This window comes from Mesorhizobium sp. M1088 (genome assembly GCF_040318575.1).
Taxonomy (GTDB): Bacteria; Pseudomonadota; Alphaproteobacteria; order Rhizobiales; family Rhizobiaceae; genus Mesorhizobium.
In genome coordinates this window covers 276,999-388,577 of sequence record NZ_JAMYMO010000001.1, presented here as the reverse complement: position 1 = coordinate 388,577, position 111,579 = coordinate 276,999, and the positions used below count along the sequence as shown (strand labels likewise).

At 63.4% G+C, this 111,579-nt stretch carries 114 protein-coding genes (1 of these 114 cut by a window edge); 52 read left to right on the top strand and 62 right to left on the bottom strand.

The window, feature by feature from the left end:
- On the top strand, window positions 1-213 hold the 3' end of the coding sequence (locus NKH49_RS02020; RefSeq protein WP_352612418.1) for a DUF2938 domain-containing protein. It extends 267 nt beyond the left edge of the window; 213 of the gene's 480 nt are visible here — the last part of the coding sequence; the start codon falls outside the window, past its left edge; the stop codon is at window positions 211-213.
- Between the two features lie 18 nt (window positions 214-231).
- On the opposite strand, the gene rnhA is transcribed toward NKH49_RS02020, so the two are convergent.
- The 11 genes from rnhA to coxB all read right to left on the bottom strand — a co-directional run bounded on the left by rnhA (window position 232) and on the right by coxB (window position 9,346).
- Entirely contained in the window at window positions 232-771 is a 540-nt protein-coding gene (gene rnhA / locus NKH49_RS02015) for a ribonuclease HI (protein ID WP_352501954.1), read from the bottom strand.
- Complete coding sequence (locus tag NKH49_RS02010) at window positions 768-1,730, bottom strand: homoserine kinase (RefSeq protein WP_352612415.1); 963 nt, start codon at window positions 1,728-1,730, stop codon at window positions 768-770. The genes rnhA and NKH49_RS02010 overlap by 4 nt, the downstream gene beginning before the upstream one ends.
- A gap of 5 nt (window positions 1,731-1,735) precedes the next feature.
- A complete protein-coding gene (ispH, locus tag NKH49_RS02005; RefSeq protein ID WP_254818458.1) occupies window positions 1,736-2,740 on the bottom strand; it encodes a 4-hydroxy-3-methylbut-2-enyl diphosphate reductase in 1,005 nt (334 codons plus the stop codon).
- 107 nt (window positions 2,741-2,847) lie between these two features.
- Window positions 2,848-3,603, bottom strand: coding sequence for an SURF1 family protein (locus tag NKH49_RS02000; RefSeq protein WP_352612413.1), 756 nt, complete (start codon window positions 3,601-3,603; stop codon window positions 2,848-2,850).
- Window positions 3,600-3,986 carry a DUF983 domain-containing protein gene (locus NKH49_RS01995; protein WP_352470653.1) on the bottom strand — a complete coding sequence of 129 codons (387 nt, stop codon included), beginning with the start codon at window positions 3,984-3,986 and terminating at the stop codon, window positions 3,600-3,602. The genes NKH49_RS02000 and NKH49_RS01995 overlap by 4 nt, the downstream gene beginning before the upstream one ends.
- Before the next feature lie 82 nt (window positions 3,987-4,068).
- Window positions 4,069-4,950, bottom strand: a complete 882-nt coding sequence (locus tag NKH49_RS01990) for a cytochrome c oxidase subunit 3 (RefSeq protein WP_352449883.1) — start codon at window positions 4,948-4,950, stop codon at window positions 4,069-4,071.
- A gap of 1 nt (window position 4,951) precedes the next feature.
- The gene (locus tag NKH49_RS01985) at window positions 4,952-5,584 is read right to left on the bottom strand and encodes a cytochrome c oxidase assembly protein (RefSeq protein WP_352612410.1); all 633 of its coding nucleotides are present in this window, start codon (window positions 5,582-5,584) and stop codon (window positions 4,952-4,954) included.
- 7 nt (window positions 5,585-5,591) lie between these two features.
- The gene (locus tag NKH49_RS01980; protein ID WP_023674135.1) at window positions 5,592-5,759 is read right to left on the bottom strand and encodes a cytochrome c oxidase system small membrane protein; all 168 of its coding nucleotides are present in this window, start codon (window positions 5,757-5,759) and stop codon (window positions 5,592-5,594) included.
- A complete protein-coding gene (locus NKH49_RS01975) occupies window positions 5,756-6,700 on the bottom strand; it encodes a heme o synthase (RefSeq protein WP_352612408.1) in 945 nt (314 codons plus the stop codon). The genes NKH49_RS01980 and NKH49_RS01975 overlap by 4 nt, the downstream gene beginning before the upstream one ends.
- A gap of 76 nt (window positions 6,701-6,776) precedes the next feature.
- Window positions 6,777-8,429 (bottom strand): cytochrome c oxidase subunit I, encoded by a 1,653-nt coding sequence (ctaD, locus tag NKH49_RS01970; RefSeq protein WP_352470655.1) that lies wholly within the window; start codon window positions 8,427-8,429, stop codon window positions 6,777-6,779.
- A gap of 38 nt (window positions 8,430-8,467) precedes the next feature.
- Window positions 8,468-9,346, bottom strand: coding sequence for a cytochrome c oxidase subunit II (gene coxB / locus NKH49_RS01965; protein WP_031211057.1), 879 nt, complete (start codon window positions 9,344-9,346; stop codon window positions 8,468-8,470).
- A gap of 372 nt (window positions 9,347-9,718) precedes the next feature.
- Between coxB and NKH49_RS01960 the strand changes: the two genes are divergently transcribed.
- The 4 genes from NKH49_RS01960 (at window position 9,719) to NKH49_RS01945 (ending at window position 12,587) form a co-directional block, all read left to right on the top strand.
- Complete coding sequence (locus NKH49_RS01960; protein ID WP_023674131.1) at window positions 9,719-10,243, top strand: invasion associated locus B family protein; 525 nt, start codon at window positions 9,719-9,721, stop codon at window positions 10,241-10,243.
- A 128-nt stretch (window positions 10,244-10,371) separates the two neighbouring features.
- Window positions 10,372-11,784 (top strand): metalloprotease TldD, encoded by a 1,413-nt coding sequence (gene tldD, locus NKH49_RS01955; RefSeq protein WP_352501957.1) that lies wholly within the window; start codon window positions 10,372-10,374, stop codon window positions 11,782-11,784.
- Window positions 11,785-11,935: 151 nt separating this feature from the next.
- Window positions 11,936-12,211, top strand: a complete 276-nt coding sequence (locus NKH49_RS01950; protein WP_352449889.1) for an AbrB/MazE/SpoVT family DNA-binding domain-containing protein — start codon at window positions 11,936-11,938, stop codon at window positions 12,209-12,211.
- Window positions 12,198-12,587 (top strand): type II toxin-antitoxin system VapC family toxin, encoded by a 390-nt coding sequence (locus NKH49_RS01945; protein ID WP_352612405.1) that lies wholly within the window; start codon window positions 12,198-12,200, stop codon window positions 12,585-12,587. Before NKH49_RS01950 ends, NKH49_RS01945 begins: the two co-directional genes overlap by 14 nt.
- A 54-nt stretch (window positions 12,588-12,641) precedes the next feature.
- Here NKH49_RS01945 and NKH49_RS01940 read toward each other — a convergent pair whose 3' ends face one another.
- The 3 genes from NKH49_RS01940 to NKH49_RS01930 all read right to left on the bottom strand — a co-directional run bounded on the left by NKH49_RS01940 (window position 12,642) and on the right by NKH49_RS01930 (window position 15,106).
- Complete coding sequence (locus tag NKH49_RS01940; RefSeq protein ID WP_502906612.1) at window positions 12,642-12,992, bottom strand: antitoxin Xre/MbcA/ParS toxin-binding domain-containing protein; 351 nt, start codon at window positions 12,990-12,992, stop codon at window positions 12,642-12,644.
- A gap of 96 nt (window positions 12,993-13,088) precedes the next feature.
- A complete protein-coding gene (locus NKH49_RS01935; protein ID WP_352540102.1) occupies window positions 13,089-14,330 on the bottom strand; it encodes a class I SAM-dependent RNA methyltransferase in 1,242 nt (413 codons plus the stop codon).
- Window positions 14,327-15,106, bottom strand: a complete 780-nt coding sequence (locus tag NKH49_RS01930) for a TlyA family RNA methyltransferase (protein WP_352470660.1) — start codon at window positions 15,104-15,106, stop codon at window positions 14,327-14,329. The genes NKH49_RS01935 and NKH49_RS01930 overlap by 4 nt, the downstream gene beginning before the upstream one ends.
- Before the next feature lie 175 nt (window positions 15,107-15,281).
- On the opposite strand from NKH49_RS01930, the gene NKH49_RS01925 reads away from it, so the two are divergent.
- Entirely contained in the window at window positions 15,282-15,683 is a 402-nt protein-coding gene (locus NKH49_RS01925) for a GFA family protein (RefSeq protein ID WP_352449893.1), read from the top strand.
- 27 nt (window positions 15,684-15,710) lie between these two features.
- Here NKH49_RS01925 and NKH49_RS01920 read toward each other — a convergent pair whose 3' ends face one another.
- From NKH49_RS01920 to NKH49_RS01890, 7 genes are all read right to left on the bottom strand, one after another.
- On the bottom strand, window positions 15,711-16,007 hold the full coding sequence (locus NKH49_RS01920) for a hypothetical protein (protein WP_352612398.1): 297 nt from the start codon (window positions 16,005-16,007) through the stop codon (window positions 15,711-15,713).
- Between the two features lie 211 nt (window positions 16,008-16,218).
- A complete protein-coding gene (dxs, locus tag NKH49_RS01915; RefSeq protein WP_352470661.1) occupies window positions 16,219-18,132 on the bottom strand; it encodes a 1-deoxy-D-xylulose-5-phosphate synthase in 1,914 nt (637 codons plus the stop codon).
- Between the two features lie 81 nt (window positions 18,133-18,213).
- Window positions 18,214-19,134 (bottom strand): pirin family protein, encoded by a 921-nt coding sequence (locus tag NKH49_RS01910; RefSeq protein WP_352540104.1) that lies wholly within the window; start codon window positions 19,132-19,134, stop codon window positions 18,214-18,216.
- 9 nt (window positions 19,135-19,143) lie between these two features.
- Entirely contained in the window at window positions 19,144-19,410 is a 267-nt protein-coding gene (locus tag NKH49_RS01905; RefSeq protein WP_023716908.1) for a DUF2277 domain-containing protein, read from the bottom strand.
- A 109-nt stretch (window positions 19,411-19,519) separates the two neighbouring features.
- Window positions 19,520-19,771 carry an exodeoxyribonuclease VII small subunit gene (locus NKH49_RS01900; RefSeq protein WP_031211056.1) on the bottom strand — a complete coding sequence of 84 codons (252 nt, stop codon included), beginning with the start codon at window positions 19,769-19,771 and terminating at the stop codon, window positions 19,520-19,522.
- Window positions 19,772-19,774: 3 nt separating this feature from the next.
- Window positions 19,775-20,701, bottom strand: coding sequence for a histone deacetylase family protein (locus NKH49_RS01895; protein ID WP_352470663.1), 927 nt, complete (start codon window positions 20,699-20,701; stop codon window positions 19,775-19,777).
- Window positions 20,702-20,834: 133 nt separating this feature from the next.
- Window positions 20,835-21,488, bottom strand: a complete 654-nt coding sequence (locus NKH49_RS01890; RefSeq protein WP_352470664.1) for a TetR/AcrR family transcriptional regulator — start codon at window positions 21,486-21,488, stop codon at window positions 20,835-20,837.
- A 118-nt stretch (window positions 21,489-21,606) separates the two neighbouring features.
- On the opposite strand from NKH49_RS01890, the gene NKH49_RS01885 reads away from it, so the two are divergent.
- Window positions 21,607-22,830 (top strand): MFS transporter, encoded by a 1,224-nt coding sequence (locus NKH49_RS01885; RefSeq protein WP_352925110.1) that lies wholly within the window; start codon window positions 21,607-21,609, stop codon window positions 22,828-22,830.
- 58 nt (window positions 22,831-22,888) lie between these two features.
- On the opposite strand, the gene ribB is transcribed toward NKH49_RS01885, so the two are convergent.
- Complete coding sequence (gene ribB / locus NKH49_RS01880; protein ID WP_352449900.1) at window positions 22,889-23,989, bottom strand: 3,4-dihydroxy-2-butanone-4-phosphate synthase; 1,101 nt, start codon at window positions 23,987-23,989, stop codon at window positions 22,889-22,891.
- 144 nt (window positions 23,990-24,133) lie between these two features.
- Entirely contained in the window at window positions 24,134-25,234 is a 1,101-nt protein-coding gene (gene aroC, locus NKH49_RS01875; protein WP_352470666.1) for a chorismate synthase, read from the bottom strand.
- 276 nt (window positions 25,235-25,510) lie between these two features.
- On the opposite strand from aroC, the gene NKH49_RS01870 reads away from it, so the two are divergent.
- The gene (locus NKH49_RS01870) at window positions 25,511-25,774 is read left to right on the top strand and encodes a DUF1344 domain-containing protein (RefSeq protein WP_023716902.1); all 264 of its coding nucleotides are present in this window, start codon (window positions 25,511-25,513) and stop codon (window positions 25,772-25,774) included.
- Window positions 25,775-25,837: 63 nt separating this feature from the next.
- Here the strand turns inward: NKH49_RS01870 and NKH49_RS01865 are convergent, their stop codons facing one another.
- A complete protein-coding gene (locus tag NKH49_RS01865) occupies window positions 25,838-26,425 on the bottom strand; it encodes a histidine phosphatase family protein (protein ID WP_352501966.1) in 588 nt (195 codons plus the stop codon).
- 31 nt (window positions 26,426-26,456) lie between these two features.
- Complete coding sequence (fabI, locus tag NKH49_RS01860) at window positions 26,457-27,278, bottom strand: enoyl-ACP reductase FabI (RefSeq protein WP_352449903.1); 822 nt, start codon at window positions 27,276-27,278, stop codon at window positions 26,457-26,459.
- Between the two features lie 571 nt (window positions 27,279-27,849).
- On the opposite strand from fabI, the gene NKH49_RS01855 reads away from it, so the two are divergent.
- From NKH49_RS01855 to NKH49_RS01840, 4 genes are all read left to right on the top strand, one after another.
- The gene (locus NKH49_RS01855; RefSeq protein ID WP_352925108.1) at window positions 27,850-29,430 is read left to right on the top strand and encodes a hypothetical protein; all 1,581 of its coding nucleotides are present in this window, start codon (window positions 27,850-27,852) and stop codon (window positions 29,428-29,430) included.
- A gap of 84 nt (window positions 29,431-29,514) precedes the next feature.
- On the top strand, window positions 29,515-30,537 hold the full coding sequence (locus tag NKH49_RS01850) for a phosphatase PAP2 family protein (RefSeq protein WP_352449905.1): 1,023 nt from the start codon (window positions 29,515-29,517) through the stop codon (window positions 30,535-30,537).
- Window positions 30,538-30,546: 9 nt separating this feature from the next.
- Window positions 30,547-32,094: a S8 family serine peptidase gene (locus NKH49_RS01845; protein WP_352612392.1), complete on the top strand. Its 1,548-nt coding sequence runs from the start codon at window positions 30,547-30,549 to the stop codon at window positions 32,092-32,094.
- A 167-nt stretch (window positions 32,095-32,261) separates the two neighbouring features.
- Entirely contained in the window at window positions 32,262-32,963 is a 702-nt protein-coding gene (locus NKH49_RS01840) for an adenylate/guanylate cyclase domain-containing protein (RefSeq protein ID WP_352501968.1), read from the top strand.
- A 135-nt stretch (window positions 32,964-33,098) separates the two neighbouring features.
- On the opposite strand, the gene NKH49_RS01835 is transcribed toward NKH49_RS01840, so the two are convergent.
- Entirely contained in the window at window positions 33,099-34,025 is a 927-nt protein-coding gene (locus NKH49_RS01835; protein WP_023716886.1) for a DnaJ C-terminal domain-containing protein, read from the bottom strand.
- 100 nt (window positions 34,026-34,125) lie between these two features.
- Window positions 34,126-34,587, bottom strand: a complete 462-nt coding sequence (locus NKH49_RS01830) for an RT0821/Lpp0805 family surface protein (protein ID WP_352612390.1) — start codon at window positions 34,585-34,587, stop codon at window positions 34,126-34,128.
- Between the two features lie 40 nt (window positions 34,588-34,627).
- On the opposite strand from NKH49_RS01830, the gene pdxH reads away from it, so the two are divergent.
- Together pdxH and NKH49_RS01820 are read left to right on the top strand one after the other, a co-directional pair.
- A complete protein-coding gene (gene pdxH, locus NKH49_RS01825) occupies window positions 34,628-35,245 on the top strand; it encodes a pyridoxamine 5'-phosphate oxidase (protein ID WP_352501971.1) in 618 nt (205 codons plus the stop codon).
- A gap of 277 nt (window positions 35,246-35,522) precedes the next feature.
- Complete coding sequence (locus NKH49_RS01820) at window positions 35,523-35,738, top strand: hypothetical protein (RefSeq protein ID WP_352612388.1); 216 nt, start codon at window positions 35,523-35,525, stop codon at window positions 35,736-35,738.
- A 72-nt stretch (window positions 35,739-35,810) separates the two neighbouring features.
- Here NKH49_RS01820 and NKH49_RS01815 read toward each other — a convergent pair whose 3' ends face one another.
- Window positions 35,811-36,563, bottom strand: a complete 753-nt coding sequence (locus NKH49_RS01815; protein ID WP_352612386.1) for a crotonase/enoyl-CoA hydratase family protein — start codon at window positions 36,561-36,563, stop codon at window positions 35,811-35,813.
- Window positions 36,564-36,616: 53 nt separating this feature from the next.
- Window positions 36,617-38,380, bottom strand: a complete 1,764-nt coding sequence (locus tag NKH49_RS01810; RefSeq protein ID WP_352612384.1) for an acyl-CoA dehydrogenase family protein — start codon at window positions 38,378-38,380, stop codon at window positions 36,617-36,619.
- A gap of 123 nt (window positions 38,381-38,503) precedes the next feature.
- Between NKH49_RS01810 and NKH49_RS01805 the strand changes: the two genes are divergently transcribed.
- The 3 genes from NKH49_RS01805 (at window position 38,504) to NKH49_RS01795 (ending at window position 40,680) form a co-directional block, all read left to right on the top strand.
- A complete protein-coding gene (locus tag NKH49_RS01805; RefSeq protein ID WP_352612382.1) occupies window positions 38,504-38,884 on the top strand; it encodes a type II toxin-antitoxin system TacA family antitoxin in 381 nt (126 codons plus the stop codon).
- Entirely contained in the window at window positions 38,881-39,384 is a 504-nt protein-coding gene (locus NKH49_RS01800; protein WP_352612380.1) for a GNAT family N-acetyltransferase, read from the top strand. The genes NKH49_RS01805 and NKH49_RS01800 overlap by 4 nt, the downstream gene beginning before the upstream one ends.
- Window positions 39,385-39,522: 138 nt before the next feature.
- Window positions 39,523-40,680, top strand: coding sequence for a glycoside hydrolase family 25 protein (locus tag NKH49_RS01795; RefSeq protein WP_502906609.1), 1,158 nt, complete (start codon window positions 39,523-39,525; stop codon window positions 40,678-40,680).
- 21 nt (window positions 40,681-40,701) lie between these two features.
- On the opposite strand, the gene purD is transcribed toward NKH49_RS01795, so the two are convergent.
- Window positions 40,702-41,979, bottom strand: a complete 1,278-nt coding sequence (gene purD, locus NKH49_RS01790) for a phosphoribosylamine--glycine ligase (RefSeq protein WP_352612378.1) — start codon at window positions 41,977-41,979, stop codon at window positions 40,702-40,704.
- Window positions 41,980-42,135: 156 nt separating this feature from the next.
- Between purD and ubiA the strand changes: the two genes are divergently transcribed.
- Window positions 42,136-43,119, top strand: a complete 984-nt coding sequence (gene ubiA, locus NKH49_RS01785; RefSeq protein WP_352612376.1) for a 4-hydroxybenzoate octaprenyltransferase — start codon at window positions 42,136-42,138, stop codon at window positions 43,117-43,119.
- Here the strand turns inward: ubiA and NKH49_RS01780 are convergent, their stop codons facing one another.
- The 3 genes from NKH49_RS01780 to NKH49_RS01770 form a co-directional block, all read right to left on the bottom strand.
- A complete protein-coding gene (locus tag NKH49_RS01780; protein ID WP_023674094.1) occupies window positions 43,120-43,686 on the bottom strand; it encodes a DUF6101 family protein in 567 nt (188 codons plus the stop codon).
- Window positions 43,687-43,872: 186 nt separating this feature from the next.
- The gene (locus tag NKH49_RS01775) at window positions 43,873-45,303 is read right to left on the bottom strand and encodes an FAD-binding oxidoreductase (RefSeq protein WP_352612374.1); all 1,431 of its coding nucleotides are present in this window, start codon (window positions 45,301-45,303) and stop codon (window positions 43,873-43,875) included.
- Window positions 45,304-45,321: 18 nt separating this feature from the next.
- On the bottom strand, window positions 45,322-46,302 hold the full coding sequence (locus NKH49_RS01770) for an L-threonylcarbamoyladenylate synthase (protein WP_352612372.1): 981 nt from the start codon (window positions 46,300-46,302) through the stop codon (window positions 45,322-45,324).
- 159 nt (window positions 46,303-46,461) lie between these two features.
- Between NKH49_RS01770 and NKH49_RS01765 the strand changes: the two genes are divergently transcribed.
- Complete coding sequence (locus tag NKH49_RS01765) at window positions 46,462-46,893, top strand: hypothetical protein (RefSeq protein ID WP_352612370.1); 432 nt, start codon at window positions 46,462-46,464, stop codon at window positions 46,891-46,893.
- 29 nt (window positions 46,894-46,922) lie between these two features.
- Here the strand turns inward: NKH49_RS01765 and glyS are convergent, their stop codons facing one another.
- Window positions 46,923-49,526 carry a glycine--tRNA ligase subunit beta gene (gene glyS / locus NKH49_RS01760; protein ID WP_352612368.1) on the bottom strand — a complete coding sequence of 868 codons (2,604 nt, stop codon included), beginning with the start codon at window positions 49,524-49,526 and terminating at the stop codon, window positions 46,923-46,925.
- 260 nt (window positions 49,527-49,786) lie between these two features.
- On the opposite strand from glyS, the gene NKH49_RS01755 reads away from it, so the two are divergent.
- Window positions 49,787-49,960, top strand: coding sequence for a hypothetical protein (locus NKH49_RS01755; protein ID WP_352612366.1), 174 nt, complete (start codon window positions 49,787-49,789; stop codon window positions 49,958-49,960).
- On the opposite strand, the gene NKH49_RS01750 is transcribed toward NKH49_RS01755, so the two are convergent.
- On the bottom strand, window positions 49,957-51,000 hold the full coding sequence (locus NKH49_RS01750; RefSeq protein WP_352612718.1) for a glycine--tRNA ligase subunit alpha: 1,044 nt from the start codon (window positions 50,998-51,000) through the stop codon (window positions 49,957-49,959). The genes NKH49_RS01755 and NKH49_RS01750 overlap by 4 nt on opposite strands.
- 267 nt (window positions 51,001-51,267) lie before the next feature.
- Window positions 51,268-53,043, bottom strand: coding sequence for a tetratricopeptide repeat protein (locus NKH49_RS01745; RefSeq protein WP_352470709.1), 1,776 nt, complete (start codon window positions 53,041-53,043; stop codon window positions 51,268-51,270).
- 324 nt (window positions 53,044-53,367) lie between these two features.
- On the opposite strand from NKH49_RS01745, the gene NKH49_RS01740 reads away from it, so the two are divergent.
- The 3 genes from NKH49_RS01740 (at window position 53,368) to NKH49_RS01730 (ending at window position 56,578) form a co-directional block, all read left to right on the top strand.
- Window positions 53,368-54,462 (top strand): helix-turn-helix transcriptional regulator, encoded by a 1,095-nt coding sequence (locus tag NKH49_RS01740; protein WP_352925106.1) that lies wholly within the window; start codon window positions 53,368-53,370, stop codon window positions 54,460-54,462.
- Between the two features lie 123 nt (window positions 54,463-54,585).
- Window positions 54,586-55,935 carry a YadA-like family protein gene (locus NKH49_RS01735; protein WP_352612362.1) on the top strand — a complete coding sequence of 450 codons (1,350 nt, stop codon included), beginning with the start codon at window positions 54,586-54,588 and terminating at the stop codon, window positions 55,933-55,935.
- Between the two features lie 10 nt (window positions 55,936-55,945).
- A complete protein-coding gene (locus NKH49_RS01730) occupies window positions 55,946-56,578 on the top strand; it encodes a hypothetical protein (protein WP_352612360.1) in 633 nt (210 codons plus the stop codon).
- 25 nt (window positions 56,579-56,603) lie between these two features.
- On the opposite strand, the gene NKH49_RS01725 is transcribed toward NKH49_RS01730, so the two are convergent.
- On the bottom strand, window positions 56,604-57,209 hold the full coding sequence (locus tag NKH49_RS01725; protein WP_352612358.1) for a TetR/AcrR family transcriptional regulator: 606 nt from the start codon (window positions 57,207-57,209) through the stop codon (window positions 56,604-56,606).
- A gap of 104 nt (window positions 57,210-57,313) precedes the next feature.
- On the opposite strand from NKH49_RS01725, the gene NKH49_RS01720 reads away from it, so the two are divergent.
- Window positions 57,314-58,636, top strand: coding sequence for an MFS transporter (locus NKH49_RS01720; protein WP_352612356.1), 1,323 nt, complete (start codon window positions 57,314-57,316; stop codon window positions 58,634-58,636).
- Between the two features lie 60 nt (window positions 58,637-58,696).
- Here NKH49_RS01720 and NKH49_RS01715 read toward each other — a convergent pair whose 3' ends face one another.
- Window positions 58,697-59,713 (bottom strand): polyprenyl synthetase family protein, encoded by a 1,017-nt coding sequence (locus NKH49_RS01715; RefSeq protein ID WP_352612355.1) that lies wholly within the window; start codon window positions 59,711-59,713, stop codon window positions 58,697-58,699.
- Between the two features lie 426 nt (window positions 59,714-60,139).
- On the opposite strand from NKH49_RS01715, the gene NKH49_RS01710 reads away from it, so the two are divergent.
- From NKH49_RS01710 to moaB, 6 genes are all read left to right on the top strand, one after another.
- Window positions 60,140-60,364 (top strand): putative signal transducing protein, encoded by a 225-nt coding sequence (locus NKH49_RS01710; protein ID WP_023674082.1) that lies wholly within the window; start codon window positions 60,140-60,142, stop codon window positions 60,362-60,364.
- Window positions 60,364-61,164 (top strand): tRNA1(Val) (adenine(37)-N6)-methyltransferase, encoded by an 801-nt coding sequence (locus NKH49_RS01705; protein WP_352612351.1) that lies wholly within the window; start codon window positions 60,364-60,366, stop codon window positions 61,162-61,164. Before NKH49_RS01710 ends, NKH49_RS01705 begins: the two co-directional genes overlap by 1 nt.
- Window positions 61,165-61,251: 87 nt before the next feature.
- Window positions 61,252-62,109 (top strand): S49 family peptidase, encoded by an 858-nt coding sequence (locus tag NKH49_RS01700; protein WP_352612350.1) that lies wholly within the window; start codon window positions 61,252-61,254, stop codon window positions 62,107-62,109.
- Window positions 62,110-62,190: 81 nt separating this feature from the next.
- Window positions 62,191-62,376, top strand: a complete 186-nt coding sequence (locus NKH49_RS01695; protein WP_352612348.1) for a hypothetical protein — start codon at window positions 62,191-62,193, stop codon at window positions 62,374-62,376.
- Window positions 62,377-62,402: 26 nt separating this feature from the next.
- Complete coding sequence (locus NKH49_RS01690; protein ID WP_352612716.1) at window positions 62,403-63,305, top strand: 4-(cytidine 5'-diphospho)-2-C-methyl-D-erythritol kinase; 903 nt, start codon at window positions 62,403-62,405, stop codon at window positions 63,303-63,305.
- Window positions 63,292-63,834, top strand: coding sequence for a molybdenum cofactor biosynthesis protein B (gene moaB / locus NKH49_RS01685; RefSeq protein WP_352612346.1), 543 nt, complete (start codon window positions 63,292-63,294; stop codon window positions 63,832-63,834). The genes NKH49_RS01690 and moaB overlap by 14 nt, the downstream gene beginning before the upstream one ends.
- Window positions 63,835-63,867: 33 nt before the next feature.
- Here the strand turns inward: moaB and NKH49_RS01680 are convergent, their stop codons facing one another.
- Both NKH49_RS01680 and NKH49_RS01675 read right to left on the bottom strand, forming a co-directional pair.
- Window positions 63,868-64,842, bottom strand: coding sequence for a phytanoyl-CoA dioxygenase family protein (locus NKH49_RS01680; RefSeq protein ID WP_352612345.1), 975 nt, complete (start codon window positions 64,840-64,842; stop codon window positions 63,868-63,870).
- Between the two features lie 188 nt (window positions 64,843-65,030).
- Window positions 65,031-65,534 carry a glycosyltransferase gene (locus NKH49_RS01675; protein ID WP_352612343.1) on the bottom strand — a complete coding sequence of 168 codons (504 nt, stop codon included), beginning with the start codon at window positions 65,532-65,534 and terminating at the stop codon, window positions 65,031-65,033.
- Window positions 65,535-65,685: 151 nt separating this feature from the next.
- On the opposite strand from NKH49_RS01675, the gene NKH49_RS01670 reads away from it, so the two are divergent.
- Both NKH49_RS01670 and rnhB read left to right on the top strand, forming a co-directional pair.
- Window positions 65,686-66,840 carry a PA0069 family radical SAM protein gene (locus NKH49_RS01670; RefSeq protein WP_352540123.1) on the top strand — a complete coding sequence of 385 codons (1,155 nt, stop codon included), beginning with the start codon at window positions 65,686-65,688 and terminating at the stop codon, window positions 66,838-66,840.
- Between the two features lie 166 nt (window positions 66,841-67,006).
- Complete coding sequence (gene rnhB, locus NKH49_RS01665) at window positions 67,007-67,702, top strand: ribonuclease HII (RefSeq protein ID WP_352501990.1); 696 nt, start codon at window positions 67,007-67,009, stop codon at window positions 67,700-67,702.
- 256 nt (window positions 67,703-67,958) lie between these two features.
- Here rnhB and NKH49_RS01660 read toward each other — a convergent pair whose 3' ends face one another.
- From NKH49_RS01660 to NKH49_RS01630, 7 genes are all read right to left on the bottom strand, one after another.
- Entirely contained in the window at window positions 67,959-68,450 is a 492-nt protein-coding gene (locus NKH49_RS01660) for a F0F1 ATP synthase subunit B (RefSeq protein WP_023674071.1), read from the bottom strand.
- 10 nt (window positions 68,451-68,460) lie between these two features.
- Window positions 68,461-69,036: a F0F1 ATP synthase subunit B gene (locus NKH49_RS01655; protein ID WP_352449932.1), complete on the bottom strand. Its 576-nt coding sequence runs from the start codon at window positions 69,034-69,036 to the stop codon at window positions 68,461-68,463.
- A gap of 81 nt (window positions 69,037-69,117) precedes the next feature.
- Window positions 69,118-69,342 (bottom strand): F0F1 ATP synthase subunit C, encoded by a 225-nt coding sequence (locus NKH49_RS01650; RefSeq protein ID WP_006206606.1) that lies wholly within the window; start codon window positions 69,340-69,342, stop codon window positions 69,118-69,120.
- 67 nt (window positions 69,343-69,409) lie between these two features.
- Window positions 69,410-70,168, bottom strand: a complete 759-nt coding sequence (locus NKH49_RS01645) for a F0F1 ATP synthase subunit A (RefSeq protein ID WP_352501993.1) — start codon at window positions 70,166-70,168, stop codon at window positions 69,410-69,412.
- A 70-nt stretch (window positions 70,169-70,238) separates the two neighbouring features.
- A complete protein-coding gene (locus NKH49_RS01640; RefSeq protein WP_352473359.1) occupies window positions 70,239-70,637 on the bottom strand; it encodes an AtpZ/AtpI family protein in 399 nt (132 codons plus the stop codon).
- A 255-nt stretch (window positions 70,638-70,892) separates the two neighbouring features.
- Entirely contained in the window at window positions 70,893-72,077 is a 1,185-nt protein-coding gene (locus NKH49_RS01635) for a cell wall hydrolase (protein ID WP_352612340.1), read from the bottom strand.
- A 107-nt stretch (window positions 72,078-72,184) separates the two neighbouring features.
- Window positions 72,185-73,504, bottom strand: coding sequence for an MFS transporter (locus NKH49_RS01630; protein WP_352540126.1), 1,320 nt, complete (start codon window positions 73,502-73,504; stop codon window positions 72,185-72,187).
- A 120-nt stretch (window positions 73,505-73,624) separates the two neighbouring features.
- On the opposite strand from NKH49_RS01630, the gene NKH49_RS01625 reads away from it, so the two are divergent.
- Window positions 73,625-74,542, top strand: a complete 918-nt coding sequence (locus NKH49_RS01625) for a LysR substrate-binding domain-containing protein (RefSeq protein ID WP_352540127.1) — start codon at window positions 73,625-73,627, stop codon at window positions 74,540-74,542.
- Between the two features lie 117 nt (window positions 74,543-74,659).
- Here the strand turns inward: NKH49_RS01625 and der are convergent, their stop codons facing one another.
- Both der and NKH49_RS01615 read right to left on the bottom strand, forming a co-directional pair.
- Window positions 74,660-76,093, bottom strand: a complete 1,434-nt coding sequence (der, locus tag NKH49_RS01620) for a ribosome biogenesis GTPase Der (protein ID WP_352540128.1) — start codon at window positions 76,091-76,093, stop codon at window positions 74,660-74,662.
- 6 nt (window positions 76,094-76,099) lie between these two features.
- Window positions 76,100-76,765: a tetratricopeptide repeat protein gene (locus NKH49_RS01615; protein WP_352540159.1), complete on the bottom strand. Its 666-nt coding sequence runs from the start codon at window positions 76,763-76,765 to the stop codon at window positions 76,100-76,102.
- 202 nt (window positions 76,766-76,967) lie between these two features.
- On the opposite strand from NKH49_RS01615, the gene NKH49_RS01610 reads away from it, so the two are divergent.
- Window positions 76,968-77,960 carry a polysaccharide deacetylase family protein gene (locus NKH49_RS01610; RefSeq protein WP_352612714.1) on the top strand — a complete coding sequence of 331 codons (993 nt, stop codon included), beginning with the start codon at window positions 76,968-76,970 and terminating at the stop codon, window positions 77,958-77,960.
- A 25-nt stretch (window positions 77,961-77,985) separates the two neighbouring features.
- On the opposite strand, the gene sbmA is transcribed toward NKH49_RS01610, so the two are convergent.
- From sbmA to NKH49_RS01595, 3 genes are all read right to left on the bottom strand, one after another.
- Complete coding sequence (sbmA, locus tag NKH49_RS01605; RefSeq protein ID WP_031211034.1) at window positions 77,986-79,263, bottom strand: peptide antibiotic transporter SbmA; 1,278 nt, start codon at window positions 79,261-79,263, stop codon at window positions 77,986-77,988.
- A 115-nt stretch (window positions 79,264-79,378) separates the two neighbouring features.
- Complete coding sequence (locus tag NKH49_RS01600) at window positions 79,379-80,533, bottom strand: YbfB/YjiJ family MFS transporter (protein WP_352612339.1); 1,155 nt, start codon at window positions 80,531-80,533, stop codon at window positions 79,379-79,381.
- Between the two features lie 103 nt (window positions 80,534-80,636).
- Complete coding sequence (locus NKH49_RS01595) at window positions 80,637-80,855, bottom strand: hypothetical protein (protein WP_352612337.1); 219 nt, start codon at window positions 80,853-80,855, stop codon at window positions 80,637-80,639.
- A 97-nt stretch (window positions 80,856-80,952) separates the two neighbouring features.
- Here NKH49_RS01595 and NKH49_RS01590 point away from each other — a divergent pair, with 97 nt between their 5' ends.
- The 3 genes from NKH49_RS01590 to NKH49_RS01580 all read left to right on the top strand — a co-directional run bounded on the left by NKH49_RS01590 (window position 80,953) and on the right by NKH49_RS01580 (window position 83,619).
- Complete coding sequence (locus NKH49_RS01590; RefSeq protein ID WP_502907745.1) at window positions 80,953-81,867, top strand: LysR substrate-binding domain-containing protein; 915 nt, start codon at window positions 80,953-80,955, stop codon at window positions 81,865-81,867.
- Window positions 81,868-81,948: 81 nt separating this feature from the next.
- On the top strand, window positions 81,949-83,205 hold the full coding sequence (locus NKH49_RS01585; protein ID WP_352540132.1) for an aminopeptidase: 1,257 nt from the start codon (window positions 81,949-81,951) through the stop codon (window positions 83,203-83,205).
- Window positions 83,206-83,262: 57 nt separating this feature from the next.
- Window positions 83,263-83,619 carry a DUF488 domain-containing protein gene (locus NKH49_RS01580; protein ID WP_352612335.1) on the top strand — a complete coding sequence of 119 codons (357 nt, stop codon included), beginning with the start codon at window positions 83,263-83,265 and terminating at the stop codon, window positions 83,617-83,619.
- Between the two features lie 191 nt (window positions 83,620-83,810).
- Here the strand turns inward: NKH49_RS01580 and NKH49_RS01575 are convergent, their stop codons facing one another.
- Entirely contained in the window at window positions 83,811-84,164 is a 354-nt protein-coding gene (locus NKH49_RS01575; RefSeq protein ID WP_352612333.1) for an ArsC family reductase, read from the bottom strand.
- Between the two features lie 173 nt (window positions 84,165-84,337).
- Here NKH49_RS01575 and NKH49_RS01570 point away from each other — a divergent pair, with 173 nt between their 5' ends.
- Both NKH49_RS01570 and NKH49_RS01565 read left to right on the top strand, forming a co-directional pair.
- Complete coding sequence (locus NKH49_RS01570) at window positions 84,338-84,688, top strand: ArsR/SmtB family transcription factor (protein ID WP_352612331.1); 351 nt, start codon at window positions 84,338-84,340, stop codon at window positions 84,686-84,688.
- Window positions 84,685-85,170, top strand: coding sequence for an SRPBCC family protein (locus NKH49_RS01565; protein WP_502907747.1), 486 nt, complete (start codon window positions 84,685-84,687; stop codon window positions 85,168-85,170). The genes NKH49_RS01570 and NKH49_RS01565 overlap by 4 nt, the downstream gene beginning before the upstream one ends.
- Window positions 85,171-85,294: 124 nt before the next feature.
- Here the strand turns inward: NKH49_RS01565 and NKH49_RS01560 are convergent, their stop codons facing one another.
- From NKH49_RS01560 to NKH49_RS01530, 7 genes are all read right to left on the bottom strand, one after another.
- Complete coding sequence (locus NKH49_RS01560) at window positions 85,295-86,722, bottom strand: aldehyde dehydrogenase family protein (protein WP_352612329.1); 1,428 nt, start codon at window positions 86,720-86,722, stop codon at window positions 85,295-85,297.
- A gap of 34 nt (window positions 86,723-86,756) precedes the next feature.
- Window positions 86,757-87,842, bottom strand: coding sequence for an ABC transporter ATP-binding protein (locus NKH49_RS01555; protein ID WP_352540135.1), 1,086 nt, complete (start codon window positions 87,840-87,842; stop codon window positions 86,757-86,759).
- Window positions 87,832-88,440 (bottom strand): cupin domain-containing protein, encoded by a 609-nt coding sequence (locus NKH49_RS01550; RefSeq protein WP_352540136.1) that lies wholly within the window; start codon window positions 88,438-88,440, stop codon window positions 87,832-87,834. Before NKH49_RS01550 ends, NKH49_RS01555 begins: the two co-directional genes overlap by 11 nt.
- 179 nt (window positions 88,441-88,619) lie before the next feature.
- Window positions 88,620-89,690, bottom strand: a complete 1,071-nt coding sequence (locus NKH49_RS01545; protein WP_352540137.1) for an ABC transporter substrate-binding protein — start codon at window positions 89,688-89,690, stop codon at window positions 88,620-88,622.
- Window positions 89,675-90,553: an ABC transporter permease gene (locus NKH49_RS01540; RefSeq protein ID WP_352612327.1), complete on the bottom strand. Its 879-nt coding sequence runs from the start codon at window positions 90,551-90,553 to the stop codon at window positions 89,675-89,677. Before NKH49_RS01540 ends, NKH49_RS01545 begins: the two co-directional genes overlap by 16 nt.
- Window positions 90,550-91,437 carry an ABC transporter permease gene (locus tag NKH49_RS01535; protein ID WP_352612710.1) on the bottom strand — a complete coding sequence of 296 codons (888 nt, stop codon included), beginning with the start codon at window positions 91,435-91,437 and terminating at the stop codon, window positions 90,550-90,552. The genes NKH49_RS01540 and NKH49_RS01535 overlap by 4 nt, the downstream gene beginning before the upstream one ends.
- A gap of 84 nt (window positions 91,438-91,521) precedes the next feature.
- A complete protein-coding gene (locus tag NKH49_RS01530; RefSeq protein WP_352502013.1) occupies window positions 91,522-92,805 on the bottom strand; it encodes an NAD(P)/FAD-dependent oxidoreductase in 1,284 nt (427 codons plus the stop codon).
- 225 nt (window positions 92,806-93,030) lie between these two features.
- Here NKH49_RS01530 and NKH49_RS01525 point away from each other — a divergent pair, with 225 nt between their 5' ends.
- The 6 genes from NKH49_RS01525 to NKH49_RS01500 all read left to right on the top strand — a co-directional run bounded on the left by NKH49_RS01525 (window position 93,031) and on the right by NKH49_RS01500 (window position 99,218).
- On the top strand, window positions 93,031-94,188 hold the full coding sequence (locus tag NKH49_RS01525; protein ID WP_352452558.1) for a fumarylacetoacetate hydrolase family protein: 1,158 nt from the start codon (window positions 93,031-93,033) through the stop codon (window positions 94,186-94,188).
- A 78-nt stretch (window positions 94,189-94,266) separates the two neighbouring features.
- The gene (locus NKH49_RS01520) at window positions 94,267-95,061 is read left to right on the top strand and encodes an SDR family oxidoreductase (RefSeq protein WP_352502014.1); all 795 of its coding nucleotides are present in this window, start codon (window positions 94,267-94,269) and stop codon (window positions 95,059-95,061) included.
- A 250-nt stretch (window positions 95,062-95,311) separates the two neighbouring features.
- Entirely contained in the window at window positions 95,312-96,244 is a 933-nt protein-coding gene (locus NKH49_RS01515) for a substrate-binding domain-containing protein (protein WP_352455167.1), read from the top strand.
- A 107-nt stretch (window positions 96,245-96,351) separates the two neighbouring features.
- A complete protein-coding gene (locus NKH49_RS01510; protein ID WP_023674041.1) occupies window positions 96,352-97,338 on the top strand; it encodes an ABC transporter permease in 987 nt (328 codons plus the stop codon).
- 3 nt (window positions 97,339-97,341) lie between these two features.
- Window positions 97,342-98,136 carry an ATP-binding cassette domain-containing protein gene (locus NKH49_RS01505; protein WP_352502015.1) on the top strand — a complete coding sequence of 265 codons (795 nt, stop codon included), beginning with the start codon at window positions 97,342-97,344 and terminating at the stop codon, window positions 98,134-98,136.
- Between the two features lie 59 nt (window positions 98,137-98,195).
- Window positions 98,196-99,218 (top strand): LacI family DNA-binding transcriptional regulator, encoded by a 1,023-nt coding sequence (locus NKH49_RS01500; protein ID WP_352473391.1) that lies wholly within the window; start codon window positions 98,196-98,198, stop codon window positions 99,216-99,218.
- A gap of 547 nt (window positions 99,219-99,765) precedes the next feature.
- On the opposite strand, the gene NKH49_RS01495 is transcribed toward NKH49_RS01500, so the two are convergent.
- A complete protein-coding gene (locus NKH49_RS01495; RefSeq protein WP_031211029.1) occupies window positions 99,766-100,347 on the bottom strand; it encodes a TetR/AcrR family transcriptional regulator in 582 nt (193 codons plus the stop codon).
- A gap of 253 nt (window positions 100,348-100,600) precedes the next feature.
- Here NKH49_RS01495 and NKH49_RS01490 point away from each other — a divergent pair, with 253 nt between their 5' ends.
- The 7 genes from NKH49_RS01490 to NKH49_RS01460 all read left to right on the top strand — a co-directional run bounded on the left by NKH49_RS01490 (window position 100,601) and on the right by NKH49_RS01460 (window position 110,434).
- Window positions 100,601-100,873: a hypothetical protein gene (locus NKH49_RS01490; RefSeq protein ID WP_031211028.1), complete on the top strand. Its 273-nt coding sequence runs from the start codon at window positions 100,601-100,603 to the stop codon at window positions 100,871-100,873.
- Window positions 100,867-104,046, top strand: coding sequence for an efflux RND transporter permease subunit (locus NKH49_RS01485; protein ID WP_352473392.1), 3,180 nt, complete (start codon window positions 100,867-100,869; stop codon window positions 104,044-104,046). Before NKH49_RS01490 ends, NKH49_RS01485 begins: the two co-directional genes overlap by 7 nt.
- Window positions 104,047-104,062: 16 nt before the next feature.
- Window positions 104,063-105,217: an efflux RND transporter periplasmic adaptor subunit gene (locus tag NKH49_RS01480; RefSeq protein ID WP_352466107.1), complete on the top strand. Its 1,155-nt coding sequence runs from the start codon at window positions 104,063-104,065 to the stop codon at window positions 105,215-105,217.
- Window positions 105,218-105,511: 294 nt separating this feature from the next.
- The gene (locus NKH49_RS01475) at window positions 105,512-106,237 is read left to right on the top strand and encodes a GntR family transcriptional regulator (protein ID WP_352612325.1); all 726 of its coding nucleotides are present in this window, start codon (window positions 105,512-105,514) and stop codon (window positions 106,235-106,237) included.
- Between the two features lie 50 nt (window positions 106,238-106,287).
- On the top strand, window positions 106,288-107,394 hold the full coding sequence (locus tag NKH49_RS01470) for a mandelate racemase/muconate lactonizing enzyme family protein (RefSeq protein WP_352612323.1): 1,107 nt from the start codon (window positions 106,288-106,290) through the stop codon (window positions 107,392-107,394).
- Between the two features lie 203 nt (window positions 107,395-107,597).
- Complete coding sequence (locus NKH49_RS01465) at window positions 107,598-108,920, top strand: NAD(P)H-dependent oxidoreductase (RefSeq protein ID WP_352612322.1); 1,323 nt, start codon at window positions 107,598-107,600, stop codon at window positions 108,918-108,920.
- A gap of 20 nt (window positions 108,921-108,940) precedes the next feature.
- The gene (locus NKH49_RS01460; RefSeq protein WP_352540143.1) at window positions 108,941-110,434 is read left to right on the top strand and encodes a xylulokinase; all 1,494 of its coding nucleotides are present in this window, start codon (window positions 108,941-108,943) and stop codon (window positions 110,432-110,434) included.
- On the opposite strand, the gene NKH49_RS01455 is transcribed toward NKH49_RS01460, so the two are convergent.
- Entirely contained in the window at window positions 110,431-111,393 is a 963-nt protein-coding gene (locus tag NKH49_RS01455) for a sugar-binding transcriptional regulator (RefSeq protein ID WP_352473400.1), read from the bottom strand. The two genes, NKH49_RS01460 and NKH49_RS01455, sit on opposite strands and share 4 nt — an antisense overlap.
- Window positions 111,394-111,579 lie beyond the last annotated feature (186 nt).

The window sequence follows — 111,579 nt, the reverse complement described above, 5'->3', positions numbered from 1 at the left end:
GGAACGGCCTGGCTCACCGCGCCGACCTTCCTGCCGGCTTTTATGCTCGGCATCGTCACCGTCGGCGCCGGGTGGTTTCTGCTGGCGCCCGGCCTGGGCGCCGGCTGGGCCGCTTCGAAGCGGCCCAATCCGATGCAGGTCCGCGCCCTCAATCTTGTGTCGCATACGGTGTTTGCCATCGGACTGTTCGGCACCGCCCTTCTGATCCGCTGACACGCCAGTTCAACCGGATCAATAACTCTGGGTCGAGCGCCGAACCTTCTTGGCCGCCGATTGCCTGGACTGGGTGCCTTCCTCCGGCGGCACGGACGCGAGCACGGGTTTCGCCGACTTCGTCTTGAATGGCGCCATGCCGAGCCGCGCCAATTCGTCGGCGCGCTCGTTCTCGGGATGGCCGGCATGGCCCTTGACCCAATGCCAGGTGACCTGGTGGCGGTTGCGCGCAGCGTCGAGCTGCTGCCACAGCTCGGCATTCTTCACCGGCTGCCTGGCGGCGGTCTTCCAGCCGTTGCGCTTCCAGCCGTCGATCCAGCCGAAAATACCGTCCTTGACGTAGTTGCTGTCGGTATAAAGATCGACGACGCAAGGCTCCTTGAGCGCATTGAGCGCCGAGATGGCCGCCAACAACTCCATGCGGTTGTTGGTGGTCAGAGCCTCGCCACCATGGAGCTCCTTGATTGCGCCGTTGAAGCGCAGGATTGCGCCCCAGCCGCCAGGCCCGGGATTGCCCGAACAGGCACCATCGGTGAAGATTTCAACGCGCTTGGTCATGTCAGTCCATATTCGGAAGGAGAGTTGATCGCCCGGTGGAAGCGCATCCGGCGGATATACTCGGTCGGGTCGCGTTTCATCACCAGGCCGCCGTCCGGGACCGTCAGCCAGTCGTAGAGCCGGGTCAGCATGAAGCGCAGCGCCGAACCGCGCGCCAGCATCGGCAGCGCAGCTTTCTCGTCACTGCTCAACGGCCGCACGCTTTGGTAGCCGGCAAGCAGCGCCGTGCCCTTGGTCAGATTGAAGGAAAAATCCTTCTCGAAGCACCAGGCGTTCAGGCACGTGGCAACGTCATAGGCATAGAGGTCGTTGCAGGCGAAATAGAAGTCGATCAGCCCGGACAGTTTCTCGCCGAGGAAAAACACATTGTCCGGGAAAAGATCAGCATGGATGATGCCTTGCGGCAGACCGTTCGGCCAGTTCCGCTCGAAATCGGCGAAATCGGCATCGACCTCGGCCGCCAGTCCCGGCTCGACCTCGTCGGCGCGGGCGCGGGCGGCATTCCACAGCTTGCGCCAGCCATCGATGGCAAGGGCGTTGGGGCGGGTCATCGGAAAATCCGCGCCGGCGAGATGCAGTGCCGCCAGCGCCTTGCCGACCTCGCCGCAATGTGCAGCCGTCGGCCCCCGCAGCGACAGGCCTTCGAGAAAGGTGATGATGACCGCCGGCCGGCCGGCAAGTGTTCCGATCACACCGCCATCATGTGCGGTGACCGGGAGCGGGCACGAAATGCCCTTTCTGGCGAGGTGGGCCATGAGGCCGAGAAAGAACGGCAGGTCAGCCTTGTCGACGCGCTTCTCGTAAAGCGTCAGGATGTAGGAGCCGCTGCTGGTGTGCAGCAGAAAATTCGAGTTTTCGGTGCCTTCGGCGATGCCCTTGTAGGACAAGAGGTCGCCGACCGGATAGTTCCTGAGGAATGCGCCGAGCTCGCCCTCGTTGACGTCGGTGTAAACCGCCATCGTTGCTACGCGGCCCCGTTGACGAAGGCCATGTCGGCAGCCGTCAGTTCGACATCGCGCAACACCCGCATCACCGGAAAGTCCTCCGTCTCCGTCGCCGTCACGGCCAGCTCGATGGTCACGTCGAAGCGCTGCCTGAACGCATCGACGATCTCGTCGACGATGATCTCCGGCGCCGAGGCGCCCGCCGACAGGCCGAGCGTCGAAATGCCGGCAATCTCATTCCACGGAATTTCGGAGGCGCGCTGCACGAGAAGCGACATCGAGGCGCCGGCGCGCTCGGCCACTTCGACCAGGCGCCGCGAGTTGGACGAGTTAGGTGCGCCGACAACCAGGAAGAGATCGGCGCCGGCCGCTGTTTCCTTGACCGCTTCCTGGCGATTGGTGGTGGCATAACAGATCGATTCCGCCGCCGGCGCGTGCAGCTCGGGAAAACGCTGCTGCAGGGCGCGGATGATACCGGCGGTATCCTCGACCGACAGCGTCGTCTGGGTGACGAAGCCGAGCGCTTGTGGGTCTGCGGGCACGAAGCTTGCGGCGTCGGCCTCGGTCTCGATCAGAGTTACCGCGCCGTCCGGCAACTGGCCCATTGTGCCGATCACCTCCGGATGCCCGGCATGGCCGATCAAGAGCACGTGGCGGCCAAGCCGCTGATGGCGCATCGCCTGCTTGTGGACTTTCGAGACCAGCGGGCAAGTCGCGTCGAGATAGAACAGGTTGCGGGACTGGGCGTCGGCCGGCACAGATTTCGGCACGCCATGCGCCGAAAAGACGACCGGGCTCTGGCGATGCTCGGGCGGGATCTCGGAGAGCTCCTCGATGAACACCGCGCCGAGGCTTTGCAGCCCTTCGACGACGTAGCGGTTGTGCACGATCTCGTGGCGGACATAGACCGGCGCGCCGTATTTCTTCAGCGCCAGCACGACGATCTGGATGGCACGGTCAACGCCCGCACAGAAACCGCGGGGCTGGCAGAGCCGGATGGTCAGCGGCGGCTTTGTGTGAAGCATGATTGCATCTTACGCTGATTGTAGGCCGGTTGATCGGACTATAACTTCTGAGCTCAAGGCGCGAAATGAGGTGCGCGGCCCTGCCCTGTCAAGGGTAATGGCGGCGATCATTGGTCTTTCGCCGGGCGGCGGAGCCAGGAGATCAGGACGCCGGCAAGGGCGGCGGCAAGGCCGTACCAGGTTATCGCATATTGCAGATGGCTGTTCGGCAGGTCGATGACGGTGACACCGCCAACCGGCAGCCCGCCGGGGTTGGGCGTGGCGTTCGCATCGATGAAGATCGGCACCAGCGCCGCACCTGTCGGCAGGCCGGCGCTCGAGGCCATCGCGTCACGATCTTTCCAGTAGAAGATATTCTTCTGCGGATCATTGTCGGGAAGCATCATCGAGGGCTTGGCCGGCAGCGGGTTACGGGCGAGCCCCGTCACCGTCACTTTGCCCGTTACCTGTTCCTGCGGCCGCTTGGCTGGATCCTTGAAATCGTAAGGCACGAAGCCGCGGTTGATCAGCACGAAACGGCCATCGTCGAGCTGTAGCGGCGTGAAGACGTCGAAACCGGACTGGCCTTCCCAGGTGGCGAGGAAATGCCGCTCGTCTTGATGCAGGAAAGTGCCGGTCACTATCACCGGCGTGTAGTCCACGTCGCCGGCGGCAGCAAACCGCTTTTCGACCTCGGCCAATGGTACAGGCGCCGAATGCGTACGCTGGTCGATCGTCTGGAGAAGGCCCTCTTTCCAGTGCAGGCGCTGAACCTGCCAGGTGCCGAGCGCCAGCAGGATCAAAAACACGACGATACCCAGGCCGAGCGCCAATGCGCGCTTGGGCCGCGACCGGCCGGCCACCGAACCTGATGCCTCGCTCATTCGCCGCGGTCCAGCCGGCCCTCGGCCGCCTTGTTGCGGTATTGCAGCGTCAGCAGCACGCCCTTGATCAGCCGGAGCGCCGCCAGGCAAAGCACCAGCGTCAGCGGAATCCACAGCAGCAGATGCAGCCAAAGCGGTGGATTGAGCGTCACCTCCATCCACAACGCCAGGCCGACGACGATGAAGCCGATGATCAGGATAACGAACACCGCCGGCCCGTCACCAGCATCGGCGAAAGAATAATCGAGGCCGCAATTGGTGCAGCGATTGCCGACCGTGAGGAACCCGGAGAACAGCTTGCCCTCGCCACAGCGGGGGCAGCGGCCATGCAAGCCGGCCGAGATCGGATCGATTGGTGGCCAGATCGCCTTGTCGTCGCTCATGGGATCATCCTAGGAGCATTTGCCGCAAAAGATAAGGCGGCCACGTCGCCGCAGCCGCCTTGTCGATTTCCTCAGTTCGATCTCAGTGCGGTTCGATCATCGCGCCGTTCGATGCCCAGACGTAGATCGAGGCAAACAGGAACAGCCACACCACGTCCACGAAGTGCCAGTACCAGGCGGCGGCCTCGAAGCCGAAATGCTGCTTGGGCGTGAAGTCGCCCTTTATGGCGCGGATCAGGCAGACCAACAGGAAGATCGTGCCGATGATGACGTGGAAACCATGGAAGCCGGTCGCCATGAAGAAGGTGGCGCCGTAGATCGAATCCCTGAAGCCGAACGGCGCGTGCATGTACTCGTAGGCCTGCACCATGGTGAACAGCATGCCGAGGCCGACGGTCAGCACCAACCCATTGATCAGGCCCTTGCGGTCGCCGTGGATGAGCGAGTGGTGCGCCCAGGTCACCGTGGTACCCGACAGAAGCAGGATGACGGTGTTGTAGAGCGGCAGATGGAAGGGGTCGAGAACTTCGAGGCCCTTGGGCGGCCAGACGCCGCCGGTGAAGGCGGTACGGGCGTATTGATGGACCTCGCCCGGAAACAGGCTGGCGTCGAAGAAGGCCCAGAACCAGGCGACGAAGAACATCACCTCGGAGGCGATGAACATGATCATGCCGTAGCGCAGATGCAGCGACACGACACGGGTGTGGTGTCCCTCATGCGCCTCCTTGATCGTATCCGACCACCAGGCGAACATCGTGTAGATGACGATCAGCAGGCCGATGAAGAACAGCCATGGATTGGCGACATTGAAACCGAAGATCGGGAAATCGCCGCCCTTGAGGTATTGCATGTAACAGACGCCGCCGAACGCGGTCACCAGCGCCCCGACGGAGCCCAGGAAAGGCCACGGGCTCGGGTCGACAAGGTGGTAGTCATGTTGTGGTTTTGCGTGTGCGTCTGCCATATCAACCCCCGAGGCTTGCTTCGGTATCTGAAATCTTGTTGCGGTGGCCGTCGGCCGGCACCGATGATGCGACCGGCTTGGTCTTGTCGACCGGGAACATCGTGTAGGACAGGGTAATCGTCGTCAGATCCTTCAATTCCGGCGCGTTGACGATGTCGGGATCGACATAGAAGACGACCGGCATGTCCAGTGTCTCGCCCGGCTTCAGCGTCGTGTCGGTGAAGCAGAAACACTCGACCTTGTTGAAGTAAGGTCCGGCCAGTTCCGGCTGCACGTTGAAGGTGGCGCGTCCAGTGATGGGACGGCTGAATTTGTTGGTCGCGCTGAAATGCGCCTCGGCGGTTTCGCCGATCTTGATCGTGATCGAGCGAGCGACCGGCTGGAATTGCCAGGGAACGCCGGCGGTGTTGGCGTCGAAGCGGATGGTGATGTCGCGATCGAGCACCCGATCGGCATATTGCTGGGTCGCCCGTTTGACGGTGCCGCCGTAGCCTGTCGCCTGGCAGAACATCGCGTAGAGCGGCACCGCGGCGTAGGCCATGCCGATCATGCCGCCGAAGAACGCGATGCAGACGCCGGCGACGACGCGGTTCGTATTCTTCTTCTTAGGATCGGTGACTGTTTGCCTGGTCATGTTAAGCTCACATCGAGCCGGGGAAACTGTGACCAAATTTCACGATGGTCGCGACGTAGAATATGACGACCAGCGCCGCCAGCGCGAAACCGATTGCGGCCGAGCGATTGCGGCGGGCCTTCTGCTGACGTTCGGTCAACGTGACCAGTTCAAGCTTCTTTTCGGCCATGCTCATGCTCCACCAATGGTCAGCGCGCGCGCGACGACACAATCGCCAAGGTAGGCGGCGAAGATGGCGAAGAGATAGAGCAGCGAATAGCCGAACAAGGCCTTGGCCGGCTTCATCGCCCGGTCGTCATCGGCCATTTGCAGCACCTTCCACGCATACCAGACGAAGCCGGCGCCGAGCAGCAATGCAACGACGCCATAGACCGGCGTGGTGAACCCGAGAACCCAGGGCAGCACGCCAACCGGCGCGAGGACCAGCGCATAGGCAAAGATCTGGCGTCTGGTCGAGGCCTGACCGGCGACATTCGGCATCATCGGAATGCCTGCCTTGGCGTAGTCCTCCGACTTGAACAGCGCGAGCGCCCAGAAATGTGGCGGCGTCCACAGGAAGATGACCAGGAACAGCACCAAGCTTTCGAGGCTGACCGATCCGGTTACCGCCGCCCAGCCAATGACCGGCGGAATGGCACCGGCAGCCCCGCCGATGACGATGTTCTGCGGCGTCCAGCGCTTCAGCCACATCGTATAGATGACGGCATAGAAAAAGATGGTGAAGGCCAGAAGCGATGCTGCCAACCAGTTGACCAGCACGCCGAGCGTCATCACCGACAGAACCGACAGCACCAGCCCGAAACTCAATGCCTCGCCTGGCCGGATACGGCCGGCCGGCACGGGACGGCCGGCGGTGCGCGTCATCACCGCATCGATGTCTGCGTCATACCACATGTTGAGCGCACCGGAGGCGCCGGCGCCGATGGCAATAGCCAGGATCGCGATCACCGCCAGCAGCGGATTGATGGTCACCGGAGCGGCGACCATGCCGACAAACGCAGTGAACACCACCAGCGACATGACGCGCGGCTTCAGCAGGGCGAAGAAATCGCCCGCCGTCGCTTCCGACATGCGGAAGCCCGGCTCGTCAATCAGTCTGTCTTCGGCAAGGGCCATGCGTACTTAAAGTCCATCATTCCGTTGGCCAAAACCGCCGGTCGGCCGGCGGCTCCGTATTAAAGGAGGCAACCGCCTACTTGATCTTCGGCAACTGTTCCCACTGGTGGAACGGCGGCGGCGAAGGCAGTTGCCATTCCAGCGTGGTCGCACCCTCGCCCCAAGGATTGGCGCCGGCGACCCGCTTCTTCTGGAACGCCTCGAAGACGCCGAACAGGAAGATGACGACGCCGATAGCCGAGATGTACGAGCCGTAGGACGACACCATGTTCCAGCCGGCGAAGGCATCCGGATAGTCGATATAGCGACGCGGCATACCGGAAAGGCCGAGGAAGTGCTGCGGGAAAAAGACTAGGTTGACGCCGACAAAAGTGACCCAGAAGTGGGTGTTCGCGATCACCGGCGAATACATGTAGCCGGTCATTTTCGGGAACCAGTAGTACCAGCCGGCGAAGATCGCGAAGACCGCGCCCAGCGACAGCACGTAATGGAAGTGCGCGACCACGAAATAGGTATCGTGCAGCGGGCGGTCGAGGCCGGCATTGGCCAACTGCACACCGGTGACGCCGCCAACAGTGAACAGGAAGATGAAGCCGATCGCCCACAGCATCGGGGTCTTGAGCGAAATCGACCCGCCCCACATAGTGGCGATCCACGAGAAGATCTTCACACCCGTCGGCACCGCGATGACCATGGTGGCGAAGACGAAATAGCGCTGGGTATCGAGCGACAGGCCCGTCGTGTACATGTGGTGGGCCCAGACGATGAAGCCCACCGCACCGATGGCAACCATCGCATAGGCCATGCCGAGATAGCCAAACACCGGTTTCCTCGAAAAGGTCGAGATGATATGGCTGATGATACCGAAACCCGGCAGGATCAGAATGTAGACCTCCGGATGGCCAAAGAACCAGAACAGGTGCTGGAACAGGATCGGATCGCCGCCGCCGTCCGGGGCGAAGAAGGTGGTGCCGAAATTGCGGTCGGTCAAAAGCATGGTGATGCCGCCGGCCAGCACCGGCAACGACAGAAGCAGCAGGAAGGCGGTAATCAGCACAGACCAGGCGAAAAGCGGCATCTTGTGCATGGTCATGCCGGGCGCGCGCATGTTGAAGATGGTGGTGATGAAGTTGATGGCGCCAAGAATCGAGGAGGCGCCGGCGATGTGGATTGACAGGATCGCCAGGTCCATGGCCGGTCCGGGCTGGCCCGATGTCGACAATGGCGGATAAAGCGTCCAGCCGCCGCCGACGCCGTAGGCGCCGGGCGCACTCGGGACGAAGGCCGAGAAAATCAGCAGGATGAAAGCCGGCGGCAGCAGCCAGAACGAGACGTTGTTCATGCGCGGGAAGGCCATATCCGGCGCGCCGATCATGATCGGCACCATCCAGTTGGCAAAGCCGCCGATCAGCGCCGGCATCACCATGAAGAAGATCATGATCAGCGCATGCGCGGTGGTGAAAGCATTGTACATGCTCTTGCCCCCGTCGATGGCGGCGTCGCCATTCATGCCGTAGACCATCTGCGCCAGGCCAGTGAATATCTGGATGCCCGGCTCCTGCAATTCCATGCGCATGACGACCGACAAGGCGCCACCGATGCAGCCCGCCATGATCGCGAAGATCAGATAAAGCGTACCGATGTCCTTGTGGTTGGTCGAATACACCCACCGGACCCAGCCATGATACGGCTTGTGGTCGTGGTCGTCGTGAGCTGCAGCGTGCGCCATGGTCGGCTCCGTTCCCTGAATCTTTTCTGGTCGCGGCATCAATTGCCGGCGGCCGCTACCTTGTTCGTGCCATCGACCTCGGCCATCAGCGCCTTGTTGGCGCCGGGAAGGTCGGTTTTGGCTGCCGCCAGCCAGGTCTTGTATTGTGCATCGGAGACGACGCGAATGGCGATCGGCATGAAGGCGTGGTCCTTGCCGCAGAGTTCCGAGCACTGGCCGTAATAGAGGCCTTCCTTGTCCGCCTTGAACCAGACCTCGTTGATGCGGCCCGGCACCGCATCGGTCTTGATGCCGAAGGACGGCATGGCAAAGGCGTGAATGACGTCGGTCGCCGTCACCAGCACGCGGGTCATGGTGCTGACCGGCACCACCATCTCATTGTCGACGGCGAGCAGGCGCGGATACGCGGCGCGATCTTCCTTGCCGGCAGCAGCCCTGTCGGCATCCTGAAGGATCGCGGAATTAAAGGAAAGCGTGTTGTCGACCTGGTATTCGTAGTCCCAGTTCCACTGATTGCCGGTCGCCTTGACGGTCAGCTTGGCTTCTTCCGGCGGCGTGTATTGCGCGGTCAGCAGTTGGAACGAGGGAATGGCGAGACAGAGCAGGATGACGACGGGACCGACAGTCCAGATGACCTCGATCAGCGTGTTGTGGCTGGTGCGCGACGGCGTCGGGTTGACGCTCGCCCGGAACCGCAAAATGCAGTAGGCAATCAGGAAAAGCACCAAGGCGGTGATCACAATGATGAACGCGAACGAGTAGTTCCCGAACCACTCGATCTGCCGCATAATGTCGGTCGCCGGAGGCTGAAAACTGGTTTCCCAAGGTTGGGGCTGGGCTGCATGAGCGGATGCAGCGGCAAACAACGTGGCGGCGGCACTAGCTACGATTTTGGCGGTTGCCAGGAATTTTCTCATCGCCCTCGTCATCTCCCAGTTCCTCGCGATCGGACCGCAAGAATGTCGAACAATGGCCGGGACGGGAATCCCGGACAATTCAAGGCTGGTTCAAACCATACTCTATTTGCCTCCGCAAGAAAGGAGCGCCGGAACCCGTGCGGCATTTTTGCGCGCAAGCGCGGCGCTGGCTTCGTGCGGTGACGGCTCGCCGCGAATCACCAGAGCGGCATCCGGGTAGAATGAGCCGCGCGGCGTGCGGAGCCGTCGCAATTAGGGCGAAATTGGCACTGAAAAGCGCATTGTCGCCTGTGTCGGGGCAGATCGCCGGGGTCTCGTCCTTTACTTGGGTTTAGTGCGGCTTAAAGTGCCGTGATTCGCAATGGAGCCGTCATGAACCCTTGGCTTTCGAGAACCTTGGCGAAGGTCATCTTTGTTGCCGCCGCAATAGCCTTGTCCGGCGCCGGCCTGGCCAATGCCGCGCAGCCAAGCGGCACGGTGAAGTCAACGCATGGGGCGTGGTCGATCATCTGCGATACGCCCGCCGGTGCTACATCCGAACAATGCGTGATGATGCAGAACGTCGTCGCCGAGGACCGTCCGGAAATGGGTCTTTCCGTCGTCGTGCTGCGCACAGCCGACAACAAGGCCGAAATCCTGCGTGTGCTGGCGCCGCTCGGCGTGCTGTTGCCGAACGGCCTCGGCCTCAATGTCGACGGCAAGGATATCGGCCGCGCCTATTTCGTGCGCTGTTTCCAGGACGGCTGCTATGCCGAGGTCATCCTGGAAAAGCCGCTGCTCGACACGCTGAAGACCGGTACGTCCGCCACCTTCATCGTCTTCCAGACGCCGGAAGAGGGCATCGGCATTCCCGTCGACCTCAAGGGTTTCGCCGACGGCTTCGCCGCCCTGCCTTGAGCCTGGGTCTTGTAGCACGATCCAGTGATGTTGACCGGCCGAGGTCACGGCAAATCTCATTTCAGATTGTCTGTGCGGGCCTTCGCGCCTACATCGTGGGAAACAATCCTCCTGCGAATGGACCTGCCATGAACAGCCTGATCGGCCAATTTGACATTTCCGACGATCGCATCAAGCAAATCGTTGCCGAGACTATTAACGGCGCCGACGACGGCGAACTGTTTCTCGAATATAGCGAAAGCGAATCGCTGATGTTCGACAATGGCAAGCTGAAGACCGCGAATTTCAACACCGACCAGGGTTTCGGCCTGCGCGCCGTCGCCGGCGAAGCCAGCGGCTACGCCCATTCCAGCGATCTCTCCGAAGCCTCGCTGCTGCGCGCCGCCGATGCCGTTTCGACGGTGAAGAGCGGCTATTCCGGCACGCTTGCCGCAGCGCCTGCCCGCACCAACCGCCACCTCTACGGCGACGGAAACCCTATCCCCTCGCCTTCCTTCGAGGCCAAGGCCAAGCTGCTTCAGGAAATCGATGCATGGCTGCGGGCCGAGGATCCGCGCGTCAGGCAGGTGACGGCGTCGCTCGCCGCCTCCTGGCAGCATGTCGAGATCATGCGCGCCGACGGCCAGATGGTGCGCGACATCCGTCCGCTGGTCAGGATCAACGTGTCGGTGGTGGTCGGCGACGGCGACCGCCAGGAGAGCGGCTCCTACGGCATGGGAGGCCGCAAGGATTTTGGTGAATTCCTGATCGAGGACAGCTGGCGGCACGCGGCCAAGGAGGCATTGCGGCAAGCGCTGGTCAATCTCGAAGCGGTTCCAGCACCTGCCGGCACTTTCGACATCGTGCTGTCGAGCGGCTGGCCGGGCGTCATGTTGCACGAGGCCGTCGGCCACGGGCTGGAAGGCGATTTCAACCGCAAGAAGACGTCGGCCTTTGCCGGCCTGCTTGGCCAGCAGGTGGCAGCGAAAGGCGTCACCGTCGTTGATGACGGCACCCTGCCCGAGCGGCGTGGCTCGCTTACCGTCGACGATGAGGGCACGCCATCGGCCCATAACGTGCTGATCGACGATGGCAAGCTGGTCGGCTACATGCAGGACCGCCAGAACGCCCGGCTGATGGGCATGAAAGCCACCGGCAACGGGCGACGCCAAGGTTACGCGCACGAGCCTATGCCGCGCATGACCAACACCTACATGACAGCGGGCGACATGGAGCCGGACGAGATCATCGCCTCGGTCAAGAACGGCATCTATGCCGTGTCGTTCGGTGGCGGCCAGGTTGACATCACTTCGGGCAAGTTCGTGTTCGGCTGCACCGAAGCCTACATGATCGAGAACGGCAAGGTGACGCAACCGATCAAGGGCGCCATGCTGATCGGCAACGGGCCGGATGCCATGCATCGTGTGGCGATGATCGGCAACGACATGAAGCTCGACACCGGCATCGGCATGTGTGGCAAGGCCGGACAGGGCGTGCCGGTCGGCGTCGGCCAGCCGCATCTCAGGATGAACCAGATGACAGTCGGCGGCACCAGGGTTTGATGGAGTTGACGCCGAATTATCGCCGCTCCGGAACAACCAATCCCCGCCGCCCACTGCCTTGTCATCGCTTTAAGTAGGAGTAGCTTGCGCCTTGAATTTGCGGAGAGCTTCGACTATCTTACATTCGTCTTACACCTAAGGACGTGCGCAGATGGCTGCCGCAAAGAAGCTCGTAACTACGGTCTCGACCAAGGGACAGGTCATCCTGCCCAGCGCGATCCGGAAACGGAGGGAATGGCATGCCGGCACACGCCTTCTGGTCGAGGATACCCCGGAGGGCGTGCTACTGAAGCCTGCGCCAGTCTTCGCCGAGACACGGCCAGAGGACGTGTTTGGATCGCTGCGCTATAGTGGCAGGCCGAAGACGTTGGAGGAAATGGACGCGGGCGTGCTCGCCGAAGCGCGGCGGCGCCATGCTCGCAATTGATACCAACCTGATCGTCCGCTACCTGACGGGCGATCACCCGTCGCAGTCTTCCCGCGCCCGGGCGCTGATCGATAGCCAGCCGGTCTTTGTCGCCGTCACGGTGATGCTGGAAGTCGAATGGGTGTTGCGCAGCGCCTACGGTTTTGCGCCGCTTGAAATCGCCCGTACGCTACGGGTGTTTAGCGGGCTTCCCACGGTAGAGGTGGAAGACGGGGCGGTCGTGTCGTCCGCGCTCGACCTCTCGGTACAGGGGTTGGATTTCGCTGATGCGCTGCATCTGGGCAAGTCCGCTCACTGCGCTGGCTTCGCGACTTTTGACCGCAAGTTCGTCAGGGCCGCGAAGGCGGCCGGATACGAACGCGTGCAAGAAGCATAGCAGCTCACAGCGGCCCAGCGCGGCACAAAAGCGCGCCACAGGGTCAGCCTGGTTTCAGGCATAGATGCCGGAGCGGACTGCCTCCAGATAGGCAAGCACCATGTCCGTCTTGCCTTCGCGAACCAGATCGTAGGCGGTCTTTCCGGCCCAACCGGGGATCGGCTGATGCTTGAACCAGATCGCCGCACGATGTTCATCACCGGCCATCTCGCCGGCCATCGCCAGGATACGGACGATGGGACTCAATGCGGCGTCGACCTTGCGCGCACCGGACTCGGCGGCAAGCGTGTTGCGCGCGAGACCGGTCAGCCCCGCCAGTTCTGTCGTATTGACCCCTAGCAGTTCAGCGACCCGCCTTGGCGAGAGAAACGGCGCCCGCTCCTCGCCGAAGCACGATGGCGAAATTTCGAAGGCTGCGGTGCTCGTGGCAATTCCCTAGCACGGTCTGAACGACGTGCGCTAAAAATGTGCTTTTTTGGTGCGCGTTTCAGGCCCTGGCTGCTAGCGTCTTCGTCTCGGCTTCTCCAACAGCGCCACGGCCTCGACATGCGGCGACCACAGGAACTGGTCGATCGGCGTCACGCTCTTCAGGGTATAGCCGCCGTCCATGAGGATGCGTAGGTCCCGCGCCAGCGTTACCGGATTGCAAGACACCGCAGCGACGAGCGGCACGTAGGAGCGCGCGATCTGCTTCGACTGGTCCTCGGCGCCGGCGCGAGGCGGGTCGAAGACAACGCCGTCAAAGGCATTCAACTCCTTGAATGTGAGCGGCCTCCGGAACAGGTCGCGACGTTCGCCGGTCACCCGCTTCAGGCCGCTGGCGAAACGGAATGCCCGGTCGAGCGCCGCGAGTGCTGCCGCATCGCCTTCCACCGCATGAACCTCCGATCTTGCGGCCAGGCGCAGCGCGAAGCTGCCGCAGCCGGCGAACAGATCGGCGACCTTTTTGGCGCGCGCGAAATGCTGGCCGACAATGTTGGCCATCGCCTGTTCGGCAGCCTCGGTCGCCTGCAGGAAAGCGCCCGGAGGCACTGCGACGGCGACGCCACCAAACAGGACGACCGGTTTGTTTGGTTCGATAATGATCTCGCCGTCGACCGACAGCCTGGCCAGCCCCTCGGCGATGACGAAGTTGGAAGCGACGCGGCGCTGGTTCTCGCCGAGCTTGCCGGAATCGTGAACCGCGACATCGAGGCCGGAACCGGTCACCGTCACCGCCATGTGGAACGATTTGGTCGTGGTGCAGATCAGTCCGGCAAGCATCCTCAAACGGTCGAGCGCAGCGACGATCTGCGGCGCCGAGATCGGGCATTCCTCGATCGAGATGATCTCGGATGACAGCGCGCGAACGAAGCCGAACTGCATTCCCGCCTCGCTCCGCCGGGCGGTGAAGACGACGCGGCGGCGCGTGTGCGGCGCGCACGGCACCAGCGCCCCGACATCGCAAGCGATGCCCTTGCTCTTCAGCGCATGCACGACCTTTTCGCGCTTCCACCGGTGATAGGCTTCAGTCTCGAGATGCTGGACGGCGCAGCCGCCGCATGCGCCGAAATGCCGGCACGGCGGATCGACCCGCAACGGCGAAGCCTCAACGACCGACATCAAGGTGGCGCGATCTTTCTCCCGCGCGGCGGTGACGACCTCTCCCGGCAGCGCGAACGGAATGAAAATCTCGCCGGTTTCCGTCTCGGCGATGCCGTCGCCCTGCGAGCCCAACCTTGCGATCGTGAAACGGGTGCTCATCGCTTCTGGGTCTCGACGTCCTTGATGCCGCCGAGCAGGAACTCGCGGTTGCCGTCGCCGCCCTCTATCGGTGACAGATGAAGCCCCAGCGAGCGCCAGCCGGGAATGGCATCGAGCCAGTCCTGCATCAGGCCGGCAATGCGCGCCGCATCATAGGGGTCCTTAAGCAGGCCGCCCTTGCCGATCGCCTCGCGGCCGGCCTCGAATTGCGGCTTGACCAGAAACACAGCTTTTGCGCCATTCCTGGCCAAGGCAAGCGCCGGCGGCAGCGCCAGTTTCAGCGATATGAAGCTGACATCCGAGACGATGAAATCCGGCACACGGCCGCCGAGATCGGCGGCCGATAGTTGGCGCGCATTCAGGCCTTCAATTACCGTCACGCGCGGATCGCCGGCAATGTCGGAGTGCATCTGGCCGTGCCCGACATCGATCGCGGTGACATGCGCCGCGCCGCGTTCGAGCAGCACCTGCGTAAAGCCCCCGGTCGAGGCGCCGACATCGAGCGCTTCGCTGCCGGTGGGGTCGAGGGCGAAATGCTCGAGACCAGCCTTCAGCTTCAGTGCGGCGCGCGACACGTAACCCTGCGCCGGATCGTCAACGACAATGTTGCACTCAGGCAGAACGGCCTGGCCCGGCTTGAGGGCGACGATGCCATCGACCGTCACGGTGCCGCGCTCGACCGCGTCGCGGGCACGCGAGCGGCTGGCAAACAGACCGCGCTGGACGAGCAATTCGTCGAGCCGCTGGCGTATGCTGGCTGGCGGAAGGGAAGTCATCGGCCTTCATGGCGAATGCCAACGATGATGGCAAGGATATTGGCGATGAGACAATGCATAGTTGGCAACGGGTGAACGCATCAAGCCACTCCGCTGTTTGTCGAACCTCGCACGAGATCCGACGCAATGCTAAGAAAGAGATGCCGTTTAGCCGTCGAAACGTGGAGGAGGAAACATGCTGACGGGAACCTGCCACTGCGGCGCAGCCCACTGGACCCTGGAGGGCGATCCCGGTTCGATCACTGCCTGCAATTGCACACTTTGCCGTCGCTACGGCACGCTCTGGGCTTATGACCATGTCGACGAACGCATCCGCCTTGCCGGGCCCGTAAGCGCCTATCGGCGCGTCGGAAAGGCTCATCCTTCGCTTGAGATTCTCTTCTGCCCAACCTGCGCTTGCGTCCTGGCCTGGCGCGGTTTGCATCCCGATGCGGCTGGGCGCTACCGCATCGCCGTCAATGTGAGGCTTGCGCCGCCCGAGGCCGTCGCCGATCTCCCGATCGACCATTTCGATGGTCTCGATGCATTCGAGGATTTGCCGAGAGATGGTCGCTGTGTGCGGGATATGTGGTTCTAGTTTCTAGAGTCTCTTCGGGATCATGCTTTAGAATATGGTCCGCGAAACCCGCCGTTCGACGGCCGGCGTCAGACCGTCGCTGCTGTCGCCGAACACCTGCGGGCGCGGCCGGTCAACGGAAATTGACGCCTTCGGTGAGGTATCTGGCATGACGACAAATTGCGGCGCCTGCTTGTTGTAGGAAAAGCCGCCACGGATCTCGCCGATCTTGCCGGCGACGATGCCCATCACCGCCTCTTCGAGTTTGCGGTCGTAGCGCGTTTCGGCCCCGGCCGACGCGGCGAAGATGGCCGCAAGCGCGATGCCGCCCAAAAGCGATCTCATTGGTCTTCTTTCCCCTGCCTGGTTGCCTTCTAGCAGGGCAGCGTTGAAGAACGGCCAAAGGACACGGTAAGCAAATCGCCAAACGGCAGCGTAAACAGCAGGTTACGACTGTTCGCCGGCAATTTGATTCAGGCAGTTGAGATATTGATTCAGGCTAGCATCTTGCAGCCAAGTTGAATCGCTTCGGCGTCGCCGGAAATGCGTCTAAAAACTAGGCGCGCTGGGCCTGCGCGGTATGCCCCAGCGCCACGAACACGGTGCGCACGATGCCGGCGCTGTCCAGCCCGGCATCGGCATACATCTTTTCCGGCTTGGCATGGTCGACAAATGTGTCGGGCAGCACCAGCGGGCGCACCTTCAAGCCGCTCTCCAGCAGCCCTTCATGGGCCAGGAACTGCAGCACATGGCTGGCGAAGCCGCCGACCGCGCCCTCTTCCACCGTCACCAGCACCTCGTGTGAACGGGCCAGCCGCCGGATCAGGTCCTCGTCGAGCGGCTTGGCAAAACGGGCATCGGCGACCGTGGTCGAAAGCCCGGCCGCGCCAAGCTCCTCGGCCGCGGCCAGGCAATCCTGCAGCCTGGTGCCGAAGGAAAGCAGCGCAACCTTGGTGCCCTCCCTGACGATCCGGCCCTTGCCGATCTCCAATACCGAGCCGCGTTGCGGCATCTCGACACCAACGCCGTTGCCGCGCGGGTAGCGGAAGGCGATCGGGCCGTCATCGTAGCTTGCAGCGGTGCGTACCATATGGCGCAGCTCGGCCTCATCGGCCGCGGCCATGACGACGAAACCGGGCAGCGTCGCCAGGAAGGTCGTGTCGAAGGCGCCGCAATGGGTGGCACCATCGGCGCCGACGAAGCCGGCGCGATCGATCGGAAAGCGCACCGGCAATTTCTGGATCGCCACGTCGTGGACGACCTGGTCGTAGGCGCGCTGCAGAAAGGTCGAGTAGATCGCCGCGAAAGGCTTGAAGCCTTCCGTGGCAAGACCGGCGGCGAAGGTCACCGCATGTTGCTCGGCGATGCCGACATCGAAGGTCCTCGCCGGAAACGCTTCGCCGAACAGGTCAAGCCCGGTGCCGTTCGGCATGGCGGCGGTGATGGCGACGATGCGGTCGTCCTCTCGGGCCTCCTGGATCAGGCTTTCGGCAAACACCTTGGTGTAGCTCGGCGCATTGGCGGGCGCCTTGGTCTGGGCGCCGGTGATGACGTCGAATTTGTTGACGCCATGATATTTGTCGGCCGCTGCCTCGGCCGGGGCGTAGCCCTTGCCTTTCTGGGTCACGACGTGGATCAGCACCGGGCCGTCGGCATTGTCGCGGACGTTCTTCAGCACCGGGATCAGGTGCTCGAGGTTGTGACCGTCGATCGGGCCGATGTGGTAGAACCCCATTTCCTCGAACAACGTGCCGCCGGTGACGTAACCGCGCGCATGCTCGACCGCTCGCTTGATGGCGCGATCGGCGCGCTCGCCGAGATACGACGTCAGCTTCTTGCCGAAATCGCGCAAGCCCAGATAGGTCTTGCCCGACGCCAGACGGGCCAGATAGGCGCTCATTGCGCCGGTCGGCGGAGCGATCGACATATCGTTGTCGTTCAAGATGACGATCAGCCGGGCATCGAGTGCGCCGGCATTGTTCATCGCCTCATAGGCCATGCCGGCCGACATGGCGCCGTCGCCGATGACGGCAATGACATTGTTGCGGCCATCGGACAGATCGCGCGCCATCGCCATGCCGAGGCCGGCTGAAATCGAGGTCGAGGAGTGGGCTGCGCCGAACGGATCGTATTCGCTCTCGACGCGACGGGTGAAGCCGGACAGGCCGCCCTCCTGGCGCAGCGTGCGGATGCGGTCGCGGCGGCCGGTCAGGATCTTGTGCGGATAGGCCTGGTGGCCGACGTCCCAGATCAGCCGGTCGTCCGGCGTGTTGAAGACGTAGTGCAGCGCGACGGTCAACTCGACCACGCCAAGGCCGGCGCCGAGATGGCCGCCGGTGTGGGAAACGACGTCGATCAGTTCGGCGCGAAGCTCTGACGCAAGCTGCGGCAGGTCGCCTTCGGCAAGCGTGCGCAAATCGGCTGGGACGCGGACCTTGTCGAGAAGCGGCGTATCGGGCTTTGCGTTCACTGTTTGCGAGCCTGGTCAGATTTTCTGTTCATCGTGAAATATGCCGCTGGCCGGCGAATGTAAATGTGGCGGTAACGCGCATCAGCTTTCGGGCAGCGGGATGAACTCTTGCTCGTCTCCAGGAACGATATCGAAGCGGCCTGTCTTCCATTCTTCTTTCGCCTGCTCGATGCGTTCCTTTGAGGACGATACGAAATTCCACCAGATATAGCGTTTCGAACCGAGCGAGGCGCCGCCAAACAGCATGAAATGGGCGCCGCGTTCCGATGAGACAACGATTTCGTCGCCGGGCCGGAAGACCAGCAGCCGCTCGGCCGGAAAGCGGTCACCGGATATCGAAACCTCGCCTTCCAGCGTATAGATGGCGCGCTCCTCGGCATCGGCCGGGATTTTCACGCTGGCACCCGGCGCCAGCCTGAGATCGGCATAAAGCGTGTCCGAAGCGGTGGCGACCGGGGAGCGCAGTCCGGAAAACGCACCGATGATCACACGGCCGCTGACCCCCTCGGCCTCGACTTCGGGCAGGCGCAGGGCTGCGGTGTTCTCGAAGACCGGCGCGACCTCCTCCTTGCCGTCCGGCAGCGCCAGCCATGTCTGCAGGCCGGAAACCGACATCGGCGCGCCGCGCAGTTCTTCCGGCGTGCGCTCCGAATGGACGATGCCACGGCCGGCGGTCATCAAATTCACGTCCCCGGGCTGGATTACCATCTCGGTGCCGAGCGAATCGCGGTGCCTGATCTTGCCGTCGAACAGGTAAGTCACCGTAGACAGGCCGATATGTGGGTGCGGACGCACGTCGAGCGCCTGGCCCGCTCGCAGAACGGCTGGACCCATGCGGTCGAAGAAGATGAAGGGTCCGACCAGCCGGCGCCTGGCCGTCGGCAAGGCGCGGCGAACCTGAAATCCGCCAATATCCTTGGCATTCGGAATGACCATCAGCTCGATCTGATCGCTGGCGAAGGCATCGCCCATCTGCGGATCGTTTCCGGGAAAGAAGCTCACGCGGTCCCCTCAGGCGAAGCGAAGTGCGGATTTGGCCTTCGCCTTGGCCGCCACCTCTTCGCGATTGCGCGGATGCTGCGTCGTCTCGAGGCTGTCGAGCAATTCGCGCGCCGAGGCGGCAATGGCCTCGACGGCATGGTCGAACGCATGCTGGTTCTGTTTCGACGGCCGCGTCGTTCCGCTCAGCTTGCGGACAAACTGAAGTGCGGCATCGCGGACCTCGTCATTGGTTGCCGGCGGATCGAAATTGAACAGGGTCTTGATGTTTCTGCACATCCTTCGCAATCTCCTCTCGTCCTGGAGCCGTTTCAAACGGGATGAGTTTTACCCTCAATCGTGATGATGTCCAAAGCCGGTAAGCAAAATTGTCGTTCGACGCCGCGCCTCAATCCGCGTCCAACGGCTCTGTCCCCACCGGCTTGCCGTCACGCGACAGCCTGATTTTCTCGACCTTGTCCTCGGCCGCCTTCAGCAGCCGGTCGCAATGCGCCTTCAGCGCCTCGCCGCGCTCGTAGATGCGGATCGACTGGTCGAGCGGAACGTCGCCGCGCTCCAGATCGTCGACGATCCTCTCCAGCGCCTCGAGCGCCTGCTCGAAGCTCATCGCCTTGACGTCCTCGTTGGTCTCACCAGCCATCATCTATCCCTTCATCAGCCGCCCAACATGGGCGGCGACTGAAAATGCCAATCCCTGCAGATCGTAGCCGCCCTCGAGCACGCTGACGAGCCGGTTGCGGCTATGGCGCCCGGCTCGTTCGAGCAACTGGCCGGTCGCCCAGTCGAAATCATCCTCAGTCAGGTTGATCTCGGCCAGCGGATCGCGGTGGTGGGCATCGAAACCGGCGGAGATGATGATGAGATCGGGCGCAAAATTGTCGAGCGCCGGCAGGATGCGTGACAGAAAGGCGTCGCGAAAACTATCGCTGCCGCTCTGCGGCGCCAGCGGCGCGTTGACGATGTTGCCGGCGCCGGTTTCGCTCACAGCCCCGGTTCCCGGGTAAAGCGGCATCTGGTGTGTCGAGCAATAGAGCACCGATGGATCGTCCCAGAAAATGTCCTGCGTGCCGTTGCCGTGATGTACATCCCAGTCGACGACGGCGACACGGTCGGCGCCATGGTTCTTCTGCGCGTAGCGTGCCGCGATCGCGGCGGTGTTGAACAGGCAAAAACCCATGGAGGTGGTCTTTTCGGCATGATGGCCGGGCGGCCGTGCGGCGACGAAGACGTTTTCGGCACGGCCGGTGAAGACGTCGTCGACCGCGGCGTTGGCTGCGCCGATCGCGGTCACGGCCGCCTGCCAGCTCTTCGGGCTGGCGGTGGTGTCGGCATCGATACGGGCGATGCCGGTGTCCGGTATCGCTGCACGGACCCGTTTGACGAATTCGGGCGGATGTGCGTAGAGGATGGTTGCCTCGTTGCCTTCCGGCGCCTGGACGCGATCGAGCGCCGCGAACGCCTCGTCGTCAAGCACACGCTCTATGGCGCGCAAACGGTCCGGCCGCTCCGGATGACCGGGCGGTGTTATGTGCTCGAGGAAAATCGGGTGGGTATAAAGTCGCGTGACCATGCCCCGATATAGGCGCGCCTCGCCGCTTTGGCCATGTTTTCGCGCGCTGGTGAGGCGATGTTCAACAGGGTTTAGGCAACCGGCGTCGGCTGAGCCCACCGCGAGCCGCCTGGGATCGGCGAAAAGAATGACCTCAGGCCGGTGATCGGTCAATCTGGGGCTGCTTCGCTGACGATCGATCAGGCTTAGGCAGCTTGCCGGTGCGATTGAGCAGCCCTTCCAGAAGAACCTTGAACGCCTTCACTGCCTTCTTCGACGTCGCTTCGGGATCGTTCGAATTTGCGATCCACTGCGCCCCATGCAACGAAGCGCCGCTGACCAGCCTTGCCGCGGCTTCGGGATCGACGGCGAGAATTGTCCCCTCGTCGCTCAGTCTTTGCAGGCTCTCCGTCATCGAGCGGATGCATGTGCTCTGGCTTGGCCATTGCGATGGATCGCCGAGCACCGCCGGCCCGTCACGAAGCACGATACGCTGGATCTCCGGCTCCAGCGCCATCTCGATATAGGCGGTGCATTCGTCGACAAAGCCCTGCCAGAGATTGCCCGGCTTGGCCGAAACGACCTTCAGCCGGGCTGCCATTTCGGCGTCGATCTCGGCGATAACCGCCTGGAGTAGGCCCTTCTTGTCGCCGAAGTGATGATAGAGCGCACCGCGCGTCAGCCCGGCCGATGCCGTGAAGTCATCCATCGAGGCTTCGGCATAGCCGAGCGTGCCGAAGGCCTGGCGCGCCGCTCCGATCAGCTTGGCGCGGGTTTCGGCAATCATCTCCTTGCGTGGTCTATGCATGCTCTGGCCCTATTACCATACGTCTCGTATGCCAATTGACATACGCCGCGTATGATCTATTTAAACTCATACGCTACGTATGTAATCGCCGAACCGGCCGTTGTCGAGGAGCCAGACCATGCAAAATCCCTGTTCCCAGATCTTTCGCGCGTCGGGCGCCAAGGGCTTTGCCGCCGCCGGCTTCGTTGCCCGGCTGCCGATGGCCATGGCTCCGATCGGGATCGTCGCGATGCTGTCGCAGACCGATGGCGAATACTGGCTGGCCGGTGCCGTCTCCGCGACATATGCGCTGGCCAACGCTTTTGTCGCCCCGCAGGTATCGCGACTGGTGGACCGCCTCGGCCAGACGCGGATTGTGGTGCCGACCACCATGATTTCCACGCTCGCTTTTGCGATCCTGATTGCAGCGGCCAATCAGCATTGGCCGATATGGACGCTATTCGTCTCGGCGCTGCTCGCCGCCATCATGCCCAGCATACCGGCAATGGTGCGCGCACGCTGGACCGAGATTTTTCGCAACCGCCCCGAGTTGAACACGGCGTTCGCCTTCGAGTCGGCGGCGGACGAACTGGTGTACATCGCCGGCGCATCGCTGTCGGTAGGGCTGAGCGTCGCGCTTTTCCCGGAAGCGGGAGTGCTCGCGAGCACATTGTTCCTCGCCTTCGGTTCGACGGCCTTCATCCTGCAGCGTTCGACCGAACCGCGAGCCCGACCGGTGGAACACGGTTCGGGCGGCTCGGCAATCCGGCTGCGGCCGGTCCAGATCATCACCTTGGCCCTGATCTTCATCGGCGCGACCTTCGCCACCACGGAGGTGAGCACCGTGGCGATCACGAAGGAGCTTGCCCAGCCGGGCGCCGCCAGCTTCGTCATCGGCGTCTACGCGCTCGGATCGTTCGTCGTCGGCATCATCATCGGCGCCCTGAACCTGAAAGTGCCGCTGCAGATTCAGCTTGCCATCGCAATCGCCATCATTGCGCTTACCTCGCTGCCGCTGCTCGTCGCCGACACCGTGCCGCTGCTGGCACTGGCCGTCTTCGTCAGCGGCGTGGCAATCTCGCCGACCTTCATCACGGCATTTGGCCTGATCGAACGGCGCGTGCCCGAGGCGGTGCTGACCGAGGGCGTGACCTGGGTGATGACCGGCATCGGCATCGGCATGGCGCTCGGCTCGTTCGCCGCCGGCTGGGTAGTGGACGCTTTCGGCGCGCAGAACGGGTTCTGGGTATCGGTGGCATCGGGCACAATCGCGCTGGTCATCGTGCTCGCCGGCCAGCGCAGCCTTGCCGCGCCGAACTGCGACATGCCTGCATGCGACGCAGCCGCGGTCGCTGCGGAATAGTTTCCGGTGCGTTCGGCCCGAGCCGGGGCCGGACGCATACCAGCACCGTGAGAATGGCCTAAAGAATCTCGGTCTTGGCGATGTGGATGCCAAAACCTTCGAGGCCGACATAATGGCGCTCGCGCGAGGCGATCAGATTGATCGAGGAAATGCCGAGATCCTTGAGGATTTGCGCGCCGAGGCCGATCTCGCGCCATTCGTTTTCGCGGCGACGAGCCTCTTCATGGTCCTCGCGGTCGCCGGCAGCCGGCCGCTTGCGCTCCTGATGGGCGACGCCGACCGAGCCTTCGCGCAGATAGACGATGACGCCGCGTTGGCGCTCGCCCATTGCCTTCATGATGGCGTCCAGCCTGTGGCTGGTGCCGAAGACGTCGCTGACCACGTCCTCGGAATGAAGGCGCACCGGCACCTCGACGCCGTCGCGGATATCGCCGAAGACGACCGCCACGTGATGCATGGAGTCCCAGGGCAGCGTGTAGGTGAAGACCTGCGCCTTGCCGCCCGGCGTCTCGATGTCGGAACAGGCGACGCGCTCGACCAGCGTTTCCTTGCGTTGCCGGTAGCCGATAAGGTCGGCAACCGAGATCTGCTTCAACCCGTGCTTTTCGGCGAAGGCCTGCACCTGCGGGCCACGCATAACGGTGCCGTCATCATTGACCAGCTCGGAAATGACGCCGACCGGCGGCAGGCCGGCGAGCTTGCAGAGGTCGACAGCGGCTTCGGTATGGCCCGAACGCATCAGCACGCCGCCTTCGCGCGCGATCAGCGGAAAGATGTGGCCGGGGCGCACGAAATCGGACGCGCCGACATTGCCGTTGGCGAGATTGCGCACCGTCAGCGTCCGGTCGTCCGCCGAAATGCCGGTCGTGGTGCCGTGCTTGAAGTCGACGCTGACGGTAAAGGCGGTGGTGTGGGCGGAATCATTGTCAGCCACCATCGGCGACAGGTTGAGCCGCTTTGCTTCCTCGCGCGGCATCGGCGTGCAGACGATGCCCGACGTGTTGCGGACGATGAACGCCATCTTTTCCGGCGTGCAATGGACGGCGGCGACGATCAGGTCACCCTCGTTCTCGCGGCCGTCATCGTCCATAACGACGACGATCTCGCCGCGCTCGAAGGCGCGCAGGGCTTCGACGATTTTCTTCTGGTCGTAAGGCATGGGTGCTCGCTTCGCTCGCGGGAACAGGGGAGTAAGGGAGTAGGGCAGTACGGGAGTAGGGAAAAGGAAAAAATGCTGTCGTGGGAGCTGCGTAACCTACTCCCCTACTCCCCTACTCCCCTACTCCCCTACTCCCCTACTCCCCTACTCCCTTCCCGTTTGTCCCCGATGACGCAGATAATGATCGGCAATGGCGCAGGCAACCATCGCCTCGCCGATCGGTACGGCGCGGATGCCGACGCATGGATCGTGCCGGCCCTTGGTCATGATCTCGACGTCGTTACCGTCCTTGTCGATCGACTTTCGCGGCGTCAGGATCGACGAGGTCGGCTTGACGGCGAAACGCGCGACGATCGCCTGGCCGGTCGAGATGCCGCCGAGGATGCCGCCGGCATTGTTGGACAGGAAGACCGGCTTGCCGTCATTGCCCATGCGCATCTCATCGGCATTCTCCTCGCCGGTGATGCGGGCGGCCTCGAAACCGTTGCCGATCTCGACGCCCTTGACGGCGTTGATCGACATCAGGCCGGCGGCGATGTCCTGGTCGAGCTTGGCATAGATCGGCGCGCCAAGCCCCGCCGGAACGCCGTCGGCGACGATCTCGATGACCGCACCGACCGAGGAGCCCGCCTTGCGGATGCCGTCCAGATATTTCGTGAAGACGGCGACGGACGCCGGATCAGGCGTGAAGAACGGGTTTTCGGCGTCGCCGACGAAATTCCAGTTCCAATTGGCGCGATCGATCGATTTATCGCCCATCGACACCAGCGCGCCGCGCACCACCATGCCGGGCACGACCTTGCGGGCAAGCGCCCCGGCCGCCACCCGCGCCGCCGTCTCACGCGCCGAGGAGCGACCGCCGCCGCGGTAATCGCGCAGGCCGTATTTGACCTCGTAAGTGTAATCGGCATGGCCCGGCCGGAACTGGCGGGCGATGTCGCCATAGTCCTTGGAGCGCTGGTCGACGTTCTCGATCAGCATCGACACCGGCGTGCCGGTGGTGACCATCGTCTCACCGTCCTCATCGAGGATGAAGCCGGACAGGACCTTGACCTCGTCAGGTTCGCGACGCTGCGTTACAAAACGTGACTGGCCGGGGCGGCGCTTGTCGAGTTCGGCCTGGATCTCGTCGCGAGTGAAGCGGATGCCTGGCGGACAGCCGTCGACGACGCAGCCCAGCGCCGGCCCATGGCTTTCGCCCCAGGTGGTGACGCGGAAAAGATGGCCGAACGTGTTGTGCGACATGGAACCAGCCCTGCCGGCGTCGGAGCCGGCCTAGCGCATGACCCCGAAAATCGGAGCGATTTTCGGAAAGGATCATGCACAAAATCAAAAGTGCTACAGCGTCCCCTTGCGCGTCCAGGAGGACGCGCGGCGCTGTCGCCTGCCTTCTATTGGCGTTTTCCACAGTGGTCAAACTGTGATCCCGCGGATTTAGTTTTGACACATTCGATTGGTTTCTGCTCAGTTCCGTTCCGTTGGACGGAGCCGCTGTACCGGCAATGATTAAAGAGGACGATGATGCGTATCCTGATTGGCGCTGTTGCCGCCACGCTGTTGATTTCCACCGCCGCCTTCGCCGGCCAGACCGAGGGCCTGATCAAGAAGGTCGACAAGGATGCGCTGACGCTGACGCTGGACGACGGCAAGTCCTACAAGCTGAACGCCGAAACCGACCTCGATGCGCTGAAGCCAGGCATGGACATCGTCCTCGCCTACGACGTGACGAATGGCGAGAACGTCGTCACCGACATGGAACTGCCGGACACCGGATCGACCGAGTAGGACGCGTCGATATTCAGCTGATGCCGGCCCGACCTGATCTCAACATACGCTAGGTCATCGGTCTCAGAGCCACTCCAGGCGCCGGCCGTCCAGTCTGAGCACGCGATCCTGCGGCACTTCCATGCTGACCGCATCTTGTTCGGACATCCCCAGTACCAAGCGGAACATTACGCGCATGATGCCACCATGGGTCACGCAGACCGTCTGGCGATCGAGCGCGTCGAACCACGGCTTCACCCGTTCGAGCAGCATCTGGTAGCTTTCGGCGCCCTCGCCGGGCGGCTGGAAATTCCATTTATCGAGGCGGCGGCGCCTGGTCGAACCGGGATTGTTCGCCTCGAGTTCGGCAAAGGTGAAACCCTGCCAGTCGCCAAAGCTCAATTCCACGAGCAGCGGCTCGGTACGATAGGCGTACGGATCGAGCTTCATCGCCGCGCGCAGGCGCTCCATCGTCTCGCGCGTGCGCCGCATCGGGCTGGCGACAAAATCGAAATCTTCGGGCTTGTCGATGAGTTCGGCCAGCCTGCGCCCGTTGCGGCTAGCCTGCTCGCGGCCGAGCTCGTTGAGGTCGGTATCGGCCTGCCCCTGCAGCCGGGCCTCGGCGTTCCACGCCGTCTGGCCGTGGCGCACGATATAGACGAGCGGGTACATCAGGTCTTCCGGAAGAGGTCAGGCGGTGGCGTCAGTCCTTGACCGTCGAAATATCCGGCGCGTCGACCGCCTTCATGCCGACGACATGATAGCCGGAATCGACATGATGGATCTCGCCGGTGACGCCGCGCGAAAGGTCGGACAGGAAATAGACGCCGGAATCGCCGACCTCCTCCTGCGTGACCGTCTGCTTCAACGGCGAATTGTATTCGTTCCATTTCAGGATATAGCGGAAATCGCCGATGCCGGATGCGGCAAGCGTCTTGATTGGGCCGGCGGAGATCGCGTTGACACGGATCTTCTTGGCGCCGAGGTCGACGGCCAGATAGCGCACGCTGGCTTCGAGTGCCGCCTTGGCGACACCCATGACGTTATAGTGCGGCATCACCTTTTCCGCACCGTAATAGGTCAGCGTGAGCAGCGAGCCGCCGTCGGTCATCAGCGCCTCGGCACGTTTGGCGATGGTGGTGAAGGAATAGACCGAAATATCCATGGTGCGCAGGAAATTGTCGCGCGTCGTCTCGACATAGCGGCCGGTCAGTTCGTCCTTGTCGGAAAAGGCGATGGCGTGGACGAGGAAATCGAGCTTGCCACCCCAGTGCTTGCTGACATTTTCGAACACCGCATCGAGGCTGGCCGGGTCGGTCACGTCGCAATGGCCGGCGACATGCGCGCCCAGTTCCGCCGCGAGCGGCTCGACGCGTTTCTTGAACGCCTCGCCCTGATAGGTCAGCGCGATCTCGGCGCCATGGTCGACACAGGCCTTGGCGATGCCGTAAGCGATCGAGCGATTGTTGGCGATGCCAAGGATAAGGCCGCGCTTGCCGGCCATAAGGCCCCGTCCACCCGCCATGTCAGCGCTCTCCGAAAGGTTCTCTGCTTTGTGGAGTGCCTATCGCACAGCCACAGTGCCCCTTCAAGCGTTCAAAGCGGACAGTTCGGGGGACAAAAGCGTTTGCTCAACAGCGCCGCGCGTCCTTTGGACGTGCAAAGGACGCTGTAGCGCTTTGACCTTGCAGTCATGGGCCGGTGGGAAAATCCGACACCTAGTGTCCGTGTGGCACGGCGGAAGAGGACCCTTTGGCGGAAGTTCGTTGGCCCGTGGCCGAAGCACGCTCATGACCCCAAGCCGACAATGGGACCGCTTACATCGAACGACCGCTTGATGTCGCTACCGAGTCCTTCCGTCACAGCAGAAATCCCGTCTCGAATCCTTTGCCACGTGTAGGTTTGACCTCACGGAAGCCGAGAATTACAGATAGACTTATATTAGCAGATGCTATATTAGGGTGCGGGGACGCGAGGGGCCGCTAGTGTACTCGGATTGCCGTCCTTTCCTTAGATTGATTGGGCCATTCGCGATTGAGAGCGCGGATGGCGCGGACGTCACGCCGCATGGCAGACGGTCTAAAGCGCTCTTGGCCATGCTCGCCCTGGCACCCAACGGTACGCGGAGCCGAAAATGGCTGCAAAGCAAGCTCTGGAGCACTCGCGGCGAGGAGCAGGGTGCAGCGAGCTTGCGGCAGGAGCTGTCCGAGGTTCGGAAGTCGCTCCGCCGCGCCGGCATTGATCTAATCTCGACCGATCGTGATGTGGTTCGACTCGACGTCGCTTCGATCGGCATCGATTTGAACGATCCACCCGAAGGCTCTGCCACGCGTGATCTGCTTGAGGGCCTCGATATTCGCGATCCAGAGTTCGAGGATTGGCTTCGTGAGCAAAGAAGCCAATGGCCCCGGCCTCGCACAGTGCCAGCAAACGTCTTTCCTGTTGCCGCGGCAGATCAGTTGTCCGGACAGCGAAGCGCCTCACTTCTGAATTCGTCGCGGCTATGCTTGGGCCTGGTTCGCGATGCCAGGTGGACGGAGGGCTCCGCTAACAGGGCCGTCAGCGACCTTGTCCTGGATCTGGTGGTTCGATCGATCCTGAATTTCGAAGTGGTCGACGTCGTGGATTTTCAAGCGCAGGGACCGCTGACCCAAGCGCCTGACACTGCGCTACCAGACTGGCTGTTGCAAACCAGGGCAACGGTGGTGGGCGACAGAGTGGGCCTGACATTTGCATTAATTGCGCCCGGTGACAGCCGGCTCTTGTGGTCGCATACGGATTTTCTCGAGCCGGCCGACCTGACTGGCCCGGCGAGCCTGAAGCTGATGTCGTTGGTCAATCAGATCGTGTTTTCGATCCTCGAATTCGTTCTCGATCCTAAGTCCATCCGCGACGAGCCCCGACACCGGGCGTCTCGGCTTGCATTGACAGCGCTGCGACAGGTATTCCGCATGCGCGATACGGACCTGGATTCGGCGGAGCGCATGCTCGCCGAAGCATATGAGCTCGACCCGCGTAGCACGTATCTGGCGTGGCAGCTGTTTGTGTTTGTCACCCGCTTTGGCGAGAGACGGGTCGGCCGCTCGGGCACCTTTCACGATCAGGTTCGGGAATGCGCCAGTCGCGCCGTCGAAGTGGCCCCCTTCAATCCTATCACCCTGGCGTTGGCCGCTCATGCCCATTCGTTCGTCTTTCGTGAATACGCACAGGCACTGGAACTCGCCGATCGAGCGATAGCCGCTAACCCGCTACAAGCCATTTGCTGGGACATGCGTGCCTTGACGCTCGGCTATCTCGGCGAAGTGAAGCGTGGCTATGAGGATGCGATGCGCGCACGTGCACTGGGCGGGCCTCCCCTGTATCGTTACTGCATCGATACCACGTGCTGCATCTTGGCAACTCTGAACGGGCGCTTCGAGGAGGGGATACGTCACGGCGAGCGTGTCCTTGCGCAGCAACCCACATACCTACCCGCTTTGAGATACTCGGCTGCCTGCCACGGGCATTTGGGGCATACTGTGGAGGCAGTTCGAACTATCGAACGCTTGCGCGCCTGGGAGCCGGATTTCTCGCTCGAGCTGCTTTCGGAGGAGAATTATCCAATTGCAGGCGTACTCGGAGTTTCGGTTATCAAGAGCGGGTTGTCGCGGATAACGCTGCCAAGGTACGCACCCTAGCGCTGCGCACCGCAGGCGTTACGTCGAGGCTCCGACCACCAGTTGGCGCGGATCAAATTTAGAAGCTTTAGTTGAGGGGTGGACATGATGTCGACAATTGATCTCAATAACAAGTTGTTTAGCGCCCGATTCTTAGTAAGTGGATCGGCCATAAGGCAATATCCGCTGATATTGGGTGACGCAAGTCCTGAAAAATCTCTTGAGGAATACATCAAAAATAGAGGCGGCGAAAAACTGCATCCTTTCGCGTCTATGATGACCAAGAGCAGCGTTCTGTCGATTCAAGAAGAGCAGATCGTGATAACGATTTCTGATGACCCTGTGGAGGGTGCCATGCGCCTTTCGCCAGCCTTCCTGGCGGGGCCGAGCGCAGGTCGAGGTCGAGGCAGGGGCAGAGGGCGCGGACGAGGACGGGGACGCGGCAGGGGGCAAACGGCTTTCGAAACTGGCGAGGAGGCTTTGCCGGCGTGGCACGACAAGCGTGCCTTGCACAGGATCGGACTAAGCGTCGCCAACAAATATCTCGGTGCGATCTGGGAGGACATTCTTATCGATCCCCCGCCCGGACCTTCAGAGAGCCTCAGGGAGACAGAAGCGCTTATCGATCTGCAGAAGAGGAGGGAAGGTGACCCGCTGCGGCGCGAGGAGATCGTCCGCCAAGCATCGTTCGGGATTTTGGACTACACGGCACCGCTCGGAATAGACACTCTCGCGGGCTTCGAGGGGACATGCGCATTGATCGTTGCGATCCTCGAACTCACGGAGGAGATCGGGCTCAACTACAAAGATCGATTCAATCGGCCACGGCCCAACATCATTGAGCCGAGGCTGCGGCCGGCGCTTCCGGTTCCTTCGCACGCTTCCTACCCGTCCAACCATTCATTTCAGTCATTTGCAGTGGCGAACGTTCTGCAACGGATGCTGCCCGAGCACGCCGGCGTAACCGCGGTTTATGAGCGCGCCCGCCGGGTGGCCGAGAACAGGGAATGGGCCGGGCTGCACTACGCCAGCGACACCGATGCCGGCGAGGAACTGGCTGCGCGCATTTCTCCGTACTTGGTGGACGCGATGGATGAAACGATCAGACGCGCCCAGAGCGAATGGTAGGTGGGTGCCATGATGGACGACATCAAGAAGGGCGAAGGCCATCTTTGTTATGACTGGTATCACTACCTGTGGCACCTGATCGCAATCGGCGCCTTACGCGATCGTCCGCGCATCCCTGAAGCGCGGTTGCCGCACGAGGCCGCATACCTGCTGGAGGCCGACGCCTGGGATTTGTTGGGTACTGACAAGCCCGGTTACGGCGAGGTCATTGCCCAGATCGATACGGGAGTGAACTCAAGCCATCCCAATCTCGAGCCTCGTATCCTTTCTGCGGTCAGCTTCGCCGCTCACCCTTTCGGGTTGAGTTACGTCACACCCAAGCAGCAACCGCTCGTCTTGCGGGGGCCGGAAAAAAAGCAGAGCAAGAGCTTTGTGGGCGACGATACCTGGGCGTGGGCGGCAAGCCTGATCAAATCGAGGAACAATGCGCAGGAAGTCGAGGTTCAGAAATCGCTGCTTCGAGCACTGAAAGATGGGCGCGGCGTAATTCAGGAGACTGCTGAGACCTCGCGTATGCGCTACTCAGCGCACGGGACCGCCTGCGCCGGGCTGATGGTCGGCGCCCCTGCGGCCCCGCCCACGAAGTTGAGGCAATTTAGCAACGGTGAAGGCGCAATACCTTATTGGGGGGTCGCCCCAGGCGCTGAACTCCTGCCGATCGAGATTTCAGCACGGCCCGACGCAGCGCAGCTCATTCTGGCGTTCCTCTATGCCCGCGACCAGAAGGTTTCAGTCATACACTTTCCCCGGGAAGTACCCGATCCATGGCGAGCGCACCGTTCCTATCCTGGATATGGCGACAGCAGATATACTTCGGTCGAACAGGCAAAGCCAATTTGGGATTATTTCGAGACGCTTTTCGAGGCGATCAGCGAGGAAATCCCCATCATCTGCGCAGCCGGCAACGATGGCTACGACCATCTGATTTACCCGGCGAGCAAGGCCGGCGAAAGCAATGGCGTGGTTGCGGTGGCGGCCGCCACTTATCTGGCGAGACGTTCGGCATATTCCAACTACAGCGGCGATCCGACCGACAATTCCGTCACCATTTCCGCGCCGTCCGACGACCAGGAGGTGTGTACACGCTGCCAAATACGACTGGACCGTGAGTCGCTGCGTTCACGTGACCACAATTTCGAGATCTACGAGAAGCTCCCCCAGGTTGAATACGCGCCGCAGGGCGTGCTCACCACGGACATCCCGGGCCACCACGGCTATTCCGGCGGACAGCTGGAAGGAATCCAGCCACCGGGCGTCGAAAGCAGAGACCGCGCCGGGCTCTACACAGTATTTGGCGGAACATCTGCAGCCTCGGCCATCGTCGCGGGAGCAGCCGCTTTGTTGCAGTCGAAACATCGCTCCACCGGTAGGCCGCTCAACGGCATAGAGGTTAAGGCGAAGATGACCCAGTCAGGCGCAAAGGAGGTTTCATGGCCTTGGCTTAAAAAAGCTGACGTTCCGATTCTACCGGACAGCCCTAATTGCGAGAGAAGGGTGCCTTCGTTCGATCAGCAGTTTGGAGCGGGGCTGCTTGACCTCCGGAAGTTGCTGAGCTGAGGGTCCCGCCGAATTTTGACTAAAAGGTCGGCTGCAAGCCGCCAAAGCCGGGCCCGAATGGATTTCTGACGTAATTCTGACGTGCCCGCCACGGCGGGCTTACGATCCGCCTACGCCGTCCAGTCATATTCGAGCGACATTTGAAACCGCTCGGGGGCCGGACTCCAATGCATCCGATCACTGCCTATACGAATCCACAGACTGACCGCGTGCTCCCGTCATTCGGCATGGGTGAAACGAAATTCCAGCGCGCCATCGCCACGATCATGTTTACCGACGTGGAGGACTCGACCGGCTTGGCGAGCGCACTTGGCCTGATCGAAACCACGCGGTTCATGATCGAGCACTTCACGTTGACCCGCCAGGTCGTGGTGGCCAATGGGGGGATCGTTCAAAACTTTACAGGCGACGGCGTGCTAGCTCTCTGGCTGGGGAGCGAAATGACGCCCAGCGAAACGGCGCTAAAGGCGCTGGCCGCCGTCGCGGAACTGGTACCGGAAATCTCGCTCGGCAACGCTTGGAAGCGTTCAATGGGCTCCCTGTCGCGCCGCATCAGGATCGGCTTACACTCCGGCGAGGTGATGTTCGTCAACGATCGCCAGCGGGATTTCTCTTTTCTGGTCGGCTCGGAGGTAAATTTCGCCCGCCACGTCGAGCAGGCTGGCAAGAGGGAGAATGGCGCAGGCGTCGATGCGCTGGTGATGGTCAGCGGTGCGACCCTCCACCTTGCTGGCCTGGCGACTGCATCGATCGACCCCTACAAGCTTGTGCGGCTAACCCCCGCCGAACTGGCTCATCGCCAGTCGGTCGACTGGCCTCGACCGTGTTCGCGAAGCGGAACTATGGCGCGTGCAAATGTCGGCCTTTGAGGCGTTAGCTGACGTTGAACCTACTTCGGCCAAATGGCGGCTCCTGGCGCTGGTTGCTCGTTTCCTGTCAATAACCGACGCGGCATGAAACCACTCACGCCCGCTTACGACGTCAAGCGCCAGCCTTTTCGACCGTCAGCCCTTTCGCCTGCGCATCAGTGCCTCGAGCTCGGCGTCGCCGCCCTCCGGCAGCATCAGCCGCACGTGTGCGTAGAGATCGCCGTGACCGCCGGCCTTTTCCGGCAGGCCCCTGCCCTTCAGCCGCAGAACCTTGTCCGAGCTCGACCAAGGGGGAACGTTGACCGCAATCCTGCCGGTCGGGGTTTCGACCGCCACCTTGGCGCCATGCACCGCATCGGCCAGTTCCACCGGCAGGTCGACATGCAGGTCGCGGCCTTCGACGCGGTAGCGCGGGTGCCGGCGGAAACGGATCTTGACCAGCGCATCGCCCGGCTGCCCCGGTCCTTGCTCACCCTGGCCTTTCAACCGGATGGTCTGGCCGTCCTCGACATAGGCCGGCAACTTGACCGCCATCTTGCGGCCGTCGGGGAACATCGCCGTCACTTTCTCGGCGGTTGCGGCCTCCTCGATGGTGACGTCCAGCGTCACGTTGAGGTCGGCTGCAGTCGGCATCCGCCGGCCGGCGCCCATGCCGGCACCGCGCTGCTGGCTGAAAGCATCGCCGAAGATCTGGCTAAAGATGTCGCTGTTGCCGTCGAACGGGTCACCACCGGGACGGCCCGTGCGGAATTCGAAATGCGCGCCGCCCGGCCCTTGCTGCCGGCGGAAACCGGCGAAAGGATCGGCGCCGCCGGCCGCACTCTCGAAACCCTGAAACCGCGGTTTGCCTTCGGCGTCGATCTCACCGCGATCGAAAGCCGCCCGGTTCTTCTCGTCGCCGACGATCTCGTAAGCCTGATTGGCGGCGGCAAAACGCTCCTTTGCCTTGGGATCCGGATTCTGGTCCGGATGATACTTCTTGGCGAGCTTCCGGTACGCCGATTTTATGTCCTTGGCCGATGCGTTCTTGGCAACGCCCAGCACCTCATAGGGGTCGCGCATGCTTACTGCCCTGGAGAAGGAGTGGTTCCATGATCGCCTCCTATATGCGCTTGCATAGGAAGAAATTCCAGTGGCTTACCGCTATATAGCCGGCGGAAAATCAGAGCGCCTTGAAGTCCTGCATTCGCCAGGCGCTGCCGCCGGCCAGGCATACTTCGCCTTTGAACAGCGCGACGCCGTCGAAGCTCTCGCGCGACGCGGTGAAGCGACGGCATGTCTCACCGTTAGCCCTGAATTCTGCGAGCTCGGTGATGGAGCCGCGCGAGCCGGTGTCGGCATTCGCCCAGGGAACGGCCTGCCCAGCCAGTTGCTCGACGTCGGCGGAGGACACGGCGTTGCGGATCGTGGCCTGATCGGAGGCGCGGTCCTGATCGAGCGGCGTGACTGAGGCCGGCGTGCTCGAGGTCAGCACCGAGCGGTCGACCTCCGCCTGCTCCAGGCTGAAGCCGCCGCCACCACAGGCGGCAAGCGGCAGGACGATTATCACGATCATGGCTTTGGCGCTGGCCGAAGCGATAACGCTCCATTGCCCACTGTCAAAAGCTTGCGCGATACGCGACAATCGGCAATCTCCCCAGCCGGCGACAAATTTGGGAAAAACTATGAGCGAAACCGGGTTAACAAGCGGTGACTTTACCGAGGCGGCGGAGCCGTTCCGGCTCTTTGCGGCGTGGCTCGACGACGCGACGAAGAGCGAGATCAACGACCCCAACAGCGTGGCGCTGGCGACCGTTGATGCCGAAGGCATGCCGAATGTGCGTATGGTGCTGCTTAAGGGGTTCGACGAGGGCGGCTTTGTCTTCTACACGAACTTCGAGAGCGCCAAGGGCCGTGAGATCCTTGGCAGCATGAAAGCGGCAATGTGCTTCCACTGGAAATCGCTGCGCCGCCAGGTGCGAGCGCGCGGCCCGGTGGAGATCGTCACCGACGCCGAAGCCGACGCCTATTACGCGACGCGTCCGCGCGGCAGCCGCATCGGCGCCTGGGCATCCAAACAGTCGCGGCCGCTGGAGAGCCGCTTCGCGCTGGAAAAGGCGGTCGCCGAATACACGGCGCGCCATGCGATCGGCGACATCCCGCGGCCAAAACACTGGTCAGGCTTCCGCATCGTGCCGCAGACCATCGAGTTCTGGCACGACCGTCCGTTCCGGCTGCACGACCGTGTCGTGTTTTCGCGCAACGCCGAGGGCGGTTGGGACAAAATGAGGCTGTATCCGTAGGGCACGACGGTGGAGCGCCGCTGCCCATTTTTTCAGCCCTTCTTCCTGGTCATGAAGGCGGCCAAGGCCGGGCCGCTTCTGGCGGATTTCCAATTCCCACGATCACGATCTCGTGTGCGTGAAACGTTCCAGCTTGCCGGAACGAACCAGGAAAGGGCTCAACGCGCCGCTGGCGCAAATTCAGGAGGAAACAATGCATTCACTCAGGTTGGTCACGATAGCCGGTCTTGCCTGCCTTTTCGCTTCGCAAGCCTTTGCGGAGGACGCGATGGGGACAATGACGGTGATGAAGGGTGGGGAGGTCATGGCGATCATGCCCGATGGGCATATGGGCACCATGATGCCCGACGCGAAGATGAGCGCCGAAATGATGAAAATGGCGAAACCGATCAAGCATTGCATGATGTTGATGACCGACGCCAAAGGCAAGACGTTCATGATCGACACGTCTTCGGCAAAGGCCCAGGCCGAATGTAAAAAAATGGCGATGTGACAAAGAGATCATGGCAAGAAAACCCGCCGGTTTCTGCCGGCGGGTCCACGATGCGAGACAAGGCCAGAAGGTCTAGGCCTTCTTCCTGGTCATGAAGGCCGTCAAGGCTGCGCGGGCCTCGTCGGATTTGAGCCGCTCGCGGAAATGCTGGCTTTCCTGGCCGATGCGTTCGACAAGGGCGTCGCGCGAGCCGCGCATCAGGTCGCGCGCGATCTTCAGCGCTTGCGGCGGTTTGGCAGCGATCTGGCCCGCCGCCGCCAATACCGATGCTTCGAGTTCCCTCTCCTCGACCACCTCGTAGATCAGCCCGGCGGCCTTCGCGCGCTCGGCCGAAAAGCCCTCGCCGAGGCCAAGCAGCGCGAAGGCGCCTTGGCGGCCGAGGATCTGCGGCGCGAGCAGGCTCGAACCGGCCTCCGGCACAAGGCCGAGATCGACGAAGGGCGTCCGGAATAGTGTGCGCGGCGTGGCGAAGGTCAGGTCGCAATGCAGGTTGAGCGTGGTGCCGATACCGACAGCAATGCCGTCGACACCGGAAACCATCGGCTTTTCCACCTTGGCCAGCGCCATCAGGAAATCCCAGACCTCGGTACCGCCTTCACCGCCCGAGGCGACAATCATGAAATCGGCAAGGTCGTTGCCGGACGAGAAGGCACCGGGCACGCCGAGAAAGACATGGACGCGGATCGCCGGATCGGCGTCGCCCCCGGCAAGGGCCGCCGACATCGTCGCGTACATGGCGCGGGTCAGGGCGTTCTTCTTGTCCGGACGGTTGATGCGGATGATCTGGATGGCGCCCTGGCGTTCGACGAGGATGTGGTCTGTCACGGATTGGTCCTTTGTGAATTTCGGGCCTTTGTGAATTTCGGCGCGTGCGAACCTCAGGCTGAAATCAGCGCCTTGCCGGCAACGGCAAGGCTGTCGGCGCCGCCGACGACGCGCTCTTTGAGCGCGGCCACTTCGCCAAGCAGGTTCTCGGCGAAGAACCGGCAAAGCGCGATGCGGTTTTGGTCGGCAAGCGCGCCGCGCGCCAGATAGGCCCCGCCTGCGGCAAGCGAGATCAGCCTGAGATAGGGTGTGGCGCCGGCCAGCGCCTCGTCCGATCGGCCTTCGGCTTGCAGGTCTTGCAGGAAACGGGTTGCCTGGGAGAGCTCGTCGAGCGCCTGGTCGAGGCGATCGGCGGTGCGGCCGAAGCCTTCAAGGTTCGACGCTCGCACCGCATCGGCAACGGCCTTGAGTTCAGCGATGTAGCCATGCACATGCCGGCCGCCGCCGAGCGGCAGCTTGCGTGTCACCAGATCGATCGCCTGGATGCCATTGGTGCCTTCGTAAATGGGCGCGATGCGCGCGTCGCGATAAAGTGCTGCGGCCCCTGTCTCCTCGATGAACCCCATGCCGCCATGCACCTGCAGCCCAAGCGAGGCGACCTCGACGCTGACGTCGGTCGAAAAGGCCTTGGCCAGCGGCGTCAACAGATTGGCGCGCTCCTGCCAGTGCTTTGCATCTTCGCTCTGCGACGCAAGATCGATGGCGTGGGCGCAGGAATAGCAGATGGCACGGGCAATCTGGGTCAGCGCCTTCATGGTCAGAAGACTGCGCTGGATGTCGGGGTGATGCACGATCGGCGCCATGCCGGCACCGCGATAGCTCGCCGCCTTGCCTTGCCGGCGACCGTTTGCATAGGCGAGCGCCTTCTGCGTCGCCGCCTCGGCGACTGCGACGCCCTGAATGCCGACGGCAAGGCGCGCATTGTTCATCATGGTGAACATGCAGGCGAGGCCCTTGTTCTCCCCGCCGACCAGCCAGCCGATCGCGCCGGGCGCGGTGCCTTCGAAGCCATCGCCATAAATCATCGTGCAGGTCGGCGAAGCGTGGATGCCCAGTTTGTGCTCCAGCCCGGAGCAGAAGACGTCGTTGCGTGCGCCCAGCGCGCCATCGTCTCCGACCAGGAATTTCGGCACCAGGAACAACGACAGGCCGCGCGTGCCGGCCGGCGCGTCCGGCAGCCGCGCCAGCACCATATGGATGATGTTGTCGGTGAAATCGTGCTCGCCATAGGTGATGAATATCTTTTGCCCGAAGATGCGGTAGGTGCCGTCGCCGGCCGGTTCGGCGCGGGTTCGCAAGGCATTCAGGTCCGAGCCTGCCTGCGGCTCGGTCAGGTTCATGGTGCCCATCCATTCGCCGGAGACCAGCTTTTCCAGATATTTGGCCTTGAGTGCCTGCGAGCCATGCTTGTCGAGTGCTTCGACCGCGCCCATGGTCAGCGTCGGGGCGATGCCGAACGCCATCGAGGCGGAGTTCCACATTTCGAGCGCGGCGACGCCGAGCATGGCCGGCAGCGCCTGGCCGCCATACGCTTCAGGCGCGGACAGCGCATTCCAGCCGCCGCCGATCCAGCGGCGATAAAGTTCCTTCCAGCCGGGCGGGGTGGTGACGGCAGCGCCGTCGAGCACCGCGCCTTGCTGGTCGCCGATCTTGTAGAGCGGCGCCACCTCCTCACTGGCGAAGCGGCCGGCCTCGGCCAGAATGGCGTCGACGAGGTCCTCGCCGAGTTCGCCAAAGATGCCGGCATCGAGCGCCGGCTTCAAGCCGGCGACATGCTTCAGGGTGAAGGCGATCTCCTCGACCGGTGCCCGATACATGGCGCTCGCTCCTCCTCTGTCCGGCTCTCCTCAGTCCGGCAGGTCAACTCAAGATCCGTGCCGACGCTCCCCGTCCACCTTCGTTTTACGTAAACGTCAAACTTTGTCACGCGGATTTTGCAGTTGCTGGCTCGTCTGCAAAAATATTTAGAGCCGGACGACGCACTTGATTTGTACGGCTATTTCCCGTACAAGGCAGCATCAGGGGTGACGATAATGCCAAACCAACAGACCCGCACCGCCCGTCTCGAAGCCCGTATTTCGCCGGATATGCTGGACGTTGTGAAACGTGCCGCCGAAATCCAGGGCCGCAGCGTCAGCGACTTCGTGGTCGCCGCCGCTCAAGAGGCGGCGCAGCGTACTATCGAGAACACCACCATCATGCGTATCTCCATCGAAGATCAGCGCGCCATGATGGAGGCGATTCTCAATCCGCCCGAGCCTAATGAGGCACTGCGCAAAGCTGCCGACGCCCACAAACGGCTGGTCGTCGAAACCCGGTGACTTTCGCCGTCATTATCGAACCGCTCGGCGGATCGCAGGATCGCAAGGCGTTCAGCTGCGGGGTACCGGCGCTCGACCGCTACATTCGGGAGCAAGCCAGCCAGGATGTCAAACGCCGAGTCGGCAATTGCTTCGTTGCCGTGGATCGCGATGGCGGCGCGATCGCCGGATATTACACTTTGGCGGCGTCGAGCATACCAATCGCGTCCTTGCCTGACGAACAGACAAAACATCTGCCACGCTACCCGGTTCTGCCCGCGATATTGGTCGGCAGGCTGGCCGTCGATGCCCGATACCAGCGGCGGCGGGTCGGGTCGGCGCTGATCGTGGATGCGCTACGACGTAGCGTTAGCGCTGCCCCAGCAGCCTTCGCGTTGATTGTCGATGCCAAGGATGACCAGGCGGTCGCGTATTATCGCAGGCATGGCTTCACCTCGTTTCAGAGCCGCCCGCTATCACTGTTCCTGCCCATAGCAACAGCGTTGAAGCTATTTGGCTGACAATCGCAACCATCGCTTTGCTCTTGAGGAGTACCAAGGATCGCTTCGCCAGCGCTCCAACTCGCCCACTCGGCACCCGAAGCATTTCCTTAACCATGGCGGTTCAGGATTTGGCTTTGGCCAGCAAGGATCTGCTGTTTGAAAACGCCGGCGCGCCCCCTTGTCCGCTCAGCGCTTCTCCTTGTCGCGGCCGCGATGACCCTGGCGCTGACGCCGGCAAAGGCCTCGGATTTCTCCGAACCTTGGAAGGATGCCGACCGGGCGCTGGTCGTCGACGCCTACGAATACAATTCCATCGACTGGACCCGGCTAGCCGCCGACAAGCGTCTTGTCGGCTTCATCAACAAGGCATCCGACGGAATGCCGCCACCCTATTTCTGTTTCGGCGACGAGACCGAGGTGCGGCTGTGCAAGACGCTTTGGAAGCGCCATGCGATGGCACAGGAACTGTTCCAGACGCGCAAGGTTGTGGCCAAGGCGCTTGGCTTGAAATGGGGCGCCTATCACCTCGCCCGCCCCGGCAACCCGGTCGGACAGGCCAATAATTTCATCGAGTTCGCCGAACCCGGACCGGATGACCTGCTTGCCCTCGACATCGAGGACGATGACCCCACCCAATGGATGTCGCTCGAGGATGCCGAGGAATTCGTGCGCCATGTGCATCGGCGGGTTGGCCGCTTTCCAGTGCTCTACACCAACGGCACGACAGCCAGGCATATCGCCGACAACAAGTATAAATACCCGCTCCTGTCCCGGCTGCCGCTGTGGTATGCGCGCTACAAGCCAGACATCGGCGTGCATTTTCCGATGGGCAACTGGCAGGGTTATGCGCTCTGGCAGTTTTCGGCGCGAGCAAACTGCGGCCGGTTCCGCTGCCCTTACAGGGTCGCGGGCACACCCAACGATATAGACGTCAGCGTCGCGCCGATGAACGCCACGGAATTGCGCGCGCAGTGGCCGTTCGGCGGCCTGATCGACGTGCAGCCGGATTATCTCACCTCGATACCGGTGCCGCTCTCACGCGAGGCGGGGCTCGCCGGCGGCACCATCACTTACGCCAGCGTGACGCCAGCAAGCTTCGAGGAGATGGTCGCGGTATTCAGGGCGCGCCTGGCCAGGTTCAGCAGCGGCTTTCAAATGCCTGCGGCGAAAGCGGTGCCGGGCCTTCTGCGCGGGATTGCCGAATATGTCGCCTGGACGCGAAACGAAAAGCGTGCGGCATCGGTGCCAGGATTTGTCTCCACCGCCGATGCGGTCAGCAGCGTCTCGACCGAATTCGACCACGGCTTGCGCTGAGGCCGAAGGCAGCCCGAAGCATCAGTTCGCCTGCTCGCGCGCCACCGCCAGCCAGCCAATGTCGCGGCGGCAAAAGCCTTGCGGCCAGTCGATCCGGTCGAGCGCGGCGTAAGCCTTCTTCTGCGCCTCGCCGACGGTGCGGCCGGTCGCCGTGATGTTGAGCACGCGACCGCCATTGGCGACGAGTGCGCCGCCGTTTATGGCGGTGCCGGCATGAAATATCTCGACGCCCTCACCCGCCGCCGCCTCGACGCCGCGGATGACCGAGCCCCTTTCCGGCGTGCCGGGATAGCCCCTGGCTGCCATCACCACGGTGAGCGCCGCCTCGTCGCGCCAGCGCACCGAAGTATGCGCCAGCTGGCCGTCGGCGGCTGCGTTGAGCAGGACGAGCAGATCGTCCTTCAGCCGCATCATCAGCACCTGGCATTCCGGGTCGCCGAAACGGGTATTGTATTCGATCAGCTTCGGCCCGCTGTCAGTGATCATCAGCCCGGCGAACAGCACGCCGGAAAACGGCGCGCCTGTTTCAGCCATGCCGCGCATGGTCGGCTCGACGATCTCGCGCATGGTTCGGTCGATCATTTCCGGCGTCATCACCGGGGCCGGCGAATAGGCGCCCATGCCGCCGGTGTTCGGGCCGGTGTCGCCGTCACTGAGGCGCTTGTGGTCCTGCGCGGTGCCGAAGGGCAGCGCGGTGGTGCCGTCGCACAGGCAGAAGAAACTTGCTTCTTCGCCGACGAGAAACTCCTCGACCACCACTTCCGCGCCGGCCTGGCCGAAGGAGCCGTCAAAACAGGCGTCGAGCGCGGCCAGCGCCTCGTCAAGCGTCATGGCGACGGTGACGCCCTTGCCGGCAGCGAGGCCGTCGGCCTTGATGACGATCGGCGCACCCGTCTTCTCGACATAGGCCCTGGCCGAAGCCAGATCGCCGAAGCGGCCATAGGCGGCGGTCGGGATGCCGTATCTGGCGCAGAGGTCCTTGGTGAAACCTTTCGAGCCTTCCAGCCGTGCCGCTGCCTTTGACGGTCCGAAGACGCGGATGCCCTCGGCGCGCAGGTCGTCGGCAATGCCGGCGACCAGCGGCCCTTCCGGCCCGACCACCACGAGGCCTATTTCATTCTCGCGGCAGAACCGGGCCACCGCCGTGTGATCCGCAATATCGAGCCTCACCAGCTCGGCTTCGCGGCCGATACCCGGATTGCCGGGCGCCGCGTAGAGTTTGGTCAGCAGCGGCGACGCCGCGATCTTCCAGGTAAGCGCATGCTCTCGTCCGCCGGAGCCGATCAGCAAAACACGCATGCCCAGATTCCTTGCCATTTCACGACCAGGACTGCGCTATTGCGCCGCGCGCGACGGGTCAAGACATTTGGCTGCCGAAGCGCCGATTGCGCGTGGCGAGCGTGCGGGGGCTGCTTGACGCTTGACGGCATTCGCCTCTGCTGCCACTCCAGCAAAATGGAAACCGTCCAGTCGAAAGCGGCCCAGGGCCGCGTCGCCGATGCGCCGAGCGGCCACTGGGTCTATCGCGTGCTGCCGCGGCGGTTGTGGCCCTATGCGCAGCTTGCCCGGTGGGACCGGCCGATCGGCTGGCAATTGCTGCTGTGGCCATGCTGGTGGTCGGCTGCGCTTGCCGCGAGCGCCTATCCGCGTCCGACGGACCCGCTTCTCTCTCTGCTGCCGTCGCCGTGGTATCTGCTGCTGTTTTTTCTTGGCGCGTTCGCCATGCGCGGCGCCGGCTGCACCTACAATGATTTGGTCGACGAGGACATCGACAACCAGGTGGAACGCACGCGCTCGCGGCCGCTGCCGGCCGGCAAGGTCACGCGCCGGCAGGCCTGGATGTTTGTTGTCGTGCAGGCACTGGTCGGCCTTGCCGTGCTTTTGCAGTTCAACAGCTTCGCCATCTTGCTCGGCATCGGCTCGCTGGTCATCGTCGCCGTCTACCCGTTCATGAAGCGGTACACCAATTGGCCGCAACTCGTTCTCGGCCTTGCCTTTTCCTGGGGAGCGCTGATGGGATGGGCGGTCGAGTTCGGCGATCTCGATGAGCCGGCAATCATGCTCTATATCGGCTCGATCCTGTGGGTGATCGGCTATGACACGATCTATGCGCATCAGGACAAGGAAGACGACGCTATTGTCGGCGTGCGCTCGACGGCGCGCCTGTTCGGCGACAATACCAAGGCGTGGCTGGCCGGGCTTTATGGCGGAGCGCTGGTCTGCTTCGCCATCGCCTTTGCCTCGGCACAGGCACCGGTGCCTGCACTGGCCGGGCTGATCGCCGCCGGCGCGCATCTGGCGCGGCAGATCGGCGTGCTCGACATCGACGACCCGGACCAGTGCCTGAGGCTGTTCAGATCGAACAACCAGGTCGGCTGGCTGATCTTCCTCGGCCTGATCGGCGGCGCGGCCTGGGTGGCGCTGAAGCCGCTGGTTTAGCTACTCCCGCGAAATGAGCTCCTCGCCGCCGATGACCAGCCTGAGGCCGAGGTCGCCGGCGCGGCGGCGGGCGAGGAAGCGCGGGCGGCGCATGGTCGAGACGCGACCCTTGCGGCGGTCCTGCGCCGGCAGCGCCTTGATGGCGGCGCCGAGCGATTCTTCCAGCGTGCGGGCAATGCCGTCGGCCTCGATCAGCAGCATCGGCAGGCGGTAGGCGTCGGCCCAGGCGCGCCAGTCGGCGGCGACGTCGTCGAGATCGTCGGCGACCAGCAGCGGCACCGACAGCATCGGGTCATTGTGCAGAAGCTCAAGCGTCACTGTGACATTGCCATCCGGATCCTCCATCGCGCGGGCGGCGACGCCGCGAAACGCGTTGGCGGGCAGAGCGATGATCGCCGGCACGCCGCTCATCTCCAGCGTGCGGCGGATAACCGCGCCGCGCTGGTCGATGGTGAAGGTAACGTCGCCATAGTCGTCGCGGGTGGCGTAGCTCACCACCTGCGGCAGGCGAAATGGGTCGAGGCGCATATTGCGGCCGGCCCAGACTGGCTTCAGTCCAGTGTTCATATCGTGCCTTTCCTGTTTCTCCTGAGAGCCGGTGTTTCCGGTTCTCCGGGCCGGTTTTCCCAGCCTCGTTTGTGGAGAAACATTAGCGCGGGCTTCTTATCCTCGCGCTTAAGAAAGTCGGTTAAATTTTGCTGATCCGGGGCGGATGGTTATCGGAATGCCAACCGGCGCAGGCCGGCGAAAGGATCAGATAACCTTACCCGGATTCATGATGCCGGCCGGATCGAAGGCGGCCTTCACCCTGCGCATCAGCTCGATCGCCATCGGCGGCGCCGTCGCGATCAATTCGTCCCGCTTCAACTGGCCGATGCCGTGCTCGGCCGAGATCGAGCCATGAAACGCGCGCACGACGTCGTGCACGGCCTTGTTCATGATGTGGTAAAGGCCGAGAAACGCCTCGTCATCGCCGTCGGCCGGCCGGGAGATGTTATAGTGCAGGTTCCCGTCGCCCATGTGGCCGAAGCAGACGACGCGTGCGCCGGGACTGACCGATTGCACGGCGCCGGCGGCCTTTTCAATGAAGGGCGGGATTGACGCCACCGGCACCGAGATGTCGTGCTTGATCGAGGCACCTTCCGGTTTCTGCGCCTCGGGCAGCACCTCGCGGAAATTCCAGAACGCATCGCCCTGGGCCATGCTTGCCGCGATCACCGCATCGCCGACGATGCCTTGCTCGAGGCCTGCCTGCAGCACCTCCTCGATCAGCGCCCTTGCGTCGTCGGCCGAACGGCCCGACGAGATCTGCATCAGCACATACCACGGCCAATCGCCGGCAAGCGGCCGCACCACGCCTTGTGCGTGGGCAAGCGTGAAGTCGTAGGGCCTCTGGCCGATCAGCTCGAAGGCGGTGAGCGCTGCCCCTGCACGGTCCATCGCCAGGCTGAACAGCGACAATGCCGCCTCCGGCGATGACAGGCCGGCAAACGCCACCTCGCGCCCCTTGGGCTTGGGGAACAGCTTGAGCACGGCGGCGGTAATGATGCCGAGCGTGCCCTCGGCGCCGACGAACAGGTTCTTCAGATCGTAGCCGGTATTGTCTTTTTTCAGCTTGCGCAGATCGTCGAATACTTCGCCGGTCGGCAGCACCACTTCGACGCCGAGGCAGAGCTCGCGCGCATTGCCGTAGGCAAGCACGCCGGTGCCGCCGGCGTTGGACGAGAGATTGCCGCCGATCTGGCAGGAGCCTTGCGCGGCAAGCGACAGCGGAAACAGCCGGTCGGCGGCATCGGCCGCTTCCTGCAGCGTCTGCAGGATGACGCCGGTTTCGACCGTCACCGTGTTGGACAGCGTATCGATCTCGCGGATGCGGTTCAGCCGCGACAGCGACAGCACGATCTCGCGGCCGGATGCGTCCGGCACCTGGGCGCCGACCAGCCCTGTGTTGCCGCTTTGCGGCACGATGGGCGTGCCGGTTTCGGTCGCCAGCCGCATGATGCTGCTGACCTCCTCGACGCTCCCCGGCCTCAGCACCAAAGCCGTCCTGCCGTGCCAAAGTCCGCGCCGCTCGGTGAGGAAAGGCGCGATGTCCCGCTGATCGCGCAGCGCATATTTATCGCCGACGATTGTCGCAAAGCGGGCGACGACGGCGGGGTCGAGATCGGGGGAAATGTCGTTCATGGGTGGAAACTATGGTGCTCAATCCATCTTGTCACGCGGGGCGATCTTGTCACGCGGGGCGGCGGCGCGCGAAAGCCGGTCGTTGATCGCCTCGCCCAGCCCTTCGAACGGGATCGGCTCGACGGCGATGGTTTTGGCGCCACTGTCATCGAGATCCTGCAGATGGGCGAAGAGATTGCTTGCCGCCTCGCGCAGGTCGCCGGTCTCCGACAAGTTGCGCAGGGCGGCTGCATCGCGCCAGCCTTCGGCACGGCGGCGGCCGAAGGCCAGCAAGGCTTCCCCCGGTGCGACCTCCGCAGCATTGAGCCGCACCGCCGCACCTGGCGCATAGTGCGAGGCGAGCATGCCGGGCGCCTCGACGACCGAAGCGCCGCGCAGCAACTTTGACCCGGCCACCGCTTCGATCTCTTCGGCGGCAATGCCGCCCGGCCGCAGCAGCCGCAGCTTTCCAGCTTCAACCTTGACAATGGTCGATTCCAGCCCGACCGGCGTCGCGCCGCCATCGACCACAAGCTTGATCCGGGGACCGAGATCGGCGGCCACGGCCTCGGCCGTCGTGGCGCTGATCCTGCCCGAGGAATTGGCGCTTGGCGCCGCCAGCGCGCGGCCGAACCTGGCGATCAGCTCGCCGCCAAAGCCTTTCGGCATGCGCAGCGCGATCGTTTCCAGACCGGCGGTGACCAGCGGATGAATGCCGTTGCCGGGCCGTTGCGGCAGCACCAGCGTCAGCGGCCCCGGCCAGAATGCCTGCGCCAATCTTTCCGACAGCGGATCGAACAGCGCGATGCGCTCGGCCATCGCCGGGTCGGCTATATGGGCGATCAGCGGGTTGAAGCGAGGGCGGCCCTTGGCTTCGAAGATGCGGGCCACGGCAACGCCGTTGGTCGCGTCGCCGGCCAGCCCATAGACGGTCTCGGTCGGGATGGCGACGACATCGCCGCTCTCGAGCAGCGCCAACGCCCTTTCCATCGCCTCGCCGACGGCACGAATTTCAGCCACTGTCGTCACCTCACGGATGCGGGTGCCTAATACGCTGACGCCGACGGAGCAAGTCCGGGCGTAGGCGAATCGCAAATCGCTAAAATGCTCTGTTTCTCCGCAAGCCGGCATCAACTGCCCTCGGCTACGGTGCCGTCTTGTTGGGCAAGGGGAATTATCATGTTTTCGATGCGTATCCTTGGAGCGCTTGGTCTGGCGTTTATGGCCGGCACGGCACAGGCCTCATCGCTGGTTTTTCTCGGGCAAACGACGGCGACGCCTTCGGTTGTAAGTGCCGGCGCGCTCGAACGGGCGAAAACACCGTCGATCGTCGCGCTCGGCGAGAAGTTGCCTGACGTCAATGAAAACGTCACCGATGAAAAGGTCGCGGCAATCCCGAGCCAGCCGAACCATGGCTTCACCGGAACCCCGATGATCATTCGCGGCGGTATCGTCGGCGATGCCTTTGCAACGCCCGCGCCCAAAGCCGCGCCGGCCACCGCTGCCGCGCCCGCCGCGGACAGCAAGGCCGACCCAAAGGTCGCCAGCAAAACCCCTGAACCAGCTGCGCCGCAGCCTGCGCCGCTAGCAGCTCCCGACCAGCCGAAATAGCGCCACAAGCGATGATTTTTTCCCGGACGTCAGCCGGCTATCTTGGAGAAATCCGCGACCCGGTCGGTCGCCGCGCGGATGCGGGCGAGCAACGCCAGGCGATTGGCGCGCACCGCCTGGTCCTCGTCGTTTACGAGGACTTTCTCAAAGAATGAATCAACCGGCTCGCGCAACACGCTAAGCGCCAGCATGGCGGCGGAAAAGTCTTCGTTTTGAATTGCTTCGCCGGCTTGCTTCTCGGCTTGATTGACCGCGGCGTACAAGGCTTTTTCGGCGTCCTCCCGGAACAGCGCCGGCTCAACACGGTCGGCGATCGTCGTGTTCTTCTTCTCCTCGGCAGCCACGATGTTGGCAGCGCGCTTGGTGCCGGCAAGCAGGTTCCTGCCGTCCTCGCTGTCGAGGAAGGAGCCAAGCGCTTCGACGCGGCGGACGATTTGCAGGAGGTCGTCGTTGGACGATTGGCCGATCTCCCCCCTAGAGGGGGAGATGCCCGGCAGGGCAGAGGGGGGCGCGACAGAATGAGAGGCTGGCGGGACAGCGCCCCCCTCTGTCGGCTTCGCCGACATCTCCCCCTCTAGGGGGGAGATTGGGCGCGAGCCCGCCGCCAGTACGGCGTCGATCAGATCGTGCCGCGCGCCCTGGTCGCGGAGATAGACTTTCAGGCGGTCGTGGAAGAAGGACAGGAGATCGGCAATTATGTCAGACGCGGAACGGTCCGGTAATTCGACGCCGCGTATTTCCGAGGACAGCAAACCTGCCCGTTCACTGATCAAATCGTCGGCTGATCCCACACCGGTCGTGAAATCACCCCCATCGTCCGCTCGCCAGACCACCGAAAACCGATTGCCGCGATTGAAGGTAAGCCCGAATAGCGAGTTTAAAAACTGGCGCTGGAGTGGCAGTCTTACCCCATTCTCGACCAAAATCCTCACAACGCCCAGCGCCGCTCTTCTGAGCGCATAGGGGTCCTTCGATCCGGTCGGCTTTTCATCAATAGCCCAGAACCCGACCAGCGTGTCGAGCTTGTCGGCAAGCGCCACGGCCACCGAAACCGGATCAGTTGGCACGCGATCGGACGGTCCCTGCGGCTTGTAGTGTTCCTCGATCGCCGCGGCAACGGAAGGATGCTCGCCCTGCAGCAGTGCGTATTTGCGGCCCATGGCGCCTTGCAGTTCCGGGAACTCGCCAACCACTTCGGTGGTGAGGTCGGCCTTGGCGAGCACGGCGGCGCGGCGCGCCAGCGCGGTAATCTCCCCCCTCGAGGGGGAGATGTCGCCGAAGGCGACAGAGGGGGTCATCTCGCGTGGAGCGCCAACTTCCTCTTGCTTCGAAACGTCAGGTCGCGTCGCGCCAGCCGAGGCGACCCCCTCTGGCCTGCCGGCCATCTCCCCCTCAAGGGGGGAGATCGACTGCGCCACGATCGGCGCCAGTTCTTCCGCCAAACGCGCAATCCGCTCCACCCGCTCGCCTTGCGTGCCGAGCTTGGCATGAAACGTTACATTGAGGTGGTCGAGGCGGGCCATGCGCTGGTCGAGCGGTTTTTTTAGATCAAGCCCGAACTTTTCCGCCGATGCCTGCAGCTGGTCGAGATCCGGCAGGTCGCTCTGGTCGGTTCTCCAGAAATAGAGCGCGTCGGACAGGCGCGCGCGCACCACCTTGCCATTGCCGTGGGCGATCTCCTTGCCGCCGTCCTTGGCCTCGATGTTGGCAGTCAGGATGAAGCGGTTGGAGAGCTCTTCGCCCGCGCCGTGCGGCCGTGTCACAAAACACTTCTGGTTGGCGCGGATGGTGAGCCGGATCACCTCGGCCGGAATGGCGAGAAAATCCTGTTCGAATTCGCCCATCAGCACGACAGGCCATTCGACCAGGCCCGACACTTCCTCCAGCAGCCCCTCGTCCTCGACGAGATCGAGCCCGCTGGCGAAAGCAAGATTCCTGGCATCGGCGAGAATGATCTCTTTGCGTCTGTCGGCATCGAGCACGACCTTGGCCGCCTCAAGCTTGGCGACATAATCGTCGAAGCGGCGCACCGTGATGGCGCCAGGCGCATGGAAACGGTGGCCGTAAGTGATATTGCCTGAGCGGATGCCGTCGATCTCGAAATCGACGACCACCGGCTCCTCGGTTTCGGGGCCGAAGGTGCACAGGATCGATTGCAGCGGCCGCACCCAGCGCAGCGAGCCGGGCTTGGCCGAAGCCGGCCCCCAGCGCATCGATTTCGGCCAGGGGAAGTTGCGGATGATGCCCGGCACCAGCTCGGCGATGATTTGCTCCGCCGCCCTGCCGGGCTTCGCAATATGAGCGACATAGAAGTCGCCCTTCTTCGGATCGGAATGAACATGCGCCTCGGCAATCGAGGCAAGGCCGGCCTTGCGCAGAAAACCCTGCACCGCCGGCTCGGGCGCCTTGGTCGAGGGCCCCTTGATCTCCTCGCTGATGTCCTTCGAGCGGGCGGTCAGGCCGCGAATGTCGAGCGTCAACCGGCGCGGCGTCCAATATTCGCGCGCCGCCTCATAGGTCAGCCCGGCCTCGACCAGCCCGTCGGTCAAAAGCTTCCTGAGATCGCCGGCAGCCTTGCGCTGCATGCGGGCGGGGATCTCTTCCGAGCGAAGTTCTAGAAGCAGGTCGGGCATCGAAGGAACTCATGGACAAAAATAGCCGCCGCTTCGCGGCGACCTCCCCATCAAGGGGAGGTAAGCGGGGGCATAGCAACTCGGCTGACCGCTGTCACCCCTCCCAGCACGATCAAGGCGTCCAACGGCGAATTCCGAAAAACTTCAGCCGCCTGTCGGACACGCGCCGGTCCGCCCGTCCTTGGATCAAAGATTTCCCTGAACCGAACGCAGCGCTGAAGCGACCAACGCTCAGGCAGAGAGCTATTGGCTGAACGACCATGACAACGGCATCGACATTCCTGCAGATCCTCGCGCTCAGCGCCTGCTTCACGGCGCAAGTTCATGGCACGTTCTCGATGCCCGGCGTCAGGCAGGCGCTGCGGACAATAGCCGGTGCAAGCGGCCAAGGCACGTTGCCAATCAGCGCCCCTGCCGAAATCGCCTGGAGCTAAGCCGCCAAGCCGCCCGCCTGCGTCAGCAAAAACGCCTCGCCGCAGGCCTTGGCCAGATTGCGAACGCGCAGGATGTAACTCTGGCGCTCGGTGACCGAAATGACGCCGCGTGCGTCGAGCAGATTGAAGACGTGGCTGGCCTTGATGCACTGGTCGTAGGCGGGGAATACAAGGCGGTGGTATCCCTCCCCCTTGAGCGGAAGGTGGCCAGACAAGGTCTGGCCGGGAGGGGTCGCCCGTGCAGTGCTCGACGTTTTACTTGTGGTGCCTTCTGAGGTGACCCCCTCGACCCGCTTCGCGGGCATCTCCCCCTCAAGGGGGGAGACAGGCGCGCCGGCTTCGAGCAGCGCCTTGCACTCGGCTTCGGCGTCCTCGAAATGCCTGAGCAGCATTGCGGTGTTGGCAAATTCGAAATTATGGCGCGAATATTCCTGCTCGGCCTGCAGGAAGACGTCGCCATAGGTCACCTTGTCGGCGCCTTCGCGGCCGTTGAAGTTGAGGTCGTAGACATTGTCGACGCCCTGCACATACATGGCCAGCCGTTCCAGCCCGTAAGTGAGCTCGCCCGCCACCGGGGAGCATTCGATGCCGCAGACCTGCTGGAAATAGGTGAACTGCGAGACCTCCATGCCGTCGCACCAGCACTCCCAGCCCAGCCCCCAGGCGCCCAGCGTCGGGCTTTCCCAGTCGTCCTCGACGAAGCGGATGTCATGCAGCAGCGGATCGATGCCGATCGCGGCCAGCGAGCCGAGATAAAGCTCCTGCAGATTGGGCGGATTGGGCTTCAGGATCACCTGGTATTGGTAATAGTGCTGCAGCCGGTTCGGGTTCTCGCCATAGCGGCCGTCCTTGGGGCGGCGCGAGGGCTGGACATAGGCCGCGTTCCAGCGTTTTGGGCCGAGCGCGCGCAATGTCGTTGCCGGATGGAATGTGCCGGCGCCGACTTCCATGTCGTAAGGCTGGAGGACGACGCAGCCATAGTCCGCCCAATAATTATGCAACGTCAGGATCAGCCCCTGGAACGAGCGGCTGGGGTGCATGTGGGCAGGAATGGTCACGGCGGCCTCGGCGGGAAAGGCGGGATGCCGGCACGTCCTAGATGCCTGGCCAGCAAGCGTCAAGGCAGAGGGGGTCAGGCCTTTGAAGGTGTTCCCTTCTCCCCTTGTGGGAGAAGGTGGCCGAGCGAAGCTCGGTCGGATGAGGGGTGTTCCAGCTTGGCACCGACGGCAATCCGTCCGACACCCCTCAACCGTCTCGGCGCTGCGCGCCGATCCACCTTCTCCCACAAGGGGAGAAGGAAATAAGGGTCACCCCTTAGGGGCGGGCGCCGGCAAGGGCTTTACGTTCGGGGTTTCCTGCGCCGTGTTGGATTCGATCGGCGGCAGGCCTTTCATCAGCTTTTGCTGCAAGGCGGCAAGCACATCCGGGTCCGGCTTCAGGTCGCGGGCCTGGTTCCACTGGAAGGTGGCTTCCAGCTTGCGGCCGACGCGCCAGTAAGCGTCGCCGAGGTGATCGTTGAGCACCGGATCCTCCGGCTTCAACGAAACGGCGCGTTCCATTTCGCGCACTGCATCGTCGAACTGGCCAAGGCGGTAATAGGCCCAGCCCAGCGAATCGACGATGTAGCCGTCGCTCGGCCTCAGGTCGACGGCCTTCTGGATCATCGCGAGGCCTTCCTTGAGGTTCATGTTCTTGTCGACCCAGGAATAGCCGAGATAGTTCAGAACCTGCGGCTGGTCGGGGTAGAGCTCCAGCGCCTTGCGGAAATTCGGCTCGGCCTTCGGCCATTCCTTCAGCCGCTCATAGGCGATGCCGCGCTGGTAGAAGATGTTCCAGTTGGCGGCGGTCGGCGTCTTCAGCACCTCGACCGCCTTGTCGTAAAGATTGGCGGCGGAGCGGAAATCCTCCTTCGAGGAATAGACGCCGCCGAGCGCCAGATAGGCGCGCATGTCGTCTGGATGCGCATCGACGATGGCCTTGAGGTGAGTGATCGCCTCGTCGTTGCGGTCGAGATCGGCAAGGTTGAGGCCAAGCTGCAGGTCCGAAAGCTGCTTCAGCGGCGAGCCGGCGGGAATGCGGCGATAGAGCGCGATGGCGCCCTCGCCGTCTTTCAACTGCTCGGCAACGGCGGCAAGCTGAACGAGCGCCGCGTCGTTGTCGGGCCGCAGCGCCAGGGCATATTGCAGATAAAGCCGCACGAACGGCTCGCCGCCGCCGCGGTTGAGCGCGGTGGCGAGATCGAGCAGGATTTCCGAGGCGCCGTCCGACGGACCGGCAACGAAGGGCTCGATCTTTTCGCCCTTGTTGATCTTGTCGCGAAGGGCTGCAATCTCGACCTTGCCGGGCGCAAACGCCTCGGCCTTGTCGAGCACCGACAGCGCCTTGGCCTTGTCGCCTTTGCGGGCGAGGAAAGAGGCGTAGGCCTGCGCGTTGCGCATCCATGTTTCGGGGGCCGCACCGCCGGCGGCCGTGTCCTGCACGGTGGCGGTGTAGAGCGCATCCGCCCTGTCGGGCAGGCCGGAGGCGTCGGCAATCAAGGCGCGGTGGAAGGACTTGAACAGGCTGAACCAGTCGGGGCCTTGCAGCTTGTCGATGGAAGCCATGGCCTCGCCGGCGTCACCCGCACCCTGCTTGGCCCAGCCGGTCATGACGCCGGAGATCAGCCGGTCGAGATCGGATTCGAGCGACAGCTTGAGCCAGTATTCGGCCTTGGAGAAATCCTTCTTGTGGAAGGAATCGATGGCCAGCGCCAGGCGCGAGAAGCGCTCGACATCGGGAACCGCCTTGAGCTTGTCGGCATAGACCAGGGATTCGTCGAAGCGCCCCTGCGCGATCAGCGACAGCATCAGGCTCTGCTGCAGTCCCGTATCGTTCGGATCGAACGCAAGCGCCTGCTTGTAATAGGAAATGGCGCTGTCGAGGTCGTTGTCGCCGTCGGCAATCCTGGCGGCAAGATAGGCCCCCGAGAAGGATGTGATCCTGACCGGCTCGGCGGTCTGTTTGGCATGCGCCGGCAAAGCCGAGATCGCCATGCCCGTCGCGATTGCCAGCCCCGTCAGCCAGCGCGCATATCCTTGCCGCATCATATCCCTTTCAGCCAAACGCCATCTCCGCGTCAGCGGGATCGCCGTAGACTCGATCTTTACAGGTAAAGCATGGCCTTTTTGGGGTCGTGCTTCAACCCGGCCCGAATTCACAATCGGGTCAAGCAATTAATAAACCATGCCGAAAGGGCCTGAACTGCGACTCTTGACCGCGTGGCGTCCGCTTTGGCGCTGCCTGCACGGCGCTATTTCCCGACGCCGTAAGCGATCCATAATGGCCAGCGGTTGAAAGCTTCCGCCATGCAACTTTGCGTGGCAGGATGTGCCCTCAGTTCTTGCCTCGCCAGCCGTCAGGGGGTGCCGATGCTGGAAATGCCGCGAAACGAAGAAGCCTTCGCCATCGTCGACCGTATCTATGAAGCCGCATTCGCAGCCGAGCTGTGGCCGGATGCCTTGGAAGCGACCAGTGCGATCACGCGCTCGGCAAGCGGCTCGATTTTCATGATCAGCGATCATTCCCCGCTTCGCGCCATCGGCGAGGCGCAGGCCGAGCCCTTGATCGACGCTTTCATGGCAGATTGGAAATTTTCCGAGAGCGTGCAGCGCATGTGCAGCACTCAGCCGGCAAGCTTTGTGCGGGTCGACGACATCATGACCGGCGATGAGATCGAGCGGGACCCGATCTACGCATGGGCAAGAAATTTCGGCGTCGGATCGCCCGTCTGTACGTCGATTCCCATGCCGAGCGGGGAGCTTGTGCTGTTCGTCTTCCAGCGCTGGCTGAAGGACGGCAAGTACGATCAAGCCGCGATCGACCTGCTGAACGGACTGCGTCCGCATCTGGCGCGGGCCGGCCTTGTCGCCGGGCGGCTCGGTCTGGAGCGGGCCAGGACCGCCGTGTCCATTCTGAGCGAGATCGAGCTGCCAGCGGCAGTCATGAGCAGATCGGGCCGCGTGCTGACGGTCAACCGCCTGCTGGAAGATATGAAGGACGTCTTCATCCCCCAGGCCGGCGGCGGCATGGTGCTTGCGGACCTGTCTGCAAACGCGCTTTTCCAGCAAGCCATCATGCACAACGCCGACCATCGCGTTGTGCGGTCCATCCCTGTCCCAGCCGTCGAGGGGCGGCCTGCGCTGATCGTTCACCTTTTGCCGTTGCGCCGTGCCGCACATGACATCTTTTCGGGCGCGGATATCCTTGTCGCGGCAACTGCCGTCAGCATCAGCGCGACGGTGCCGTCGCCCGATATCCTTTCGGGCCTGTTCGACTTGACGCCGGCGGAAGCCCGGCTCGCCATCGTGCTTGCCTCAGGCCGTTCCGTACAGGAAGCCGCCCTCGAAATCGGCATCGCCGTCAAATCGGCCCGTACTTATCTCGAGCGAATTTTTCGGAAAACCGGAACCAGTCGCCAAAGCCAGCTCGTGGCGCTGCTGACGAGCGCGCGGCCGTTTTCGTGATTTCGGTCAGTCAACCGGCCCGACGTTGCAAGATTGCAACAGCCAGGACTGAAAACGCTGCAAGAACAGGGGGAATGCCGCGAAGTGTAGGCATTTGCCGACTGTCCGGCCGTTGCCGGCTTCATGCATGGTCCATCTCATCGGGAGCTTTGCGATCGGCCGGCGCCGTTCTGGAAAGAAGGGGATAATTCGATGAAGAGCCGTGTTGTAGAAGGCTTTGAGTGGTCGGCTGCATTGGGGGCTGCCGGCATCCTGATGTCGTCCCGCGTGCCGGTTCGCGGGGCCGGAGCTTTGGTGATAGCCGCGGCAGCCGGCCTGGTGGCCCTCGCGCCGACTCCGGCGGCTGCGTTTGTGTGTGAAGATATAAATTATGGCGCAGATGGCGCCGGGGCTTCGCCCACCGGTATGGCATGCGGAACTATCGCCCAAGCTGCGGGCGGATCCTCGACGGCGGTCGGCGGTAGAGCCGTTTCTGATGGAGACCTCAGTACCGCTCTTGGCGATGATGCGTGGGCCGGGGGAATCTCGGGTCCCATCAACCATAACAATGCAAGCACGACGGCTATCGGCGCCCGTGCTCAGGCTGGTGCGGGAGGCCCTAACCAGGCCAACGCTACCGCTCTTGGCGCCTCGGCCAAGGCGAATGCGGTGAATGCCACCGCCCTCGGCACCGGTGCGACGGCCAATTTTGCCGATTCAGTCGCCGTAGGCCAAGGTGTGACCACGACACGCGCCAATCAGGTGGCTATCGGCAACAGCAGCGCCACCTACACTCTGTCGGGCATCAACAGCGCAGCCAGCAGGGAGGCCCAGAGCGGACCGAAATACCTGGTGACGTCCGACGCCGCGGGCAATCTGGCGACCGCTTCCGTGAACATCGACGAACTCGAAGGACTGGCCGACGACGTTGCAGCCCATACCACCCAGATCGCCTCGCTCAACACCACGGTAAGCAGCCACACCATGCAGCTTGCCGATCACGAGACGCGCATTGTCAACAACACCAACCAGATCAACGCGCTCAACACGACGGTCGGCGATCATACGATCCAGCTTGCCGATCACGAGGCGCGTATCACCAACAATACCAACACGCTCAACCTGCACACCGCGCAGATTTTCAGCCTCGACAGTCGCACCACGATCAACGAGGCTAACATCGCCCTGCTCGACGGCCGCGTCAGCGCGCTGGAGGGCGGGTTGCAGAACCTTGGCGAGCAGGTCAGCGAAAACCGCTCGGAAGCCCGCGCCGGAACGGCGCTTGCGCTGGCGACGGCGGGATTGCGTTACGACGACAGGCCCGGCAAATTGTCGCTGGCCGGCGGCTTTGGCCATTTCAAGGGCCAGTCGGGCCTGGCGCTCGGCCTCGGCTATAGCACGAGCCTGGATTTCCGCCTCAACGCCGCCGTGTCGGCCTCCACCAACCGTGGCGATGTCGGCGTCAGCGTCGGCGCATCGTGGACACTCAACTGATGCAGCGGGCATGACCTCAATCTTGCCGGGATCGGTGCGGCCGACGGGCAGAATGTTGCTGGCCGCCTTGGTGCTGACGGCAGCCGTTCCGCAGCTTGTCCAGCCTGCCCTGGCGCAAACGTCGAAAACCCAGAAATCGGCCAAGCCGCAGGCGCCGAAGCCGGCCAACATCGACCGCAACGGCGTGCTGATCCTGGTGCGCGGCTCGCTGCTGGCGCTCGACCATGCCAACAAGACAGGGAATTACACGGTGCTGCGCGATCTCGGCGCGCCGGGCTTCCAGACCAACAATGCGGCCAAGCTTGCCGAGATCTTCGCCGGCCACCGCAATGACGGCATCGACCTCGGCGGCGTCGCGGTGCTTGAGCCGCAATTGACGCTGCTGCCGCAGATCGAGCCCAACGGCATGTTGCATATGGCCGGTTTCTTTCCCTCGGTGCCGATGCAGGTCAATTTCGAGCTGTTGTTTGCGCCGGTCGAACGGCAATGGAAGGTGTTCGGCATCTCGGTCGCGCTCAGCAAGGCCGGCCCCGAGGCGCCGGCAACCGAGCCGGAACCGCCGAAAGCTGTCGCTGCCGAACCACCCGAGCCGCCGACGGCGGCGGTCAATCCCAAGAAAGCCGCCGAGAAATCCGGCAAGTGAGGGCCAAGCGTCACGGCCCTGAAACTCAGGACGTTTGCGAAAGGCTTGCGTCGAGCGCCTGCATGGCGACGGTGACAAGATCGTGCAGCCGCTTTTTCGGCACGCCGTCGCGTGCCTGCACCGAAAGGCCGTGCATCAGCGTGGCGTAATAATCCCCCAACGTCTCGGCATCGGTGTCCGGCTTCAATTCGCCATCGCGCACCGCCTGCTTCAACCGCTCGACGATCGATGCGGTAAGCGCCAGCCGATGCTCCACCAGCCATTGCAGCACGGCGTCATTTTCGACGGCGCAATTGGTCGCGGCCGTCACCACCATGCAGCCCTGCGGCTGCCCCGGCCGCGTATAGATTTCGACGGCGTCGCGAAGCATGCGCTCGATGACGCGCCGGACATTTGGTTCTTCCTGCAGTGCGCGTGTGGCGAAGCCGCCCTCATTGGCCTCGTAAAGTGCCACCGCTTCGCGAAACAGATCCTCCTTCGAGCCGAAGGCGGCATAGATGCGCGCCGATGCGAGACCAAGCGCCGATACGAGATCGGCCATCGAGGTGCCCTCGTAGCCGCGTCTCCAGAAAGCGTCGCGGGCTTTCTCCAGCGCCTGGTCGCGGTCGAACTCCCTTGGCCTTCCCGCCATGGCGGTCTCCAATTTTTGTCGATCAACAAATAATCCGCTTGACTTCGGATTGCAAATCTCAATTCTTTGTCGATCATTAAATAATTGTCGACAAGGAGACCGGCATGAGTTCACTGGATCAAGGCGCGCCGCTCGGGGCGATAACGCAGGGAGCAAGCAGGGCGAAACATGGCGCAACGCTGGCGCTGCTCGCCTTCGCGCAGCTCATCATCTCGCTCGACCTCAACATAGTCTTCGTGGCGTTGCCGGAGATCGGCGCCGGCCTCGGATTTTCAGGCCAGACCCTGCAGTGGGTGGTCAGCGCCTACACCGTCTTCACCGGCGGCTTCCTGCTGTTCGGCGGCCGGGCCGCCGACCTGATCGGCCAGCGCCGCGTCTTCATCTTCGCGCTCTGGCTCTACGCGCTCTCATCTCTGGTCGGCGGCCTCGCCTGGTCGCCGGAAATCATCATCGCGGCCCGCGCCGTGCAAGGCATCGGCGCCGCGTTCCTGTTTCCTGCGACGTTGTCGCTGATCAACCGCCTGTTCGCCGAGGGACCGGAACGCAACCGGGCGCTCGCCGTCTGGGGAGGCGCGGGCGCCAGCGGCCTGACGCTCGGTTCGCTTGCCGGCGGGTTTCTGACCAGCGCCTTCGGCTGGCCGTCGGTCTTCTACGTCAACGTGCTGTTGGCCGGGATCGCCATCATCGCGGCTTTCGCCATCATCCCGCGCGATCGCAAGCGGCACGAGCAGTGCAGCTTCGATCTGCCGGGCGCGCTGACCGTCACCGCCGGCGCGACGCTGCTTGTCTTCACCCTGGTTCAGGGGCCCGAATATGGCTGGGGCTCTGGCGCAATCATCGTCAGCGCAGCACTGGCGGCATTTTTCCTGATCGCCTTCACCGTGATCGAGGCCAACAGCGCCGACCCGCTGATGCCGCTGCGCGTGTTCCACAACCGCAGCCTCGTCGCCGGCATGACGATAACCTTCCTCTACATGGCTACTTTCGGCGCGCTGCCCTACTTCCTCACCGTGCTGCTGCAGAACGTGCACGGCTTCACTGCCTTGCAGACGGGCCTCGCCTTTCTCGTGCCGTCGGTCGCCATCGCCACCGGCACGCAACTCGGCGAGCGTCTGGCAACGCGCTTTTCGACGCGCAGCACCCTGGTCGGCGGCATGATCGTCGGCGCGGTCGGCACAGCATTGATGGTATCAGGCGCGACTGCCGACAGCAGCTATCTGCCCCTCGTACCCGGCCTGATCGTCTCCGGCGTCGGACAAGGCATCGTCTGGACCGCAATGTGGATTGCCGCCGCTTCCGGCGTTGCCCATGACCAGCAAGGCGTCGCCTCGGGGATGGCTTCGACGACGCTCAATGTCGGCAACGCATCCAGGTTGCCTTCCGGCTCGCGGCGGCGGGCATCGTCGTCAGTTTGCTGGCAGCAATAGTGCTTCCGGCAAAGGCTCGATGAGAACAGGCGGCGTCCCGGCCTCGCGCCGCGACGCCTGTCAATTCACCCGGCTGATGCAGAAATCGATGACGTCGATCAGTGCAGACTTCTGCGGCGTCGCCTCGAGCGGCGCCAGCGCGTCGCGGGCTATCTCGCCGAAATGGCGGGCGCGCCCGATGGTGTCGGCAATCGCCCCGTGGCGGAGCATCAGGCCGATGGCCTTTTCCAGCCCGGCATCGTCGGCGGCATTGTCCTCGATGGCGCGTTTCCAGAAGCTGCGCTCGGCCTTGGTGCCGCGCCGATAGGCGAGGATCACCGGCAGCGTCACCTTGCCCTCGCGGAAATCGTCGCCGACATTCTTGCCGAGATCCTTGCTGGTGCCGCCGTAATCCAGCGCGTCATCGATCAGCTGGAAGGCAAGGCCGAGATTCATGCCGTAGGAGCGAAGTGCTGCGCGATCATTGCGCGTCGCCTGGGCGATGACCGGGCCGACCTCGGCGGCAGCGGAGAACAGCGCCGCGGTCTTGGCCTTGATCACCGCGAAATGCTCGTCCTCGGTGGTCTCGAGGTTTTTGGCGGCGGCAAGCTGCATCACCTCGCCTTCGGCGATGATCGAAGCAGCGCTCGACAGGATATCGAGCGCTTCAAGCGAGCCGACATCGACCATCATCCGGAACGCCTGGCCGAGCAGGAAATCGCCGACCAGAACACTGGCCTGGTTGCCCCAGATCATGCGCGCCGTCTTCTTGCCGCGCCGCATGCCGCTTTCGTCGACGACGTCGTCGTGGAGAAGTGTCGCGGTATGCATGAATTCGACCGATGTGGCGAGCTTGACATGGCCGTCGCCGGAATAGCCGAACATCTGGGCCGCGGCGAGCGTCAGCATCGGCCGCAGCCGTTTGCCGCCCGACGAGATCAGATGGTTGGCTATCTCCGGAATCATCTCGACATCGGAGCCGGCCTTCGACAGGATCAATTTGTTGACGCGCCCCATGTCGGCCACGGTCAGGTCGATGAGGTCCTTTATCGAGGCGGCTTCGCGCTTCCCGTTTTCAATGTTGAGAACGACACCCACGGCAAAACTCCCAACCTCGATATGCACGACGGCAACATGGTCCCTGGACAGACTCTAGGGTGTCACCCACCGGCGCGGCAAGAGGCGAATTGGCGCGCCGGCTCTGGTACATGATCACGCCTACGTTTACATCAACGCCGCAAACTGCGAGTTTAGGGCCATGATCTATCGATATGATCGAAATGGTGTGAGGCCATCTGTCCGGATACGCGGAGCGAAGGCGCAGGAAGCCATTCGGCTTTCAAGTCCTTCGCGACAAAGTAGCCGGGCAGATGGACCACATCCTCCGGACGCCGAAACGGCTGCAAGCTGCGTCGTCGAACCGCTCGGCCGGGGGAAAGACCCCGACCTTCACGCTTCTCCTCGCATCTTCTTGCCGTTTCAGGCGCCATTTCGACCATATCGATAGATCATGGCCCTAATCCGATGATAGAGCTCATCCGCACCAACGACGCCGTCATCATTTCGTTTGTCGAATCGCTCATGCGCGATGCCGGCATCGGCTGTTTCGTCGCCGACCAGAACATGAGCGTCCTCGACGGCTCGATCGGCATCCTGCCCCGCCGTGTCATGGTGGACGCCGACAAGGCCGATGCGGCGCGGCGCATCCTGACGGATGCCGGCATCGCTAACGAGATCCGCCAAAAATAATGTCCGCGTCGCCCGCTGCCCTTGTCCCGGACATGCCGGCTCATACGGTCGATGCCTTTCATCGCGGTCGCTTCTGGCTGGTGCAGCCGAGAAAGGCGGGCCACCGCGCCGGCATGGATGCGATGATGCTGGCGGCTGCCGTGCCGTCCTCCTTCGCCGAGCGGCTTGCCGATTTTGGCGCGGGCGCTGGTGCGGCCGGCCTGGCGGTCCTGTCGCGCTGCCCCGGTGCCGCGGCCGTGCTCATCGAGCGTTCCCCGGAAATGGCGGCCTTCGCCACCACCACGCTTGCCCACCCCGGCAATGCGCATCTCAGCGACCGCGCCTCGGTGCTCGTCGCCGATGTCGCGCTGTCGGGCCGGGCGCGAACGGCCGCCGGACTTGAGGACAACAGCTTCGATTTCGTCATCATGAACCCGCCGTTCAATGCCGCCGAGGATCGCGCGACGCCCGATCCGCTGAGAAAGGCCGCGCATGTCTCGGAGGATGGGCTGTTCGACAGCTGGATCCGCAGCGCGGCCGCGGTGGTCAGACCGGGCGGCGGGCTGGCCGTCATCGCCCGGCCGGAACAGCTCGGCGCCATCCTCGATGCCATCGCCGGCCGCTTCGGCGATGCCGAGATGCTGGCCGTCCATCCTCGCCCCGAAGCGGCGGCGATCCGCATCGTCGTCCGGGCAGCACTCGGCGCACGCGGCAAACTGTCGATCCAACCACCGCTGATGCTGCATGCCTATTCAGGCAATGGCCCTTCGGAGCGGGCAGAGCTGATCAATAACGGGCTGGCGTCGCTTTTCGGAGACTGATCCATTCTGATTGCCGGGGTGACGGCATTGCCGTTGGCCGGCGAATTCCTACATGCCTCAAGCAAATCGACCGGAGACCGCCCCCTCGTGAAACGCCTTTTCAACCGCCTGCTGCCGAAATCCTGGCGCTCCGCCGTCGTCACCATTCCGGTCATCCGGCTGCACGGCACGATCATGCCCGGCGGCGGCCAGTTCCGGCCGAGCCTGTCGCTCGCTTCCACCGCCGGCCTTCTCGAAAAGCTGTTTTCCTTCGACGCGCCGGCGGTCGCCATCTCGATCAACTCGCCAGGCGGCTCGCCGGTGCAGTCGCGGCTGATCTTCAGGCGCATCCGCGACCTGGCGAGCGAGAAGAACAAGAAGGTCCTGGTTTTCGTCGAGGACGTGGCGGCATCGGGCGGCTACATGATCGCGGTCGCCGGCGACGAGATCTTTGCCGACCCGTCCTCCATCGTCGGCTCGATCGGCGTGGTGTCGGCCTCGTTCGGCTTTCCGGAGCTGTTGAAGAAGATCGGCATCGAGCGCCGCGTCCACACCGCCGGCCAGAACAAGGCGGTGCTCGACCCGTTCAAGCCGGAAAGGAAGGAGGACGTGGAGCGCCTGAAGGCGCTGCAGCTGGAGGTCCACGAGACCTTCATCGACCTCGTCAAGGACAGGCGCGGCAGCAAGCTCAAGGACGATCCCGACCTGTTCACCGGCCTGTTCTGGACGGCCAAGAAGGGGCTTGAACTCGGACTGGTCGATGCGCTCGGCGACATGCGCAGCGTGCTGAAGAGCCGTTTCGGGCCGAAAACCCAGCTCAAGCTGATCACCGCGCCGCGCGGCCTGTTCGGCCGCTTCGGCCTGTTCGGCTCGAGCTTTTCGGCGCCCGATATCGCCGCCGCCGCGGCAAGCGGCGTCATCGATGCGGCGGAAGAGAGCGCGCTGTGGGCGCGCTTCGGGCTTTGAAAAGCCGGTGAAAGCGTCTAGCATAAATCATCAACCGACCCGACCGGCGGCCTTGCCGGCCTTGCGAGGGAGGAGTTTGACATGCCGCAGATCATTTTCTTCGCCGTCGTCGGCATTGCCGCCTATTTCGGCTACCGCTCCTTCGTCAGGGAAGCCGAGCGTGTGACCGCCAGGGTGCGGCGTACCGAAAAGCAGGCCGCCAACGGTACGATGGGAACATTGGTCAAGGACCCGAAGACCGGCGAATACCGTCTGGCCAAGGATTGACCGTCGTACCCCTCGCGGCCGAGCCAGTGAACGCCGAGGCCAGCATCCGGGTGTCGCATGCGCACGCCAAGATAAATCTCGCGCTGCACGTCACCGGCCAGCGTGCCGACGGCTATCACACGATCGAAAGCCTGGCTGTGTTCACGCGCTTCGGCGACCGCATCGAAACGGAACTTGCCGACAGCGATGGGTTTTCCGTGTCCGGCAAATACGCCTCCGCGGTGCCGGTCGACGACAATAATCTGGTGGTGAGAGCGCGCGATGCACTGCGGCGCGAGGCCGGTCCCAAGCACGCACCGGCTGTCGCCATCAGGCTCGAAAAGAACCTGCCGGTCGCGTCCGGTGTCGGCGGCGGGTCGAGCGATGCGGCGGCTGTGCTGCGCGCCCTGGTCCAGACCTGGAGGCTCGACATCGGCGATGCCGAACTGGCGCGGATCGGCCTGTCGCTCGGCGCCGACGTGCCGATGTGCCTCGCAGCCAGACCGCTGATAGCCCGCGGCATCGGCGACGAGCTGACGCTCGTGCCGGGTTTCCCGGCGCTGGGTCTGGTGCTCGTCAATCCCGGCACTGCCGTCTCGACGGCCGACGTGTTCGAGGCGCTTGGCCGCCGCGACAATGCGGGACTGCCGCCGCTGCCGCGCAGCCTCGACTTCCACAGTATCCGCAACTGGCTGGAGATCACCCGCAACGATCTCGAGCCTGCGGCGCGCGCAATCCAGCCCGCCATCGGCAAGGCGCTTTCCGTGCTCAACAAGGCCGGAGCCGGTTTTGCCAGGATGTCCGGCTCCGGCGCCACCTGCTTCGGGCTGTTCGAGACCGGCAATGTGGCCAAGCGCGCGGCCGTCGATATCCGCGGCCGCCATCCCGACTGGTTTGTCGCGGCGACGCGAAGCGTGACATCGGAGGCTGACGCCCATGGCCAGGATTGACGAGAGCCGCCCCTTCGTTCCCGTGCGCATCGCGGTACTGACCGTTTCCGATACGCGCAGCCTCGCCGACGACAAATCCGGGCAGACGCTGGCCGACCGCATTGCCGAGGCCGGCCATGTCCTGGCCGCCCGCGACATCGTTACCGACGACCGCGACAAGATCCGCGACAAGGTCCTGGGCTGGTCGAAGGACGATGCGATCGATGTCGTCATCACCACCGGCGGCACCGGCTTCACCGGCCGCGACGTGACGCCGGAAGCGCTGGAGCCGATCTTCGAAAAGCGCATGAACGGCTTTTCCGAAGTGTTCCACCGCATCTCCTACGACAAGATCGGCACTTCGACGATCCAGAGCCGGGCAACCGGCGGCGTCGTCAATGCCACCTTCGTCTTCGTGCTGCCGGGCTCGCCCGGCGCCTGCAAGGACGCCTGGGACGGCATCTTGAAGCCGCAGCTCGACTACCGGCACATGCCCTGCAACTTCGTCGAGATCATGCCGCGGCTGGACGAGCATTTGCGGCGCGGCTGAGACGAACCGGGGTATCAGCCAAGCGACCTTGGTTTAGCGAATGACCGGCTCGCCGTGAAAACGCCGGCGCGACGGCGGCGAGACGCCGAAGCCGACTTCCATCATCAGCCGCGGCGTGCGCGTCGGCACGGTGCCCATATGGAAGCCGAACGGATCCTCGACAAAGCCGAGGCCGGCCGGCCCGGTCAGCGTGACCGGGCTCTGCTCGCCGTAGACGCCCAGCACCTCTTCCGCCGAATGGCCTACCAGCAGCGTCAGCTGATGCTTCAGGATGCGGCGGTTGTGGGAGCCGCGGACATAGACATGCGGCCCAGTGTCGGCGTCGACCGGCACCAGGTAGAAAAAGAACTTCAGCATGCGCCAGTCGTCGAGGTCGAAATGGTATTTGCCGAGCGAGGCCATGTTCTTGTCGGCGTCCGAGACGCCACCGGTCGGAAAGCTCCACCAGACGCGGGTGGTGATCAGCTTGGCCTGGCTGCCGAGATAGTGCGCTGCGATATCGAGAAGCAGCGGATCGCGCTGCACGGCGACCGCAGCGTTGCAGTCGAGGACCCGTTCGAAATAGTGACCGCTGAGCAGCGGGCGGCCGAAATGCTTTTCGGCATCGGCGTGTTTTTCGGGCAGGAATTCCAGCCGACGGTCGAAATTGCCGAAGCATGGCGTGCGCTCGGCGAAGCGGACAATCTCCTCATGGATGGCGGCCGGCAGCATCAGGCCCGAATAGAGCCCCTCCGTCCGCAGCGCGCCGACGACGGCATCGCGATCGACGCCGGCGAACATCGTTTCACCGACATTGCGCGCCGGCGGAACGGGCTTTGCACCGCGCCAGTGCAGGCGCCGCGCCGGCATGGTGCGGGCCAGCATGAACATCGGCAGCCATGCCGGATTCTCGCGAAGGTCGGAAAGATAGGTCGGGATGCGGGCGGCGATGCGGCGCAGCGTGCCGCCGTTTCGTGCGATCGCCTCGAGGCTTGCAGCGCCGGACTTGTCAGGGCTTGAAAGGGTCATCGGGGTCCTCAAAATGTCGAGGGAACAGCATCGACGTTAGTCGTCGCCGCTCCGGCACACCCCAAACCCTATTCGCCCATATCGCCGGGAATGGTAACCCCCGGCCAGATTTTGTGCAATGCACAATAAACGACGACCCGCCAGAAAATGTGCTTGGGCGGAGTTCCCATAACCGGGACGGTAAGCCGTCACTTCCGCGGCGCGACCCAGATCTCGGCGTGGAGCCTCCTGGTCGCCAGGCCGCGGGCGATCGCTTCGGCGCTGCGGGCGTTCTTCGACAGCGCCGCGGCCTGACGCTTGCTGATCACCAAGCCTTCGGCGAGAGCGCGATTTCCGGCAAAGACGCGCGACAGGAATGGCGTGCGGCTGCCGCGTGCCCGCGAGAACCGCGCCGCCATGGTTTGCCTGGCGGTATGGGCGACGACCTCGTCGATCCAGCCCTCTCCCAGCCGCGCGCCCGGTTCCAGCAAGAGCAGCCAGTCGCCCTTGGCCTGCCTGATGCCGGCGGCGATGCCGCCGCTGACATAGTGGCAGCCGGCATGTTCGGCGACGCGGTGCGTCTGATCGGTCGAGCCGGTGTCGCAGACGAGAACGTCGCGCACCACGCCTTCGACCGCGCCGCCGATCAGCGAGGCGAGCGTGCGGGCAAGGCCCTCCTCGTCATTCAGGGTTTCGATCAGGACGCTGAGCATGTTTAGCCGAATAGCGGAAAGCGGTGGGCAGCGCCAGTTTTTGCGGCGCACCGCGAGAAAGTTCTTGCTTTGTTCTCATCGATGCGATAGGAATACATTCATGAGCAGAGCGATTCGACAGCGGGCGGACAGTCCCTGGGAAAGGGCCAAGATGGAACAGATCGTGCGTGCCGATATTGCAGCCTTCGGCGCTGGCAGGGCCGAGATGGCGAATGCGATGATCGAGCAGAGCGGCATGCGCGTCCGTCCCGACCGCAATCGCGGCAGGTCGGCGGGCATCAATCCGTCCGGCCGTTTCGAGCCGGTCAGCAGGCATGTGTTCGACGATGGCTGGAATTCGCTGGAGGAGCTGCCGCCGTTCAGGACCGAGGTACAGGTCGAGAAGCCGCGCACCATCATCACGCGCAACGAATCGCCCGACATCTCCTTCGACCGCTCGATCAATCCCTATCGCGGCTGCGAACATGGCTGCGTCTATTGTTTCGCGCGGCCGACGCACAGCTTCATGGGCCTGTCGCCGGGGCTGGATTTCGAATCGAAGCTGTTTGCCAAGCCGGATGCGGCGCGGCTGCTCGACAAGGAATTGTCCAGGGATAATTACCAGCCGCGCACCATCGCCATCGGCACCAATACCGATCCTTATCAGCCGATCGAGAAGCAATACCGGATCATGCGCGAGATCCTCGAAGTGCTGGAGGCGCGCGGGCATCCGGTCGGCATCGTCACCAAATCGGCGCTGGTGACACGCGATATCGACATTCTGTCACGCATGGCCGAACGCGGGCTGGCCAAGGTGGCATTGTCGGTGACGACATTGGACAGGATGCTGGCCAGAACGATGGAGCCGCGAGCGTCGACGCCGACCAAGCGGCTGGAGGCGATCAGGCAGCTTTCGGACGCCGGCATTCCGGCCTCGGTGATGGTCGCGCCGATCATCCCCGGACTGACCGACCCGGAGATGGAGCGCATCCTCGATTCGGCGCAGGCAGCGGGCGCGCGCGAGGCCGGCTATGTGCTGCTGCGCCTGCCGCTGGAGGTCGCGCCGATCTTCAAGGACTGGCTGCTGCGCCACTATCCCGACCGCTATCGCCACGTCATGTCGCTGATCCGTTCGATGCGCGACGGCAAGGACTACGATTCGGAATGGGGCAAGCGCATGAAAGGCTCCGGTCCCTATGCCTGGCAGATCGGCCGGCGTTTCGAGATAGCTGCCAAACGGCTCGGCCTCAACGCCGAGCGGCGCTCGCTCAGGACCGACCAGTTCGTCCCCGCCGCCAAGGCTACGGAGCAGCTGATGCTGCTGTGACAAAGCGTCTCGCGCCAGCCGGTTGAAACGGCCGGCAACGGGCAAAAAATCCCGTCCGGCCTGTCCTGTCCCCGGGCTTGCAGACGGTAGCCCCTCCTGGTCCGGTGCCCCGCCCGACCCGGAGGGACTTGCGGAGAATCGGAGCCGATGCGAACCTCGCCGCACCATGGCTCGCCCACGTTCCGATTCTCCGCTTCTCTTCGAAATCGTCGAGAAACCCGACTTCTCGTTCGAGACGAGGGCGATGGCCGAAGGCCTTTGGCCGGTGGCGGGGATGGACGAGGCCGGCCGCGGCCCGCTCGCCGGGCCGGTGGTGGCGGCAGCGGTGGTGCTCGATCCCGCCAACATCCCCGACGGCCTCGACGATTCCAAGCGGCTGACGCATTTGCAGCGTGAGGCGCTGTTCCTGAAAATCCTCGGCTCCGCACTCGCCGTATCGATGGCCTCGGTCAGCGCCGAAGGCATCGATGCCTCCAACATCCTCAAGGCCAGCCTGGAGGCGATGCGCCGTGCCGTGGCCGGCCTGTCAATCCGGCCGAAGCTGGCACTGGCCGACGGCCGCGACGTGCCGCCCGGCCTGCCCTGCGAGGGCAAAGCACTGATCAAGGGCGACCAGCGCTCGCAATCGATCGCCGCAGCCTCGATCGTCGCCAAGGTGATGCGCGACCGCATGATGTGCGGCTGCGGCAGCCATCATGCGCGTTACGGCTTCGAACTGCATATGGGCTACGCCACTGTGCGCCATCGCACGGCGATCGATCTGCACGGGCCAGTGGCACGGCTGCACCGCGCCTCCTTCGCACCGTTCCGGTTCGGCGGCACCGAGGTGCTGGAGGAAGAGGGTTTTTCGGGTTTGGATTGACATTTGCGAAGGCGGCTAGGCGCGGATCTCCCCCCTCGAGGGGGAGATGGCCGGCAGGCCAGAGGGGGTCGCCTCGCGTGAAGCGCCAACGTTCTCTTTCGTTCCATAGGGCGTCGCGCCAGGACGTACCGACCCCCTCTGTCGCCTTTGGCGACATCTCCCCCTCGAGGGGGGAGATTACGCGCTCAGTCGCTTTCGCCAACAAAAAAGCCGCCAAGTTTCCCGGGCGGCTTCGATGACTTGTTCATGCAGCCGTTCAGTTCAGCTTCGACTTCAAATCCTGCAGCGAGGCGTTGAACAGGTCGGCGCCGGCCTTGGCGTCGATCTTGCCGGCCAGCAGCGCCCGCGCGGCTTCGACCGCGATGTCGACAGCGCTGGCACGCACTTCGCCGATCGCTTCGCGCTCGGCCTGGCCGATCTTCTGCTCGGCCAAGGCGGTGCGCCGAGCGACATAGTCCTCGGTTTTCTTGTGCGCCTCGGCGGCAAGCATGTCGGCTTCGCGCTTGGCGGCGGCGACGATGGCCGCGGCCTCCTGCTCGGCTTCCTTGCGCTTGCGCTGGTATTGGCCAAGCAGCTGCTGGGCTTCTTCGCGCAACCGGCGCGCTTCCTCGAGCTCGGAGCTGATCTTGTCGGCACGCGCATCGAGCGCCTTGGCGATCATGCCCGGCACCTTGATGTAGATGGCGATGCCGAGGAAGATTACGAGGGCAACAGTTGCCCAAAGCGTCGCGAGAGATGTGGCGTCCATGATGCGCTCCTCACCCGGCCACGGATTTGACCGCGGCCGCGATTTCGGCCTTGCTGGCCTTGCCGCCGACAAGCGCCTCGACGATGGCCGAAGCGGTGTCCTCGGCGATCGTGCCGACTTCCTTCATGGCATTGGCCTTGATGGAAGATATACGCGCCTCGGCCTCGCCAAGCTTCTGGTCAAGCGCTGCCTCGATCGTCTTGCGGGCAGCCTCGGCTTCCGCCTTGGCCGCATCGTTGGCCTGCTGGCCGATCGCATTGGCCTTGCCCTTGGCTTCCGCCAATTCCTGCTCATAGGCGGCAACGGCGGCATCGGCCTCGCTTTTCAGCCGGGCAGCATGGTCGAGATCCTGGGTAATGCGGTCGTTGCGCACGTCGATGATGCCGCCAACGCGCGGCATCACCACCCGTTTCAAGAAGAGATAAAACAGCCCGAAGGTGATTGCCAGCCATAGAAGCTGCGAGGGGTACGTCGCCGGATTGAATGGCGGGAACGTGCCGTGCGCCTCGGCAGGCACGCCGGTGCCAGCGCTGCCGCCTTCGACGGCGGGCGCGGACTCTTGCGCAAAGGCAGATGTCACGAACATGGACTATCCCCGAAATTCAGGCCCGCCGCAGGATCGCGGCCGGCCTGTTCAATTCTTCCCAATGTTCAGCCGAACAAGCATTCAGCCGAACAAAGCGAGAAGCGCGATGAGAAGCGAGAAAATACCCAGCGCTTCGGTCACGGCGAAGCCGAAGATCAGGCGGCCGAACTGGCCGTCGGCTGCCGACGGGTTGCGCAGCGCGCCCGCCAGATAGCTGCCGAAAATGTTGCCGAGGCCAATGCCCGCGCCGCCCATGCCGAGGCATGCGATGCCGGCACCGATGTACTTTGCTGCTTCTGCGTCCATTTGTTCAACTCCTTTGGATCTAAAATTCCGTTGCAAAATCGATCCGGCGGCAATGCCGGAAACCTTGTCAGTGCCCGGGATGCAGGGCGTCGTTGAGATACATGCAGGTCAGCACCGCAAAGACGTAGGCCTGCAGGAACGCGACCAGCAGCTCCAGCGCCGTCAGCGCCACGGCCATCGCCAGCGGCAGAACCGAACCAGCCACGCCGACCGCGCCGAGCGCGCTCAGGCTGACGACAAACCCCGAGAACACCTTCAGCGTGATGTGACCGGCGAGCATGTTGGCGAACAGACGAACCGACAGGCTGACCGGACGCGAGACGAAGGAAATCACCTCGATCAGCACCACCAGCGGCAGCAGGTAGACCGGCACGCCATGCGGGACGAACAGCTTCAGGAAGCCAAGGCCGTGCTTGGTGAAGCCGTAGACGAGGACCGTTCCGATCACCAGCGCAGCGAGGCCGAAAGTGACGATGATGTGGCTGGTGATGGTGAAGAAATACGGGAACAGGCCAAGCAGGTTGGCGACAAGCACGAACATAAACAGCGAGAACACGAAGGGGAAGAACTTCATGCCTTGCGTGCCCGCGGCGTCCCTCAGCATATTGCCGACAAATTCATAGGCCATTTCCGAGACCGACTGAAGGCGGCCCGGAACCAGGCTGCGGCTCGACGTGCTGAGGTAGAGAAACGCCGATGCGACAGCGACCGTCGCAAGCATGAACAGAGCCGAATTGGTGAAGGACAGGTCGTAGCCGCCGATGTGAATCGGAATGATCGGATGGATCTGGAACTGGTGGATCGGATCGACCTTGTCAGCAGCCACTTTAAATCCCCATCAAAGCCGCAGACGGCTTCAGCATTCTGTTCAATGCGCCGGCATGCGGCGCCTCAATTCATTCTTTCGGATCGCGCGGTTTGTCGCCCGTTCCGAATTCCGACACAAGCCCGGCTGAACGCAGGACGTTGAGCACGCCGGCGACAAAACCCAGCAGCAGCCCGACTATCAGACCCCATGGCGATGTCCCCGCCACGCGATCGATAAACCAGCCGAGAGCCGCACCGACCACTATCCCGGCGATGAACTCGCTGGACAGCTTGAGCGCCTGGCCGTACCCGGCCACACTGCCCGTTTTCCCGTCGTCTTTCCCCTCGAGCCGGTCCGGCCGCCTTGTCGCAAGCGATGCTTCAAGGTCGCGCCGGCGGCGCTCAAGATCGTCGTCGCGGATGTCGGCTTCATGCTGCTTGCCGCGGCCGGTTTTGCCGGTTCCGTCTGGCCCATTCTTGTCGGCCACGCAACCCCCCTGCCCGGTCAGACCGTCACCGTCCGTCCGCTTCTTAAAGTCGCCGGCAACATAGTTAGAGGGTCCGCGCCCGTCAAGCCACGGGCGGACGTTCAAGCTCAAGTATTTTTTCGTTATAAATCAGCCACTTGCTCGGGTGCGACATCGTGCCCGACGCGGTCTCTGGCGGGCTGCGGCCGAATCCCCGCGGCGATGCGTCTTCGATCGGCCGCTCTCGCGCGAAAGACGCAAGGGCTGCCCGAGCGCTCAGCTCCAGCCGCCACCATAGGTGCGGTAGAAGATGTGCAGGCCGATCCTGGTCATTTTCTGCATCGTCCGCGCCCAGCCCGGATGGACGTAGTTGGCGTAATAATGGGTCGACGAGCCGACTTCCGGAATGAAGATCTTGCCGGCTGTGACGGCCATGGCGACATCCTGGGCGGTCTTGTAGGCAGCGGGGTTGTCGATGCGCTTCTTCCTGCCGTCGCAGGCGAAGGAAAACTGGCAGCGGTTGAACCAGTTGTCGTTCTGATAGACGACGCCGCAGATCGAGTTCGGATAGGCGGGGTTGCGGACGCGGTTGAGGATGACCTGGGCGACGGCGGCCTGGCCGCGCACGGATTCGCCGCGCGCTTCGAAATAGATGCCGTTGGCGAGACAGGCCTGCTCCTGCTTGGAAAAAACGCTCGCCGGCAGCGGCGTCTGCATCCAGGAATGGTCGCCCTTGCTCAGCGGCGGAATGAAGCGGCCGTCGTTCGGGTCCTCGTCCTGCAGCAAGGCCTCGAAGGGCGACGCCTGTGCATAGTCGGGAGCGGACGAGGCGTAGGCGGTCGCCAGCACGTCAGGATGATCATTGTTGACCAGCGCGGCAAGCATCGCCGGTACGCCGGGATCCGGCTTCTTGTCGATGCGCGTGTGGAAGGCGGCGGCGATCTGGATTTCCTTGCCTTTGATCTCGGGCTTGGCGAAAGCCATCCTCAGGCCGCTGTCCATGCTTGGGCGGAGCAGCGAAGAGGTGCGCTCGAAGATCGAGCCGGCATTGAAGTTCTTCGGCGGCGAGACGGGCGAGACCTGGATGATGCGGCCCTTCTTGTCGGCACGCGTGATGCGGTTCTCGTCCGGCGTCGTGCCGGCGATGCTGCCCTTGCCGCGAAACGAAACGGCGCCGATGCCGGGTAGTTGGACACCGGAGCCGGAGAGCGAGCCGGTGCTGCTGGAATCGAGGAAGGGCATTTCGGCGGCGTGAACGGAGCCGGCGACGGATTTCTCGACATAGGCGTTCCAGCGGACGCTCGGCGCCTCAAGACCGGAGACCAGGCTTGTCATGTCCTGATAGGCCGCGACCGTCGGAAAGCCGATCCAGATGCCAAGGCCAATAACGAGGGGAGACAGGAAGGAACGCTTTTTCTCACCGGCGGCGGCGACAAGCCGCGTCAAAACACGTCGATGCACGGAACTCTCCAGAAACGCAACGGACCCCACTGGAGAGCTACAATGATGCATTAACCTTGATGGGGCGTTAACAGCTTAGAACGTTGTTTTCCCATCTCGTGTCGAAGTCAGGCGCTTTTGCGGCCGTCGCTTGACGGAAGAAAGATCGGCCAGGCGATCAGCGCGCAAATAGCCGCACCCAGCCAGACGCCTGCCCACGAGCAGAGCACGAGAAGCCCGGGAATGGCGATCGGCACCAGGAAGAAGGCGATGAAGACCAGACTGTTGGCGAGGCCGAGCGCCGTCCCGGCCTGGCTGGCGCCGGCCAGCGTCGCAAGCTCGGTGTAGGCAACGCCGTGCCAGGAGGAGACGCAGATACCGGCCACGACCAGCACCGCAACGATCGCCGGCGACAGCATCGGCGCTTGGCCTGACAAGAATTGGGCCGAAAACAAGACGAGCGCCGCAAGCACGGTGAAGGCGGCCACGCTCAGCATGCTGCAGAGACGCAGGAACGACCGGCGGTTGCCGTGACGGTCGGTGTAGCGGCCGCTCCAGACGCGCATGACCATGGCGCCGACCTGCACGGCAGCCAGGCTGGCGCTGATCACGGCTGTTCCCATGCCGGCGAAATCATGCAGGAACACGGAAGCAAATGTAAGCACCGCCACCTGCGGAAAGCAAAGCAGGCCGATGGCTGTTGCGATGCGCCAGACGGCCGGGTTGCGCAGCGGCGCCGGGCCGGCCGACAATGCCATGCTGCCCGAATTGGCATCGTCATGCGCCGGCGGCTGATGCAGCCAGCGCCAGGCGAGCGAGGTCGAGACCGCGGATGCAGCCGCCAGAAGTCCGAAGACTGCCGTGAAGCCATGGGCTGAAGCGAGCGCTGGCAGCACGAGCGCGCCAAGCCCGCCGCCAAGCGGCACCGCCGTCTGCCTGATGCTCATGGCAAAGCCGCGCTCGCCTTCGCCGAACCAGGCCATGATGGCGCGGCCGCTGGAGCCGTTGACGCTGCCGCCGAGCAATCCGGTGACCAGCAGGGCAGCGGCGAGAAGCGCGATGCCGGGAATATGGGCCGGTGACGGCACGACCAGCGCGGCCATGACAAGCAGCCAAACCGCGGTTGCGCCGAGCCCGGTCAGCAGCACGCGGCGGTCGCCCCAGCGATCGGTCAGCAGCCCCCACGGCAATTCGCTCAGCGCCACGCCCAGGCCGAGAAGGCCAAGCGCCAGGCCGAGTTCGCCATTGGAGAGATGATAGCCCGAGCGCAGGAACACCGCCGTCGCCGGAATGCCGGAGAAGGTCGCGGAAAAGCAGGCATTGGCGGCGACGCCGATGCCCAGCACCTTCCAGCGATGATTGGCTCGAAGTGCCGCCGCTTCTGACGGGGCGGCAACGGCGGCCGGGCGAAGCGGTTTGCAATCTGCTCGTGTGGCGACAGCGGACATGGTTCAGCTCCTGCATGGGTCGGCTGCATTCGGTCTTGACGCGCTGTCTCTACCGCCATAGCTTCGTACTGAATATCAGGAAGTTTTTGACGTAATGTCCCGAATATCAGGATTATTGGCATGCGACGCGTGACATTCGATCTCGACGTTCTGCGCAGCTTCGTTACCGGCATGGAGCTGGGCAGCTTCGCCAAGGCCGCCGACCGGCTCGGCCGCTCGACCTCGGCAATCAGTGCGCAATTGAAGAAGCTGGAGGAGCAGGCGGCGACGCCGATTTTCCGCAAATCTGGGCGTGGCCTGGCGCTGACGGACGCGGGCGAGACCATGCTCGGCTACGCGCGGCGGCTGATCGAGCTCAATGACGAGGCCGCCTCCGCCATCCACGATGTCGAGCTGGAGGGTTGGGTGCGGCTTGGACTACAGGAGGATTTCGGCGAGGCGGTGCTGCCGGAGGTGCTCGGGCGCTTCGCCCGCGCCCATCCCAAGGTCAAGATCGAGGCCAGGATCGCACGTAGCCATGAGCTTGCCGAACGGATCATTTCGGGCAGCCTCGATATCGCGCTTGCCTGGCACAATGGCGCGACGCTGCCCTACAGCCGGCATGTCGCCGACGTCCAGATGCGCTGGATCGGCCCGGCAAAACAGATCGAGACCAGCCTGCGCGATGGCGAGGCGTTGCCGCTGGTGGCGCTCGAAGCGCCGTGCCTGCTGCGCAGCGTGGCGACCGAAACGCTCGACCGCGCCGGCCTGGCATGGCGGATGGCCTTCTCCAGCCCGAGCCTTGGCGGCATCTGGGCAGCCGTCGCCGCCGGGCTCGGACTGACGATCCGCACCGATATCGGCCTGCCGGCCACCGTCAGGGCGATGACGCCGGAGATCGCCGGGCTGCCCGCCTTGCCCAAGATGGCGCTGTTCCTGCATCGCAAGGAGGCCGAGCCCGACGCGGTCGCGGCGCGGCTTGGCGACATCCTGCTGCAGGCAGCGTTGGCGGCGCTGCCCGGAACCGGCGATGCGAATGGTCTGAGGAAGGTGGCTTAAGGCCGATGAGCCGAAATGACGGCAAGCCTCGTAGCTTCGTCAGTTGAAGAATCCAGAAACGCAGAACGAGCGCCGCGATCCTTCGCCGACGTCTCGCAAGGTTCCGCCAATGATGATCTAGCGGCGCTTCTTTGCCTTGCCGGCGAAAGGATTGTCCGAGGTGCGCAAGGCGATGCGGATCGGCACGCCGGGCATGTCGAAAGCCTCGCGCAGGCTGTTCGAGAGATAGCGGACGTAGGATTGCGGCATCGCATCCGGCCGTGAGCAGGAGACGACGAAGCCCGGCGGCCGCGTCTTGGCCTGCGTGACATATTTGATCTTCAGCCGACGCCCGGCGACAGCGGGCGGCGGATGATGCGCCAGGATGCCTTCCAGCCAGCGGTTGAGCTTGCCGGTCGACACACGGCTGTTCCAAACTCGATGCGTCCGGATGACGGCATCCATCAGCTTGTCGAGGCCACGCCCGGTCTCGGCCGACACCGGCACCGCCTGCATGCCGCGCGCCTGCGGCAGCAGCCGCTCGGTTTTTTCGCGCAGCTCGGCCAGCAGCTCCTGGGGATGGTCGACAAGATCCCATTTGTTGAAGGCGATCACCGGGGCACGGCCCTCGCGGATGATCAGATCGGCGATCTGCAGATCCTGCTTCTCGAAGGGAATGGTGGCGTCGAGCACGATGATGACGATCTCGGCAAAGCGGATGGCGCGCAAGCCGTCCTGCACCGACATCACTTCGAGCTTTTCGTGGATCCTGGCCTTGCGGCGCATGCCGGCGGTGTCGAACAATTTTAAGCGGCGGCCATGCCAGTCCCAGTCGACCGAGATGGAATCGCGAGTGATGCCGGCCTCAGGGCCGGTCAACAGCCGCTCCTCGCCGATTAGTGCGTTGATCAGCGTTGACTTGCCGGCGTTGGGGCGGCCGACGACGGCGATGCGCATCGGCTTGGTGTCGTCATAGCTCGGCTCGGCGTCCGGGTCGGTGATGTCCTCGCCGATCAGCACCTCGCTGGCGGCGACCTCATCCTCGCCGGCCTCTTCGTCCTCGCCGAAGGCGCGCGCCTCGCCAAGTGCCGCGATCACCGCGTCGCGCAAATCGGGCAGGCCCTGGCCGTGTTCGGCCGAGACCGGGACCGGTTCGCCAAGGCCGAGCTCCCAGGCCTCCAGCATGCCGCCCTGGGCGCCACGCGCCTCGGCCTTGTTGGCAACGACGACAACCGGCTTGCCGGACTTGCGCACGATCTCGGCGAACGTCTTGTCGTCGGGCATCAGCCCGGACTTGGCATCGATCGTAAAAAAGATCAGGTCGGCCTCGCGGATGGCGATCTCGGTCTGGGCGCGCATGCGGCCGGGCAGCGTCGAGGCGGCCGCATCCTCGAAGCCGGCGGTGTCGATGACGTCGAAATGCAGATCGTAGAGTTTTGCGGCATGGACGCGGCGATCGCGAGTGACGCCGGGGGTATCATCGACAAGCGCCAGCTTCCTTCCCACCAGCCGATTGAAAAGGGTCGATTTGCCGACGTTAGGCCGGCCGATGATGGCGACTTTGAAGGTCATGGACTATCACGACACGCCGCCCGAGCCGCGGATCAGCTCGGACATCAATGTCGCCCGCTCGCGCGTGTTGCGCGGGGCGCCGTCGTCCGCGGCGATCTGGTCGAACAGCTTCAATGCATCCGCCGCCTTGCCTTCCTTCCAGGCGGCAAGGCCAAGCGCCTCGCGCGCCGTATGGCGCAGCGTGTTGGTGTCGGCGGTGAGCGCCTCGACGCGGCTGGAGACATCGGCGAAAGAGCCGTGATCGACCAGAAGCAGCGCTGCCCTGAGGCGCGCCATGTCGCGAATGCCGGAGGGGATCTTGGTGTCGGCGGCGACCTCGTCGAAATCCTTGATGGCGGCGTCGACGTCGCCCTTGTCCGCCTTGACGGTTGCCGCGCGCATGCGGGCGAGCAGCGGATAGGCACCGTAGCCGTCCTTCTCCAACGCCTCCAGAGCGGCAAGCGCCTCGTCGTTCTTGCCGTCATTGGCGAGCTTCAGCGCCTGCGAGAAGGCATCGCCCGAGCGGTTGGCGCGGGTTTCGTCCCAATAGCGGTAGCCGACGACAGCGGCAGTGCCGAGCACCACCAGCACGGCCAGCACGAGCAAGGCGGGACCGAAACGGTCCCACAGCGCATGCGCCTGGTCGCGACGAATCTCTTCGTTGACTTCGCGGATAAAACTGTCGTCCGACATGATCAAAACCATTCATGCCCCGGGCGGGGCGGTTGATGAGCCCGCGTTTTAGCGAAATTTTGCCGGCATGGAAGGGGTTCGGCGGGAAAATCGCCTATTCACGAGGCAGTCGCCGCCAACGGCGGCCGACAGGTCGATCGTACCCGTGCCATATTTCACCGGTAGGCGTCGCTTCTACATTCCTTGACCCGGTCAGATGCCTTTGCCCTGTTTGTCCCGCGTTGTTACGTTTTCCATTGCCGTGTTTGCTGCCGGCGCGGCTTGCGCCGACCCGCCGGCGCCGCCGGCAAAACCGAAGCAGATCGTCATCATCTCATTCGACAGCGCCCGCGACATTTCGCAGTGGCAGCGCAGCCGGGCGCTGGCCGCACGCACGGGTGCGCATTTCACCTATTTCGTCTCCTGCGTATTCCTGCTGTCGCCCGAGACGCGCAAGGAATACACCGCGCCCGGCAAGACAGAAGGCAAATCGAACATCGGCTTTGCCGCCTCCAAACAGGAAGTCGCCGACCGGCTCGAGCAGATCAATCTTGCCGCCTCGGAAGGCCACGATATCGGCAGCCATGGCTGCGGCCATTTCGACGGCAAGGACTGGAGCAAGGCCGACTGGCTGAGCGAGTTCGGCTCGTTCAAGCATATTCTCCAAAACGCCTATTCGATCAACGGCATTGCTCCTGAACCGAAGGGCTGGCGCGATTTTGCCCGCAAGTCGGTGGTCGGGTTTCGCGCGCCTTATCTGTCGGCAAACAAGGCGCTCTACGAGGCGCTGCCCGCGGCCGGTTTCCTGCTCGACGCAAGCGGCGTTTCGCGTGGGCCGGTTGAGCCACCGACCGTCAACGGCATCACGCGCTTTTCGCTGCCGCAGATCCCGGAAGGGCCGAGCTCAAGGCGGGTGATCGCCATGGATTACAATCTCTATGTCAGACATTCCGGCGGCTTCGAGCGGCCGAGCATGGCGGAAGAGTTCGCTGACCGGACCTATAACGCATTCCGCGCCGCCTTCGATGCGCAATACCAGGGCAAGCGCATTCCGCTTGAGCTCGGCTTCCACTTCACGCTGATGAATGACGGCGCCTACTGGAACGCGCTGGAACGCTTTGCCGGCGAGGTCTGTATCAAAGCGGACGTCGAGTGCATCAGTTTTCACGATTATGTTTCGCGGCGAGGCGAAAGGCAGGCGGCGGTGGGCGGCTGAGCCCAGTGCTCGCCGCTGCCCCATCTCAGCTTGCCGGCTGATCCTCCGGACGCAAGCCGGCTTGCTCACGTTCGAGATAACGCTGGTCGATTTCGGGCAATGGCTCGCCCTCGAGCGTCGCCTCGAAGGCGCGCAGGCGCTTGTAGATCGAGATCAGTTCCACGACCGTCGGCCAGGCATTGACCAGATACTGAAATGAAGATCGGACCTGCTCAAAGGAGTTGAGAATCTGGTTCAGAGCGCCGAGCTTGATCTTTCCCGCGACCATCGTAGGAACAAGAACAATATATGGAAATATATTGTCGATCTGTAGATAGAATATTCTAGCAACGTTAAAATATAAGTAGTGGAAATATTTCCGAAAATAGATGCTTCTTACGCTTCTAAAAAGGTCAGCGACAGTTGGCGGTTGGGCGCGATCTGCATCGTCCTCACCATAGACCAATTCTTTGCGGTAGGCTGCCTCGACACGTTGGGTGCGGAATTCGAGACCCGGCAGTTTGATTCCTACCGCAGCTAAGAAAGTAGTTCCGAAGGCCGACCAAAGGATTGCTACAACGACCAGGGAGTAAGGCACCGTGCCGACAATCGGCAGTTCCGTGACGTTTTCAGAGAGATGCAGCAGCACGGGAAGGAATGCTATCAGTGTCATGATGGACCCGACTAAGCTTACGCCCAGATCCTCCATCGTGCTGGAGAAGCGCATCGTGTCTTCTTGAACACGCTGGGACGCACCTTCGATGCGCCTCAATCTTTCCCAGTTGGTCATGTAGTATTCGTTCATTGCGGTGCGCCAACGAAATATCCAATGACTTACAAAAAACCGGTTGAGGGCGCCAACGGTCACAGCCAGAAGCGCAATCCACATAATTGTCAGCAGTTGGATATAGAAGTCCCACGGCGTCGTAGAGTACGGTGTGCCTAAAGCCTTCTGAATAAGATCGTAGAAAGGGCCATACCAGTCATTGAAGGCGACATTTACCTGCACCTGGTAATAGATCACAAAGAGAATCAGTGAGGTGCCAAGGATCGACCAATTCCGCCATGGATGAGGTCGGTACCAGGCCCAAAAGCCGTAGAAGATGAGGACGACAGCCGCAAAATATATATAGAACCAGAGAAATGGCTTCGACCAAAAGAGCGACACGCCAATGATCTTGTCGACGCCGGCGGCCATCGGGGGCAGTCCAAAAACTGCTCCAAGTTGCTCTCCTCCAAAAAACCAAAACAGAACGGCCGCGAGGCTCCAGACGGCTACCGAAGAGAAGAAAAGCTTCGGCTGCGGGAAGAAGGATACGAACACTGTGGGGAAATCCTCGGTCGATGCGCAAATCAGCGGGGTTCAGCGGGCATAAAGTCACACATTAGTGGGAAAGAAAATGCCCGTGCCCGATGCCCGCAACCGAGCAAGACCATAATCATGGCGATTTTGGCGCAGCCGACCAGGCGATCGCGCCGGAAGCGAGCAGGACGGCGGCGGCCACGATCGAGGCAAGGAAAAAGTTGCCCGAGGCCTGCGCAAGCAGCCCGGCGACGATCGGGCCGATGATCTGGCCGAGGCCGAAGGCGGCCGTCATCACCGCCAGCATCCGGCGTGGTGCTTGCGGAGCAAGCTGCCTGCCGGCCTGCAGGCCAAGCGCGGTGATGGCGATGAAGGTGCCGCCGACAAGAAGGCCGCCGAGCAGCGGCCCGGTGCGCCCGCCCATGGCGACGCTGGCGCTGACGCCGACCACCTCGACCAGGCACCCCAGTGCGTAGGTGGCATAGAGCCCGATCCTGGCCGTAAGCTTCTGCCACAGCCAGACCGAGGGGAAACCGGCAAGGCCGGTGACCATCCAGACCACGGCCTCGAAGACGCGGCCGCCGCCGCCCTGGCGGACGATGGCGACCAGGAACGTTGCCGTGACGATGTAGCCGAAGCCGAACAGGCCGTAGGCGACAATGACCTTCACCAGCGACCGGTCTTTCGGCAGTGCCGGCTCGCTCCCGGTGGTGCTGTTCGCGGCCGAGGTGCCGCCGGCCAGCAAGGCGACGGCGGCAAAGCCGCAGGCCGAAATCACCGCCGACCACAGCCAGCCCGCCGCCCAGCCGGCATGTTCGGTGACGAGGAGCGCCAACAGCGCCGAGGATGCCGCGATGCCGAGGCCGACACCGCCGAAATACAGCGCCTGCAGGTCGTTTCGCCCGGCCGCGGCGAGATGACCGAAAACGATGCTGGTCATGAAGACCAGCACGAAGGCACTGGCGAGGCCGGCAAGAAAGCGGATGAGGAGAAACCCGGGCATGGTGCCGCTCAGGCCCATCAGGCCGGCGAGGATCGCGGTGGCGGCAAGGCCGGCCAGCATCAGCTGGCGCTCGCGGCCTTGCGCCCAGCCGCCGGTGGCGGCCAGCGCGCCGACGAGATAGCCGAGATAATTGGCCGATGCGATCCAGCCGGCATCGGCCGGCGACAGGCCGAGCTCTTCCATCATGCCGGGCAGGATCGGCGTATAGACGAAGCGGCCGATGCCCATGGCGACGGCCAGGGCGATCATGCCGGCGATTGCCAGGCGCAAGGGCGAAGCGATGTTCATCGCGGTGCACCATAGGTGCGCCTGCCGGCGAGACAATCCGCCTTTTATTGGGCCAGAAGGGCTGCGCAGCCGCGTCGGCGGCCGGCTCGCCGGGGTGCTTCGTTCAGGAGACTCTGCCGCAGCAGGTCCCCGTCGAGGCCGTCTCGTAGCGAGTGCGACGCGCGGTCAGCCTGAATGGCATGTCGGCGAGTTCGCGCTCCGACATGTTATCGAGGAGCGGATGCGCCAGCGGATCGGTCACCCAGCTGGTGGCCTCACTGTCATGCCGGTGTGGCTGCGTTCCGATCGGGGAAAACGCGCCGAGCCATGACAAAATCTTCATCGGATTTGCCTCCTCACTCTGCGTAATCCACTTAGAATCCGCCGTTCGGCAGCGTCTGGCAATTGAGATTTCCGCCGCTCCAGTTTAGAAAAACTGTATGGCTATGCTGAACCGCGTCCATCTCAACGGCTTGCGCGCCGTCGAGGCCGTCGCCCGCCTGGGCTCGCTTGCGGCGGCGGCCGGCGAGCTCAACGTCTCGGTCAGCGCCGTCAGCCAGCAGATCAACCGGACCGAAAAGCAGCTCGGCCGGGCGCTGTTCGACCGAACGCCAGCTGGCCTGGTGGCGACGGAATTCGGCACCGTCTTTACCGCGCGGCTCAGCGCAGGCTTCCGCGAACTCGCACAGGCGATAGCGCTTGCCGACGAAAGCTCGGAGTGCACGCTGGTGGTTTCGGTGGCGCCGGCTTTCGCCTCGAAATGGCTGCTGCCGCGGCTGTCGCGGCATTTCGCCCGCCATCCGAACGTGCTCCTGCGCATCGATGCCTCGGTGCGGCTTGCCGATCTCGATCGTTCGGGCATCGACGTCGCCATTCGGCTCGGCGACGGCAAATGGCCGGGCGGGCGCGCCGAATTGCTGCTGGCGCAGGAGGTGTTTCCGGTCTGTGCACCGGTGATCGCCAGCAAGCTGAAATCGATCGGGGACCTTGCTTTGACCTGTGCGATCACGGACGAAAGATCGATGATCAGTTGGGAGAGCTGGTTCGAAGCGGCCGGGGTGAAGCCGGTCACCTTCATGAAGGGCGCGCGCTTCACCGATCCGATGCTGTGCCTGGAATCGGCGATTGCCGGTCACGGCGTCATGCTCGGCTGGCAGTTGCTGGCCGCCGACGCACTGGCCGACGGACGTCTCGTCGCGCCGTTCGGCATACGCGCCCAGAGCGGCCTCGGCTATTGGCTGGTAACTTCGGCCAGCAAGGGCGAAAGCCGCAAGGTCAGGGATTTCAAGACCTGGATCCGCGAAGAGATCGAGGCGACGATGGCGCAGTTCAGGTCGCTCGAGAGCGTCAGCTAGACCTGCCGGCGTCATCAGAGTGGAAAGGTCGGCAGCGCCGGTCTATGTAAGAAACAGTCCCCAATCACGGCAGGCAGGATCATGACCACACATTCGCGCGGCGTTTCCGCAAGCATCGACCCGGTGAAGCTCGACAGGCTGGCGGAGGTCGCCGTCAAGGTCGGGCTGCAATTGCAGCCGGGGCAGGATCTGGTGCTGACCTCGTCTATCGCCGCGCTGCCTCTGACGCGGCGGATCATCGAGCACGCCTACAAGGCAGGCGCGGGCCTGGTGACGCCGATCTTCAACGACGATGAGATCACTCTCGCGCGCTTCCGCTACGGCGCCGACGCCGGTTTCGACCGCGCCGCCGGCTGGCTCTACGAAGGCATGGCAAAAGCCTTCGCAAACAATGCGGCTAGGCTCGCCGTGCGCGGCGAGGATCCGTCGCTGCTTTCGGCGCAGGACCCGGCAAAGGTGGCGCGTGCCAACAAGGCGAATTCGATGGCCTACAAGCCGGCGCTGGAGAAGATCACCGGCTTCGACATCAACTGGAACATCGTCGCCTATCCCGATCAGGCCTGGGCCAAGCAGGTATTCCCGGACGACGCCGACGACGTCGCCGTGGCCAAGCTCGCCGACGCTATCTTTGCCGCCTCGCGGGTGGATGTCGAAGACCCGATCGGCAATTGGACGGCGCACAATGCGGCGTTGAAGAGCCGCACCGAATGGCTGAACGGCCACAATTTCCACGCGCTGCATTTCACCGGCCCCGGCACCGACCTGACCGTCGGGCTGGCCGACGGCCACGAGTGGATGGGCGGCGCCTCGACCGCCAAGAACGGCATCACCTGCAACCCCAACATCCCGACCGAAGAGGTTTTCACCACGCCGCATGCAAGGCGAGTCGAAGGCCATGTCACCAGCACCAAGCCGCTGTCCTATCAGGGTACCCTGATCGACGGCATTGCGGTGCGTTTCGAGGCGGGCCGCATTGTCGAGGCCAAGGCGACGAAGGGCGAGGATGTGCTGCAGAAGGTGCTCGACACCGACGAAGGCTCGCGCCGTCTCGGCGAGGTGGCGCTGGTGCCGCATTCCTCGCCGATCGCCAAGAGCGGGCTGCTGTTTTTCAACACGCTGTTCGACGAGAACGCCGCCTGCCACATCGCGCTCGGCCAGTGCTATTCGAAGTGCTTCGTCGACGGCGCCTCGCTCGGCCAGGACGAGATCGCGGCGCGCGGCGGCAACAAGAGTTTCATCCACATCGACTGGATGATCGGCTCGGACAAGATCGACATAGACGGCGTCCATAAGGACGGCAGCCGCGTGCCGGTGATGCGCAAGGGCGAGTGGGTTTAGGCCCGGGATCTCTAAACGAAGGGCAGCAAGCAGCGGCGCCTGCTGGCCCATGCGGAATTGGCAATGGAGCTCGCGGTAAAGCGCATCTATGAGCCGCCGGCGCCCGATGACGGGCAGCGGGTGCTCGTCGACCGCATATGGCCTCGCGGCGTCCGCAAAGAGGAAGCGGCGCTGACGCTATGGCTAAAGGACATCGCGCCAAGCGATGGGTTGCGCAAATGGTTCGGCCATGAGCCGGCGCGCTGGGCGGAGTTCCAGCGGCGATACCGCGATGAGCTCGACCGGAACGGCGAGGCGGTCGGCCAGCTGTGCGCTCTGCTCGACAAAGGCCGGGTGACGCTGCTCTACGGCGCGCATGACGAGGCGCACAACAATGCGGTGGCACTGGCGAGCTATTTGCGTGAGATCAATTAGTCACGCCGGCGGGACAGCGCCCCCCCTCTGGCCTGCCGGCCATGTCCCCCTCAAGGGGGGGATTGGCAGCTTCGCCGAAAGCGCCCTTCTTTGGAGACTAGCGAAAGCCGAAGTGACATCCAATCTCCCCCCCAGAGGGGGAGCTGTCCGGCAGGACAGAGGGGGGCGCGACGGATCGCGGCGGGTCGGTTCTACTTCCCACTCACCGCCTCTTGATAAACATCAGGCTTGAAGCCAACGAGAACCCTGTCGCCGAGTTCCAGCACCGGACGCTTGATCATTGTCGGGTTGGCCAGCATCAGCGCCTTGGCCTTGTTCTCGTCCAAGCCCAGTCTGTCCTCCTCCGACAGTTCACGGAACGTTGTGCTCGCCTTGTTGAGCAGGATTTCCCAGCCGACCTTGCCTGACCAGCCGTTCAGCCGATCCGCATCCAGCCCTTCGACCCTGTAGTCATGAAAGCGATAGGCAACATCATGGCTCGCCAGCCAGGAACGCGCCTTCTTGACCGTATCGCAATTGGTAATGCCGTACATGGTGATCGTCAAAACGGATCCTCGGACCGGTCGAATCTAGCGGCACCCTAAAACCGCGCCTCTGACTTTTCCAGCGGCCTCGCCGGGCATCCGTGATTTTCGCGCTGGCCAATAGTAAGGAATTTCCCTAATTGTTTCCCGAGGAAACTTTGGTCATGCGGAATGGCCGACGCAAGGAGATGACCATGACGGGCCTGCAGACCGAAAGCCCCCCGCCCATTGACGGCATTTTCCGGGCGCTCGCCGACCCGACCCGGCGACGCGTGGTCGAGCGACTGAACCGAAGCCCCGCCTCGGTCAGCGAGCTTGCCCAGCCGTTCGAGATGGCCCTGCCATCCTTCATCGAGCATCTCAGGGTTCTGGAAGGCTGCGGGCTGGTGCATTCGGAAAAAGCCGGCCGCGTCAGGACCTACCGGCTCGCGCCGGAGCCGTTGAAGCTCGCGGAAAACTGGCTGGCCGAGCAGCGTGCGCTGTGGGAGCGCCGTCTCGACCAGTTCGACGATTACGTGCTGAAACTCAGGGAGAAAGACAGATGAATATGGTGCCGTTGTTCCAACCCGATCCGAAGCTCGACCTCGTGCTCGAACGGACGATCGAGGCGCCGCGAAAACTGCTGTGGATGGGCTTGACGGAGCCCGAGCATGTCCGCCAATGGTTCACGCCGAAGCCGTGGATTATCACCGATTGCGAGATCGACCTGCGGCCCGGCGGTCTGTTCCGGACCCGCATGCAGTCGCCCGACGGCAAGGAGGTCAACGACAGGCGTTGCTGCTACCTCGAGATCGTCCAGGACGAGCGGCTGGTGTGGACCGATGCGCTGCTGCCAGGCTACCGGCCGTCAGGCGACCCATTCATCACAGCCGTCATAGCGCTGCAATCGCATGGTGAGACGACGCGCTACACCGCCACCGCCATCCACCGCGACGAAGCCACGCGCAACAGCCACGAGGACATGGGCTTTCACGACGGCTGGGGCACGGTGGCGGATCAGTTGGCCGGCTATCTCAAGACGATCTGAGGCGACCCTGCTTCGCACTCACATTGCGGCCACGAAGCCGTCGTGGCCGTTCAACCGAACGCCGGTGCCGAGGCACCAACGCTCGCAACAAACTTGACGTTGGCGTAATGCCAATGTTGAACGCTCAGGCGCCGTAGCCGATGATGCCCTTGATCTCGAGGAAGTCGTGGATCGCCCAGTCGGCGTATTCGCGGCCGTTGCCGGACTGCTTGTAGCCGCCGAAGGGCGCGAGCGTATCCCATTCCGGATAGTTGATCGACACCTGCCCGGCGCGCAGCCGGCTGGCAATCTTGCGGGCGTGGTCGATATCCCCGGACTGCACATAGGCAGCCAGGCCATAGACGGTGTCGTTGGCGATCTTCACCGCATCATCATCGTCATCGTAGGAGATGACCGACAGGACCGGCCCGAAAATCTCCTCCTTCTCGATGGTCATGCCAGGCCTGACGTGGCCGAAAACGGTCGGTCGCACATAATAGCCACGGTTGAGGTGTTCCGGCCGGCCGGGGCCGCCGGTGACCAGCGTCGCACCCTCGGCGATACCTGCCTCGATCAACCGCTGGATCTTGTCGAACTGGATGTTGCTGACCACCGGCCCGAGCTTGGTCTGCTCCGAGCGCGGGTCGCCGACCTTGTGCCGTTCGGCGGCCTTCCTGGCGATCGTCAGCGCCTCGTCGTGACGGGCGGCCGGTACCAGCATGCGGGTCGGCGCATCGCAAGACTGGCCGCTATTGCCGAAGCAGGCGTTGACACCCTTGCGCACCGCCGTCTCGAAGTCAGCGTCGGGCAGCACGATGTTGGCCGATTTGCCGCCGAGCTCCTGCGCCACGCGCTTGACCGTCTCGGCCGCCGTCTTGGCGACAATGATGCCGGCCCGGGTCGACCCGGTGAACGAGACCATGTCGACGTCGGGATGGCCAGCCATGACCTGGCCGACATCCGGACCAGTGCCATTCACCATATTGTAGACGCCCTTCGGCGTGCCGGCGGCGTCCATCACCTCGGAAAAGATGATGCCGCTGATCGGCGCGATTTCGGAAGGCTTTAAAATGACGGTGCAGCCGGCAGCGATGGCCGGCGCCACCTTGCAGACTATCTGGTTGAGCGGCCAGTTCCACGGTGTAATCAGCGCGCAGACGCCGATCGGCTCCTTGACCACCATGGTGGTGCCGCGCTTCTCGCTGAATTCGTAATCCTCCAGCGCCTTGATGGTAGCTTCCATGTGCGCCCTGCCCGCCCAGGCCTGCGCCTCGCGCGCCCACCTGATCGGCGCGCCCATTTCCTGGCTGACCGCCTGGGCGATGTCCTCGTAGCGCTCATTGTAGACGTCGAGGATACGCTTCAGCAGCTTCAGGCGCTCGGCCTTGGTCGTTTGCGAAAAGGCCGGGAATGCCGCCTTGGCTGCAGCCACGGCCTTGTCGACATCGGCTTTCGAGCCGACCGAGATTTTGGTGTAGGCCTCTTCAGTGGACGGATCGATCACATCCAGCGTTGCCGGAACCACGGGGCCGACCCATTTGCCGCCGATGAAAAAATTGAGATGATTGCTCATGGGTCGTGCTCCGGTTTTCTGGAAATGAGTGAGACTAGCTAGGCAGCATAGGGCAGTTGGCGCCACGGCGCAGGCTGATATGCGCCACGTCGCCGACGCTGAATTGAAAACCCTCTGTCCGGCGCGGCGCGTCGATCACCACCTGTGTCCCCTGCCCCAACTCTGCATGAAGGCGCAAGGTGCGGCCGTGAAAGACGATGCTGTTCACCCGCACCGGTACAGTGCCGGCCGTGGCCTCGGTCGTCGCCAAAAGATCCTCCGGACGCACGCCGATGGTGCGCACCGTGCCCTCGCCAGGCAGTTCGCCCGTCTCCGAAACCGCTTCCAGCGGCAGGGCGCCGGCGGCGAACCGCAAGCGCTCGCCATCGCGGCCGACAAAGCGCGACTGCAGAAGGTTCATCGTGCCGATGAAGCTGGCGACGAATTTGGTGGCGGGCCGGTCGTAAAGGGTCGCCGGCGGCGCAATCTGCTCTATGCGGCCCTTGTTCATGACGACGATGCGGTCTGAGATCGACAGCGCCTCGGTCTGGTCGTGCGTGACCATGACGAAAGTGGTGCCAAGCCGCGACTGCAGCCGCTTCAGTTCGACCTGCATCTGCTCGCGCAGATGCGCATCGAGCGCCGACAGCGGCTCGTCGAGCAGCAGCACACGCGGCTCGCAGACGATGGCGCGGGCAAGTGCGACGCGCTGGCGCTGGCCACCCGACAATTCGGACACGCGGGCGCCGGGCTTCTCGGCAAGGCCGACCATGTCGAGCGCTGCGCCGACGCGCTTTGCCTGTTCGGCACCGGAGAGCTTGCGCAGCGACAGGCCGAAGCCGACATTTTCGGCAACGTTCATGTGTGGGAACAGCGCGTAGTCCTGGAACACGGTATTGACAGGACGGGCGAAGGGCCTGAGCGCCGTGATGTCGCGGCCTTCGAGCAGGACCTTGCCGTTCGACGGGCTCTCGAAGCCGGCGATGACACGCAGGCTGGTGGTCTTGCCGCAGCCGGACGGTCCGAGCAAGGTCAGGAACTCGCCGCGGGCAATGTCAAGATCGACGGCGTCGAGCCCGACGATGCCGCCGGGGAAAATCTTGGAGACCTTGTCCAGCCGGACGAGAGGATCAGGCGCCATCGCGAACCTCGGACGGCTTGGTGGTGTTGACCCACAGGATCTGGCAGCGCTCGCTGCCCGGATTGCGGAAGGCATGTAGCAACGTGCTCCTGAAGGCGAAGCTGTCGCCGGCCTTCAGCCCGTATCTGGTCGAATCGACCACCAGCTCGACCTCGCCCGACAGGACGAAGCCGAATTCATGGCCGGCATGGGCGTAAGCTTCGGCGGTGCCGCCACCGGCGTCAACGGTCACCAGCATGCCGGTCAGCGTGGCGGCCGGCGGCGACAGCAGCGCCTTGGCGATGCCTTCCGATTTGACCGGGATCTGACGCCGGCTGTTGGCGCGCACACAATAGAGATCGTTGCCGACATCCTTGCCGTCAGCGATCAGCGCTGACGGCTCTATATCGAGGGCGGCGGCAAGCGGCCAGATCACGCGGACCCGCAATGACGACATGCCGCGCTCGATCTGGCTTAGCGCACCTATCGAGACACCTGCCTTGGCGGCAAGTTCGGCCAGCGAGAGATTGCGCTCCAGCCTGAGCGCTCGCACGCGCCGGCCGACCCTGACGTCGGCGTCGTCCTTCGGCTTCTCAGCCGCTTCGTCCAGCATGTCCATTCGTTGGTCCTTGTTTGGTTAGGTTTTCCCTTCTCCCCTTGTGGGAGAAGGTGGATCGGCGCGAAGCGCCGAGACGGATGAGGGTGTTGGCCGGAGTGCTGTCGGTGCCATCTGGAACACCCCTCATCCGTCGCCTTCGGCGACACCTCCTCCCGCAAGGGGAGAAGGAAGAACCAGGCTCAGCCGCCTGCCTTGACCTTCTCGAACATCTTGGCGAGTTCGTCATTCTGCTTCATCGGCCCGGTGAAGATCGTGGTCTTCAGCATCACCTCGGGATCGGAAGGCAGCTGCAGTTTCTCCAACTCCTCCTTTGGCACGGCGGCGAAAGCCGAGCTGGTCGAGCTGCCATAGCCGTAAGCCTGGATCAGATACTTTCCGGAATCCGTTTCCAGCCGGCTGTTGATGAAGTCATAAGCAAGATCGACGTTCTTGGCGTCCTTGAGCATGACGAAGCCGCAAGCCCAGGTCAGCATGCCTTCCTTCGGCTTCATGAACTCTACAGGCACGCCCTGCTTCTTCAGCGAGGTGGCCGAAGCGTTCCAGGTCATGGCCGCGACCAGCTGGCCGCTCGCCAGTGCCTGTTCGACCGAGGTCATGTCGGTGGTGTAGTTCGAGAGCAGCGGGCGCTGCTCGCGCAGTTTTTCCGCCACCTTGTCCATCTGTTCCGGTGTCATGTCGAATGGATTGACGCCGGCCAGAAGGGCCGCCACCACCGGTGTGTCGTGGACGGCATCGATGGTCGCCATGCGCCCGGCATATTGTTTGTCCCACAGCAGGTTCCAACTGGCTTCCGGGTTCTTCACCAGATCGGTGCGGTAGAGGATCGAGGTATTGCCCCAGTCCCACGGCACCATCCAGACCTTGCCGTCGCCGGCCTGCAGGTCGGGCAGGTTCTTGAAGACCGGGAAGATCGAATCCCAGTTTTTGATGCGCTTGGTGTCGATCGGCTGCAGCAGGCCTTCCTTGTTCCAGCGCGCCACCTTGTCATAGCAAGGGTGCGCGACATCGGGGCGGAAGCCGGCCTTGACCTTGGTGAAGGCGTCATCGTCGTCGCCGAACATCGAGGCTTCGACACCATCGGGGTGCGCGGCGAGGAAGCTCTTGTTGAAGTCGGGCAGTTCATAGCCCGACCAGGTGAAATATTGCAGCTTGTCGCCGGCAAAGGCGGCAGTCGATGCAAGCGCCAGCGCGAAGGCAGCCAGTCCGGTTTTCGCTGTCTTTGCCGTTATCGATTTCAAGTCGAATGCCATTGCAGTTCTCCTCTTTCGGTCTCTTCTGGTTTTGACAGGCTGGCGGGCGCTGGCCGCCGGGTGGCGGCAAGCCCGCGATGGCGCAGGATTTCGGCGAGTGCGGCGATGACGAACGACACGGCCAGGATCGCCGTGCCGAGCGCCATGACGGTCGGCAGCGATTTCGGGAAGCGCAGCTGGCTCCAGATATAAAGCGGCAGCGTCGGCTCGGTGCCGGCAAGGAAGAAGGCGACGATAAACTCGTCGAACGAGGTCAGGAAGGCCAGCATGAACGCCGAAATGATGGCGGGCAGGCTGAGCGGCAGCATCACCCGTCTGAAGGTCGTCCAGTCCGAGGCGCCCAGGTCGAGCGCTGCCTCGCGGATGGTCTTCGGGATGGCGGCGAAGCGGCTGCGCATGACCACCACCGTCGTCGGCAGCGCCACCAATACATGGCCGAGCACAATGGCAATGCGCGACGGCCCGAAACCGGCGAGATTGACCAGGATCAACAGCGAGATGCCGACGATGACGCCGGGGATCAGGATCGGCAGCCGCGCAATGGCACTGATCGTGGCGGCCAGCGGCGAGCGACCGTAGAGGTCCATATAGGACACGGTGATGCCGCAGAGTGTTGCGCCGCTGGCGGCAATGGCGCCGATGACGAGGCTGGTGGCAAGCGCACCGGACAGCGCCGAATTGCCGTAAAGTGTGCCGTACCACTCCAGCGTGAAGCCTTGCAGCGGAAATGCCGCCTGGATCGAATTGTTGAAGGAAAACAGCGGGATCAGCAGTATCGGCAGATACAGGAACACCAGATAGGCAAGGACGTAGGCTCCGAGCCAGCCGCCGCCCTGTTTTGCATCGACACGCGCCGTGTTCATGTGCGGCTGCCGTACCGGCGGTCGGCGAAGCGCACCACCAGCACCACGGCGAGAATGACCAGCATGACGGCGACGGCGAGTGCGGCGCCGAACGGCCAGTCATTGGCCTTGCCGAACTCGGCCTGGATCAGTGTGCCGATCATTGTACTGGCAGGGCCGCCGACCAGCGCCGGCGTCACATAATCGCCGACGGTCGGCACGAAGACGACGAGAGCGGCCGCCAGCACGCCCGGCATCGAATTGGGCAGCACGATGCGGCGGAAGCTGGTGAATGGTTTTGCGCCGAGATCGGAAGCGGCCTCGAGCAACGATTTCGGGATGGTGTCCAGCGCCACATAGATGGGCAGGATGGCGAACGGCGCATAAGCGTGGGCGAGCGTGACGACGACCGCTGCCGGCGTATTAAGGAAGGCCAATGTCGGCTCCGACCAGATGCCGCTTTCGATCAGCGCCGAGTTCAGCACGCCATTATAGGCAAGCACGATCTTCCAGGCGAAGACGCGCAGCAGATAGCTGGTCCAGAACGGCAGGGTCAGCAGGAACAACAGCAGCCCGCGCCGCCGCCCGCTGTGAAAGGCCAGATAGTAGGCAACGGGATAGGCGGTGACGACGGTTGCCAGCGCCACCAGGCCGGCGATGCCCAGCGAGCGCAGCGTCACCGTCCAGTACAGCGGATCGGTGGCCACGGTGACGAAATTCGCAAGGGTGAAACCAGCCCCCAGCAGCGAGCCGTCATTGCCGCGGAAGGCGAGGAAAAGCACGAGGCCAAGGGCGAAAAGGATCAGCAAGAAGGTGACCAACCCGCCGGGCAGCAGCATGGCGAAGCGAAAACCCGGCGAAGACCGGGTTTCCGGCAGCGGCTGCGTTGCGGCGAGGGTCGACATCGACTGCCCATCATAACTTGAAATCGACCAAGCTTTTTTCATATTCATGAAGCTGTCAAGCTGTTTCACGCTTGGGCATGAACGTCAGCGTTCGAAGGCGTCCAGCATCCGGTACCAGGCGATGGTCGCGGCAACGCCGACCTGCCGAAACGCATGAAACGGAATCGGCCGGATCGGCGAGACCGGGAACGGCAATTGCCTGGTGTCGCCGCTCGACAGGTAGGAGGCGATGCGCTCGCCAAGCGCGGTCATCAGGCCGATGCCGCGGCCCTGGCAACCGACGACCGCCAGCAGACCCTTCTCTGGCTCGTGGATATGCGGGAGATGGTCCGGCGTCATTGCCACCCGGCCGAACCACCGCTTTTCAATGGCCACATCGGACAGCGCCGGGTAGAGCCGCAGCAGCGCGCGTTCCAGATGCGCCCAGTCGGCCGGGCCGTTCGGCAAGGCCATGCGGCCGCGTCCGCCGAGCACCAGCCGACCATCGGAACTCTTGCGGTAATAGACGAGGATGCGGCGCGAATCCGACACTGCCTGCCCTTCCGGCAGGATCGCCGCCGCGAGATTGGACGATAGCGGCGCTGTCGCGATCTGGAAGGAATGCAGCGGGACGATCGTCTCGGCGAGGCCGGGAAGCAGGCCGCCGGTATAGGCGTTGGTCGCCAGGACAATCGCCTTGGCCTTGAGTTCGGCGCCGCTTTCCGTAGAAACATGCCAAATGCCGGCATTCTTGCTGATCTGCATCACGTTCTGGCGCTCGGCGATCTTTACGCCCGCCGCTGCAGCGACGCGCGCCAGTTCCGACGTGTAGGCGAGCGGATCGATGGCACCGGCGCGGCGATCGAGCCAGCCGCCGAGATAGCCTTGCGCGCCGGTCATCGTCGCGATCTCCGTCCCGCTCAGCAGCCGGACATCGGCGCCGCGCGCCCGCCACTGCCGATCCCGGTTCGCCGACGCTTTCAGCGCGGTCTCGGTATGCGCGGCCTGGATCCAGCCATTGCGGACGAACGGCACCGCCAGTCTTTCGTCGCGGATCAATTCGAAGACGGTGTCAGCGGTCGAGGCGGCAAAGTTGACGAGCGCTTCGCCGCGTTCGAGACCAAAATGCTCCAGCAGCCAGTCCGGATCGTATTTCAGGCCGGGAATGACCTGACCGCCGTTCAGGCCGGATGCGCCATTGCCAATTTCGCCGGCCTCCAGCACCTGGACGGCAAGGCCGAACCGGGCAGCGTGCAAGGCTGTCGACAGCCCCATGATACCGCCGCCGACGATAACGACATCGACGCATCGGCCGGCTGGAAAAAGCGACTGGAACGCGGTGGCCGTCCGCGGCTTCTGCCAGATTGGATCGGAAAACCGTACGGGCAAGCGTCACCTGGAGATTTCAGTAGGTGAAAACCCTAGCGACGGTTTCATTATTTTGAAAGAGCGTTTTCCGTCGCCGTTGGCGCACGTCAGGCTCGATCAAGGTCCAGCGATGCGAAGACCGCTTGAAAGAATTGACAAAGCTCGTCCTGCAGGCGGGATAGACCTTTGGCGGGAATTTGTTGAAAGTGCCGCAGCCGAAGGACAAGCCAACAGGAAATGTAAGCCATGACGAACGCCACACATTTGCCCGCCGAAGGCCTGTTCGTGGGCCGCGCCCGGGCGAGCGATGCTTCCCATCCGCTGGTGGTCACGGTGCGTGACGGCACGGTCTTCGACATCACGTCAAATGTGGCACCGACCGTGCGCGACGTTTGCGAATTGCCGGATCCGGCGGGGCACGTCCGCTCGGCCAAGGGGCGGCCGATCGGCCCGCTCGATGCCATTGCCGCCAACAGTTTCGAGACAGCGCGCGATCCGGGGAAACCGTACCTGCTGTCTCCTGTCGACCTGCAGGCGATCAAAGCGTCTGGCGTCACCTTTGTCGTCAGTCTGCTCGAACGGGTGATCGAGGAGCAGGCGCGCGGTTCGGCGGAAAAGGCCGACGCCATTCGCGCCGACATCGCCGGGCTGATCGGCCACGATCTGTCGAAGCTCAAACCCGGCTCGCCGGAAGCGATGGAGATCAAGGCCAAGCTGATAGCGCGCGGCGCCTGGTCGCAATATCTGGAAGTCGGCATCGGCCCCGACGCCGAGATCTTCACCAAGTGCCAGCCGATGGCCTCGGTCGGCTTCGGCGCCGATGTCGGCCTGCATCCGGTTTCGACATGGAACAATCCGGAGCCGGAGATCGCCATGATTGCCGCCAGCAGCGGCAGGATTGTCGGGGCGACGATCGGCAACGACGTCAATCTGCGCGACGTCGAGGGGCGCTCGGCGCTGCTGCTCGGCAAAGCCAAGGACAACAACGCTTCGGCAGCACTTGGCCCCTTTATCCGGCTGTTCGATGAGACATTTTCAATTGGCGACGTGAAGCAGGCGATCGTACGCCTGAAGGTCGAGGGCGAGGATGGGTTCTCGCTGGAGGGCGCCAGTTCGATGGCCGAGATCAGCCGCTCGCCGGAAGAGTTGGTCGCCGCCGCCATGGGGCCGCATCATCAATACCCCGACGGGCTGGCACTTTATCTCGGCACCATGTTCGTGCCGTCGAAGGATCGGGGCGAAACAGGCAAGGGCTTTACCCACAAAGTCGGCGACATCGTCACCATCTCGTCGGAGAAATTCGGCGCCTTGGTCAACCGCGTGCGGCTGTCGCCCGACTGCCCACACTGGACCTACGGCGCCAGCCACCTGATGCGCGACCTCGCCAGGGCCGACCTCATCTAGTCCCGCAGCCTAACATCCGATAGATTCTAGAATTCTCTGATTGGAAATTACCTGCTCGTCGGCATTCGGGAGAGTCCATTGATCGTCGCTCTTGAGGGCAAGACCCTTGTCGTTACCGGCGGAACGCAAGGGCTTGGCGAGACCATCGCCCGGCTGGCCTCAGCCGACGGCGGCGAAGGGATCGCCATTGTCGGCCGCAATGCCGAGCGTGGCAGACGCATCGCCGAAGAGCTTTCACGACCAAGCCGGCCCGTCGTCTTCATCCAGGCCGATCTTGGAGATCCGGCCGCGCCTGCAGCTGTCATGGCGGAAGCGATCAAAAGACTCGGCCGCATCGATTGTCTGGTGAACGCCGCGGCCCTCACCGACCGGGCCTCGCTGGAAACTGGCACAATCAACGACTGGGACAGGTTATTTTCCGTTAATGCGCGCGCGCCGTTCTTCCTCATGCAGGCGGCCGTAGCCGACATGAAGACACGGCGGGCGGCGGGGGCCATCGTCAACATACTGTCGGTGAATGCGCATTGCGGTGCGCCGGACCTTGCCATCTATTCCGCAACCAAGGGCGCGCTTTCGACGCTGACCAGAAACATTGCCAACGCGCATCTTTCCGATCGCATCCGCGTCAACGGCATCAACATGGGCTGGGTAGCGACGCCGGCCGAACAAGAGATGCAGGCGCGCACGCTGGGCAAGGGCGAAAACTGGGCAAAGATTGCCGCCGCCGGCCTGCCGCTTGGTCGATTGCTGACCATGGACGAAGTCGCCCAGCTAACGCTGTTCCTGCTCAGCGACGCCTCCGGGCTGATGACCGGGACGCTTATCGACCTAGAGCAATACGTGCTCGGCGCGCCGCCGCGCAGCATTGCATGACGGTCGCAAGGCCGATCGTCGGCCGCCTGGAAAATATCAGCCAAACTGATGCAATCTGATGGGATTGCTGATGGCGTGGTGCCTTGCGCCAACGTCCATTGGCAATCGAGGCTTGCCATCGATCGAAAAAGGGAATGCTCTAATGCGCCCAGGTCGACGCTGGCAAATGCGATCACGGCTTTGGCCGCGCACGGTTTTTGGCCGCGATCGTCGTCGGAGGAGGAGTTCGGTTCAAATGGGAGGAAATCAAATGCTGACGAGGCTAAGACTGCTTGTACTTGGCTTGATGGTGGCGCTGGCCATTCCGGCCGCGGCACAGGCCAAGACGTTCTACTGGATTTCGCATGGCGGCCCGGCCGATCCGGTCTGGACATACTTCCTTGCCGGCGCCAAGCAATGGGCGGCGGACACCGGCAACACCGTCAACACGTCGTTCCACAATGGCGACGTGGCGTCGCAGCAGGAGGCTGTTCGCGCCGCGATTTCCGCCAAGGCCGACGGCATCACCACGACCAGCCCTGATCCGGGCAGCCTTGTCGAGATCGCCAAGGAAGCGCGGGCGGCGAACATCCCGATCATCAACTTCAACACGCCCGACCCTAAGGCGGACTTCAACGCCTATGTCGGCGGCGACAACGTCACCTTCGGCAAACATTGGGCGCAGTATCTGGTCGACAAGGGCCTTGTGAAGAAGGGCGACTTCGTCTGGATGCCGGTCGAAATTCCCGGTGCCACCTATGGCGTCCAGGAAGAGGAAGGCATCAAGAGCGTGTTCGAGCCGCTCGGCATCACCTACGAAATCACCGAAGCGACGCTCGACCAGGCCGAAGTGATCAACCGCATGGTCGATTACCTCACCGCCAACAGGGCCAAGGTCAAGGCGGTTATCGGCCTCGGCGACCTTGTCACCGGTTCGATCAAGCGGGTGTTCGACCAGGTCGGCGTCAAGCCGGGCGAAATCCCGGTCGTCGGCTGGGGCAACTCGCTCGACACCACCCAGGAAGTGCTGAACGGCTACGTCAATGCCGCGCAGTGGCAGGATCCGCAGGCGACCAGCTACGTCGCGCTCTCGCTCGCCAACATGGCGGCGAGCGGTATTCCGCCCGGCTTCGACGTGATCACCGGCGCGCTCTACGAGAAGGACACCGCGGCAGTCTACGACAAGATCCTGTCCGGCAAATAAATCCGCGATCGAGTTGGTCACGGCCGCTTCGGCGGCCGTGACTGTCTCATCATTCCGCCGAAGCCGGTTGCGGTCGCGGCCAAATCCAATCCTATCGCGGGTCCAAGGTGGAAAATCGTTCTCTTATCCAACGCTCGATCGCGCGGCCCGAGTTCGGGCCGTTTGTGCTGCTCGTCGTCGAGATCGCCGTGTTCTGGGGCATCAACCACGACTTCCTGTCGCCGCAAAACATCTCGAACACGCTGGCCTTTACGGTCGAGCTCGGGCTGATCGCGCTGGCGATGACGCTGTTGATGACATCAGGCGAATTCGATCTCTCGGTCGGCTCGGTGTTCGGCTTCTCGCCGGTCCTGATGTGGACGTTGTTCAACAGCGGCGTCGCCTCGCTGGAAGCCGCCTTCGTCATTGCGCTGGTGGTCGCTGCGTTCATTGGACTGGTCAATGGCTGGTTCGTGACGCAGCTCAAGATCCCGTCCTTCCTGGTGACGCTGGGCATGCTGCTGGTGGTGCGCGGCACCGCTTTGTTCGTCACCAACGGGTTTCCGCAGCGGACCTGGAGCGCCGAGGGCAGCTGGCTGGCGGAAGCGCTGGTCGGCGATTTCTTCATCGGGCCGTTCCGTATCTACATGTCGCTGTTCTGGTTCATCGCCGCCGCAATCGCGCTCGGTTACGTGCTGACGCAGAGCCGGACAGGCAACTGGATCCAGGCAGCCGGCGGCAACCCGAGTGCTGCAAGGGCGCGCGGCGTCAATGTCAGCGGTGTCAAGATCGGCCTGTTCATCCTGTCGTCGATCCTGGCCTCGCTTGCCGGGGTCATCTCCTCGCTGCGCACCTCGGCGGCCAACCCCAACAGCGGCACCGGCTACGAGCTCGAAGTCATCGCCATGGTGGTGATCGGCGGCACGGCGCTGACAGGCGGGCGCGGCACAATCATCGGCACGGTGCTCGGTATCCTGATCCTGCGCGTGATGCGCAACGGCATCGTGCTGATCGGTGTGCCTGGCCTTGCCTATAATATTTTCATCGGCGCCATCATCCTCGGCATGATGGCGCTCCATTCATGGCTGGAACGCCGGCATCAGGCAGGGACTTGAACCATGGCCGAACCGCTTGTCCGCATGGAAAATATCCGCAAGTCCTATGGCCGCGTGCAGGCGCTGGTTGATGCCACTTTCCATGTCAACGAAAGGGAGATCGTCGGCCTGCTCGGCGACAACGGCGCCGGCAAGTCGACGCTGATCAAAGTGCTGTCGGGCGCGGTCCCGCTGACCAGCGGCGATATCTTCATCCGCGGCAAGAAGGTGAATTTGCGCACTACCAGCGACGCCATCGCGCATGGCATCGAGACGATCTACCAGGACTCGGCGCTGGTGACGCAGCTGTCGATCGCCCGCAACCTGTTTCTCGGGCGCGAGCCGATCAAGCCGCCGCGCTTCCTCAATCGGATGGACCAGGAGGCAATGAACGTGGTTGCCCGCGACCTGCTCAAGCAGGTCGGCATCTCGAAGAACATCCCGCCGACGACGCCGATCGGCTCGCTCTCCGGTGGCGAGCGGCAGGCGGTGGCGATTGCGCGCGCCATGCATTTCGACAGCGACCTCATCATCCTCGACGAGCCGACCAACAATCTCGGCGTCGCCGAAACGCAAGGCGTGCTGAGCTTCGTGCGCAGCGCCCGCGATTCCGGCCATTCCTGCATCTTCATCGCCCACAACATCCATCATGTCTTCCAGGTGGTCGACCGCATCGTCGTCATGCGCCGCGGTAAGGTGGTCGCCGACGATATTGACCCGAAGAAGACCAGCGTCGCCGAAGTCGAACGCGTCATCACCGGCATGTCGGACAAGGAGATCCATGACGCGCTGGTCGAGGGCACGCAACGGCCCGGCTGAGCAGCCGGGGGTCGGGCTGATCGTCGAGGCACTGGATCGCATCGCCACATGGTTGCGACATGAAAGCCACCGTTTCGGATATTGCCAGGAGCTGCGGCCTGTCGACGGCGACGGTCGACCGCGTGCTCAACAACCGGCCGGGGGCCAGTGCCGCCAACCGGCAGCGCGTCATGGAGGCGGCCAAGCAGCTCGGCTATCTGCCGGTTGTCGACCAGGTCGCGTTGCCCTCGCGGCCGGCGCATCTCGAATTCTTCCTGCCGATCGGCAGCAATGCCTTCATGGCCGATCTGGCCAGGCACATCGAGGATTATGCGGCGCGCCTGCCGCTGGTCGCCTCCTGCCGCATCCACAAGCTCGCCGGCATCTCGCCGAGCGCCTTGCAGGCGGCCGTCGAAAACCTCTCGCTCAAGGCGAACGGCGTCGGCGTCATCGCCATCGATCATCCGAGAACGCGCAACATCTTGCGCGAGATCGTCGAGGCCGGCATCCGCCTGGTCACGCTGGTGTCCGATGTTCCGGGTGCGCCCCGCTCGGCCTATGTCGGCATCGACAACCGGGTGGCTGGCCGCACCGCGGCGCTGCTGATGGGACGGTTCCTCGGCGGCCGCCAGGGCCATCTGGCGATGGTCGTCGGCTCACGCTCCTACCGCGGCCATGAGGAACGCGAGATGGGCTTTCGCTCCGTGCTCGGCGAGGAGTTCCCCAATCTGACGGTCACAAGCGCCGTTGAGATCAACGATGAGCCGGAGGCCAGTTATACCGCGACCATGAAGGCGCTGCACAGCGAGCCGGAGCTGCTCGGCATCTACTGTATCGGCGCCGGGCGCTCGGGCGTGGCAAAAGCATTGCTCGAAGTCAGGCCGCAGACGAAGCCGGTGTTCATCTGCCATGATCTGACGCGCGAGACGCGCGGCTATCTCGTCGACGATCTGCTCGACGTCGTCATCGACCAGAATGCGCGGCTGATTGCCGAACAGTCGGTCATTCGCCTGCTCGGCTCGATCGCCTCGTCGGCGCCCTATCTGACGCGAAAATTTATCGAGCCGCGCCTGATCTTCAAGGAAAATGTCCCGGTGCAGTGATGTCGCGCGAGGCGATGGTCGCTCGGGCCTCGATGGTTAAAATTCGGTTGATACCGCAAATCTGCACATCACCTATGCAACTTTTGTGGTTGCCGAATCATTGGGCAATCGATAATTTCGCAGGTGTCGGCCATCTACTCCTCCCAGATGCGATGCCGACGCTGAGTGCGGTACACCTCCTCCCGTGCCGTATTCGAAATCGAGCCCGCTGCCACCTCCTCCCGGCAGCGGGCTTTTTTTGTTCCAGCTCCGGGATAGCGGCCAATGCTTGCGGTCGGGACAGCACCGGACACGTTTGCTGATCCGCGGATCGATGAGCTTCGCTGCGACCGCCGCGGCTTATCGGGCGGAATCCTGTCACACTTGTCACTCTCACCGGTTCGCCGGCGGCCCTATCCTGCCTTACGACCAGCAATCAACGCCGCGCCGGCCATGGTGCGGAGGATCGGCACAGGAGACGCGAGATGGCACATCGCGATGGGACAGACATCACCCGGCGGCGCGGCCCGCAATCGAAACGCCACGGGTCGTTTCGCCGCTTACGAGATTATCTTGCCCTGAAAGACGTGATCAGGCCTTCCGCCATGCGGACGAACTGCGCGCTCGGGCCCTCGGCGCCGACGCTTTGCAGGCTGACGCGGGCGCCCTCGAGCAACAGCGACAGCGTGTCCGCAAGAAGCTCGGCCTGTCCGATGCCGGCATCGCGACACAGCGAGACCAGCCGCTCGCGCTGCGCTTCCTTGAGTTCCTTGATCACTTGCCTTGCCGGATGATCGGCCTCGCTCAGCTCGATGGCGGCGTTGGCCATGTCGCAACCGCGACGGTCCGACATCAGGCAATCGGCCGCCATCCGGACCCAGGCATGCAACTGCGCCAGTTTGTCGCCCGGATTCTCGGCCTCGAACTTTTCCCACATCGCGTTGGCGCTGCAGGCGGTCGCCCGCAGACATTCGATGATCAGGTCGTCCTTGGACTCGAAATGCCGGTAGAGCGTCATCTTGTTGGTGCCGGCGGCCTCGGTGATGGCGTCGATGCCGACGCCGCGAATGCCATGCTTGTGAAACATGTCCCGTGCCGTCTCCAGGATCCTGTCCCGGGGGCGAACACGCTCCACAACACCGTCTGTCATCAAAACCTCCGTGATTGCGTTTCCCGAAATTCCCTCGGTGCACCTCTTGACTAGGGTGTTACCGGTCTGTAACGTTAGAGATGTTACTTACCTGTAACACCCGCATTGCATCATGTCAAACTCGCAAGTGCCGGCCACCAGCCGCGCCCCGATCGGCAAGGGGACGAACCGCACCTTACGGCCTCGGCCGGCGAGCAAGAAAACACCCGATCCGCGGCTTGCCGCGGATCACCAAAAACCAGGAGCCGCTTCGATGTCGCAGCGCAATGATCTGACGATCGATGAAGTCGTGAGGGATCCGATGATCCGCATGCTGATGAAGGCCGACCGCGTCGACCCGCGGTCTTTCGAGGCGATGCTGCGTGCGCTGGCGGATGAGCAGGCCGAGCGCCGCAATGCGCCGCGCCGCCTTGAAGATTTCGGCTTTCTCGAAGATTCCGGCTCAACACGCAGCCGGCGGCTGTCCAGGGTAGCCAGGGCGTTTGGCCGGGCCAGAGCATCGGGCGAGGCTTGCATCTCATGGTAAACTTCTTCATTCATCGTCCGATCTTTGCGTCGGCGATCGCCATCATCATGGTGCTCGCCGGAGCGATCTGTTATTTCCTCCTGCCCGTCTCGCAGTTTCCCGACATCACGCCGCCCCAGGTCGTGGTCAGCGCCCATTACCCGGGCGCCAGCGCGCAGGTCGTCGCCGACACGGTGACGACGCCGCTCGAACAGCAGATCAACGGCGTCCAGGGGATGACCTATATGTCGTCGTCGAGCTCCAATGACGGCTCCTCGACGATCACCATCACCTTCGACGTCGGCTACGATCTGAGCACGGCGGCCGTCGACGTCCAGAACCGCGTTTCGCAGGCGGCTTCCTCGTTGCCGGCCATCGTCAACCAGGGCGGCGTGACGATCAAGAAGCAGAACCCGAACTTCGTCCTGATCGTCGACCTCACCTCGCCGGACGGTTCCGTCAACCCGGTCGCGCTGAGCAATCTCGCCTATCTGCAGGTGGTCGATCCGCTGAAGCGCCTGCCCGGCGTCGGCGACGTGCAGATCTTCGGCGAGCGGCGCTATTCGATGCGCATCTGGCTCGACCCCGACAAGCTCGCCAATCTCGGCATTACTGCCGTCGACGTGCAGAACGCCGTCGCCGAGCAGAACGTCCAGGTGGCGGCCGGCAAGATCGGGCAATCACCGGCTCCCGCCGGCACCGCCTTCGAGATGCAGGTCAACGCCGTCGGCAGGCTGAGCGATCCCAAGGAGTTCGGCGACATCGTCGTGCGGGCCAATACCGCCAACGGCTCGCTGGTCAGGCTGCGCGACGTTGCGCGCATCGAGCTCGGTGCGCTGCAATATTCGTCGTCGGCCTTCTTCGGCAAGGACCCGACGGTGGTGCTCGCGGTCTACCAGATGCCGGGCTCCAACGCGCTCGATCTGCAGCAGCGTGTCAAGGACAAGATGCAGGAGCTGTCGGCCCGTTTCCCGAAGGGCGTCAGCTACGCCATGCATTACGATACGACACGTTTCGTTTCGGCCTCAATGCACGACGTGCTGATCACGCTCGGCGAAGCGCTGGTCCTGGTCGTCGCCGTGGTGTTCATCTTCCTGCAAAGCTGGCGCACCACGATCATCCCGACGATCGCAATTCCGGTGTCGCTGGTGGCGACGCTGGCCGTCATGCATATGCTTGGCTTCTCACTGAACATGCTCAGCCTGCTCGGCATGGTGCTGGCGATCGGCCTCGTCGTCGACGACGCCATCGTCGTCGTCGAGAATGTCGAACGCCAACTTGAGGCCGGCCTCAAACCGCTGGCTGCCACGCGTACCGCGATGGCAGAGGTTACCGGCCCGATCATCGCCACGACCGCCGTGCTGATGGCTGTGTTCGTGCCGGTTGCCTTCATTCCCGGCGTGTCCGGCCGGCTCTACAACCAGTTCGCCCTGACTGTGGCGATCTCCTTCGGCATCTCGGCCTTCGTCTCGCTGACGCTTACCCCGTCGCTCAGCGCTGCCTTCCTGCGCCACCGGCCGGAAACACAGTTCGTGCTGTTCCGCTGGTTCAACATGGGCTTCGAACGGCTGGCGCATGCCTATGCGAATGGCGTACGCATTCTCATCCGCCTGCGCTGGATCATGCTCGGCGTATTCGCAGCCGGACTTGTCGCGACCTATTTCGTCTGGCAGCGCCTGCCCTCGACCTTCCTTCCGGTCGAGGACCAGGGCTATTTCTTCGTCGTCATCCAGCTCCCCGACGGGGCCTCGCTGGAACGCACCGACGCGGTGGCGCAAAAGGCACGCGACATCCTGCAGAACACGCCCGGCGTCGACATCGTCGGCTCGATCAGCGGCTTGAACTTCCTGACCAGCGCCGCGCAGTCGAACTCGGCGGTCGAATTCGCGATCCTGAAGCCATGGGACGAACGCGGCCCCGACCAGAGCGCCTCTAAGCTCGTCGCCGACGTGCGCAACAAGCTGCTGCAAATTCCGGAGGCTTTTGCGCTGAGTTTCGACCCGCCGTCGATCCCGGGCATCGGCACCACCGGTGGCTTCGAGTTCCAGGTCGAGGACCTGACCGGCCGCGGCAGCGTGGCGCTCAACGATGCGACGCAAGCCGTGATTGCCGAGGCGCGCAAGCAGCCCGAGCTCAACCCGCAGCAATTGTTCTCGTCGTTCTCGACCTCGACGCCGCAGTTCAACTACGATCTCGATCGCGCCAAGGCGAAGCTGCTCGGGCTCAACCTGCCGGACGTGTTCAATACGCTGCAGATCTATCTCGGCTCGCTCTATGTGAACGATTTCAACCTGTTCGGCCGCACCTTCCGGGTGACGATCCAGGCCGACAAGGATTCTCGTGCCGGTCCGGCCGACATATCGCGGCTCTATGTCCGCAATGCCTCGGGTGGGATGGTGCCGCTGAGCACGCTGGGCAAGCTTGTGCCGATCGTCGGCCCCGAGACCGTGCCGCATTACAACAACAATGCGTCGGCCCTGATCAATGGCGGCGCCGCGCCCGGCTTTTCGTCCGGCCAGGCGGTGGCGGCGATGGAACGTGCCGCTGCCACGGCGTTGCCGAGAGATTTCGGTTACGAATGGACCGGCATCACCTATCAGGAGCTCAAGGCGGGATCGATCGCATCCGTGGTCTTTGGTCTCGCGATCGTCTTCGTCTTCCTGATCCTCGCCGCGCAATATGAGAGCTGGGCGATGCCGTTCATGGTGCTGCTGGCGGTGCCGCTCGCACTTTTCGGTGCGTTCGTCGTGCTGTGGCTGCGTGGCATGCAGATCGATGTCTATTCGCAGATCGGCTTCGTCATGCTGATCGGACTGGCGGCCAAGAACGCGATTCTGATCGTCGAGTTTGCCCGGCGCCGGCGCGAAGAAGGCCTCAGCATCGTCGACGCCGCGATGGAAGCGGCGCGGCTTCGGCTGCGACCGATCCTGATGACCGCCTTCGCCTTCATCCTCGGCGTGCTGCCGCTGATGTTCGCTACAGGTGCAGGTGCCGCAAGCCGGCAGTCGATCGGCACCACCGTCTTTGGCGGCATGGTCGCGGCGACGATCCTGTCGCTGGTGTTCGTGCCGGTCTTCTATGCGGTGATCGAGCAGCTGCGCGAGCGCCGCAGCGAGAGCGAACCGGTTTCCGAAGCGACCGAACAACCAACTGCCGAACCCGCCTTCGAGCCATTGGCCGAAGCCGCCGAATAGGACTGGAGAATTGATCATGCGTAAATGGAAAATCGCGCTGGGAACGGCCGTCGCCCTTGGGGCGATTTCGGTGGCGAGCGTTCACCTGCTCGACATGGGCAGCCTCAGCCTCAACGCGGGCACAGCCGGGGCGGCGACACCCAAGCCGGAAGCCTTTGTCATGCCGGTGCCGGTGGTGAGCGTCGTCAAGAAGACGATCCCGATCTATCTCGACTACGCCGCCCGGGTGGAGCCGATCCGCAGCATCACGCTGCAGGCGCGCGTGCCGGGTTATCTGCAGGAGCAGGTCGCCACCGACGGCAGCGACGTGGCGAAGGGCGACCTTCTCTACAAGATCGCGCCGGAGGATTTTCAGGCTGCCCTCGAGCAGGCGAAGGCGCTTATCCAGCGCGACACGGCGACGCTCGACTATGCGCGCTCCAATCTCGGGCGCGGCAGCGAACTCGCCAAGAGCGGCTATCTCGCCAAGGACGTGTTCGACCAGCGCACCAGCACCTTGCGTGAGGCTCAGGCCTCGCTCGCCGTGAACCAGGCCGCCTTGCGGACCGCCGAGCTCAATTTGAGCTATACCGAAATCCGTGCCCCGTTCGCGGGACGCATCGGACGCAGCCAGGCTTCCGTTGGAACGCTGGTCAGCGTTGCCGGCACCGTGCTCAATTCGCTGGTGCAGCTCGATCCGATCTACGTCACCTTCAATCCGAGCGAAACGGACCTGACACAGATCGAGGAAGCCCGGGCCGCGGGACCGATCAGTGTCGACGTCCTGCTTCCCGGTGAAACGGAACCGCGCCAGAAGGGCGATCTTACCTTCATAGACAACACGATCGATCGCTCGACCGGCACGATCACGGCACGGGCGACGATCGGCAACGGCAAGTTCACGCTGCTGCCCGGCCAATATGTCCGCGTCCGGCTGCACGTCAAAGAGCAGCCCGATGCGCTGATGGTACCGCAGACGGCACTCGGCTCAGGCCAGCTCGGCAAATACCTCTATGTCGTCGGCAAGGACAACACGGTCGACCAGCGTATCGTTTCGCTCGGACCGACCAATGGCGATCAGGTCGCCATCTTGAGCGGTGTGGCCGAAGGCGACCGGGTGATTACCGGCAATCTGCAGAAGATCGGCCCGGGAATGCCGGTCTCGCCGCTGCCCGAGAAACCGGCCACCTGATAACCCCCATCAGGTCCGGTTCCGCGGCGCCCTCGGCTCCCACGCCAAGGGCGCCGTTTTGCTATGTTTCGTTCTACGCAATTCCTTGGGGAAAGCGCTACATACGCCGGCTTCGAGAAGCCGGTGTGATGTTCAGCGATGAAAGACGGGTCGGTTTTTGCGGCCGTGCGGCCTGACGGCCTTGCCGGCGCCGCAAGCCAGCCGGCCAAGCGGAAGTCAAGAAATCCACAACCCGCCTCTTGTTAGATTGTCGACAACCTGCTTGTCTTGCTTTCGGTTCCCTTGAGCAGCCGAATGGCAAAGCTGGATTTCAGTCCGATCGGCGATACGACACGCAGGGCCGAGATCGTGGGGCTGCTCCGGCAGGCGATCCTGACCGGCCAGCTGGAACCGGGACAGAAGCTCAACGAACTCAGGATTTCCGAGCAGATGCGGGTGAGCCGCGCGCCGCTGCGCGAGGCGATGCGCGAGCTGGTGCAGGAAGGCATCCTGACCAGCATCCCCTACGCCGGAACCTTCGTCATCAACGTCACCGCCAAGGACATCGACGATGCCTATTCGCTCAACAAGGTGCTCGACGAATTCGCCATCGCGCGGACCTGGCCGCTTCGCGACCAGCGCTTCTTCGACGAACTCGACCGGCGCCATGCGGCGGTGAAGCAGGCGACGCGCGACCTGGACACCACGCGGCAGATCGAAACAGCGCTGCAACTGCATGGCCTGATCCATGAATGGGCCGACAATTCGGTGCTCCTGGAAACCTGGCAGCGGCTGACTAGCCGGCTGCAGATGTATTTCGCCCTGCACCAGCGGGCGCGCAACGAGCCGGTGCCTGCCGAAGACGTCCACGGGACCTATGTGCGGCTGCTCAAGGGCACCGACATGCCCGCCGCCCAGCGCCACGCCAAGGACCATATCGACCTGGATTTCGAAGAACTGCTCGCCTATGCGCGCGGGCTGGAACAGCGCGGCTCAAAGGGCGCCGGCGCCGATCGTGCCGGCCGACCTGGAGGCGACTGAGCCCGACAAATTTGACGGACATCACGGAACACAGACAACGGACAGAACACGTGCAGATCAAAACCATCAAGGCCTACCGTGTCGTGCAGCCTTTTGTGGACGGGCCTTACCGGATGTCGAAGGGGCGCGTCGCCGATGCGTTCGACGCGGTGATCGTCGCCGTCACCGCCGATAGCGGGCTCACCGGCTGGGGCGAGATGGCGCCGCTTGGCAATTTCTATTCGCCTGCCTTCGCTGCGGGTACTCGCGCCGGTGTCGTCGAGATCGCGCCGCATCTCATTGGCCATGACCCACGCGGGCTTGCCAGTATCAACAGGCTGATGGACACGGTGTTCAAGGGCCATCCCTACGTCAAGTCGGCGCTCGACATGGCGTGCTCGGATCTTGCGGCGCGCGCCGCCGACGTGCCGCTGGTCACCCTGCTCGGCGGACGCGAGAGCGTGACGGCCGAACTCTACAAAGTCGTCACCCACGGCACGGTCGACGCGATGGCCGCACTCGCCAAGCGCATCGTCAAGGACGGCTTTCATCGGCTGCAGGTCAAGGTCGGCGGCAACGTCCATGACGACATCGAACGCGTCACAGCCGTTGCCGCCGCGGTGCCGAAGGGCACCGTCATCTTCTGCGACGCCAATGCCGGCTGGACCCCTTACCAGGCGCGCCAGTTCGTGGATGCGACGCGCACCATCGACTACACGTTCGAGCAGCCCTGCACGACGATCGACGAATGCCTGTCGGTGCGCCACTCGCTCGACAAGCCGATGGTGCTCGATGAATCCGTCGCCTCGCTTGATGATATGCTCGATATCCATCGCAAGGGCGCGGCCGACGGGCTGACGCTGAAGATATCACGCCTCGGCGGCGTCACCAAAACGCGCCAGATCCGCGACCTTGCCGTCGACCTCGGCTTCATGATCACGGTCGAGGACACTGGCGGCGCCGAGATCGACACATCGGCCATGGCGCATCTGTCGCTGTCGACGCCGGAGGAGCGCCGGCTGCACGCCATCGCCTTTCACGAATGGGTGACGGTGCGCACCGCATCCAACATGCCGCCGGTTTCGGGAAGCCGTATGGGCATTCCGGATGGGCCGGGCCTCGGCATCGATGTCGTTCCCGGCCTGCTTGGTGCGCCCTTCTTCGAAATCGGCAGCTGAGCTGCAACAAGGCTGCACCCAATCAAGCTGAATATGCCGCGTCCTTCTGACTGCCGTGCGGATTGACCGCTCATCCAATCGTCTTCGGCCGATTGCAGAGCGACAATGCCCAATTGCCGGTTGAAATATTTTTCATTTGCAAATAGAAATGTTCAAAACGTTGATTTGGACGCTGCGGCGCGTCAGGAACTGGAGGAAGCGACATGTCCCATCCGCAATTTGCAGCGGAACTTCTGCAGCGCGCTGAACAGCAGGGGCCGATCACCATCGGGCTTGCCGGCGCCGGACAGATGGGCACCGACATCGTCGTCCAGGTCGCGCTGATGCCGGGCATGCGGATCGGCGCCATTTCCGAAGTCAGGCCGCAGGCAGCGATCGACGCGGCGCTGCTCGCTGGCCATAACCGTTCCGACATCGTCCAGGCCGGCAATGCGGCCGCGATCGACCGCGCCATCGAGGCCGGCAAGATCGCGGTGACCGAAGATTTGCATGCGCTGGCGGCGGCCGACCGGATCGACGTCATCATCGACGCGACGGGCAATCCCAATATCGGCACGCTGTTCGCGCTGGAAGTGATGAAGAACGGCAAGCACATCGTCATGCTCAATGTCGAGGCCGATATCACCATCGGCCGCTTCCTCAAGGACGAAGCGCGTAAGGCCGGCGTCGTATATACCGGTGCGGCCGGCGACGAGCCGGCCTGCACACTGGAGATCATCGGCTTTGCCAAGAGCCTCGGCTTCAACATCATCGCCGCCGGCAAGGGCAAGAACAATCCGCTGAAGATCGACGCCATGCCGGCCGACTACGAGAAGGAGGCGGCCGAGCGCAACATGAATGCGCGCATGCTGGTCGAATTCGTCGACGGCTCGAAGACGGCGATCGAGATGGTGGCGATCGCCAATGCGACCGGGCTGGTGCCCGATGTGCCAGGAATGCACGGCCCGACCGCGACACTGGAGGAGCTCGCAAGCGTGCTTTGCCCACGCGAGGATGGCGGCGTGCTGCACCGCAAGGGCGTTGTCGATTACTCGATCGGCAAGGGTGTGGCGCCCGGCGTGTTCTGCATCATCGAGACCCGGCACCCGCGTGTGCTGGAGCGCATGATCGACCTCAAGGTCGGCAAGGGCCCCTATTTCACGATCTTCCGGCCCTATCATCTGACCAGCCTGGAAGTGCCGCTGTCGGCGGCGCGCGCCGTGGTCTACAAGCGGGCCGACATGGAGCCGCTCGACCATCCGGTCGCCGAGGCGGTGGCGGTTGCCAAGAGCGATCTTGGTGTGGGCCAATCTCTCGGCATGATCGGCGAGAACGACTATCGCGGCTTCGCCATGACCTGGGGGGATGCGCGCGCCCGCGGCGCCCTGCCGCTCGGCCTTGCCGAACGCGCCAAGGTGGTCAAGCCGCTCAAGACCGGCGACTTCCTGACCTATGAAAATTGTGTACCCGACGATTCGATGGTGATAACCCAGATCCGCCGCCGTCTCGACCAGTCGGACGGACGGTTCGTTACAAACGCAGCCTGACCCCGCCGGATCTCCGCCTGATGGACGATGTCGTAATCGGGATCGACGCCTCGACCACGGCCGTGAAGGCGATTGCCTTCACCCGCGCCGGCGAGGAGCTGTTCCAGGCGCGCGAGCCGTACCCGCTTTCAAATCCGAAGCCCGGCCATTTCGAGCAGGAGGCCGAACAGTGGTGGACGGCGCTGCTTGGCGCATTGAAGCAGGTCACCGAGGCGGTCGGCGCTGCGCGGGTGGCGGCGGTTTGCATCGCTCACCAGCGAGAGACCTTCACGCTGGTGGACAGCGCCGGCAAAGCACTCATGCCGGCAATCCTGTGGCTGGACGAACGCGCCCGGCCGCAAGTTATCAGGCTTTCGGCCGAACTCGGCCGCGAGGCGATCCGCGACTGGAGCGGCAAGCCGCCGGACCCGACGCCGGCGCTCTACGCCATTGCCTGGCTTGCCGAGCACCAGCCGCAAGTGCTTCGCCAGGCAGCGGCACTGGTCGACGTGCACGGTTTCTTCGTCCAGCGGCTGACCGGGCGATTGGTCACCAGCACCGCAAGTGCGGATCCGCTCGGGCTGCTCGACGTCGAGAAAGGTACCTGGCATCCCCGCCTCGTTGCGGCCGCCGGACTGCAGATGGAGCAATTGCCCGAGCTGGTCGCGCCAGGCGTGGTCTGCGGCAGTCTTTCCGCAAGCATAGCGCAGCTGACCGGCCTGAGGGCCGGCACGCCGGTCGTTGCCGGCGCTGGGGACGGCCAGGCGATGGGCCTCGGCATGGGCGTCTACGGCGAGGGCAAGAGCTATCTCTCGCTCGGCTCCGGCGTGGTCAGCGGCTGCTATTCCGGCAAGGTGAAAACCTCGGACGCGTTTCGCACGCTGGTTTCGCCGACCGGCTCCGGTTTCATGCTGGAGACCGTGCTGCGCTCGGGCATGCAGCTGGTCGACTGGATCGTGCGAACCACCGGTTCGCCCTCGGCGGCAGCGCTGGAGAAAGTGGCGCTGGATGTTGCCGCGGGCAGCGAGGGCCTGCTCATCATGCCCTATTGGGCCGGCGTCATGAGCCCGTATTGGGACGGTGCCGCGCGCGGCGCCATTGTCGGCCTGTCGCTCGATCACCGGCCGGAGCATCTCTTCCGCGCTGTCCTGGAAGGCATCGCCTTCGAGCAGGCCGTCGCCACCGAGGCCATGGAAGCCCAGGCCGGCGGACCGGCGGCGATGATTGCCGCCGGCGGCGGCACCAATTGCGCGCTGCTCATGCAGATCATGGCAAGCGTGCTCGAGCGGCCGCTCTCGGTTTCGCCGGTCAACGAAGCCGCCGCACTCGGCGCTGCCATGCTGGCGGCAGCGGCTGTCGGCTGGTTTGCCTCGCCGGAAGCCGCCGCGCAGGCAATGGCTGCCGCTCCCACCAGGCATGTCGATCCGGTCGACGGGCTTGTCGCCGCCTATCGCAGCCGCAAGGAAATCTACCGCGACCTTTATCAGGCGACGCGCGACATCCACACCCGCCTCAGCGCTCTCGGCGAAATCTAGCGGTTGAGCAGGCCCTTGGCCGCGTCTTCGTCGGTGATCAGAACCGATACCTTGGTGTTGGCGAGCGCAGCCCGCATTACCGCTACCTTCTCGCTGCCTCCCGACACCAGGATGATGCTCGGGATATCCGACAGATCCTGCAGCGGATAGGCGCAGACGCGGCGGTTGACCTCGTGGTCGACCGGGCGGCCCTCGGCGTCGATGAAATGACACAGAATATCGCCGACGGCACCGGCCGCCTGCAATTCCTCGAGTTCGCTTGGCTTGATGAAGCCGTAATTGGCGATCGGGCTGTCGTTGGAAAACGAGCCGACGCTGAGCACGGCGATGTTTGCCCGGCGTGCACGGAAGACGACGTCCTGAACGCTGCGCTGGCTCATGAAAGCGTCGCGCTGCTCCGGCCTGTCGGCATAGACCGGCACCGGCAGCAGGAAGCACTCCGCACCGATCTTTTCGGCGAAATCCCAGGCGCTTTCTGTCGGGTTAAGCGGCTGGGCATGGGTGAGGCCGCCAAGCATCGAAACCACCGTCGTCCTGGCGATGGGCCGCCGCGGCAATTCATTGATGGCAAATTTCAGTGTCCGCCCCCAGCCCAGTGCGATGACATCGCCGGCATTCACATGGTCGGCCAGGTAGGCGGCGGCGGCGTGGCCGATCATCAGCGGCGCGTTGCTTCGGTCTGCCGCCGACGGCACGACAACAGCCTGGCTGAGCCCGAACCGCTGCTTGAGGCTTTCCTCCAAAATCACGCATTCGACGACGCTGTCGCGGATGCGAAACTGGACGACACCCTCTTCGCGGGCGGCGGAGAGAATGCGATGCACTTTGATGCGGCCGACGCCGAGAATTTCGGAAATCCGCTCCTGTGTAAGACCCTCGACATAATAGTGCCAGGCGGCGCGGGCCTTGAGTTCGGCGTCGGGGAAGCGCGGGGCTCTTTCGTTCTCTACGATCGTCATCTGTTTGCCTTGCCGCAGCCGCCGGCTCTGCTCATGATATTCCAATCCGGCGACTTCGAAATGCCCAAGATTTCGGAGACCTTGCGTAAGGCAAACCGGCGGACAGCGCAAACCCGTCGTCGAATGAAGCGGCAGGCCTTGACAATTTTCCGACGAACAGTTTAGCTGAACAAAATTGCATGTTAA

What these genes read in the sequence shown, in the direction of transcription:
- rnhA (WP_352501954.1), bottom strand. Translation starts at nt 771, where the DNA reads ATGACCAAGCGCGTTGAAATCTTCACCGATGGTGCCTGTTCGGGCAAT.
- NKH49_RS02010 (WP_352612415.1), bottom strand. Translation starts at nt 1,730, where the DNA reads ATGGCGGTTTACACCGACGTCAACGAGGGCGAGCTCGGCGCATTCCTC.
- ispH (WP_254818458.1), bottom strand. Translation starts at nt 2,740, where the DNA reads ATGCTTCACACAAAGCCGCCGCTGACCATCCGGCTCTGCCAGCCCCGC.
- NKH49_RS02000 (WP_352612413.1), bottom strand. Translation starts at nt 3,603, where the DNA reads ATGAGCGAGGCATCAGGTTCGGTGGCCGGCCGGTCGCGGCCCAAGCGC.
- NKH49_RS01995 (WP_352470653.1), bottom strand. Translation starts at nt 3,986, where the DNA reads ATGAGCGACGACAAGGCGATCTGGCCACCAATCGATCCGATCTCGGCC.
- NKH49_RS01990 (WP_352449883.1), bottom strand. Translation starts at nt 4,950, where the DNA reads ATGGCAGACGCACACGCAAAACCACAACATGACTACCACCTTGTCGAC.
- NKH49_RS01985 (WP_352612410.1), bottom strand. Translation starts at nt 5,584, where the DNA reads ATGACCAGGCAAACAGTCACCGATCCTAAGAAGAAGAATACGAACCGC.
- NKH49_RS01980 (WP_023674135.1), bottom strand. Translation starts at nt 5,759, where the DNA reads ATGAGCATGGCCGAAAAGAAGCTTGAACTGGTCACGTTGACCGAACGT.
- NKH49_RS01975 (WP_352612408.1), bottom strand. Translation starts at nt 6,700, where the DNA reads ATGGCCCTTGCCGAAGACAGACTGATTGACGAGCCGGGCTTCCGCATG.
- ctaD (WP_352470655.1), bottom strand. Translation starts at nt 8,429, where the DNA reads ATGGCGCACGCTGCAGCTCACGACGACCACGACCACAAGCCGTATCAT.
- coxB (WP_031211057.1), bottom strand. Translation starts at nt 9,346, where the DNA reads ATGAGAAAATTCCTGGCAACCGCCAAAATCGTAGCTAGTGCCGCCGCC.
- NKH49_RS01960 (WP_023674131.1), top strand. Translation starts at nt 9,719, where the DNA reads ATGAACCCTTGGCTTTCGAGAACCTTGGCGAAGGTCATCTTTGTTGCC.
- tldD (WP_352501957.1), top strand. Translation starts at nt 10,372, where the DNA reads ATGAACAGCCTGATCGGCCAATTTGACATTTCCGACGATCGCATCAAG.
- NKH49_RS01950 (WP_352449889.1), top strand. Translation starts at nt 11,936, where the DNA reads ATGGCTGCCGCAAAGAAGCTCGTAACTACGGTCTCGACCAAGGGACAG.
- NKH49_RS01945 (WP_352612405.1), top strand. Translation starts at nt 12,198, where the DNA reads ATGCTCGCAATTGATACCAACCTGATCGTCCGCTACCTGACGGGCGAT.
- NKH49_RS01935 (WP_352540102.1), bottom strand. Translation starts at nt 14,330, where the DNA reads ATGAGCACCCGTTTCACGATCGCAAGGTTGGGCTCGCAGGGCGACGGC.
- NKH49_RS01930 (WP_352470660.1), bottom strand. Translation starts at nt 15,106, where the DNA reads ATGACTTCCCTTCCGCCAGCCAGCATACGCCAGCGGCTCGACGAATTG.
- NKH49_RS01925 (WP_352449893.1), top strand. Translation starts at nt 15,282, where the DNA reads ATGCTGACGGGAACCTGCCACTGCGGCGCAGCCCACTGGACCCTGGAG.
- NKH49_RS01920 (WP_352612398.1), bottom strand. Translation starts at nt 16,007, where the DNA reads ATGAGATCGCTTTTGGGCGGCATCGCGCTTGCGGCCATCTTCGCCGCG.
- NKH49_RS01905 (WP_023716908.1), bottom strand. Translation starts at nt 19,410, where the DNA reads ATGTGCAGAAACATCAAGACCCTGTTCAATTTCGATCCGCCGGCAACC.
- NKH49_RS01900 (WP_031211056.1), bottom strand. Translation starts at nt 19,771, where the DNA reads ATGGCTGGTGAGACCAACGAGGACGTCAAGGCGATGAGCTTCGAGCAG.
- NKH49_RS01895 (WP_352470663.1), bottom strand. Translation starts at nt 20,701, where the DNA reads ATGGTCACGCGACTTTATACCCACCCGATTTTCCTCGAGCACATAACA.
- NKH49_RS01890 (WP_352470664.1), bottom strand. Translation starts at nt 21,488, where the DNA reads ATGCATAGACCACGCAAGGAGATGATTGCCGAAACCCGCGCCAAGCTG.
- NKH49_RS01885 (WP_352925110.1), top strand. Translation starts at nt 21,607, where the DNA reads ATGCAAAATCCCTGTTCCCAGATCTTTCGCGCGTCGGGCGCCAAGGGC.
- ribB (WP_352449900.1), bottom strand. Translation starts at nt 23,989, where the DNA reads ATGCCTTACGACCAGAAGAAAATCGTCGAAGCCCTGCGCGCCTTCGAG.
- aroC (WP_352470666.1), bottom strand. Translation starts at nt 25,234, where the DNA reads ATGTCGCACAACACGTTCGGCCATCTTTTCCGCGTCACCACCTGGGGC.
- NKH49_RS01870 (WP_023716902.1), top strand. Translation starts at nt 25,511, where the DNA reads ATGCGTATCCTGATTGGCGCTGTTGCCGCCACGCTGTTGATTTCCACC.
- NKH49_RS01865 (WP_352501966.1), bottom strand. Translation starts at nt 26,425, where the DNA reads ATGTACCCGCTCGTCTATATCGTGCGCCACGGCCAGACGGCGTGGAAC.
- fabI (WP_352449903.1), bottom strand. Translation starts at nt 27,278, where the DNA reads ATGGCGGGTGGACGGGGCCTTATGGCCGGCAAGCGCGGCCTTATCCTT.
- NKH49_RS01855 (WP_352925108.1), top strand. Translation starts at nt 27,850, where the DNA reads ATGCTCGCCCTGGCACCCAACGGTACGCGGAGCCGAAAATGGCTGCAA.
- NKH49_RS01850 (WP_352449905.1), top strand. Translation starts at nt 29,515, where the DNA reads ATGATGTCGACAATTGATCTCAATAACAAGTTGTTTAGCGCCCGATTC.
- NKH49_RS01845 (WP_352612392.1), top strand. Translation starts at nt 30,547, where the DNA reads ATGATGGACGACATCAAGAAGGGCGAAGGCCATCTTTGTTATGACTGG.
- NKH49_RS01840 (WP_352501968.1), top strand. Translation starts at nt 32,262, where the DNA reads ATGCATCCGATCACTGCCTATACGAATCCACAGACTGACCGCGTGCTC.
- NKH49_RS01835 (WP_023716886.1), bottom strand. Translation starts at nt 34,025, where the DNA reads ATGCGCGACCCCTATGAGGTGCTGGGCGTTGCCAAGAACGCATCGGCC.
- pdxH (WP_352501971.1), top strand. Translation starts at nt 34,628, where the DNA reads ATGAGCGAAACCGGGTTAACAAGCGGTGACTTTACCGAGGCGGCGGAG.
- NKH49_RS01820 (WP_352612388.1), top strand. Translation starts at nt 35,523, where the DNA reads ATGACGGTGATGAAGGGTGGGGAGGTCATGGCGATCATGCCCGATGGG.
- NKH49_RS01810 (WP_352612384.1), bottom strand. Translation starts at nt 38,380, where the DNA reads ATGTATCGGGCACCGGTCGAGGAGATCGCCTTCACCCTGAAGCATGTC.
- purD (WP_352612378.1), bottom strand. Translation starts at nt 41,979, where the DNA reads ATGCGTGTTTTGCTGATCGGCTCCGGCGGACGAGAGCATGCGCTTACC.
- ubiA (WP_352612376.1), top strand. Translation starts at nt 42,136, where the DNA reads ATGGAAACCGTCCAGTCGAAAGCGGCCCAGGGCCGCGTCGCCGATGCG.
- NKH49_RS01780 (WP_023674094.1), bottom strand. Translation starts at nt 43,686, where the DNA reads ATGAACACTGGACTGAAGCCAGTCTGGGCCGGCCGCAATATGCGCCTC.
- NKH49_RS01775 (WP_352612374.1), bottom strand. Translation starts at nt 45,303, where the DNA reads ATGAACGACATTTCCCCCGATCTCGACCCCGCCGTCGTCGCCCGCTTT.
- NKH49_RS01765 (WP_352612370.1), top strand. Translation starts at nt 46,462, where the DNA reads ATGTTTTCGATGCGTATCCTTGGAGCGCTTGGTCTGGCGTTTATGGCC.
- glyS (WP_352612368.1), bottom strand. Translation starts at nt 49,526, where the DNA reads ATGCCCGACCTGCTTCTAGAACTTCGCTCGGAAGAGATCCCCGCCCGC.
- NKH49_RS01755 (WP_352612366.1), top strand. Translation starts at nt 49,787, where the DNA reads ATGACAACGGCATCGACATTCCTGCAGATCCTCGCGCTCAGCGCCTGC.
- NKH49_RS01750 (WP_352612718.1), bottom strand. Translation starts at nt 51,000, where the DNA reads ATGCACCCCAGCCGCTCGTTCCAGGGGCTGATCCTGACGTTGCATAAT.
- NKH49_RS01745 (WP_352470709.1), bottom strand. Translation starts at nt 53,043, where the DNA reads ATGCGGCAAGGATATGCGCGCTGGCTGACGGGGCTGGCAATCGCGACG.
- NKH49_RS01740 (WP_352925106.1), top strand. Translation starts at nt 53,368, where the DNA reads ATGCTGGAAATGCCGCGAAACGAAGAAGCCTTCGCCATCGTCGACCGT.
- NKH49_RS01735 (WP_352612362.1), top strand. Translation starts at nt 54,586, where the DNA reads ATGCATGGTCCATCTCATCGGGAGCTTTGCGATCGGCCGGCGCCGTTC.
- NKH49_RS01730 (WP_352612360.1), top strand. Translation starts at nt 55,946, where the DNA reads ATGACCTCAATCTTGCCGGGATCGGTGCGGCCGACGGGCAGAATGTTG.
- NKH49_RS01725 (WP_352612358.1), bottom strand. Translation starts at nt 57,209, where the DNA reads ATGGCGGGAAGGCCAAGGGAGTTCGACCGCGACCAGGCGCTGGAGAAA.
- NKH49_RS01720 (WP_352612356.1), top strand. Translation starts at nt 57,314, where the DNA reads ATGAGTTCACTGGATCAAGGCGCGCCGCTCGGGGCGATAACGCAGGGA.
- NKH49_RS01710 (WP_023674082.1), top strand. Translation starts at nt 60,140, where the DNA reads ATGATAGAGCTCATCCGCACCAACGACGCCGTCATCATTTCGTTTGTC.
- NKH49_RS01705 (WP_352612351.1), top strand. Translation starts at nt 60,364, where the DNA reads ATGTCCGCGTCGCCCGCTGCCCTTGTCCCGGACATGCCGGCTCATACG.
- NKH49_RS01695 (WP_352612348.1), top strand. Translation starts at nt 62,191, where the DNA reads ATGCCGCAGATCATTTTCTTCGCCGTCGTCGGCATTGCCGCCTATTTC.
- moaB (WP_352612346.1), top strand. Translation starts at nt 63,292, where the DNA reads ATGGCCAGGATTGACGAGAGCCGCCCCTTCGTTCCCGTGCGCATCGCG.
- NKH49_RS01680 (WP_352612345.1), bottom strand. Translation starts at nt 64,842, where the DNA reads ATGACCCTTTCAAGCCCTGACAAGTCCGGCGCTGCAAGCCTCGAGGCG.
- NKH49_RS01675 (WP_352612343.1), bottom strand. Translation starts at nt 65,534, where the DNA reads ATGCTCAGCGTCCTGATCGAAACCCTGAATGACGAGGAGGGCCTTGCC.
- NKH49_RS01670 (WP_352540123.1), top strand. Translation starts at nt 65,686, where the DNA reads ATGGAACAGATCGTGCGTGCCGATATTGCAGCCTTCGGCGCTGGCAGG.
- rnhB (WP_352501990.1), top strand. Translation starts at nt 67,007, where the DNA reads ATGGCTCGCCCACGTTCCGATTCTCCGCTTCTCTTCGAAATCGTCGAG.
- NKH49_RS01660 (WP_023674071.1), bottom strand. Translation starts at nt 68,450, where the DNA reads ATGGACGCCACATCTCTCGCGACGCTTTGGGCAACTGTTGCCCTCGTA.
- NKH49_RS01655 (WP_352449932.1), bottom strand. Translation starts at nt 69,036, where the DNA reads ATGTTCGTGACATCTGCCTTTGCGCAAGAGTCCGCGCCCGCCGTCGAA.
- NKH49_RS01650 (WP_006206606.1), bottom strand. Translation starts at nt 69,342, where the DNA reads ATGGACGCAGAAGCAGCAAAGTACATCGGTGCCGGCATCGCATGCCTC.
- NKH49_RS01630 (WP_352540126.1), bottom strand. Translation starts at nt 73,504, where the DNA reads ATGTCCGCTGTCGCCACACGAGCAGATTGCAAACCGCTTCGCCCGGCC.
- NKH49_RS01625 (WP_352540127.1), top strand. Translation starts at nt 73,625, where the DNA reads ATGCGACGCGTGACATTCGATCTCGACGTTCTGCGCAGCTTCGTTACC.
- der (WP_352540128.1), bottom strand. Translation starts at nt 76,093, where the DNA reads ATGACCTTCAAAGTCGCCATCATCGGCCGGCCTAACGTCGGCAAATCG.
- NKH49_RS01615 (WP_352540159.1), bottom strand. Translation starts at nt 76,765, where the DNA reads ATGTCGGACGACAGTTTTATCCGCGAAGTCAACGAAGAGATTCGTCGC.
- NKH49_RS01600 (WP_352612339.1), bottom strand. Translation starts at nt 80,533, where the DNA reads ATGAACATCGCTTCGCCCTTGCGCCTGGCAATCGCCGGCATGATCGCC.
- NKH49_RS01595 (WP_352612337.1), bottom strand. Translation starts at nt 80,855, where the DNA reads ATGAAGATTTTGTCATGGCTCGGCGCGTTTTCCCCGATCGGAACGCAG.
- NKH49_RS01590 (WP_502907745.1), top strand. Translation starts at nt 80,953, where the DNA reads ATGGCTATGCTGAACCGCGTCCATCTCAACGGCTTGCGCGCCGTCGAG.
- NKH49_RS01585 (WP_352540132.1), top strand. Translation starts at nt 81,949, where the DNA reads ATGACCACACATTCGCGCGGCGTTTCCGCAAGCATCGACCCGGTGAAG.
- NKH49_RS01570 (WP_352612331.1), top strand. Translation starts at nt 84,338, where the DNA reads ATGACGGGCCTGCAGACCGAAAGCCCCCCGCCCATTGACGGCATTTTC.
- NKH49_RS01565 (WP_502907747.1), top strand. Translation starts at nt 84,685, where the DNA reads ATGAATATGGTGCCGTTGTTCCAACCCGATCCGAAGCTCGACCTCGTG.
- NKH49_RS01560 (WP_352612329.1), bottom strand. Translation starts at nt 86,722, where the DNA reads ATGAGCAATCATCTCAATTTTTTCATCGGCGGCAAATGGGTCGGCCCC.
- NKH49_RS01555 (WP_352540135.1), bottom strand. Translation starts at nt 87,842, where the DNA reads ATGGCGCCTGATCCTCTCGTCCGGCTGGACAAGGTCTCCAAGATTTTC.
- NKH49_RS01550 (WP_352540136.1), bottom strand. Translation starts at nt 88,440, where the DNA reads ATGGACATGCTGGACGAAGCGGCTGAGAAGCCGAAGGACGACGCCGAC.
- NKH49_RS01545 (WP_352540137.1), bottom strand. Translation starts at nt 89,690, where the DNA reads ATGGCATTCGACTTGAAATCGATAACGGCAAAGACAGCGAAAACCGGA.
- NKH49_RS01540 (WP_352612327.1), bottom strand. Translation starts at nt 90,553, where the DNA reads ATGAACACGGCGCGTGTCGATGCAAAACAGGGCGGCGGCTGGCTCGGA.
- NKH49_RS01535 (WP_352612710.1), bottom strand. Translation starts at nt 91,437, where the DNA reads ATGTCGACCCTCGCCGCAACGCAGCCGCTGCCGGAAACCCGGTCTTCG.
- NKH49_RS01525 (WP_352452558.1), top strand. Translation starts at nt 93,031, where the DNA reads ATGACGAACGCCACACATTTGCCCGCCGAAGGCCTGTTCGTGGGCCGC.
- NKH49_RS01515 (WP_352455167.1), top strand. Translation starts at nt 95,312, where the DNA reads ATGCTGACGAGGCTAAGACTGCTTGTACTTGGCTTGATGGTGGCGCTG.
- NKH49_RS01505 (WP_352502015.1), top strand. Translation starts at nt 97,342, where the DNA reads ATGGCCGAACCGCTTGTCCGCATGGAAAATATCCGCAAGTCCTATGGC.
- NKH49_RS01500 (WP_352473391.1), top strand. Translation starts at nt 98,196, where the DNA reads ATGAAAGCCACCGTTTCGGATATTGCCAGGAGCTGCGGCCTGTCGACG.
- NKH49_RS01495 (WP_031211029.1), bottom strand. Translation starts at nt 100,347, where the DNA reads ATGACAGACGGTGTTGTGGAGCGTGTTCGCCCCCGGGACAGGATCCTG.
- NKH49_RS01490 (WP_031211028.1), top strand. Translation starts at nt 100,601, where the DNA reads ATGTCGCAGCGCAATGATCTGACGATCGATGAAGTCGTGAGGGATCCG.
- NKH49_RS01485 (WP_352473392.1), top strand. Translation starts at nt 100,867, where the DNA reads ATGGTAAACTTCTTCATTCATCGTCCGATCTTTGCGTCGGCGATCGCC.
- NKH49_RS01480 (WP_352466107.1), top strand. Translation starts at nt 104,063, where the DNA reads ATGCGTAAATGGAAAATCGCGCTGGGAACGGCCGTCGCCCTTGGGGCG.
- NKH49_RS01475 (WP_352612325.1), top strand. Translation starts at nt 105,512, where the DNA reads ATGGCAAAGCTGGATTTCAGTCCGATCGGCGATACGACACGCAGGGCC.
- NKH49_RS01465 (WP_352612322.1), top strand. Translation starts at nt 107,598, where the DNA reads ATGTCCCATCCGCAATTTGCAGCGGAACTTCTGCAGCGCGCTGAACAG.
- NKH49_RS01460 (WP_352540143.1), top strand. Translation starts at nt 108,941, where the DNA reads ATGGACGATGTCGTAATCGGGATCGACGCCTCGACCACGGCCGTGAAG.
- NKH49_RS01455 (WP_352473400.1), bottom strand. Translation starts at nt 111,393, where the DNA reads ATGACGATCGTAGAGAACGAAAGAGCCCCGCGCTTCCCCGACGCCGAA.